This window comes from Ensifer canadensis (genome assembly GCF_017488845.2).
GTDB lineage: Bacteria > Pseudomonadota > Alphaproteobacteria > Rhizobiales > Rhizobiaceae > Ensifer > Ensifer canadensis.
On the sequence record NZ_CP083374.1, the window covers coordinates 1 to 115,343 of the forward strand.

Sequence of the window (115,343 nt, forward strand, 5' to 3'; positions counted from 1 at the left end):
ATGGGGATATCGCGGCATACGCAGACGGTATTAACGGCCCGCAGGCCGGACTCAGCACAGTTTTCTACCCCAACGTTCTGGAATTTGTTCACACCCAAACTCGTCACCGTGCTTCGCGAGGGGTATGGCTGGTCGCAATTTCGCAGCGACGCGGTCGCCGGGCTTACGGTGGCGATCGTGGCCTTGCCGCTTTCCATGGCGATTGCCATTGCTTCGGGCGTCTCCCCCGAACGCGGCCTCTTCACCGCGATTGTCGGCGGCTTCCTGATATCCGCTCTCGGCGGCAGCCGTTTCCAAATCGGTGGACCAGCAGGCGCCTTCATCGTGCTCGTAGCGGCGACTGTGCACAGCCACGGGCTGGATGGCCTGCTTCTGGCGACGACGCTGTCGGGTGTCTTCATGCTGACCGCCGGCTATATGCGGCTCGGCACCTATATCAAATTTATCCCCTATCCGGTGACCATCGGGTTTACCGCCGGTATCGCCGTCATCATCTTCGCCAGCCAGATCAAAGAACTGTTCGGGCTGAGATTGTCGGGCGCGGAACCCGGTGAACTTTTGGCGAAGCTGGCCGCACTGACCGCCGCAGCGCCCACGTTCAATTTTTCAACGCTTGCCGTGGCAATACTGACGATCAGCACCATCCTCGCCCTGAAACGTTTACGGCCGGGCTGGCCAGGCATGCTGCTCGCCGTCGCCGCCGCTTCGCTCGTCGCGGCAGTCTTCTCCTTGCCCGTGGACACTATTGGAACTCGCTTCGGTGGCATTCCGCGCGGCCTACCGCTGCCGTCAATTCCCGCGATGAGCAACGAACTTTTACTTGCCGTTTTGCCGAATGCTGTTGCCTTCGCCTTGCTCGGTTCAATCGAGTCGCTGCTTTCGGCCGTCGTTGCCGATGGCATGACAGGACGACGTCACCGTTCCAATTGCGAACTTGTAGCGCAGGGTTTGGCCAATATAGCCTCAGCGCTGTTTGGCGGCATCTGTGCGACCGGCACAATCGCGCGCACAGCGACCAATGTCCGAGCCGGCGCACATGGCCCCATCTCTGGGATGCTACATGCCTCGTTCCTCCTCGGCTTTATGCTAATTGCCGCGCCGCTCGCGAGCTACGTCCCGCTCTCTGCACTTGCCGGTTTGCTCACCGTCGTCGCCTGGAACATGATCGAGACGCAATCAGTGGTCGCGCTGATCCGCTCCTCGCGGGGTGATGCACTGGTGCTGCTCGTCACTTTCCTGCTTGTGGTCTTCCGCGACCTGACAGAGGGCATCGTCGTGGGTTTCGCGCTCGGAGCAGTACTCTTCATCGACCGTATGTCGAAGACGATCGCCGTCGAAGCTCACACTCTTCCACTGCTAGACGACACCGCCGACGAGGCAAATGGCGGGCGCGAGGCTTATCACGCGGAAGTCGCCAGCGATCCGGACACGGTTATTTACCGCATTTCCGGCGCATTCTTCTTCGCCGCTGCCACGACGGTCGGCGCAATCCTCGACCGCATCGCCGACCAGCGGCGAAACTTCATCCTCGATTGCTCGGCAGTTTCCTTTCTCGATTCTACTGCTGCCAGTGTCATTGAAGGCGCGGTGCACAAAGCTGGGCGTGCCAGAGTGCGCTTCTTCATCACGGGCGCCTCTCCGCAGGCTCGCCGCATGCTGTTTGCGCACAATGTGCGTCCCCCTCGCGTGCGGTACAAAGCCACGATTGAAGGGGCGCTAAGGCAAATCGAGAAGGAAGATAAACCCGGCGGAACATAACAACTGTACGATTGTCGGGCTCGACACGTTCATTGCCGGTGAGACGAGTTTCAGCCTCGTCGGCTATCATGCCGGCATGCGCGCCGCCCACCGGCTGGCTTGGCCAGCGGTTCAAGTTCACTGCAAATGCACCGGATTGATCTGCCTTGCCCGTTGGACGAAGGCCGCAACAACGTCTTCGTTGGCGCGGGAATCGAGATAGCCGCAATGCCCGCGATCCAGCGCTTCGACGGTCTTCATGAGCTTCCTTGCCGAGGGCGATCGCCGCGATATTGAAGGCATTGGAGCCGAACGGAGCCAAGATGAGCGAGCCGAAGCCCGTCACGGCCACAATGGGATTGGCGCTCGTCTTGAACCCATCGTTCCGCGAGACCAGCATTCCAGGCATATGTTGGCCGGTCAGCGTAATCAGGAACAGCGGCAGCGCGACCGAGATCAGCGCATTCAGCGAGAACTCCGGCAAGGTGAAGACGGGAGCGGCGAATTCCAGCTTCAGGCCGGATAGATCGACGCGACCTTGCGTGAGCAGGCAGGCAAGCCCGAGCACCCAGAATGCCGACCACCGCATAACGGGCGGAGAAGCGACATATAGGCCAGTTAGAGATGCGACAGTCCCGCCTCTTGGGACGTGAGCGGGTGGTTCATCTGGCCACCCTCAATGAAAGCTTCGGCGCAAATTCGTTGGCCGCCAACGTATGGGAAACAGTTTTCCGATAAATCAATCGTCCTAGGACGGGCCGCTGGATGATGTCCCTCCGGCATCTGGAGAGGACGAATGCACAAAGACAAGATCCGCCAGGCCCTCATCGAGCTTCTGTATCGCAACTCCTATGGCGTGGTGATCTCCAACATCGTCATTTCTGGCGCTGCCGTGTACGTCCTTCGCAATGCCGTATCGGGGAGTTGGCTCGCCGGATGGGTTGGCGCTCTCTATCTGCTCATTATCTTGCGTGTGCTCGCCTCCCGCCGTTTTTTCAGCCGCCCAAGGGATTCCCGGTCCATCATGCGATGGGCCTGGCTCGCTGCAGCATTTACCTGGGCGTCCGGTCTGCTGTGGGGCACGCTCGGCTGGGTCGGCTTCCTTCCGGATGCGCCCATCGTCCTTTCGTTCACGGTTATCGTTCTGACCGGCCTCGTCTGCGGCACGGTGCCGTCTCTTTCAGCCTTTCCGCCCGCGCTCATCGGCTCAATTCTTGTGACGGTCCTGCCGATCGCCGTCCGCTGCATTCTGACGGACAGCGATATTTCCGGCGCTTTCCTGTTCCTGCTCGCCTCCCTTGTGGCAATCAACTTCTACTACTGTCGCATCACCTACCGGATGTTGCGTGAAACCGTCAGCCTGCGACTGGAAAACGAAAGCCTCGTCGGTCACCTGCAAGAGGAACGTGATCGGGCACAGGCAGCAGACCGCGCCAAGACTCGATTTCTGGCAGCCGCCAGCCACGACCTGCGCCAGCCGATCCATGCGTTGAGCCTGCTTGTTTCCACACTGGCAGTATTGGGGCAGCGCGGAAACGTCGCCTCAGGCGATGCTCGCGATCTGGCAACGAGGGCGAAATCCGCCGTCAGCAATCTCGGCGGACTGCTGAATGCGCTGCTCGATATCTCCCGACTTGACGCCGGCATCGTGACGATCGCAAACGAGACAGTGTCGTTGCGCGACCTCTTTCGCGATCTTCGCGACGAGTTCGCCGCAGAAGCAAACCAGCGCGGCCTTGACTGGCGGATCGTCAACAGCGACTTGCTGATCGACAGCGACCCGATGATGCTCCGACGGATCCTCAACAACCTGTTGTCGAACGCGTTCCGCTATACCAAAGCGGGCGGCGTCCTCCTTGGCTGCCGCAGGCGCGGCAATTCGGTCGAAATCCAGGTCCTGGATACGGGCTCCGGCATTCCTGCCGATCAGCAAACGATGGTCTTCGAGGAATTCATGCAGTTGCAGAATCCGGCAAGGGACCGCACACAGGGTCTGGGCTTGGGTCTTGCCATCGTTCGGCGCACGGCCGAGCTGCTGCAACATCCCTTAAGATTGGTTTCCGTGCCCGGGCGCGGCTCGATGTTCTCGATTACAGTTCCGAGGGCTCGCTCGGTAGGATCTCCCCTGCAATCCGGCCGGCCATCTCCCGCGGCCGGCATCACGGCCGGTATCATACTGGTGGAGGACGAGAAGGAGGTGGCCGACGCCATGGTTCGGCTTCTGACCCTGGAGGGGCATCGGATCTATGCCGGCCGGTCTGCTGAGGAGGTGCTGAGAGTCCATTCCGAAGCCCTGGTGGCAGGCAGCGCGCCGGTCGATCTTATCGTTGCCGATTACCGCCTGCAGCATGGCGCCACAGGTCTGGACGCGATCCAGGCCCTTTGCGACCACATCGGCCGCCGCGTTCCGGCCATCATCGTTACCGGTGATACCTCGCCATCGCGCCTCAAGGAAGTTAGCGCCAGTCGTGCTCGTATTCTGCACAAGCCCATTACCGGAGAGGAACTGCGCGAAGCGATCCATGCCGCCTTGGAGGACTTCGAGCCGGAACCCCGCGGATAACCAGGGTATTGAGCGCACCAGGCGTCGGCAGCAATGTTGCCAGAGTCTCGTTGGCGCGGCTGGGCCGGCTCGCCACAGCGGGTTCAAAATAGCGACGGCGGGGGACCGGGAATACTAGCGCCGGCAAGTCTTCCCGCTTGATCGAGGGGTCGGGCCAGCCTCGCGGCACCCGGCACCCTCACACACCCGGTCTGACCAGCGACCGCGCGTAATCGCCAAGAACCGCACCGCGCCGATGTTTTCGACCGTGCGGATGGAGGCTGTCTGACGGCCAAAGCAAGCGGCAAAAAGACCGGCAAGGCTCTCGCCGCTTTTTCCACGCTAAGGGTAAATGGCGGGTTTGGGAGATCACGCCCGCGTGTCACTCCGGGAGCCCCGCCTTGCGGTAGCCATCGACGAAATGCGCAAGCGTCGCAGCGTCGCGGAATGGCTCGGTCGTCGCCCAGTGGTGGATTGTGAAACTCGGATTGCCAACCAGGAAGAGTTCGACCTCTGTGCGTGCCTCGTCGAGCCGGCCCAGCTGAGCAAGGCTTGCCGCCAGGAAACGGCGCGAGCTTGTACGGTACGTCTCGTCCCTGCGCAGCGTCTCGACAGCGGCTTCGTACTCGCCAGCCGCGTATTGGGCCTGGCCGAGCGTCAGATAGTACCAACTCGCCGGAAACGGGTTCAGCCGGAACGCCTTGCGAATGTGCTCAAGCCCCTCCTCCACCCGTCCGGCCAGGACCGCGACATCGGAGAGTGCCGCCCAACTGTCGGCCTCGTTCGGGTCGAGTTCGATCGCCGTGGCAAATTCCCGATCGGCTTCGGCGAAGCTGCGCTCATAGGCAAGCAGGTAAGCCAACACCCAGCGGCAGCCAGCATCGTTGGGATCGAGCGCGACGGCTTTGCGCGCCATTTCCAACGCTATGCCACGGCTAGCTTCGGTGGGTCCGCCCGAATGCACCCACCCCATCCAGTGGTTCATGGCAAGCCAGCGATAGGCCTCGGCATAATCAGGATCGAGCGAAACTGCGCGCGTGAGCATCAGATGCGCTTCCTGCGCCGACTGCGGCGTGTCATCCATCAGCTTACGCGCCCGCACGCAGAGATCGTAAGCCTCGATATTGTTGGGTCGGTTGCGCGACGGCGGTGCGCGCAGCCGGCCGAGCAAGGCTTCCACGATCTTGCCGGTGACCTCGTCCTGAACGGCAAAGATATCTTCCAGGCTGCGATCGAAGCGTTCCGCCCATAGGTGTTCGCCACTCACCGCATCGACCAGCTGGGCGTTGATGCGCACATGCTCGCCGGCGCGACGAGCGCTGCCCTCCAGCAGGTAACGCACGCCAAGATCCTCAGCGATCCCGCGCACGTCCATCGCCCTCCCCTTGTAGGCAAAGGCCGAATTGCGTGCGATGACAAAAAGGCCGGAGATCCTGGACAGGTCAGTGATCAGATCTTCGGTCAACCCATCCGCGAAGGATTCCTGTTCGGGGTCGTTGCTGATATTCACGAAGGGCAGCACGGCTATCGATGGTTTGCCGGGCAGCGGCAAAGGTTTTCGCATCGCGCCGCTCAGCTGCTCGATGGCCCTGGTGAAGCGGTAGCCGACGCGCGGAACCGTCGAGATCCATTCACCGCCGTCGGCGGCGGGACCAAGCAGCTTGCGCAGCTGCGCGATCTGGACGGTGAGATTGCCTTCCTCGACAGCCGTGCCCGGCCACGCCGCATCCATCAACTCGGTTTTTCCAAGAATTTCGCCGGGTCGTCCGACGAGTGCTGCAAGCAGCTTTAGCCCGCGGTGGCCAACGGCAACGGGATCACCGTTCCGAAGGAGCGTTCCAGCATCCGGATCAAGCACGAATGGACCAAAAGCAAAGCGCGATCCCTGCATACGGCGCATCTATAGTCCGTTTGGAAGTTTTTGAGAACTATTTGGGAGGCCTTAATTACGACGCCGTTTGTATCCGGCAGACTCCATCCTCTTTCAGGTCGAGGGCCGCTGGCCGCTCAAACCATATGGAGGTTGCCATGAACGATATTCCCACCTCTGCGTCGACCCTGCTTCAGGCAGCGTGGCCGGCAATGCCCGTGGAACCGGCGGAGGTGTCGCGCCGACACTACAGCCTGGCGACCTTGCGAAGCATCATCGCTACCTGGGGTGAGCGGATACGCTTTCGCTGGGAACTTGAGCAAAAGTTGAAGGAAGATCCTCATTTGATCGATGACATCGGTCTGACGAGACAGCAGTTCGAGGCAGAGATCGCCAAGTCCTTCTGGCAAGTATCAAACCCCTTATAAGGCGAATGCTTCATGACTGCCGAAAGCACGACAATATCGCGCGAGGATCGGATCCCATGGGCCGCGATGGCAGGCATCATCGCGACCGTCACGGTGTTCGCCGTGGCACAGGGGCTAACCTATCCGCTGCTCAGCTTCATTCTGGAGCGGCAGGGAATGACATCAGGCGTGATCGGCCTGTCGGCGGCGATGACGCCGCTCGGTTTCATTGTATCCGCGCCTTTCATTCCCGCGTTGACCCGGCGGGTGGGCGCGCCACGGCTTGCGATCCTGTGTTCGATGCTGGCCGCGCTCACCCTGATCGCGATTGGCTGGACACAGGAAGTATGGGCCTGGATGCCACTGCGCTTCCTGCTCGGCTTTTTCGCCAATCCGCTTTACGTGATCAGCGAAACCTGGCTGCTCGCGATCACGCCCGCGCCACGCCGGGGCCGCATCATGGGCCTCTATTCATCGATCGTGTCGGCTGGCTTCGCCATCGGCCCCCTGTCGCTCGGGCTGGTTGGCACGCAGGGCTGGCCGCCCTTCATGATCGGCATCGTCGCCTTCCTTCTCTGCGGCCTAATCGTGCTAGCGGTCGTGCCGCGCCTGCCCGACATGCCGCATGAGGGTGAGGCAACATCGGTCGGCGGCTTCTTCGCACTGGCACCGCTCCTATTGTTCGCGGTTTTCACTGCCGCTGCTTTCGAGCAGACCCTGCTTTCCTTGTTTGCTGTCTACGGAGCAGCGCTCTGCAGCGCGGAAGAGCGCATTGCTTCGCTCATCACCTGCTTCATCGTAGGCAATGCCGTGTCGCAGATTTTGCTCGGGCGCGTCGCAGAGCAGTTTGGCTCGAGACGGACGATGCTGGTCTGTGCTCTGGCTTCGCTGGCTGGCTGCCTGCTGCTGCCGTGGTTCTTCAACTCGTGGCTCATCTGGCCGCTCGTTTTCGTCTGCGGCGGGGTCTCGTTCGGGATCTACACCATGTCGCTGATCCAACTCGGCGAGCGTTTCGCCGGTCAAGCCTTGATCGCCGGCAACGCTGCCTTCGCGATCCTATGGGGTACAGGCGGCATCGTGGGCTCGCCCGTCACAGGACTGGCGATGCAACTGATCGGACATCAGGGATTGCCATTGTCCCTTGGCCTGCTGTGCTGTGTCCTGGCCCTGCTCCTGATGGCGGAGAGACGACGGGGTTGATCCGGGCACTTGCCTCATGCCGCGCCGACGATGAGAAGCCGGGTTCCACCAATAGGGAGTCAGCATGATCGCCGCCTGGTATATCCCATTGACATATCCACGGCCAACGACCTATATGGGGATATACTTAAGCCATATCCCAAGAGGTGATCGATGGACCAGGGCTCCGTATTTCAAAGCAATCGCAGCCAGGCGATCCGTCTACCGAAGGCCGTGGCGCTACCCGACGATGTCAAGAGAGTCGATGTCGTGGCGGTCGGAAGGACTCGAATAATAACCCCGGCCGGGGAAGCTTGGGACAGTTGGTTCAACGGCGAACGGGCGAGCGCCGACTTCATGGCGGATCGTGATCAGCCCGAGCAGCAAGAGCGCGAGACGTTCTGATGCTCAAATACATGCTCGATACCAACATCTGCATCTTCACGATCAAGAATCGTCCAGAGCCTGTTCGCGAGGCTTTCAACCGCCACCAGGGGCAGCTCTGCATCAGTTCGATCACTCTTATGGAACTGATTTTCGGCGCTGAAAAATCGGCAATGCCGGAGCGAAATCTCAACGTCGTTGAAGGATTTGCGGCAAGGCTCGACGTACTGCACTTTGATCGCTTGGCGGCAGCACACACTGGCCAACTCCGGGCCGAGCTGGCCAGGGCCGGCAAGCCAATCGGACCTTACGATCAATTGATTGCTGGCCATGCCCGCTCACAGGGACTGATCCTGGTCACCAACAATGGACGGGAATTCGAAAGAGTGCCTGGCTTGCGTCTTGAGGACTGGGCGACCACCTGACAATGGAAGGCATGCCCGATTGCCAGGGGCGCGAAAGCCTGGCCGGAGGAAGGAACAAACTTGCAGGATAAGCGTTCTGCGGCGAAACGGAGGCAACGCAGATGCAAGGTATCAATTGGGATCACCCCGTCAGGGTCGGTCCAGAAGGTGAGCGGTGTATCAACGGGCCAGAGGATGCGCTGCAGTATCTAAGTGAATGGCCGCAAGGCGGATGGTTCTACGAACGGGCCAGAAATCGCTGCCACGCCGCGCTGGAGCGCGGGGAGAGCCTTGGGCTGTCGCGCAAGGCCTTCATTGGCGCGGCCATCGAATGTTCATTCCCGATTGCGGAGGACGAGATATCCTCGTGAGTTGCCGGCCAGCAACCTGATTTCACGATCGGGGCGGTTCTCCACAGCCCGTGAATTTCGCACGAAATTACAAGCTCCTAAGCCTGCCGGCATTCGTGGATAACCAGTGCATCACTTGAGGGTTGCTTCGCCTGCTCCACCGCCGTTTTTCCAGTGGCATGAAATCCATCTAGGGTGCACAAGCTCCGGCGTTCCGGGCGGTTAGTGTAGCAACTATCAAAGAGGCCGCGCCCTGCTGCCGCAGGCGCGGCCTCCACGCTTTTCAGGACGACATTTTGCGGAACTGTTGAGGTTTGACTGGGCGACGCCAACTTTCACATCAACGACGTGAATCGGTTCGCCCCAACCGATTCAAAACTCTCATTGGACGCGGATTCTCCGACGCGCGATGCTGCGTTCATGACCCAGCAGTGCTCCAACCTCTACTTTCAACGGATAGATCCCAGCCGAAACATGGCGCGCTACTATGCGCTTTCGATCCAGCCGACGCTCTTTGGCGAAATCTCCCTTATCCGCGCCTGGGGACGCATCGGTACGCTCGGCCAGGAGATGAGCCATCACTTCGCATCCGAGGCCGATGCCATTGCGATCCTTCTCCAAATCGCCCGCAGAAAGAGGGCGAAAGGCTATGTTGCCAAGGCAATCTGTGGAAAATCACCTGAGGAGGCGGGAGTTGTTGCGCAAGACCGATGACATTGGCGCCATTCGGGCAAAGTATCCTTTCGTCAAAAACGAGGAGGAACAACCTTTGACCACCACAACTGAAATCGCAGAAAAGATCGCCGGCGAGCATGGCCTGACGAAGGCTCAAAGCAAAGCCGTCGTTGAATCCGTGCTTGCAGCCATCTCCGCCGCTTCGGTCTCCGGCAACGAAACCTCCCTGCCCGGCTTCGGCAAGTTCAAGGTCAAGGCCACGCCTGAGCGTGAAGCCCGCAATCCGGCAACCGGAGCGACGATCAAGGTCGCGGCAGCAAGGAAGGTGTCCTTCGTACCGGCAAAGGCTCTGAAGGACGCACTCAACAAGTAACGTCGCAGCTTTTGGCCCCGCCTGCTGGCGGGGCCACTGAACTCGCTTGGGCTCTGCGTCCAGGCAAAAGCAGAACCCGATGCCATGGGGGTTCTCAGCCGCACGCGTTTAAGCGCCACCGCCGCTGCGCACCATCGTCAAACGCAGTGAAGACGTCCGGCCGGACCGCCTTACCCGTCGAACCGGCCGTTCGAGATGTCCTCGGCCGACGTCACGGAAACCGCGACGCTGACGCCCTTGATCACCGTGCCTCCAGCCCTTTGGAGATCAACGACGGTCTGAAGGGCGCCTTTGACCGGCACCGTCATCGGCTCGACGGTCCCTGCCTCCAGGTCAATAATATAAAGTCCCTCTTCGCCGGCGAAACCTAAGATCGCAAGTTTTGCCATGCACATTCCCCCCCGCTCGGTTGAATTTCTAGAAGCCTGCCTTCTTGAGACCTTCACGATAGATGTCTTTGTGCCATTTTTCCTTAATCGGCACGATCGACAACCAGTTTTCGACATCAAAGTCGGGATGGGTTTCTCGGACTCTGGTAACGAATACATGTGCTTTGTCGCGGTGGCCGAGCATGGCCCAGCTCGCGGCCGCCAACCGGTCGGCGAGGCTGCCATCTGCCATTCTATCGATGTAGCCAATCGCCGCCTCGAAACGGCCGAGACCGTAGCAGGCGCCCGCCGCCGTCCACAGGTAGGAATCTGGGCTTATGGGATTGAGTTCGATGGCGCGCTCGATGGTCCGACACGCGGTATCCAGACGCGAACAGTGGGCCAAGGCGTCGGCGTGGTCGGCAATGATATCCGCGTAATGTGGGCTTAGCGTCTCGGCCAGTTGCAAAGTCTCGACACTTTCGTCGAGAGCACCCTGCAGCAGCTTTGCCACCCCAAGCTCGCGGTAGCCATCCGCCATGTCGCTGCTTGTCTCAATGGCCTGCAAGGCATAGGCCTCAGCCGACTTCAGCAAAACCGCCTCGCCTCGCGCCGTCAGAAGCCACTCCTCCGAATAGGTTCGTGCAAGCGAGCTGAGCGCCGGCGCGAAGTTGGCGCTTTCCTGCAAAACCGCTTTCATCTCCTTTCGGGCACGACGCAGGTTTGGCAGCGTCAAGCGGTCGAAAAACCGCCGTCCAAGCAGATAGCGGTGATACGCGGCCGGGTTCCGATCGAAATTGGAGCGCGTGATCCTGTGGCGCTCGATTTCGCTCGCGACCGAAAGTGCCAGGCGCCCGGATATGTCACGCCTGTTTTGCGCGAAACGCGCGCCATCAAGGCTGAGGCGCTCCGCCCAGACAATCTCGCTCGTGGGAAGAAACACGAGCTGTGTGAACAAGGAAAGCGCCTCGTCCACACCGCTCAACCGTGTCTCGAGCACATAGGTCAGGCCATGATGCTCAAGCATCGCGAGCTGGTCTTCAGTTTTGCGGCTTATCTGCAGGGCGGAGTAAGGTGCCAGCACCTGAACGCTATTCAGCACACAGAAGCCAATGGTGATGTCCTCCAGAAGCGAGGCCACAATCATCGCTGCGGCGGGTTCGCGGCTGTAGTTGCTGGGCGGGAGCAACGCCAGGCGCGGCAGGCTAGGCCTTGAATGTTCCGTCAGTTCAGCGGGATTGATGATCTCGACATTTGCCGCCCGCGCCGCGATCTTGGCTGGCGGGAACGATTGTTTCTCCTTCATCCAGGATGCGAGCATCTCGTTTCGCCGTTCAAACGTGCGCTTGAGAAGCTCAACCTCTCCCTGCACTTCGTAGGCCTGCAGCAGAAATTTGGGTGCGATCTGGTCGTTTGAGCCCGTGAGAAAGACGAGAAGCGCGGCCTGTTGGACGACGGCACGCTGGTCAGCTGTGTTGGCCAGAGATGCCATCAGCCGCATGGCATGATCGAGAGCTATCAGCTGACGCTCTCGCTGCTGCGCTAGCCAGTGGTCAAACAAAGAATTTTGAAGGTCGATTTTATCCAGAAAAGCCGATCGAAGCCGATCAACAAGCACCTTGAGTTCATCGAACGAGCCTTCAGGCTCGGCCATCCCAAACAACGAAACATCGCAGGTGATCGAGGATGACTTGAGCTCGATCCCATGGTTCGAAAAAACAAGAAAATGCACATTGAGCTCGGATTGACGACCTCTGATCCGCGAGATCAACCTGCGAAGATTGGTGAAAGCGACCGATGGCGTTCCCCTGCCCCAAAGCAGCTCCGCAACCTCCATTCTCGTGGCGGTCCGACGGCCTGTGGAAAAAAGGTAGGCGAGGATCACAAGCGCCTTTGCGGGGAACGGGATGGCGTGCCCATGCTCATCGAGCAACTCCAGACCGCCAAATGTCCGCAGGCGGAAGATCGTCGACTGTGGTTCGCCGCCTGAATCCAATCGCTCGACCTCTATCAGATTTCCACACGATCCTAAGTTGAAGTAGGCGGAAAATCATGCCGAAGTCAACTTACAGTATCAGAGTGCAACGGCGAACTCTCAAAGTCTCAAAGCTTCGCACATTTGTCCCAATCAATAGTGCAGCACCACGTCACAATCAGCGCAATGGGGAGCGGGTCTGATGCGTCAACACAGCGAACAAGTTCAAAGCAGCGTGGCTGAGAAGCGCCGGACCGGCCGCCTTGATAGATCTAAGAATTTGACATCGGGACCGGCAGGCGGATAAAGCTCGGCTAAGGTATCGGGCACCTGCCGCCTGCGGACGCAAGTCACGGTGAAGCCCGACGATACTCATCTTCTCACCCTCGAAGCATTTCGTCGGTAGGCAAAGCAGGCTCCCTGTCAAATGCGAAATGCCTCATTTGAGGAGTGAGCGATGTCGTCCGGACACGCACAGCAAAATCCGTTCCTGACCGCTCCGATCGGGCGGCTCTTTATTACCAATGCTTTGCCGATGATGCTTGTCATGATGATGAGCGGACTATTGACCGTGGTTGATGCCGCCATCCTCGGGCATTTCATTGGTGCCGATGCCCTGGCTGCGGTCAGCATCGTCTTTCCAGCGGCGATGGTCACCATCGCATTGTCGACGCTTGTCAGCGGCGGCATGTCCAGCCTGCTTGCCCGGCATCTAGGCGCAGGTGCGCGAGACATGGCGGCGGCAGTATTTGCACGGGCCCACGGTCTCGCGCTCGCGATGGCGCTGGTGCTGATCTTTGCCTTCCTTGTGGGCGGGCGCACCGCCACCGGCCACATAGCAGGCACCGAAGGCAACATCGCCGAAATGTCGTATCGCTACCTCCTGATCATGATCTGCGCGACGCCTGTGCAGTTTCTGCTGGGGCTGCACGCGGATGCTTGCCGCAACGAAGGCCGCGTGGGCCTGATGGCATTGATGTCGGTCGGGGTAACCTTCGCCAATATCGCGTTCAACTACGTGTTGATCGTCGAGCTCGATCTTGGCATTGCCGGATCGGCGTTGGGCACGGCGCTGGCCCAGGCCCTTGGCTTGGCACTCCTGGTCGGGATGCGGCTACACGGCGTTTGGATGATACCGCTCGCTTCGCTTGGGGCGCATAGTTGGGCCGGTGGCTGGCGGCCCATTGTGCTCCTCGGCATGCCGCTGAGCCTGAGCTTCATCGGCATCGCACTGGTTGCGGCCGCGGTGATCGCGACATTGCGGCTGACCGCCGGCGCCAGCTACGCCGACACTGCTGCTGCTTATGGCATCGTCATGCGCATTTTCAGCTTTACCTTCCTGCCACTCATGGCGATCGCGCTCTCCACGCAAAGCATCGTCGGCAACAATGTCGGAGCCGGTTTTTATCAGCGTTCGGACAGAATGTTGCGCCTCGCAGTAAGCGTTGCGTTTTTCTATTGCGTCGCGGTCGAACTCATCTTGCTGAGCGCAAGCAGCAGGATCGGCGCGGGCTTTGCGCAGGATGCGTCTGTCGTCGCAGAAGTCGGCGCAATCCTGCGGCCGATGGTTTCTCTTTATCTCTTTACCGGGCCCATTCTGGTGTTCGCGCTTTATTTCCAGGCCGCGGGCCAGCCTGGGAGAGCGGCGGTGCTGACGCTCGTCAAGCCGTTTGCGCTTAGCCCGCTGCTGATTGTCTGCTTTGGGGTCTTCGGCGACAGCACGGCGATCTGGTTTGCCTTTCCGGTCACAGACTGCCTTGTGGCCACCCTCGCGACAGCGATCCTTATCCCAATCCTGAAGACCCCCGCACCTGCAGGCGGCTTTGGGCTCAGGGTCCAAAGGATAACTGTATGACAAACCAAGCGGGACCACATGAGGCCGGCAGCGTTGCCGGTTGGTGATGACGCAAGGGAGCGATGTGGTGCGGTGCCACGCGAAGTTTCGTGGCGCCAAAATCAATACTGCATGTTTCCTTAAATCCTATTCGATTTAAGGATAAAAACGTGCAGCAATTCATAGGGCTACAGCGACCTTTGCGCGTCTAATAGGACGCGCGGCGCTGTAATTTCGCGCCATTGAATTGGCCCGGGACCCTACGCGGGCTTCATGAGAAAGCCCGTGGCCAGTGCGTGGAAAGCGGCTACAGCCTTCGGCAATACGCCCTGCGGATCGTCGCTGGCGGCAATCCAGAGGGCGGCATTGAGCGCAGCGCCACTGAGAAGCCGGGCGGCGGCTTCCGCGTCCACCGGCTTGAGTATCCCCTGCGCGGTCAGCCGCTCAACTGTGCGCTTTGTCGCCTGAAGACAGCTGCTCTGGCTCGGCCATTGCGATGGATCGCCCAAGACAGCAGGTCCGTCGAGCAGAACAATGCGTTGCACTTCTGGGACAAGTGCCATCTCGATATAGGCGGCACCCTCGGCCAGCAAGCCTTGCCAAGGGTCTGTCGCACGGGCGCCGATCTCCTGCGCGCGCAAAGCCATGTCGGAGTCGATCTGGTTGACGACCGCGGCCAAGAGGCCGCGCTTGTCGCCAAAATTGTGGTAAAGCGCCCCTCGCGTGAGCCCGACTTCGGCTGTCAATTCGTCCATTGAAGCAGCGGAATATCCCTTTTCGGCAAAGGCTTTTCGCGCCGCCGCGATCAGCTTGACGCGGTTTTCCTCCATCGTCTCGACACGCCGTTTCGCCATCTTGCCCTCAAATTCATATACGCCTCGTATATGGACTTGACATACGAGGCGCATTTCGGCTATTTCACATACGCACCGTACATGAAACGAGTGAGCATGGAAAGCGCTTGAAGCGTCGCCTCCGCTCATTGGATGCGGTCAAATGACAACAAGGCGAGATCAAAGATGACAGAGCGCGAAGCAATCTTTCCCGCAAACCGGCACGCTCTTTATGAGGAACACGGTTATTCGGCCGCCATTCGATCCGGTGACCTATTGTTCGTCTCCGGCCAGGTTGGTAGCCGTATCGACGGAACGCCGGAACCCGACTTTGAACGCCAGGTCCAACTGGCCTTCGAAAACCTCAAGGCGACGCTGAATGCGGCCGGGTGCACATTCGACGATCTTGTCGATGTGACGACGTTCCACACGGATCCCGAGAACCAGTTCGCAACGATCATGACCGTCAAACAACAGATTTTTAGCAAGCCGCCTTACCCGAACTGGACCGCAGTCGGTGTCAATTGGCTCGCCGGCTTCGACTTCGAGATCAAGGTCATCGCCCGCATCCCCTAGGCTCCGCCGGCGCGATCGTGGGACAGATTTCTAACAGTCGGTCGCGGTACCAATGGAACATTGGCTCAACTCCGACATTGGGAAGTCCGATGGTTTCGCCGGCCTTGCTGCTCGAGACGCATACGGCGCCGGCCGCATAGCTCGTTCTCGAATTTGTCAAGCATGAAGGAATTCGGCCCTCAGTCCGGAACGACAACCAGATTGCCGACAAAAGACTTGGCCATGAAGTCCGTCTGGGCGCGATGAAACTCACGCAGCGGATAGACGCCTGCGACCAGCGGCCGGATTCTGTTTTCTTCGATATAGCGAACCAAGCGCCTGAAATCGGCCCGGGTGCCCTGGCTTGAACCGTGCAGTTCAAGCTGCTTCAGATACATCGTGCGCAAATCGAGCTGAACGACGGCGCCGCCGATCGCGCCGGCGGTGGTGTAGCGACCCTCCGGTTTCAGCACCTTCAGAAGATCGTTGAACATCGGGCCGGCAACGAGATCGGCAACGACATCGATCGGTTTGCCCTGTGATGCTTTGGTGACTGCGTCCACGAGATCGCCTTTGTCGCGCGTGACCACGGCACTGGCGCCGATATCGAGAAGGGCCTGCTCTTTACCCGCGCTGGTAATGGCTATTGGCACCGCGCCACGAACCCGCGCCAGCTGGATAATGGCGGAACCGACGCCGCCCGAGGCACCAGTCACCAGCACGGTCTCGCCGGCGACCAGCCGTGCCCGTTCCAACATGCGTTCCGCCGTCAGGTAGGCACAACAGAACGTCGCCAGCTCGACATCCGTCAGATCGGTATCGACGACATGGGCATTTTCCGCTGGCAGCGCCATATATTGAGCATAGCCGCCGTCGCGGCCATGGCCCATGTAATCGATGTCGGCAAGGCTGTCGTCATCGCGGTTGTAGATCGAAAAATCCACCATCACTCGTTCACCGATACGCGCTGGATCGACGCGCGATCCGGTGGCGACGATGCGACCAACGGCATCGGTGCCCTGGATGCGTGGGAAAGTGAGGGTGTTGCCCTGGCGACGCCAGGTCGAAACCGCCGCTGCGTCGTCCTCCGTGCCATAGGCGCCCTGGCGCACCCAGACATCGGTGTTGTTCATTCCGCAGGCCGTCACCCTTATCAGAACCTCGTCGGAGGCCGGCTCCGGCACGGGGACAGCGCCGTTGTAGACGAGCTTGTCGAGCCCGCCATGACCGACGAGTTGCACCGCGCTCATCGTTGTCGGTATCAAGGTCATAACGGCCTCTCTCAGCGCCCGAGAACCTGGTCGATTGCCGCCGTCGCGGCTTTCACGACGATATCGGCTTCATCCCGTGTCAGGCATAGCGGCGGGGCAAAACCGAGGATATCGCCTTGCGGCATGGCGCGGCCGATGACGCCACGCTCGGCAAGAGCGGCAGAAACCTGCGGGCCGATCTTCTGGCTCACATCGAAGAACCTACGGTCGTCCTTGTCTTCGACGAACTCGACGGCTGCCATCAGCCCATCGCCACGAACCTCACCCACATGCCTGTGGCCGCCAACCGCTTCGGCAAGTCTTTCGCGGAAATAGGCGCCGGTCGTACCGGCATTTTCGATGAGGCCGAGTTCGTCGATCAGCTCGAGATTGGCGACCCCGGCCGCAGCACAGATCGGATGGGAGGAATAGGTCCAGCCATGGCCGATGGCCCCGAGTTCGTCGGATCCCTGAACCAGAACCTGCCACACCTTGTCGGAGACGATCGTTCCCGAGAGCGGTGCATAGGCGGAGGTCAGCCCCTTGGCGATGGTGATGAGATCCGGCTTCATGCCGTAGTGATCCGAGCCAAACATCGTGCCGAGACGGCCGAAGCCGGTTACGACCTCATCGGCGATTAGCAGGATGTCGTATTTGGCAAGCACCGCCTGGATCTTCTGCCAATAGCCCTTCGGCGGCGGAACGATACCGCCGGTGCCGAGGATCGGTTCACCGATGAAGGCGGCAATGGTGTCCGGGCCTTCATTGACGATCATTTCCTCAAGCTTGTCGGCGCAATATTGCGAGAACTGCTCCTCGTCCATCGAACGGTCTGGCCGGCGGAAATAATAGGGTGCCTCCGTGTGCAGGATCGGTGCGCGTGGGAGGTCGAAGGCGTTGTGAAAGAGCGCAAGACCGGTCAGCGATCCAGTCATCACGCCGGATCCGTGATAGCCACGCCAGCGTGAAATGATCTTCTTCTTTTCCGGCCGTCCGAGAATGTTGTTGTAGTACCAGATCAGCTTGATGTTGGTCTCGTTGGCGTCCGAACCGGAAAGCCCGAAATAGACGCGGGACATGCTCTCCGGTGCCCGGTCGATGATCATCTTGGACAGCGTGATCGAGGCTTCGGTGCCATGCCCGACATAGGCGTGATAGTAGGCCAGGTTCTTTGCCTGCTCGGCAATCGCGTCAGCGATCTTCTGACGGCCATAGCCGACATTGACGCAGTAGAGCCCGGCAAAGGCATCGAGACTGGTCCGCCCGTTGACGTCGGTGATGTAGACGCCCTCGCCGCCGGCAATCACCCGGGTCGGGGTCTCGCCGCGCGCATGCATGCCCATGTGGGTCGACGGATGGAAGAAGTGGTCGCGGTCCCAGGCGGTCAGTTCGTTGTTGCGGTCGAGCATGGTCTTTTGTCCTTATGCTGTCGGTCTTCGATTGGTTGATGGAGCGACTTCAGGCCGCGGTGTCGATGCAGAGATATTTGAGCTCGGTGAAGGCCTCGAGCCCGTATCTCGATCCTTCGCGGCCGAGACCCGACTGTTTCCAGCCGCCGAAGGGAACGGGCCCGCCGGTAATCTTCACCCGGTTGATCGCCACCATGCCGTAGTCGAGTGCCCGGCCGAGCCGCATCTGTCGTGCTCCGTTCTCGGTGACGACATAGGCGACCAGGCCATAGTCCGTGTCGTTGGCACGGGCGATCACCTCCGCCTCGCTGTCGAAGGAGGTGACGGCCGCCACAGGGCCAAATGTCTCTTCCCGCATGATCAGCGCGTCATCGGGAACATCGGTCAGCAGCGTCGGCTCGTAAAATAGCGCGCCCACGTGGTGCCGCCTGCCGCCGGATATAAGGGTCGCTCCGCGTTTCAGCGCGTCGGCGACCTGTTCCTCGACCTTAGCGACAGCGCGCTCATGCATCAGCGGACCGATGTCGACACCGGCATCCAGACCGCCCCCGACGTTCAGCTTGGCGATACGTGCCGCAAGCGCGGCATTGAAAGCCCTAAGGATCGGGCGTTCGACGTAGATCCGATTGGCAGCCAGACAGTCCTGGCCGGACGTCGCGAACTTGGCGTTGATAGCGATGTCGGCCGCTTTTTCGATATCCGCGTCGGCAAAGACGATGAGCGGGGCATGTCCGCCAAGCTCCATGACGAGGCGCTTCATCGTCGGCGCGCATTGGCCGGCGATCAGTCGGCCGATCTCGGTCGATCCGGTAAAGCTCATGGCGCGCAGGCGTTTGTCCGCGCACATCTGCCCGACGATCTCCGCAGCATCGCCGGTGACGACGTTAAAGACGCCTGCTGGAATTCCGGCCCGTTCGGCGAGTTCGGCGAGCGCCAGCGCCGAAAGCGGCGTTTCGCAGGACGGGTGGGCGACCACCGTGCACCCCGCCGCAAGTGCTGCGGCAGCCTTTCGGGTGACCATGGCGGACGGGAAGTTCCAAGGCGTGACAATACCGACGGCGCCGAGCGCCTCCCGACGCACGATCATCTCGGCGCCGGCAAGGTGACTTGTGACGCTTTCGGCATTCAGGCGTTTGCCTTCTTCGCCATACCACTCAAGGAAGGACGCGGCATAGTCGATCTCTCCGCGTGCTTCGGCAATCGGCTTGCCCTGCTCCAGCGTCATGATTAAAGCGAGATCGTCCTTGGCAGCCAGCATCAGTTCGCACCATTTGCGCAGTATGCCGGCGCGCTCCTGCGGAAGCATATCCCGCCACCCGGCGAAAGCCCTGTCTGCCGCGTCGATCGCCGCAGTCGTTTCATCGCCATCGAGCGACGCCACCCAGGCAAGGGTCCCGCCCGTGGCCGGGTCGGTCACCGCAAAGCTCTTGCCCTGGCGAGAAGAGGTCCAGCGACCGTTGACATAGGCAAGCTCGCGCAGCAGGTGACGATCTCCCAACTGGTTCAGCGTGTCGTGAAACGGTGTGCGGGCGAAAACGGCGGCCATCGGCATCTCCTCGGCATGGGCTGAGGAGATAGTGGCAGCGGACGGGCGAGAGATTGTCTGTTCAGCGAGCAGCGACGAGAGACTTTGTCTGAAATCGTGCCGGAGGAAAGAGAGATTGTCTAGGGTGCTGCCGGCATCAATGCGGCCAGAGGGAGAACGGTTTCTTCCTTGACGGTCTTCGTCACGATGTAGGTGAAGTAACGGTCGATCCCCAGTTCGCGATCGAGCAGGCTGTCGACCAGCCGCTGGTAGGCGTCGATATCTGCCGCGATGATCTTCAGAATATAATCGACGCCGCCGCCGACCGACCAGCAGGCGGTGATCTCGGGTATGGTTGCGACGGCGCGCTCGAAGCGCTCGAAATCAGCCTGCCGGTGATTGCCGAGCGTCACTTCCATCATCACGCTCGCCACCGGCGCCACGCGGCGCACAGCCACCCGGGCATGGTAGCCGGTGATGATGCCGGCCTTCTCCAGTTTGCGAAGTCGCATCCAGCACGGCGTCGGCGACAGCCCGGCCTTTTCGGCGAGCGCCAGCTTGGTAATGCGACCGTCCTCCTGGACAGCCTCAAGAATGCGCAGGTCGATGGCGTCGAGTTTCATTTCATGGCTTTCGCGCGTGCTGTTTCATGTCAAATCTGGGAAAAGAGATTGGGTGTTGATTTTGCCGTTGTCAATTGACCTGATTTTCAGCAGTGTAAAATCATGACAACTTGGCGCCCCGACCCTGCCCAACTCCGCCGTCCGGCCTACCTCTCGTTGGCCGAACAGTTCGCGCGCGCGATTCAGGAGGGCAAACTATCCAACGGGCAGCGCCTTCCGACCCATCGCAACCTTGCCGACGAGCTGTCGTTGTCGGTTCAAACGGTGAGCCGGGCCTATGACGAACTGATCCGCCGAGGGCTTGTGTCCGGCGAAATCGGGCGCGGCAGCTTCGTGCAGACCCAGGCAAAGGAGCCTGAGCCCCCCTATCTGCCGGAGCGCCTGGGCGAACTGATCGACCTTTCGATCCTCAAACCGGTCTGCGAACAGCTCCATCTGCAGAAAATGCGGGGAGCGTTTGCCTGGCTTGCCGAGAACCTGCCCTCGAGTTCGGCGCTCTCCTTCCGCCCCAACATGGTGTTCCCGCGTCATCGCAACGTGGCGGCAGAATGGCTTGCCCGCTGTGGCCTGGAGATATCGCCGCTCAATGTCAGCCTGACCAACGGCGCGACATCGGCCATGACGGTGGCGCTGATGAGCGTCGCGCCTCCCGGATCGACAATTGCGACCGAGGCGGTGAGCCATCATACGCTGGTGCCGCTGTCGACCTATCTCGGCATCCACCTCGAAGGCCTGCCGATCGACCATGACGGCATGATCCCTGGGGCCCTGGACGAAGCCTGCCGAAAAGGCGTCATCCGGGCGATTTTCCTGCAGCCGTCGGTCATCAACCCGAAGGCAACGCTGATGAGCGAGGCGCGGCGCGCCGCCCTTGCCGAAGTCGCCCGTCGTCATGACATCGCGATCATCGAGAACGACATTCTCGGTCCGCTCGTCGATGCGGGACTAAAGCCGGTCGCGGCCTTTGCGCCGGAGCGGACGCTCTACATCACGAGTTTCACCAAGATCACCGTTCCGGGCCTGCGCATCGGCTATCTCGCTGCACCCGATCGCTATGTGGCTGCCGTTGCCAACCGGCATCTCGTCTCGAACTGGATGGCGACACCGGCAATCGCCGAGATCGCGACGCATTGGGTGAGCGATGGAACGGCAATCGAGCTGGTCGACTGGCAGCGGCGGGCACTGGCTGCCCGCCACGCCATTGCCGCCGAGGCGCTCGGCAATCTCGACTATCATTCCCATCCGCAGAGCCTGCATATTTGGCTGCCGCTGCCGGAGGGTCATACCGAAGAGGGCTTCGTCTCGCAGGCGCGCCTGCGTGGCGTGGCGATAGCGCCAGGATCTTCCTTCCGCACCTCGGACCTCGGCTGGCGCCCGGCCGTGCGCATATCGCTGGGCTCCACCACCGAGCAGGAATTGCGACAGGGCCTCGGCATCGTCGCCTCGCTTGCGATGGGAAATCCCGAAGCGCTTCTGCTTGCGATTTGAGGCGAAAGCCTATTTTCCGGGCGGAATTGGAATAATTGTCATGATATTATTATTCCAATTGACATGATTTAGATGGGCGATCATCGTTAAGGCATCACCGGTCCCCACCAGGGAAAGACGTGAATGCCCGAACCCATCATCCGCATCGATAACATCATCAAGCGCTACGGTCCGTTGACGGTGCTCGACGGTCTGTCGATGCAGGTCATGCCAGGAGAAAAGCTTGCGCTCATCGGTCCGTCCGGCTCCGGCAAGACGACGATCCTGCGCATCCTGATGACGTTGGAGACGATCAGCGGCGGCCATATCCATGTCGATGGTGAGCAGCTCTATCACATGCCCGGGAACGGCGGCCTCGTCGCCGCCGACGAGCGCTACCTTCACCGGATGCGCGAGAAGATCGGCATGGTCTTCCAGCACTTCAACCTGTTTCCGCACAAATGCGTTCTCGACAATGTCACGCTGGCGCCGATGCTGACCAAGGGCATGGCAAGGCCGGCCGCGGAAAAGCGGGCAATGGAGCTTCTCGACATGGTGGGCATGGCCGACAAGGCCAAAAGCATGCCCGCGCAGCTGTCGGGCGGGCAGAAACAGCGGGTGGCGATTGCCCGGGCGCTGGCGCTGTCGCCGAAGATCATGCTGTTTGACGAAGTCACATCCGCACTCGACCCCGAGCTTGTCGAGGAAGTGTTGAACGTCATGCGCAAACTCGCAGCCGAGACCGACATGACGATGCTGCTCGTCACCCATGAGATGGGCTTTGCCCACGATTTTGCCGACCGGATCCTTTTCTTCGACCGCGGCAAGATCGTCGAGGAAGGCAAACCGGACGACATCTTCCGTCATCCGAAGCAAGAGCGCACGCAAGTGTTCCTGCGCAAGATAATCGCGGCAGGGCACCGCGTCTGAGCGTTCGCGCCGGGATGTGCCCCAAACAAGAAGATGAAGAACAGCCAGAGGAGCCGATACCGATGAAAATGACGCATTTTATGACAGTGGCCGCAAGCGTTTCGACGCTGATTGCATTCGTTGCCACAACCCCGGCCGCTGCTGACGACGACAAGCTGCAGCAGCTCAAGGAGCAGGGCTTTGCCCGCATTGCGATCGCCAACGAGCCGCCGTTCACCGCAGTCGGCGCCGACGGCAAGGTGTCTGGTGCCGCACCGGACGTTGCCCGCGAAATCTTCAAGCGCCTCGGCGTTGCTGATGTCGCCGCATCCATCTCCGAATATGGCGCGATGATCCCCGGCCTTCAGGCCGGGCGGCACGATGCGATCACCGCCGGCCTCTTCATGAAGCCCGAGCGCTGTGCAGCGGTTGCCTATTCGGAACCGGTTCTTTGCGACGCGGAAGCCTTCGCGCTGAAGAAGGGCAATCCCTTGAAGCTGATGAGCTACAAGGACATTGCCGACAATCCCGATGTCAAGATCGGCGCGCCGGGCGGCGGCACCGAGGAAAAGCTGGCGCTGGAAGCCGGCGTTCCGCGCGATCGCGTCATTGTCGTGCCTGATGGTCAGAGCGGGCTGAAGATGCTGCAGGATGGGCGCATCGACGTTTACTCCCTGCCGGTCCTGTCGATCAACGACCTGATGTCGAAAGCCAACGACCCGAACCTCGAGGTTGTCGCCCCTGTCGAAGGTGCGCCGGTCTACTGCGACGGCGCCGCGTTCAAGAAGGGCGACGAAGCGCTGCGCGACGCCTTCGACGTCGAGCTGGCGAAGCTGAAGGAATCCGGTGAGTTCGCCAAGATCATCGAACCCTATGGTTTTTCCGCCAAGGCGGCGATGTCGACGACGCGCGAAAAGCTCTGCGCGGCCCAGTAAGGTTCTCCGGCTCCCTTCTTCGCGCTTGCGACAAGGGAGCCGGTCTCGATCGCTCACGACGACGACTGGAAATGTGAACAACGATGATCGACTGGTCCGGCTACATAGGGCTGATATTGCAGGGCGCGCTGGTGACGCTGCAGCTGACGGTGCTTGGCTCGGCGCTCGCCGTCGTCATGGCCTTCGTGGCAGGGCTTGCGCGCGTCAGCCGCTTCATGGCGGTGCGGGCGCTGGCGACGACCTACATCGAGTTCTTTCGCGGCACCTCGATTTTCGTGCAGCTGTTCTGGGTCTATTTCGTGCTGCCTTTCGCAGGCATCACGCTGACGCCGCTACAGGCGGGCGTCCTGGCGCTCGGCCTGAATGTCGGTGCCTATGGTGCCGAGGTGGTGCGCGGTGCGGTGAAGGCGATCGGCCGGGAGCAGCGCGAAGCCTGCATCGCGCTCAACCTGACCCGCTCTCAGGCCATGCGCCACATCATCCTGCCCCAGGCCCTGCCGCTGATGTTGCCGACCTTCTGCAACAACGCCATCGAATTGTTGAAGGGCACGGCCGTCGTTTCGTTGATCTCGCTGACGGACATGACGTTTCAGGCACAGGTCGTGCGTGCCCAGACCGGCAATACGCTGATCCCGTTCACGGTGATCCTCGTTCTCTACTTCCTGATGTCCTGGGTCATTTCGCGCAGCATGCGGTGGCTGGAGCGACGCATGACACGCGGCCTTGATGGCGTGAGGGTTTGATCCGATGGAATGGGATTGGAATTTCGTCTGGCAGATCATGCCGACCCTGCTCGAAGGCCTGAAGATCACGATCCTGGCCACGGTTCTGGGGGCAGTGGTCGCCGCCGTCGTCGGCCTCGTCTTTGCGATCCTCAGGCTCTCGGCCCCGAAACCGATTGCCCGAGTGGTCGGCTTCATCCTCGAGTTCATTCGCGGCACGCCGCTGCTTGTCCAGCTTTACTTCATCTTCTACGTCCTGCCTGACATAGGCATCAGCCTGCCTGCGCTTGTCGCCGGCGTCATCGGGCTTGGAATCCACTACGGCACCTACACGGCTGAAGTCTATCGCGCCGGCATCGAGAACGTGCCGCGCGGGCAATGGGAGGCGGCGCGCGCCACCAATCTGACGCTGCGCCAGACCTGGCTGCACGTGATCCTGCCGCAGGCGATACCGCCCATGATCCCGGCGCTGGCGAACTATCTGATTGCCATGTTCAAGGAGACACCGCTGTTGTCGGCCATCACCGTACTGGAACTGATGAATCAGGCGAAAAGCATCGCCAACAGCAACTATCGCTACATCGAACCGATGACGCTTGTCGGCGTCTTCTTCCTGATCATGAGCCTGATCTCTGTCGTCTTCCTCAGGTGGCTGGAAGAACGCTACAGCCGGGTGGAGGAACGCTGATGGAAAAAACGCTGTCTCTTTCCCTTGCTTCTCGCGCACCGAAGCTTGACGAGCGCCCGCTCGAAAAACGCGTCGGGCTGATTATCCTCGCCACCGACCACACGACCGAGCCGGACTTCCAGCGCATGGTCGCAAGCGATCGTATCGGCATCTATGTCGCGCGCATCCATTATGCCAATCCGGTCACGCCTGAAAACCTGCGCGCGATGCAGCCGTCGCTGACGACGGCCGCCGGCCTGATCCTGCCCGACGAACAGCTCGACGTTATCATGTATTCCTGCACCTCGGCCTCGGTGGTCATCGGCGACGAGCAGGTCACGGCGGCAATCCATGCATCAAAGCCCAACGTGCCGGTCGTCACCCCGACGGCGGCGGCGGTCAAAGGCCTCCATGCCCTCGGTGCCCGCCGCATTTCCGTGCTGACCCCCTATACCCTCGAGACCAGCCGGCCGATGGCGGATTATTTTGCTGAGAGCGGATTTACGATCGATCGGTTTACCTGCCTGGGCCTGACGGATGATCGCGAAATGGCGCGTATCGGTTCCGACGAAATCATTGCTTTCGCCAGGGAGGCGATGGCGGAGAAATCCGACGCGCTCTTCATTTCCTGCACGGCGGTCCGCGCCGCCTCTGTCGCTGCCCGGATCGAGGATGCGATTGGCAAGCCCGTTGTCACCAGCAATCTGGCAACCGCCTGGGCGTGCCTGCGCCTTTGCGGCGATGACGAGCACCGTCCTCAGCTCGGCCGGCTGATGACGCTGCCGATGGCGGGAGCGTGAGCATGGCCGGATCTCCCCTGCCCGTGGCCTATGGCGACATTGAAGCGGCCGCCCGCCGGATTTCGGCGCATGTGCTGAGAACGCCTTTGGTTCTCTCACCATCCCTGTCCGAGTTGTCGGGTGTGCCTGTCGGGCTCAAGCTGGAACATCACCAGACCACCGGCAGCTTCAAATTGCGCGGCGCCTGCAACGCCTTGCTGTCCATGTCGCCTGACGAGCGCAAGCGCGGCGTCGTTGCCGCCTCCACCGGCAATCACGGCCGGGCTCTCGCCCATGCCGCAAAGGCCGAAGGCACGATTGCGACGATCTGCATGTCGCACCTCGTTCCCGACAACAAGGTCGCTGAAATTCGTCGTCTTGGCGCCAGGGTCCATATCACCGGTGCCTCGCAGGACGATGCCCAGCGCGAAGTCGAAAGGCTCGTCGAGCAGGACGGGCTCGTGATGGTGCCGCCGTTCGACAATCCGGCTGTTGTTGCCGGCCAGGGCACGCTCGGTCTCGAAATCGTCGACAGCATGCCGGAGGTCGGAACCGTGCTCGTTCCGCTTTCCGGCGGCGGCCTGGCCTCGGGCGTGGCGCTGGCGGTCAAGACGCGCCGGCCGGGCGTTCGCGTGATCGGCATCACCATGGAACGTGGCGCGGCGATGAGGGCGAGCCTCGATGCGGGTCGCCCCGTCGAGGTTCCCGAGGTGCCAAGTCTTGCGGACTCGCTCGGCGGCGGTATCGGCCTTGCCAATCGCGTCACCTTTGCCATGTGTCACGCGCTGCTCGATGACATCGTGTTGCTCTCGGAAGCGGAGATCGCCGCTGGCATGCGGCACGCCTACGCGCAAGAGCGCGAGATCGTCGAAGGCGCAGGTGCGGTCGGTATTGCGGCACTGCTTGCCGGCAAGATCGACACGCACGGCCGCCCGCTTGCGCTGATCCTCTCCGGCCGAAACGTCGACATGGGGCTGCACCGGCGCGTGGTGAATGGCGAGACGGATCTGTTGCGGGAGAACGCGGCATGACACGCATGACCATTTTGACCGAGGCCGACCTGAGGGCGCTCGTGCCGCTGGACCTTGCGGCCGTCGATTGCGTCGAGAATGCCTTTCACGCGCTCGCCACGAAAGCTGTGGTGATGCCGCCGATCCTGCGCCTCGATATCCCCGAACACCGGGGCGAAGTCGACGTCAAAACAGCCTATGTCCCCGGTCTAGACGGGTTCGCGATCAAGATCAGTCCCGGCTTCTTCGACAATCCCATGCTCGGACTGCCGAGCACCAACGGCCTGATGGTGTTGCTGTCGGCCACAACAGGTGTCGTGCAGGCGCTGCTCCTCGACAATGGCTATTTAACCGACGTGCGCACGGCGGCGGCGGGCGCGGTTGCTGCCAGGCACGTCTCGCGACCGGACGCCTCGGTGGCCGCTATTTTCGGTGCCGGCATGCAGGCAACGCTGCAGCTCGAAGCGCTTTGCCTGGTACGGCCGATCCGGGAAGCGCGGATCTGGGGTCGGGATAGCGAAAAGGCAGAGGCTGCGGCGCGGTCGCTGACAGCGAAGTTCGGATTTCCCGTGCGCGCTGAACGCGATGCGCAGCGAGCGGTGGATGGCGCGCATGTGATCGTCACCACGACGCCGGCGGAAACACCGATCCTCCAAGCTGCCTGGCTGCAGCCCGGCCAACATCTGACCGCGATGGGTTCCGACGCCGAGCACAAGAACGAGATCGAACCCGCAGCAATCGCCCGAGCCTCGCTCTATGTCGCCGATAGTCTGAAGCAGACGCGGCGTCTCGGCGAACTGCACCACGCCATAGAGGCCGGCTCCATTGCCGCCGACGCCGATTTTGCCGAGCTCGGCCAAATCATCGCCGGCCAGCGGCAGGGACGCACCGATGCGAACCAGATCACGATCGTCGACCTGACCGGCACCGGGATCCAGGACACCGCCATTGCCACGCTTGCCTTCGCCCGCGCGCAGGAGCGCGGCAAGGGCACGACATTTGAAAGTTGAGACCGGCACGGCCGGAGAATGAGGGAGAGACATGACCCAACCCAATCTCAAATTTTCCCTTGGGGAGTATGAGGCGCGATTGAAAAAGACGCGCAAGGCCATGGAGGAAAAGGGCGTCGACCTGCTCATTGTCAGCGATCCGACCAATATGGCCTGGCTCACCGGCTATGACGGATGGTCGTTCTACGTGCATCAGGCGGTGGTGGTGCCGCCGACCGGCGAGCCGATCTGGTACGGGCGCGGGCAGGATGCCAATGGCGCCAAGCTGACGGCCTATCTGAGCCATAAGAACATCATCGGCTACCCTGATCACTATGTGCAGTCCACGGAGCGCCATCCGATGGATTATCTCGCTGCAAAGCTCATCGAGCGCGGTCTCGACAAGCTGCGGATCGGTGTCGAGATGGACAACTATTGGTTCTCGGCGGCCGCCTATGCGGCCTTGCAGAAGCATCTGCCCAATGCCCGCTTCGTCGATACGACGGCGCTGGTCAACTGGCAGCGCGCGGTGAAGAGCCCAACCGAAATCGGCTATATGCGCAACGCTGCCCGTATCGTCGAAGGCATGCATCAGCGCATTTTCGACAAGATCGAGGTCGGCATGCGCAAGTGCGATCTCGTCGCCGAGATCTACGATGCCGGCACGCGCGGCGTCGACGGCATCGGCGGCGACTATCCCGCGATCGTGCCATTGCTGCCTTCAGGCGTCGAGGCGTCTGCCCCACATCTGACCTGGGACGACCGGCCGATGAAGTCGGGTGAAGGCACATTCTTCGAGATTGCCGGCTGCTACAATCGCTACCATCTGCCGCTATCGCGTACCGTATTCCTCGGCAAGCCGACGCCGGCGTTTATCGACGCAGAAAAGGCGACACTGGAAGGCATGGAGGCGGGGCTTGCCCAGGCCAAGCCGGGCAACACCTGCGAGGATATCGCCAAGGCGTTCTTCACTGTCTTGAAGAAGTACGGCATCGTCAAGGACAACCGCACGGGTTACTCGATCGGCATGTCCTATCCGCCGGATTGGGGCGAGCGCACCATGAGCCTGCGTCCCGGCGACAGGACCGAGCTGAAGCCCGGCATGACCTTCCACTTCATGACCGGCCTGTGGCTCGAGGACATGGGTTTTGAAACCACAGAAAGCATCCTGATCACCGAGACGGGGGTCGAATGCCTCGCCAATGTGCCGCGCAAGCTTTTCGTGAAGGACTGATCATGACGGTTTCAGAGCTGCGCCCGTCTGCGATCTCGCCGACCGTCGATTTCTCGATGGACGGCGTCCAGCATGGCTTCCTGCGGCTGCCCTATAGCCGCGATGATTCCGCCTGGGGCTCGGTGATGATCCCCGTCACCGTCGTAAAAAACGGCGAAGGGCCGACGGCCCTTCTGACCGGTGGCAATCACGGCGACGAGTATGAGGGGCCGATCGCCCTGTTCGACCTTGCGCGAACCCTGAAGGCTGAAGACGTGGCCGGCCGGGTCATCATTCTGCCGGCGATGAACTACCCCGCCTTCGTCTCGGGGACGCGCACATCACCGATCGATAAGGGCAACATGAACCGCAGTTTCCCGGGAAGGCCCGACGGCACGGTGACGGAGAAGATCGCCGATTACCTCCAGCGCGAACTGCTGCCGCTCGCCGATATCGTCCTCGATTTTCACTCCGGCGGAAAGACGCTGGATTTCCTGCCGTTCTGCGCGGCGCACATCCTGTCGGACAAGCAGCAGGAGGCACGATCGTTTGAACTCGTGGACGCATTTTGCGCGCCCTACTCGATGAAGATGCTCGAGATCGACGCGGTTGGAATGTACGACACCGCGGCGGAGGAGATGGGCAAGATCTTCATCACGACGGAACTTGGAGGCGGTGGCACGGCAACTGCAAAAAGCGCAGGCATTGCCAAACAGGGTGTCACCAACGTCTTGCGCAGGGCCGACATCCTGAAGGGTGGGGACAGGTCGGCTGCCGGCCGGACGCAATGGCTGGATATGCCGGATGGAAATTGCTTTTCCTTTGCCGAGGACGCCGGCCTGATCGAACCTCTGGTCGACATGGGGGACAGCGTCGTTGCCGGTCAGGTCGTCGCCCGCATCCACCCGATCGGCAAAACCGGCGCCCTGCCTTCCGACGTCTGCACGAAGATGGATGGCATCCTGTGCGCCCGGCATTTCCCAGGCCTCGTCAAGGCAGGAGACTGCGTCGCGGTCGTTGCGGTTGCCGTCTAGTTCGACCCGTTCTACTGCACGCTTTGACCCGACTGCCGGCTGTCATCGCAAGTGATCCGTCGGGGTCGTCACCGCTGGAGGGTGGTACCGCAAATACTGGCTCGGTGTCGGCGCCGCTCAGTCCGCTGCAGCAAAATGCGCCATCTGGTCCGCGTGTGCCTTTGCGAAGCATGGACGGGCCGCGGGGTTACTGGCGAAGCTCTTACAATTGGACTTCTTCGCCTTGCGATTGCCGAACGTGTGCCTTTGCATATTTTGCCAATCCGATCTTGATGGCGACCAGCACCGGGGCGGCAAACAGAAAAAGCAGTGCGACGGCGTTGAAGGCAGTGTCGAAGGCAATCACCGTCGATTGACTTGTGACCGCCCGGCCCAGAAGGCTCGTTGCTGCCCGGCTAGCGGCAGCTCCTTCCATCCCTTTCGCCATCAGCATAGCTGTCGTGATCTTCAGTCGTTCGAGCACCGCGATCTCCCCTCCGGTCACGTCGGCGGCAAGCACAGCGACATTGGCGGCAACGTTATGGTCTATCAATGTTTGCAGCCCTGCGACCCCGATCAGTCCACCAAGCTGGCGACCGGTATTGAAGAGGCCGATCCCGGAGGCAAGATTGCGGCTGTTAAGGTTGCTGAATGCGATCAGGGTGATCGATAGAAACAGGAAGCCGAGACCCAGACCGCGCAACAGGACCGCCGCCATCATGTCGTCCGCGCCGCTCTCGCTGGTCGAGCCGGACAGCATCCACATCGCGACCATGATCATCAGGATGCCGAAGGGCACCGTGGCAAACGGAGGAAGGTGGCGGGCCTGCATGAGATAGGCAGCCAGCAGGAGCGCGCCGATGAAAAGTGCACCGCTCGGCAACAAGAGCTGCCCAGCGTCGGTGGGCGTGAATGCGAGAACGGACACGGCGAATGAGGGAATGAGGAAGGCGCTCCCGAACAGTGCGGCGCCGGCAACGAAGCTGACGATGAAGGCGAAGCTGAAATCCTCCGACCGGAACAGGGTAAAATCGAGCAGACCCTGCCCCTTTGCCAGCACCTGTTGGCCAAGAAACGCCAGCAGCGTGGCCATGCCAATCACCGTTAGCCACAGGATCCGAGGCTCCTCGAGCCAATCCCATCGACTTCCCTGGCTGAGGACATACGTGAGCGAAAAGAGCGCGACGGACATCAGTGTAAAACCGATCCAGTCAAACGGGCGATGCGCCGCTTTTGCCGGCATTGGCATGTCTACGATCGGTAGAAGCCCGGCGGCGCCGAGCGCCACCGGGACAATACTGTAGAAGATCCATGTCCAGGACTGGCTGTCGAGCAACCATCCCTGAAGCGCTGGGGCGATCGTCGCTGGCGCGACAACGGCCCCCATGGCGAACAACGCTTGCAGGATTGGTTGACGAGTTCTGGGATAGGCGAGGAAAATAATCGCCTGACCGCCGACCAACAGGGTGCCGCCGGAGAAGCCCTGAATTACTCGAAGGACGACCAGCAAGTCCAGGCGAGTGGCCATGGCGGCGATGGCGCACGCCAAGCCCATGGCAAGGGTCGAGGCAATAATCAGGCGCAAGGGATGGATGCGGCTGAGCAGCCAGGGGGCCGTCATGAAGCCGATGAGTTTGAAACTGGTGTATCCGACATCCAGCCAGGCGAACTCGTCTGGCGTTGCATAGGTGTCGCCGATGATATCACTACGCCCGAGCGACAGGACGGTGCTGGCGATCGCCTCCGTCAGGGCGGCAAGCACAATGCCAATGACCAGAAGCGCGCCTGTCGTCGATCTCTCACGCTCCGGGATCGCGATGACGACCATTGTCATGACCCGCTCCCAAGATCGATCGCGACTCGCGCGGAAAGGCCAGGAACTAGACGACCAAGCAGCGGACTGCCGGCAAGCCGGATCTTCACCGGAACGCGCTGGACGACACGAACGAAGTTGCCAGTTGCATTGTCGGTGGGGAGCAAGCTGAAGGCAGAACCGCTGCCAGGCGCAAAACTGTCAACAACACCTTCAAGGGCATCGTTCGGATAGCCGTCGATGCGAATGCGCACGCGCTGCCCGGACCGGATATGTTCGAGCTGCGTTTCCTTGAAGTTCGCCACCACCCACACACCGGCGACCGGTACGATATCGAGCAAGGCGTTGCCTGGTGCGACAAGCCTTCCGATACGGACTTGGCGGTTACCGATGACACCAGCGATAGGCGCGCGAACCACGGTGCTTTCGAGATCGATCTGGGCGAGATCACGAGCGGCCTGTGCCTGGGCCACGGCGGCAACGGCGGCCTCGCGCTGAGCGGCAAAGACCGTTATGCGTTGCTGCTGAGCCTCGACTGTGGCGGATGCAGCCGCCACGCCCGCCTCCGCTCTTGATCGCGCGGTATCGCTTTCATCGACATGAGCCTGGCTGATTGTGTTGCTGCGGATAAGCTCACGACGGCGGCCATAGGCCTTGGTCGCCAGATCCATCTCGGCGACAGCCGAACGTTTCTGTGCTGCGGCCTGTCGAATGAGGGCGTGCTGAAGTTCGGTCTCCGCGTCGACATTGGTGAGGCGAGCTTCGGCAGCTTCCACGTTGGCCACCGCTTGCGCAAGGCGCGCCCTGTAGTCCCGATCATCGATCCGGAACAGTACCTGCCCTGCGCTTACAGTCTGGTTGTCATCAACCTCCACCGCCGTGACGTAGCCGCCGACTTTTGGGGCAAGCGCGGTCACATCGCCGCGCACATAGGCGTTGTCGGTCGACGCCTCGCCGCTCGGACGAGCCCAGGCCCATCCGCCGGCCACGGCGATCACTGCGCCGAGACACAGAAGCAGGCCGACGACCTTTTTCTTGTTGCCTTGTTTTGCTGCGCCACGGATCGCTGCGCCCTCGCCCACGACGGTGGCGGCTTTGTCCTCGAGCGGATCCATTTTCTCAGTTCCTGTTGGGGTTAAGTGGCCGCGAGGCAGCCCTTCGATGGAGTTGCCAAAGGCTGCCTGAGCGGAAACGCGTTCGACGCGTTATTCGCCGATCGGCGTGGTCAGTTCCTTTTCACCAGTGTCGACGACGAACACCGCGAGCAATCGCGCCGGCTTCGTGTCGCTGGCGTTTGCACTGACGCCATGACGAGCGCCGGGATCCTCGTAGAAGTTCTCGCCGGCCGCGTAGACCCGTTCCGGTGCGCCGTTGACGCTGCTGCGGATCGCGCCTTCGAGCACTGTTGCGTAGATGAAGGCCGAGTCCGGATGCGTATGGCCGGGCGATGCGCCACCCGGCCCGTATTCGACGAGCACGCCCTTCATGCTCTTGCCGGGAACGTTCGGAAGGACGTGGTCGAATACGATTGTCACCTTGCCTTCGGGTCGGTCGGCGGCTGAAACCGGGGTGATCGAGATCGTTGCCAGGGCAAAGGCCTGGAGAAACCGTGTCAGCATTGTCGTTTTCCTTTGGGTGTTTCGTGGGACGCCGCGCCAGGTCCCGCACGGGCGTCTTTGGCGTCTGCGCCAGGCTCAGTGTGTGACTTGCTGGCCGAGCCAGTCCTCGAAGCGGATCATGCCGAGGCGCGGTTTGTCGCCTGGTGTCAGCGACTGATCGTTAAGCACCGCACCGAAGTAGCGTGCGTGAACGTCCGGCACGACCTTGCGCGTGTCATGCTTTGCCTTGAGGAAGCGCCTCACCAGTTCATCGAGCGGAACGGCCTCGGGGCCGGCGACTTCGACCGTGCCGTTGATCGGCGGTGCGAGTGCGACATCGGTGAGCGCCGCCGCCACATCGTCGGACGCAATCGGCTGGAACAGCGCCGGCGACAGGCGGATCTCGCCGTCGACGTCGGCCGATTGCGCGATGCCGCCGACAAACTCGAAGAACTGCGTGGCGCGCAGGATGGTGTAGGGAATGCCGGACGCCTTGATCAGGTTTTCCTGCGCGATCTTGGCCCGGAAATAACCGTTGTCCGGAAGGCGTTCGCTGCCGACGATCGACAGGGCAACGTGATGGCGAACGCCGGCAGCGGCTTCGGCCGCCAATAGATTACGACCCGAGGTCTCGAAAAACTCGAGAACGGCCTTGTCTTCCCAGACCGGCGCATTCGCCACGTCGACGACGATCTCGGCGCCATCCATCGCTCCCGCGAGCCCCTCGCGGGTGATAGTGTTCACGCCGGTATTGGGAGAGGCAGGCAGCACGTCATGACCGCGCTCGCGCAGGTTCTTCACAAGTTTCGATCCAATGAGGCCGGTGCCTCCGATGACGACGATCTTCATGGGTTTTCTCCGCTTTTCCCGACCGCAACCATTGCCGTCTGTACGAATGGAGAGTACCTGCGGGTATGTGGGAAGTCCTTGAGGCAGGCTTGAATTGCCTTTGAAGGATGCTTGAATATATGTCCAAGACGCCTGCCTGACCGAAGCCCTTACGGGGCGGGTGGCGGGCCAGACGTCTGCTACCGATGTCAGACATCAATTCGTCAGTTGCCTCGGCCGCGAGCCGGTGGCGCGCGTTCAGGGATGCCGGCCTTGCAGTTCATGTTTGCAGACTACGTGCTTGATCGGGAGCGCAGGGAACTGACCCTGCGCGGGCAAGTCGTGGCAGTCGGACCGCAGGTGTTCGATCTTCTGCTCCACCTGGTGGTGAACCGCAACCGCGTCGTCAGCAAGGACGACTTGCTGGAGGCGGTGTGGAGCGGTCGGATTGTCTCGGAATCGACGATCACCAGCCACATCAATGCGGTTCGCAAGGCCATCGGCGACAGTGGCGAGGAGCAGTGCCTGGTTCGCACGATCGCGCGCAAGGGTTTCCGCTTCGTCGGCGAAATCACCGTCGATGAGACCGGTAAGACGCGACAACCCGGCGTGCACGGCGCCACCGAGCAGGCCCTGGGAAAATTGCAGGAGCAGCCGTCCGCGCTTGTCCTTCCCGACAAGCCCTCCATTACCGTCCTGCCGTTCCAGCACCTGAGCGGCGATCCGGAGCAGGAGTATTTCGCCGACGGCGTGGTCGAGGACATCATCACGGCACTGTCGCGCATCCGCTGGCTGTTCGTCATCGCGCGCAACTCGAGCTTTACCTACAAGGGCCGGACGGTGGACGTGAAGGAAGTCGGCCGGGAACTGGGCGTGCGCTACGTGCTGGAAGGCAGCCTGCGCAAGGCGGGCAACCAGGTGCGCATCACCGGCCAGTTGATCGACGCCACGACCGGGGCGCATCTCTGGGCAGAGCGCTTCGAGGGCGCGCTCGACAACATTTTCGACCTTCAGGATCAGATTTCGGCCAGTGTCGTCGGCGCGATCTCACCGCAACTCGAGCGCGTGGAAATCGAGCGCGCCAAACGCAAGCCGACGGAAAGCCTTGACGCCTACGACTATTACCTGCGCGGCATGGCGAAACTGCACATCGGAACCCGCGAAGCGATCGAGGCAGCGTTGGCCCTTTTCTACAAGGCGATCGAGCTCGACCCCGACTTTTCATCGGCCTATGGCGGGGCGGCCTGGTGCCATTTCTGGCGCAAGCTGAACGGCTGGATGGTCGACCGGAACCACGAGATCGCCGAAGGCGTGCGGCTGGCGCGGCTGGCGGTGGAGCTGGGTCGCGATGATGCGGTGGCATTAACGAGAGCCGGCCACGCGCTCGGGCATCTCACCGGCGACGTCGACGGCGGCATTGCGCTCATCGACAGGGCACGGCTACTCAATCCGAACTTCGCCCCCGCCTGGTTCCTCGGCGGGGCTCTGCGTGTCTTCCGTGGCGAAACGGAAAACGCCATCGAGGATCTCGCGCATGCCGTTCGTTTGAGCCCATTAGATCCGGAAATGTTTCGAATGGAGGCCGCCACTTCGCTCGCGTATTTCTTCGACGGGCGCTTTGATTCCGCCTCGTCTTGGGCGGAAAAGGCGCTGGGAAACCTGCCCAGCCTCCTCGTCGCGGTCGCCCTTCTGGCGTCGAGCCACGCGCTCGCGGGGCGGCTCGTAGAAGCGCGACAGGCCATGCGGCGCCTGCGCGCGCTTGATCCATCCTTGCGCATCGCCAATCTCAAGGACTGGCTTCCGATCCATCGCCCGGAAGATTATGCGCGGTTTGCCGATGGTCTGCGCCTGTCTGGGTTGCCGGAATGAGCCCACCGGCTTGAACTGGATGACGACGTCACCGCCCTCGCCGGGACAGACTGGCCGCCGTCAACGAGCCAGTCCTCTTTTCCCTGCTCAACCGAGCACTCTAAAGGCTACTCGACAGGGTCAATCCAGAAGACAGCCCGGTATCGCCCAGTGGCAACGCGAAGCAGGCGATGGCGAAGGCCCGAGGGCGCCTTTCGTCAACGCGCCCAGATCACAGCTGCGCAAAAATACGCTTCAGTTTGAGGCCCAATGTCGCCGCGCGCGCCAGCATCAACACCATCATCCCGAGCCAGAGCCCGTGATTGCCCCAGACTTGCTGGAGAATGTATGCCGTCGCGAGGAAGACCATCGTCGAGATAAACATGCTGTTGCGCAGTTCCCGGGTGCGTATTGCGCCAATGAACACACCATCGAGCATGTAACTCGTCACCGAGATCAGCGGCAACACGACGACGTAGGGAAGAAAGCGGACGGCCGCGGCGCGAACTTCCTCCTGGTTGGTCAACAGGGAAATGATCGTCGGACCAGCCAGCGCATAACACAGTGAAAACAGCAGCGCCACCAGGCCGGACCACAGGAAGGCCGCCTTGATCACACGTCGAAGGGCCTGTTTGCGGCGTGCACCGATGACGGATCCGACAAGGGTCTCGGTCGCATGGGCAAAACCATCGAGGCCATAGGAGGTGATGCCATGGAGGTTCAAGAGCACGGCGTTGGCCGCCAGGATCGCGTCGCCTTCTGCAGCGCCGCTTCGCGCAAACCAGCCGAAGCACACCAGCAGGAAGAGGCTGCGCAAGAATATGTCGCGGTTGACTGCAATCAAGCTTCGAAAGGCGGCACCATCAAGGAGGTCGCGCAAGTCCAGCGGTTGCCCCGCACTGAACGGTCGCACGATCAACAAACCGGCAATGAAGGCAGCCCATTCGGCCATGGCGGTGCCAGCGCCGATGCCGGCGACCCCCCAGTCGAACACGAAGACCAAGGTCACGGTCGCGGCCAGGTTGAGCACATTGAGCGCTACCTGCAAGGCCAGCGAAATCATCACCCGCTGGCGACCCAGCAGATAACCGAGCAGAACGAAATTCCCGAGAGCCGCGGGGGCGGACCAGATTCGCGCCGACGCGTAAGCCACGGCACTCTCGTAGACCGCTTCGCTGCCACCAAGGAGCGCAAGCCCGATTTCGATGATCGGCTTCTGCAGCACTATGATGATCGCGCCACCGGCAGCGGCAATGAGAAGCGCCCTGAGCAGATGCTTGCGCACAAGCGCGCCGTCCTCGGCCCCCGATGCCTGAGCGACCAGTCCGGTTGTCGCCATCCGCAGAAAGCTGAAGCTCCAGAACAGGAAATTGAACAGAACGCCGCTGAGCGCCACCCCGCCGAGAGACCAGGGACCGGGAAGATGCCCCGCCACCATCGTGTCGACCAGCGACAACACCGGCTGCGCGAGATTGGCCAGGATGATCGGAAACGCCAGCGTGACCATCCGGCGGTTCCAGTTTTCCTGCAGCTCCACAGGTGGCGAAATGTTCATCGCGCATTCGACCTTGGCGGAAGTATCCACACGGCCGCACCAGTTTGCCTAAACATCTCTATCACCCCGGCCGGTTGGCCTGTTTACGTCGATACTGTCTGCAAAACGTTGTCCCGCTTACCAGTCCATGACGACCTTGCCGGAGTTGCCGGAGCGCATGGCCTCGAAGCCGTCGCGGAACTCGTCGATGCCGATGCGGTGGGTGATGACCGGTGACAGGTCGAGCCCGCCCTGGACGAAGGCGATCATCTTGTACCAGGTCTCGAACATCTCGCGGCCATAGATGCCCTTGAGGTTGAGCATCTTGAAGATCACCTTGTTCCAGTCGATCTCGAAGCCGGCCGGCGCGATGCCGAGAATGGCGATCTTGCCACCATTGTTCATCTTGTCGATCATGTCGCGGAAGGCGGGTGCCGCCCCCGACATTTCCAGCCCGACGTCGAAGCCCTCGGTCATGCCGATCGCCTTCATCACGTCGGTCAGGTTCTGCTTCGACGCATCGACGACATGGTCGATGCCGACCTTGCGGGCAAGCTCCAGCCGCGTCGGGTTGATGTCGGTGATCACCACCTTGCGCGCGCCCGAGCGCTTGGCAACCAGTGCCCCCATAATGCCGATCGGCCCGGCGCCGGTCACCAGCACATCCTCGCCGACCAGATCGAACGACAGTGCGGTGTGCACCGCATTGCCGAAGGGATCGAAGATCGCGGCGATCTCGTCGGGAACGTCTTCGGGGATCGGCACGACATTGTATTCCGGCAGGCAGACGAATTCGCCGAACGAACCCGGCCGGTTGACACCGACGCCGAGCGTGTTGCGGCAAAGATGGCCACGGCCGGCGCGGCAATTGCGGCACTTGCCGCAGACGATATGGCCCTCGCCCGAGACCCGCTCGCCGACATGGTATTTGGTGACGGCCGAGCCGACCGCGGCGATCTCGCCCATGAACTCATGGCCGACGACCATCGGCACCGGAATGGTTTTCTGGGCCCATTGGTCCCAGTTCCAGATATGCACGTCGGTGCCGCAGATCGCCGACTTCTTCACCTTGATCAGCACGTCGTTCGGTCCGACCTCCGGCACCGGCACACGTTCCATCCAGAGCCCGACCTCCGGCTTCGTCTTGACCAGCGCCTTCATCATCTTCGTCATTTGGTTGTCTCCAAAATCAACTGCCCGCCTGGGGCCTGCCCCTCATCCGGCTGCCGCCACCTTCTCCCCGCGAGACGGGGAGAAGGACTATGCCGCACCCCTTGGGCCCATCTCGGACTGCCCGCAGGCTCAGCCTCTTGCCGGGCACGTCCCCTCTCCCCGTATACGGGGAGAGGGTCAGGGTGAGGAGCAGAGCTCTACACTCACTTGATCACACCGAGCTCGCGGCCGACCTCTTCGAATGCGGCGATCGCCCGGCGCACGTCGTTTTCGCTGTGGGCGGCCGACATCTGCGTGCGGATGCGCGCCTGGCCCTTTGGCACCACCGGGAAGGAGAAGCCGATGACGTAGACGCCCTTCTTGAGCATGCGCGCCGCCATCTCCTGCGCCAGGGCGGCATCGCCGAGCATCACCGGGATGATCGGATGGCCCTCGCCGGCGAGCGTGAAGCCGAGCTTCGACATCTGGTCACGAAACAGCGCCGCATTGTCCGACAGCCGCGCCCGCAGCGCATCGCCGTTGTCGATCAGGTCGAACACTTTGAGCGAGGCGGCGGCAATCACCGGCGCCAGCGTGTTGGAAAACAGATAGGGCCGCGAGCGCTGGCGCAGCCAGTCGACAACCTCGGCCTTGGCCGACGTGTAACCGCCCGAGGCGCCGCCGAGCGCCTTGCCGAGCGTGCCGGTGATGATGTCGACGCGGCCCTCGACACCGCAATGTTCGGCCGAGCCGCGACCGTTCCTGCCGACGAAGCCGACCGCATGGCTGTCATCGACCATGACCATGGCGCCATACTTCTCGGCGAGGTCACAGACGCCCCCGAGATTGGCGATGATGCCGTCCATCGAGAACACGCCGTCGGTGGCGATCAGCTTGAAGCGACTGCCTTCGGCCTTCTTCAGCTCTTCCTCCAGCGCCGCCATGTCGTTGTTGGCATAGCGGAAGCGCTTGGCCTTGGAGAGGCGCACGCCGTCGATGATCGAGGCGTGGTTCAAGGCGTCGGAGATGATCGCGTCCTCTTCGCCCAGCAGCGTCTCGAACAGGCCGCCATTGGCGTCGAAACAGGAGGAATAAAGGATCGTGTCTTCCAGGCCGAGGAAGGCGGAGATGCGCGCCTCCAACTGCTTGTGCTCTTCCTGCGTGCCGCAGATGAAGCGCACCGAGGCCATGCCGTAGCCATAACGATCGAGCGCCTTTTTGCCGGCCTCAGTCAGCTCCTCGTTGTCGGCCAGGCCGAGATAGTTGTTGGCACAGAAGTTCAGCACCCGCTCGCCCGAGGCAACCTCGATCTCGCCCGCCTGTTTCGAGACGATCACCCGCTCCGACTTGTAGAGACCGGATGATTTCAAGCCATCGAGTTCGGAGCGGAGATGGGAAAGAAAAGCATTGGTCATGGCGGGGTAAAGCCTCACTCTTGCCGGCGAAACACTTCCATGTCGCAGCACTGGGAAATCCATATTGAACAACGAGGACCGGGCTGTTGCCCGATCGTTTGCCACAATCGCCCGGCCTTCACGCACGATCGGCGGGCTGGCTGCCGCGAGCGCGTGAAAGCGGGCAATCAGGACTGAAGTCAGGCCGCCGCGGCAAACCCGTTGCGGCACAGCTCCTTGAGCTCGTCCAGCGACATCGCGTCGAGATCAAGGGCCGTCAGAAGGTCGTTCTCCGCGGTGAAATCACGGCCATACATCGCCGAGAAAATTCGGATGCCCGCCTCGTGCAGTTCCGCGGGATGGCCTGCGAGACGTCCGATCTTCGCCGTCATGACCAGACCGAAGGGCACGTCTTCCGTCACGTAGCGGCTATCGGCAGTGGTCGGGCCGCTGCCGCCATTGCCGGCTTCGTGCATCTCCTGATTCATCTGGGAGATGGAGCTCATCGGCACGTGGAATGACAGATGAAAGTGCTGAAAGATATTGCGCACCTCAAGTCCGAGCTTGCTGGCGATGGCGATGCGCTCCCGGTCGAGATCCTCAAGAAGGCGTCCGACGTTCGGCGTCACGTTCTGGCCCTGGCTCCAGCTTTCGCCGCGCTCCATGCGGGTCATGTTGCCGAGCGCGATGCCCATATGGTTCTGCGGATTGAGGTTGGAAAGCGCGATCGCCATCAGGCTGCCGCGGTCGAGGAAACGGTCGCCGAACAAGGACTGGCAGATCGAGAGCCCCTTGGCGCTCTCGGATGCCGGCACCGTCGCGAGATCGACCTGCTTGCGGATCGTGTTCACATTGACCGAGGTCGGGCTCAACTGCCGCCCCGATACAGCTGTCGTGCCCCAAGCGACGATCGGGACAGTAACGCCGCGCGCTGCCAGCAGGCGGGAGAGATAAAGCGCACCAAACGAGGCGTGCGAACTGAAGATGACGATCTGTCCCGGGGTAATGTGCGGTGCAATCGCATCGAGGACAGTCTTGTGACCATAGGCCGGCAGCGCGATGACGAGCGCCTCGGCACCGGCAACAAGGTCCTTTGCGCTGGTGGCAACGGCCGGATGGAAGGTGCCCTTGATCGCGCCTTCCGCAACCAGCGCCTGGCCGCTGGCCAAGGCACGCGTCCGTTCGCCGGATGGCGACCACAAGGTCACCTCGTGGCCCTGCTGCTCAACAAGCGCCGCCGTTCCAAAAGCGATCGAACCCGCCCCGACTATTCCTACCCGCATTATCATTCCCTTTTCTGCTCATGAATTCGGCCCGCTGGCCGATCGTTATTTCGGACGTATCGACGTTCTCGGCGTGTTCGGCCCGACATCGCCGGACGCAACCACCAGGAATGCCCCCGCCCCGACAGGACCGACGCTTGTCAGCGAATGGGGGACGTCGGCGGCATAGCGCGCCGTTTCTCCGGCCCGAACGATCATGGTGTTGCCTGCGCTGCGCACCACGATCTCACCCTTGGTGCAGTGCAGATGCTCAACGGTGCCTGCCCCATGCGGGTCGCTCACCAGTTCCCCTTCAGCCTCAAAACTCAGCAAATACCATTCGATCAGCGACACCATGCTGGCCGGGGACAGGATCTGCAGCGTGCAACTGCCGTCCGCACTGCGGATGGTCGGCGTCAGGTTTCCCGGCTGGAGGTCGATGATGGAACCGCCGCGCTCTTCGCTTGCGCCGCTGACCAGACTGTTGAGGTCGATCTTGAGCGCACGCGTCAGATGCCACAGCGTTCCGTAGGTCGGGTTGGCATTGCCGCGCTCAATCTCCGACAGCATGGAGCGCGATACGCCGGACATTGCAGCCAGTTCGGCGAGTGTCAGATTCAACTCTTTTCGATATGCCTGCAAGCGCGGCCCGATCTCGGGCGGGTTGACCAACACCATGGCTTGTCCCTCTTTGCCAATCGAGTGAGTGTCTCCTCCTGTCATTCCCTGATCGGTTCGCCGAGCGTATGCATAAGCCGGTTGGCCCAGCCGAACAGAGAGGTGGACAGGATGAGATCGAGGATTTCCTCCTTACCTAAACCGGCCTCCACCAGCGCCGCCATATCATCGGCGCTTGCTTCGGACGGGCATTTCGAAAGCTTGACCGCAAACTTCAAGATCGCCTTCAACCGCGGCTCGATCTCGGCATCGACGCCATCGGCAAAAATGGACGCAATCACATCGGTGCTTTTGGTCAACTGGTTGTAGCGACTGGCATGAACGGCCGCACAGTAGACGCAACGGTTGACGATGGAAGCACCGACGGCGCCGATCTCGCGCTCGGCGCGTGACAGGCCGCCACTATTATACATGACACCGTTGAAGAGCGGGCTTCTGTGCGTCAGCGTTTCGACATCATGCGCCAGCACCAGCACATAGTCCGAGACCTTGGTGTTGGATGGAGTGACCTTGAGCGCTTCGAGCTGCTCGGCGCTCGCGTCCGCCAGCTTGAGCGGGGTCACATAAGACCTCCAGACCGGGATATCGGTGGTCAAGTCGTGCACGATCTCGCTCATGCCAGCCCCCTCATCAACTCCAGGCCGACGGCAACCCTGATCTGGTAGCTGACGAAGGCGACGAGTTCTGAAAGCCGCACGATGTCGTCATCGGCAAGACCCGCTTCCTGCAACAATTCGATGTCACGGCGGGTTGCCTGCTTCGGCGCATGCGCCACCAGGTCGACGTGGCGGATCAGCGCCTTGGCACGGATATCGCTGCCACCATCGAACCAGATATCGGCCATCCGGGCAGCGGCGTCGGGCGCACCGGCTTTTTCCAGCAAAGCCTCGAAATGATCCTCGAAGGCTTTATGGTCATTGATCTTTGCAATGCGCCAGGCAAGTGCTGCGCGCTCGGCATGCGACAGGCCTCCGGGATTTTCCGGCGTCAGCGCACTGTCATGTGTCTTCTGGGTCAGCGCCATGATGTCCGCGCGCGCCGATAGCACGCCGGCCATCGCGCTGCCGGGCTCGATGCCGACGATCGCGGCAATCACGTCCTCGTTTTCAGCCATGTGATCCTCCTATGCCTGCTTGCGATCGTTGACCGCTACGCTGTCCGGCAAGGGCGATGCCGTCCATTCGTCGCCGCGCAATTCGGGCGTGTCGTAGTCAAGCAAACGCTGCCAATATTGGTCGAAATTCTCTGAGTAGAGCTTGGCGGCGATCTCCCGCACCAGCCACGACGCGCCTTCGCTGATGCCCGGAATGTCGCCACTCACCTTGCCGAGGCTGGCGGCAGCGCCCGAGTTGAAGCTGTGGATGTTGGCAAGCCACGGAGCCTGGCCTGGTTCGCGCTCGAGGAAACTGAAATCGTCGGCGAGATAGGGGAACCGGCCGAGTTGGTCATTCTCCTCGCTCTCAGGCGGCGTGAATCGGTCCTGCCACAAAAGGATCTTGTCGGCGTAGCCGTCGAGTTCCTTGCGCGCCAGCGGATCGACCCCAAAGCCGGTGCCGAGGATAAGGAAATCCGCGCGGACCGACTTGCCTTGCGACGTCTCGATGACGATTTCGTCGCCGTCGAGTTCGACACTTTCGACGGCGGCGTCAAAATGGAAATAGGCGTTGGGATGGCGGCTGACGCGCATCGTCGACCCACGCGGCGCCGGCGTCTGGGTGCGCAGCGAGTAGTTCATGATCTGCCACCGCCTGGCGTCACCCAGCTGCGGGAACGCAGCGGTGAAGCCGAACGAGCCGATACCCATCAGTTTGTTGATGCAGGGCATTTCCTTGCGCCGGATGAGATGGCGGACTTCGGCAGCCCCCGCTTCCAGCGCCTCGGCGGCGTTGTCGACCGCCGAGGCGCCGACCCCGACAACCACGACCCGCTTGCCGCTGAGGGCAGCAAAGTCGATCTCGTCAGAGGAATGCGCCCAGTATTTCTCCGGCAGATCGCCGACGAAGTCGGGAATGCTGGGATGCCCCATGCCGTCGCGGCCGGTTGCCATCACCACCTTCCGGGTAAGCACCGACGTTTCCCGCGCGCCCTTGCCTGTTATCGTCAACCGCATGAAAGCGCCCTCGGGCTGGATCGCCTTGACCTCGACGCCGTTTTCGACCGGCAGATCGAGCACCTTGCGGTACCAGCTCAGATACTCCATCCACATCGGGCGGGGGATCTTGTCGAGCTTGGCCCATGCGTCATTGCCGAACTGGGCAACGTGCCAGGCGCGGAAGGTGAGCGAGGCCATGCCATAGGCCGGGCCGGTCAGTTGCTTGGGCGAACGCAGAGTCTCCATGCGCGCATAGGTCAGCCATGGCCCTTCGAGGCCCTCTTCGCTGCGATCGAAGATGCGGATATTCTGAATGCCGGCGCCGATCAGAGCGAAACTGGCGACCAGGCCGCACATGCCGCCACCGATGACGACGACGTCATGGACCTGTTCATCGGAGGCGGTGGGCACAACCCAGTTTGCCGGCGGATAGCACAGGCAGGCAAGATCGTCGCGGACACGCTGTTCCAGCTCCAGCAGGCTCGTCGCCGCCGATGGGATCGGTGTCTCTACGTTATAAGCCATGGTTCACCTCCGTCGGCCGATGGAACTTGGGGTTCGCATTGGCCGCCTTGCCTGCTTAGGACCCGCACCAATGCGATGCGCGCCGTTGGTTGATTAGTTGTGAGCGTGCCGGTCGGGAATGACCGTCGCCGTCTCGGGCTTCCAACCGACCCAGATGTCCTCGCCGTTAAGTTGCGCGACATCGCTTGGATGCACAAGGGTGTTGAGCAAGGTGCCCGCGCCGACATCGACCATCAGCGAGGTGTGGTTGCCCTTGAACACCCGTTGACGGATCTTGCCCTTGATGCGGTTTCCGCTGGTCGGCTCGCTCGCCGAACAATGGATCGCCTCCGGGCGCAGGACCACGTAGAGATGCTCGCCGACCTTCGGCGAAAGCCCGCCTTGGTTTGCCGTGATGGTGATGCCGTTCCAGCTGAGAGCCGCGACATCGCCTTCGGTTCCGACAACGGTACTGCGCAACAGGTTGGTCTCGCCGATGAAGTTGGCGACGAAGACCGAGCCGGGGCGGCCGTACAGCGTGTGAGGATCGCCCATCTGCTCGATCCGGCCCTTGTTCATGACCACGATCGTGTCGGACATGGTCAACGCTTCTTCCTGATCGTGGGTGACGAACATGAAGGTCTTGCCGGTCTTTTCCTGGATGGCCTTGAGCTCGATCTGCATCTGCTGACGCAGCTTGGCGTCGAGTGCGGAAAGCGGCTCATCGAGCAGCAGCACGTCCGGATCCGGCGCAAGGGCGCGCATGAGCGCGACGCGCTGGCGCTGACCGCCGGACAGCTCCGCCGGCAGGCGATTGGCATAGTCCTGGAGCTGGACCAGTTCCAGGAGTTCCGATACCCGGCGATGAATCGCCTGGTTGTCGAGGCCCTTCAGCTCGAGGCCGAAGGCAATGTTCTTGGCAACAGTCATATGCGGGAATAGCGCATAGTCCTGGAACACGATGTTGACGTTGCGCTTGTTGGGCGGAACCTTGGTGACGTCCTTGCCGCTCAGCAGGATGCGGCCGGATGTCGGCGTTTCGAAACCGCCAAGCATGCGAAGCGACGTCGACTTTCCGCAACCGGAAGGTCCGAGCAAGGTGACGAACTTGCCAGCCTCGATGCTCAGGTTCAGGTTGTCGACGGCGACGTGCTTGCCGTAGCTCTTGTTGACATTGTCGAATTGGACGACGGGTTCCATCAGCGGGTCCTCGCGCGGCGGGTGAGATGTTCGGCGTACAGTCCGACCGCGGCCGTAACCACGAGGACAAGCGTCGCCATTGCGTTGATTTCAGGAGACATGCCGCCCTGCACCTTGGCGAAGATCAGCATGGGCAGGGTCGGGCGATAGCCGCCAAGGAAGAAGGTGCGGACAAAATCGTCGATCGACAGAAGCACACAGAAGATCATGCCACCGAGCAGCGCCGGTCCGAGATAGGGCAGCGTCACGCGGAAGAAGGCAACGACGCTGTCGGCACCGAGATCGCGTGCCGCATCGACGAGGTTGCCGGGCATCGAGCGCAGGCGGGTGAGCGCCATGACGACGACGAAGGGCACGGCGTGCACGGTGTGGCCGAGGATGACGGCCGCCGTACCCGTCGGCATGTCGATGGTCGAGATGAAGATGCGCAGTGAGATCGCCGAGATCATGCCCGGAACGACCGCCGGCAGACAGGCGAGCGCGAAGATGATGACCTGGCCGCGGACGCCCTCGGCAACGATCAGCATGGCGATCCAGACACCGAGGATTGTCGCCGCAAGCGTCGTCGCTCCCGCGATCATGATGGAATAGAGGCAGGCTTCCAGGAACTGCTTGTCCTGCATCACCTTGACGTACCAGTCGAACGTCCACTCCCCGATCGGGAAGGCGACGAAATTGGCGCCCTTGAAGCTCATGGCCATCATCAGCGTGAGCGGCAGAAGCAGATAGAGGATGAAGGCCCAATAGAACGCGGTCAGTGATGCGCGCGGGGCATCGGAAAACAGATTGCGCATTAGATTGCTCTCCTTTTACGCCCGCCGACCAGCCGCATGAAGATGGCGGCGGCGACAAGTGCGGTCACCAGCATGATCAGGGCGAAGGCGGCGCCGACCGGCCACTTGTCGCTGGCACCATGGAAGAAACCGCTGATCGTTTCGGGAAACAGCACGGTGTTGGGGCCGCCGAGCAGCATGGGGGTGGCAAAGACGCCGATACATGTCAGGAAGACCAGGCAGCAGCCCGATACGATGCCATCGCGCGACAGCGGCAGGATGATCCGGCGGAAGCGCGTGAACGGCCCGGCGCCGAGATCGGCAGCCGCATCCAGCAACGGCGACGGGATCTTTTCGATCGCCGAATAAAGCGGCAGCAGCATGTAGAGGCAGATCAGGTAGACAAGGCCGAAGCCCAGCGAGAACGACGTATAAAGCATCGGGATCGGCCGGTCGATCAGGCCGATCTCGCGCAGCAGAACGTTGACGGCGCCGCGGTTGGCAAGCAGCATGATCACCGAAAACGTCCGGATCAGTTCGCCCGCCCAGAACGGCACGAGCAACAACAGCAGCGCCTTGGAGCGGCCCTCCGGCCTGACGACCTTGGCGACGTAGTAGGCAACCGGATAGACCACGACCAGGGTCGCGGCGGTCGCGACGGTGGCAAAGATGAAGCTCTTGATCAGCGGCGTGAAATAGATCGCTTCCCGGAAGAAGATCGCATAGTTGTCGAGGGTGAAGCGCGACTCCACGCCCGGCTGAACCGGGTAATGGGACAGGAGGCTGATCTTCAGCATCTGATAGATCGGCCCGACATGCAGCATGATCAGCCAGATCATCGGCACACCGGCCAGAAGGATGATGCGACCGATCCGCGATTCCACCGCCGCCCCCAGCGTTTTCCGGTAAAGCGAGGAGTTGACCACCTTGGCTATGCCGGTGGAATATCTCGGCACGGCCGCATCGCGCACCGTGCCGTATCCGGCTGTCGTGTTGCTAGTCACCATTAGACGATCTCAGTTGGCGCAGCCCGACCAGTGCCGCGCGGCGTCGTCGGCGGTCAGTCATTGCGCGTTGTTGGCTGGAAGGGGCCAGCAGGCCGGCCACCGGCCCGGAGATCGCCGAAGCGCCCCGGGACAGGTGCAAGCTATGCGAAGCGTCGCCTGATCAGGCCGCCTTGACCTCGGTGGTCGCACGGTCGATCATTTCGTTCTTCATGTCGCGGTTGACCGACGAGAAGAAGATGATGCGCTCGACTTCTTCCTGCGGAAGCGTCGAGGCGAGCTTTTCGCGTTCGTTGAGCAGATCGCCGACGCCGTTCATGGTCGAGCTGTAGCCCGACTGGCGGGTCATTGCAGCGCCGACTTCCGGGCTCGCCAGGATGGCGTCGAGCAGCTTGTACGCGTTCTCTGCGTTCGGCGCGTTGTTGACGACATTGAGTGTGTAGCAGAAGCCGAACGTGCCTTCCTTCGGCACTGACAGCTGGATCGGATGACCGTCGATGATCAGTTTGGCGGCCGGGCCAGACCACGAATGGGCCAGATAGATGTCCTCGTTGATGAACATCTGCTGCACTTCAGACCCGGCATCATAGTACTTGCGAACCATGTCCTTGTTCTTGATCAGGAAGTCGCGCGCCTCGTTGGTCGCCTTCTGGGCGACGTCCGCTTTACCGGCATAGCTGACGAAGTCGCCGTCATGGCCGAGATATTGCATGACGATGGTCATGAAATCGCTGACGATGTAGGAGGTTTGGCCCTTGAACTGCGGATCGAACATGATCTCCCAGCTCGGCGCCTCCTTCACATAGTCGACGTTGCGGGCGAGACCCTCGTAGCCGGCCAGGATTGGCAGACCCCACAGATTGCCGTCGACACGCGCCCAGGGCGCGTCCTGATAGGCGGGATTGAGGTTCTTCCAGTTGGCAATCTTGCCGGTGTCGAGCGGCTGCAGCAGCTTTGAGCTGATGAACTGCGAATAGCGGTGGCCGGCAACGGTGACGATATCGGTCGACGGATTAGCACCCTCGGCGGTAAGCAGGTTGTACTGTTTGCCCTGGTCGTCGGTCAGACGGATGCGAACCTCGATACCGGTGTCTTTCTGGAACTTGTCGATGAATTCCTGCGGCAGGAACTTGTCATAGGTGGTGATGTTGAGGACACCATTGTCGGCCCAGGCCGGGCGCGGACGAATAATGTATGGCGCCGCAAGAACAGCCCCTCCCGCACCAAGCAGTTTCAGCGCAGTTCTACGATTGATGGATACAATTTCACTCATTTAAGTCCCCCTTTTTTAGTTTTGACTTGTGAGAGCAGATATTTTGGAATGTTCACGCACCAACTGGGCGCATTTGTCCGCAGGCAACATGGTGCCTCAGCGCGATCTGTAGAAAAGGCCTCCCCGCCCTTGTCCGGTATACCGAACTTTGCGTCCGCTAAACAGGAATTGACCTGTATAATGGACGAATGTCAAGCGAGCTTTGCAGGAAAATTACTGGGATCATCGACTGTGATGGGTGGAATCGAACCCGAGAAAAAACGCACAGGTCCGGTTGACGGAAACCGCTCAGCACGTTCTCTCTGGTTTCGTCGCTCAAAGTCGTGATTAACAGTGATTGCTTTCCTATATCGAGAGATGCCAAACCCGGCAGAGTGACGTGTTTCCGAGAAGACAAGGTTGAATTTTCATGACCGAGAAATCCCCCGCCGATAATTTCCCCGCCGGCTATGCACTTCCTAAGGTCTGGACCTGGGAAGCGGGCAATGGCGGCGCGTTTGCCAGCATAAACCGCCCGATTGCCGGCCCGACCCATGACAAGGCGTTGCCCGTCGGCAAGCATCCGCTGCAGCTCTATTCGCTCGCCACACCCAATGGCGTGAAGGTCACGATCATGCTGGAAGAGCTTCTGGCTGCCGGCCATCCGGAGGCGGAATACGACGCCTGGCCAATCCGCATCGGCGATGGCGACCAGTTCGGTTCCGGCTTCGTCGAGGCCAATCCGAATTCCAAGATCCCGGCGATGATCGACCACGCGCCGAAAGGTGGCGGAGCGCCGGTTCGCGTCTTCGAATCTGCTTCCATCCTGCTCTATCTCGCGGAAAAGTTTAGCGCCTTCCTGCCGACCGAGCTTCGCGCCCGCACGGAAACGTTCAACTGGCTGTTCTGGCAGATGGGCTCCGCGCCCTTTCTCGGGGGCGGCTTCGGCCATTTCTATGCCTATGCGCCGATGCACATCAAATACGCCATCGACCGCTACGCCATGGAAGTGAAGCGTCAGCTCGACGTGCTCGACCGCCATCTCGAAGGCAATCGGTTCATGGCCGGGTCCGAATACACTATCGCCGACATGGCCATCTGGCCCTGGTATGGCGGCCTGGCCCTTCACCAGACCTATGGCGACGCCGGCACCTTTCTCGATGTAGGGAGCTACAAGCACGTCCAGCGCTGGACGGCCGAAATCGCGGCGCGTCCGGCAGTCAAGCGCGGCCGCATGGTCAACCGCCTGAGCGGTGATCCGTCGGAACAATTGCACGAACGCCACGATGCCTCCGACTTCGACACGAAGACGCAGGATAAGATCGCCCAGAAAGAGACCGCGTAAGGAGAGTGGAATGGCCAAGCTGCCTGATATGACGAAACACCGGGGATTTCCCTACGCCATGCCGGGTACAGGCATCCAGTTCGTGATCCGTCGCGCCAATCCAAAGGGGGCAACGCCGATCAAGGCGTTGCCCCGCCATGCCCGACCGGGCTCGGGAGCGCACCGCATCGACGCGGCCTTCCTCCACGCCCTTTGGCATCATTTCGGCGCGGAACCGTTCGAACGTGGCAATCTTGACGCCGCCCGGCTGAACCTCCTGTTCGGCCGCGAGGTCTTGGCTGTGGACAAGGACTTCGACCCGGTGTCCTATGAAGCCATGCTCGTCATCAACGAAAAGGTCGCTCGCCAGAGCTTCCCGGAATCGTTCGAGGACGTGTTCGAGGTATGAAGGTGACGGGCCGCGACCAGTGCGCCTGTTAGCGGCCCGCACCAACAGATACGGGGATCAACGGCGACCTGAGCCAACCGTAGGGCGGATGCAAACTCTCCGAACCCAGACGCGATAGTGCCCCGGCGCGGTTCTGGAGCGCGATATCTTCGATATCCCGATCAACGAGATTGGCGAGACGAAAGTCGAGGCGACCCTGCTGCAGGGCAAGCCGGTCTTTGATGCGGACAAGCTTTTCCAGCCAAATGACGTGCTGCACTCGAACTGCTGCAAAAATGCGCGCCACCCGCCCCCCTCCCGCGCGGAAGCTTTCCCGATTGATGACCGTCAGCTAGTTCGGAGCGATTGCCTTGACACCGGCAGAACTGAGATGGCCACATCGCCAGACACCGTAGCCAGCGTTGGTATCCCAGTCATAATAGAACGCGGCTTCCAATCGCGCTGACGATATGAGGTCGCTAAAAACCGATCGTATCGCCGCCACCGCCTTGGTGCGCTTCTGGTCGTCGAGCGGGCAGGAACGGGCGGAGTTCGCCACGCCCCATTCGGTGATCCAGCAGGGCTTGCCCGTCTCCCCTGCCCCACAGAAACGAAGGAGTTCGCGGATATAGCCGGCAAGCTTCGGCCCTGCCTTGCGTCCCGGATAGACGTGAATGCCATAGGCATCGACATACTCGTCGAGCCCACGCGATTTCAGTAGGGTGACCACTTCTTCCGGGTCCAGGCGCTCCATGCCCCTTTGATCCGCCTCCCCGGCGCTCATGTCGGACAAACCGGCCGAAACGACCACCGCGTCGCGGCTATGGATCGTCGCCTTCAGCTCCTGCCGGGTAATCCTGGCAACCTCCACATAGGTTGCCAGTCCTCGCTCGAAGGCCTGCCTGTTGCGGATGTCGGAGACACGGCGCGGTGTGACGGCACCGGGTTTTCGATAAACGACGAGATCGCCATTGTAGGCGCTGTAATTGATCTCGTTACCGGGCTCGACGGCCACGAGCGTAACGCCTGCATCGTCCAATCTGCGCAATGCCGCCTTGAGGCTTTCGCGGTACTTCGCCGGATCGAGGTCAGAGAGGCGGCGAATGTCCCAGATACGACCGAAGCCGGTTCGAGCACGAACCTCATCCGCATAGTAGTCGGGATTCGCGAGCTGAATCTCCAGCAGGATCTTCAACCCGAGGCCATGAGCGATCTCGACCGCGTCGATGCTCTTGTCTACCGGGGCTGACAGGGATAGCCGCACGTGGGTTGCACCGCTCGCGGCGATGTCACCAAGGATTTTTCCCTGCTCGTCGGGTGTCTGCCAAGCGAGATTGACCCTATTGATCCCGACGATCGCCGCCGGGTTTTGATCCCGTGCGATCGCCGACCTGGTTTCGAAGACAAAAAGCGAAAGCAGCGCGCAAAGAAGGACCGTGCGCGCTGCAACCTTCCATGCCACGCGCTCAGATCCCAATCTGGCCGAGCACATTTCTGAAGTTGGTCTCACAGGCGCGATAACGGTCGACGGCCGCCTCAGCGTCGATCTTGGAAAGGAAGTTCGAAAGATAGGTCCGCTTGTCGGCCTCGCGATTCCAGGTTGCCGCCTCGATATAGGGGAAGCCGATGAACTCGAGCATTTCGCGCATGCGGTCGTCGACCGCGATCATCAGCGCCGGAACGCCAGCCTGCATGCCGATGATGCAGCCATGGAACCGACGGCCGAAACACATGTCTCTGGTCGTCGTCCAGCCTCGCCATTGGTTGGTGTCGAAGAAGGTGATCAGCTCGTGTTCGCGCTGCCACTTCTCCTTGTGCTTGTACTGCGTCGCCCCGGTAATGCGTCCACTGGCGCGATCGTAAACCGGGGTCGTATCATCACCCGGCAGATCGAGATTGTAGGCGATGACCTCGTCCTGGACCACATAGCTGGCAACGGACTTCGGCCCAAGCAGTGCATGCGCGTCGACGATCGTGTCGGCGACGCTGCCGAGGTAACCACCGAAGGCGATCTTCTGCGCGTCCGCCAAGGCCGGGTTGGCAAGTGCCGTCAGCGATCGGACCATTTCGTTCGGGGCGAAATAGAGCGAGGGGCAGCCCGTCGGCTTGACGAATTTCATCCCCTGCTCTCTCAGGAACTCCGCGGTAAAATAGCCGCGTGTCAGGAAGAAGCTTTCCCTGTTCCTGAGCACGTCCAGGAACTTGAGCGTGCCTGCCGGCAGCAACTCCTTGAGACCTTCCTTGCGCTGGATGCCGATGCCCATCACCACCACAGGCATCTTCAGCTTGGCGAAAACCTCGGCTTCGAGATCGGCGGAATATCCGGGCCGCAACAGGTTGGCGGAAGCGAAGACGCAGATATCGAATTCGCGATTTGCCTGCTCGTAGACATCGTCCGAGGTGCGATTGTTGACCAGGTGCCAGAAGGGCACATAGGTGACATCGTGCCCCCGCAGGCTTTGTGCAGCACCCTCGCCGATCAGATAATTGCCGGTATTGGCGATTCTCCTGACCTGGGAGAGGAAGTCCTTCTTCGCCGTCACCTCGTCGAAATACGGGCGGTGGTGCACCGTCATGCCGGCAACTGAGCCGATCGTGCGCTGCAGATACGAGGGGATCCCTGTAAGTAAGATACGCATAACTGTCCTTTGAACGAGCGCTTGGGAGGATGCCGAGTTCTGCTAGTGACCGATGCCGATTTCCCGCAAAGTCGAACGGAATGTGCGCTCGCGATCGGAATATCTGTCGACGAGCTCCGAAGCATTGAGCTTCCCCAGATGGTCGGCGACGAATTCGCTGCGGTTCTCGGCGCTGTCGATCTCGTTGATGTCGACTGCAGGCAATCCGGTGTAGCCGAGCATTTCGCGCATGCGGTCGTCCACCGCGACCATCAGGCTCGGCACGGCCGCCTGCATGGCGATGATCGAGCCGTGGAAACGGCGACCCAGATTGAAGTCCATCGACGAAGCCCAGGCTCGCCACTGGTTGGTGTCGAAGAAGGTGCGCACCTGGAATGGCTTGCCGAGCCTGTCGGCGCCGGGATAGGCGAGGTTGCCCACCATCGTGCCCGACGCCGTGTCGTAGACGCGCCCCTCCCCATTGGGCTCGACGCTCATGTCGAAGTGCAGAAACTCGTCCTGGACCACGTATTGCGGGACGCTGTCGCCGCCAGGCAGAGCCTTGGCATCCAGGACCGTATCCTGATTGCCGCCAAGGTAACCGGAGAAAATGGTGCGCGCCTTGCCGACATCGACCTCAGGCAGCTTTCTGAGCGATTTCCGCATGTTGTCGGGCATGAAATAGACGGACGGGCAACCGGTCGGCCGCACGAAGTTAAAGCCTTGATCTTTCAGGAAACCTTCCGTCTCGAAGCCGCGCGTCAGGAAGAAGTGCTCACGCTCCTTGAGAATGGCCAGCAGCCGCTTCGTGCCCTCTGGCAGGTTGTTCTCCAGGTCCTTGCGGTTCTGCTGACCGATGCCGAGCATGACGATCGGCATCTTGAGCTGCTCGAGCACATCGGCTTCCGCGTCGGCCGAAAGCCCCTTGCGCAGCAGATTGGCGCAGGTGAAGACGCAGATATCGAAATTCGAATTGAATTCGTCGAGGCCGACGCCATTCTTGGCGCAATTATAGAGATGCCAGAACGGCACGTGCTTGGCGTGGGGTGAAAGCGCGCGCAGGGCACCTTCGCCAATGAGATAGTTGCCGGTGTTGCTGATATTGCGCAACTCCTGCAGAAACTCCTCTTTCGTCTCCGGCTGTTTTTGACGCTCCGCATAGGAGACGGACAAACCGTGGGCGCCATTGACGAGGCGGGTGTAGTGACCGGGAATACCGGTCACAAGAATCCTTGCAGGCATGCAATCGACCTTTCTGCTTGAAATACCGGCGTGGGCTCAACTGGCCGCCCGGATGCCGGCGTCTACCGCTGGATCCGCTGGAAAGACGGCCGTTCTTGACTGGGACGAGTTATCGACCCAGGTGTCGCACCACGCGAGAAACTGCGAAAACGAGGATGTCCACGAACGACGGGATGCAGTCTTGATGCAGCCTTCGATCAGCGGAGCAAGTTGGTCTGGGTTGCGGGCAACCGCCTCGATGGCCTGTGCCATCGACCTGACGACTTCGGGATCGGCCGCCGCATGGATCAGCACGCCATCTTCGCCGTCGATGATGAGTTCGTCGACGGCGCCAACCGCCGTGGCAATCGGAACGCATCCGAGCTGCTGCGCCTCGGCGATGGCAAGCGGCGCGCCTTCCCAACGGGACGGCATGACGAGCACATCCGCCCAGGACAGTGCCTTGATGAGTTCCTTGCTGGCGAAGGCCGGTGGACGGACGTCGACGGAGAGATCCTTCAATCGTTCCGTCCATGAGACGCTCGAGTCGGCAAGAATCTCGCCGCCGACGGCACGCGCCTCGAATGGAACATTCCTCGCGCGAAGCTCGGACAGCGTCGCTGCCAGCCTGTCGATCCCCTTCTGCCGATCAAGCCGCCCCATGTAGAGTACATGCAAGCGCGCATCGTCGCGCGGCTGCCGTCGGGCGGCGATCACGTCTGCCTGGACTTTCGGTGGCACCGTAAAGCCCGCGCTGTTGGAGACGGCAAAGACCTTTGCGTGCGGCACGCCAAAACTGTGCAGGTAGGTCTTCAACTGCTCGGAGCAGGTCAGGAACGCGTCGTAGCAATGTTCGTGGGCTATCGCGGCAAAAGGCTGGCCCGCCGGGCGCTTGAACGCAGTGTTGTCGACGACGTGAAGATAGCATGCCGTGCGCGTTCCCTCGGAACGCAGCCGGGCGATGAGGGGATGGACGGCCATGACATGGTTGTTGATCACCAGATCGAAACCAGACAGCTGGCCCTTCAACGCCTGCCAATCGACGCCATGCCCGTCAGCGATGAAATCCTGTCCGAGGAATGAGCCCGACCCGCCCCATGCAGGAACGCCGGCATCCCAGAAGTGAATGTGATCAAAGCTCGCATCGAATTCGTCGATGACATCCATCTTGGCGCTGCCGAGCACGAACAGATGTGTTTCGAAACCGGTTCGCTTCAGCTCGCGCGCGACAGCATAAATGACCTTTTCGGCTCCCCCGAAAGAGGCATTCGGCACCAGCAGAGCCGCGGTGCGCTTGCCGGAGCTGTGACCGAGCGGCAGGATCGGCGAACCACCGACTTCCCTTCGCAGCTCCTTGTATAGCTCGCCATAGGGCACCAGCCGCGACGGCCGCCACGTCCACCGTTTGCCCGCCGTATGGCGCAAGGGGCTGGAAGCGATGGCATTGATGCAATTGATCATCATCTGCTGCGGGGTGATCAGCGAGCGGCGCGACAGGCTCTTGGGGAATGGAAAGCGAACTTTCAGCAGCGTCACCGTCGGCCAGACCTGCTGGTTGCCGATCGATGCGAACCACTCCAGCGCGTTGTTCTGGATCACGTCTCTGACCAGCGGCGTCGGAAGGAAAACAAGATCCGCCGGCCCGACATTCTGCGAACCTGCCGGTAGCGCAACTGCCTCGATCCCGCGCTTCACGCCGTCATTTGCAAGCTGCACGAACAACGCGTTGGTATTTTCGCTCAACCGCTCCAGGTGGGCGAGAATGTTTGGAAGCATGCGCGAGCGCAATAAGAGATCGAAAGCCGAACCACTGCCCGCCACGAGAAAGGGCGGGAAGTGTGCATTGTCGGGTTCGCCGACATTTGCCCAGAACGCCGGGATGATATCGTCCAGCCGAAGCACGGTTGGTGCCTTGGTCGGATCGGTAAACAGCGAGATCGACGCATTTTCGGTGCGGGCGAAGAGATAGCGCGGCGCTTCCTCATGCTCGAAATCGACGAGCATCGGCCGGCGATACAGAGCCTTGTGGCGTTTTCTGAGGTAACTGACCGAAGTAGCGCGTTCCCGGTTGGCTTCCTTGAAACGGCTTTCGGCGCGCAACCGATACTCAAAGACCGTGTCGTGGCATGGCACCCCGACGAAGCCGTTCTCGATGCAGGACAACCAGAATTCCCAGTCTTCAAATCCGTTCTGCCGGTCGTCGCTGAAGCGCACGCCGGCGCGGAAAACGTCGATGGAAATCAGCGACCCCGTGTCGCAAATGTTGTCCGTGATGCAATGCGCCAGCCGCGAATACTGATTGCCGTAATGCGCGCGCCAGGATACCGAGAACGTATCGATGTTGGTATAGACCCAGCCACAAGCACTGCTGCCGAGCTTTTCATAGAGGGTCTCGATGGTGCGAGGCAGGACGCGATTGTCGGCATCGAGGAAATACACCGCCCGCGCCTCGGGCAGATGCTCGAGAATGAAGTCGATGGCGCGGTTGCGGGCACCACCCGGCCCCGCGTTGCGGCCGAATATCACGTGAATGAACGGATGGACCGCAGCATAGAGCAACAGCTGGTCGAACGTTTCGTGGCACGGGTCGCCATCGACCGAAACCACGATCGCAAGCCTGGAGGTGTTCAGATCGGACGCAAGAGCGGATTCGATGGCTTCCAGGACAAGCGCCGCATGACCGTAAAGCGGCATCGCGATGGCGATGAGATCGGCCTCTGGATTACCTGGCATTCAGGGCCTCCGTCGACTGCTTTACCAGTCGGAAGCTCGACAACTTGAGCCAGCAAAAATCGACGGTCTCATCCACGGCCCGGCTGAGGATGATCAGATCCATTGGAACGCGGATCGCTTCGTCCATCTGCATGCTGATGCTGATGGATTGCTGGCCACCGACTTCGCGCCAGCCGCTGAACAGGGTCGAAGGTTTCACCGAACCCTTGCGTGCGAGCTCGGCGACTTCCGCGCGCGCGTTCGAACTGGCGGGGCTCAAGAGAAAACTGACGGCTGCCGGCGCGCCCTTGGGATGATCGATAATGGCGCTTGCCGACAACGAGACGGTGCCAGGCTCGATGGCGCGGTTGATCGCCCCGGCTGAGATACCGGTCGGCAGCGGGTGGCAGACGATCGCATGTTCGTGTTCGAGGAACCGGATCGTCTGGAAATCCGGGACGATCTGGGTCACCGAAACGTCAGTGATCTGGCTGAGCTTCTCGATCCCCAGCCTGTAATCGACGGTAAATTGTCCTTCCAGCAAACTGGTGGGAGCGATCATGTTCGCGGTGCTGGCGGGCTTGACCCCGGGCAGCCCCGTAAACACCCGGAACGCAAGCGGGCGCAGGTCAAGGTCAGGATGCGGATGTTCCGATCGCGCCGAGTAGCGCTCGCTGGCGATGTGGTGCCCGAGCGAAAGGCCAAGCGCGTCGGAGCCGCTTGCAGATACGCGCAGGCGAAGTGTCCTTGCCGCGCCGCCGCACGCACGCGGCAGAGAAAAGAAGTTCCAGCCGGAAACCAGGCCGACATAGGGAACATTCCATTCCGCCACGCCTTCGCCACTTTCCAGGTAGTTCAAAGTGACGATGAGCTCTCCACTGCCCTTCGGCAATGAGTGCAGGTGAAGCGCGAAGCCGGCGACCCCGAGGCTCGAGACGGGCAGGAGCTGCTCGATGAACGCGCTGCTCAACAGCTGCCCTACACCCTCGTCCTTCGGATCGGCAAAGGGATCATGGGCAAAGACTTCGGCAACCGGCTCCCAGTTTCGCGCATGGAAGGCGTCTTCCAGAAGGCGATAGTTTTCGAACAGTTCTTCGCGCTCACGCCTCAGCATGGCGAGTTCCGACGTGATCGAAGCCGAATATCGGGCGAGCCGGCCTACTCCGTCTTCGGCAAGCGCACGCAGGAGCGCCGAGCTCTCCGCCACATTGACCGGGTCAAGACGCAGGACCGCCAGCTCCGGGAGCGTTCGCAAGGCAGACAGTCGCGCCAGCCCCTTCTTCAGGTCCACCTCTGCCTTGTCGGAAAAGGCGACCGCGGCGATCGGAAACGTATCCTTCAACGTGTCGAAGGAACCACCGTCGGCTTCCACATAGTCCACCAGATGGGCAACATTGCTGCCCTGCAAGATCGCCCGATCGCGATCCGATGCCAGAAGCAGCTTTTTCAAACCGAGCCGAGGCCCCATGGCGGAGTGTCTTACTTCTTGCACGTAACGCCCTCAGAAGAAACGATAACGCATATCGATGGAGTTTCTGAACCGACGACAGCTATACTGTCGATCGCCATTCATCACGCTGATTACGTAGCAGTGAATTTCGCAGTGCACAACGGCAAAATACATAGCACGCCCAACAATAAACATAACAAATACTTCAATATTTGAAGTATATTGAAATGCTACTGTCACATTGCTGCGGGACGCCCCGTCATCGTTGTCATGAGGTCTCGCTGACGCAGCAGGCAATCCTCGAGCCGGAAGCGCCGCTCGACAGTCCTTCGCGCTGCCGCCCGCATGCCGACGGACGCCTGCGGATTGCTGACGGCGCCGAGGATTGCTTCACTGAGCGCGTCGGCGTCGAAGAACGGCACAAGGATACCGTTGTGACCCGAGCGAATGACTTCGCGAACCGGAGGCGTGTCGGATCCGATAACCAAGGCGCCGCATGCCATGGCCTCGAGCACGGACCAGGAAAGCACGAACGGATAGGTCATGTAGACATGCGCAGCGGAGACCTGAAAAAGCTGGCGAAGGATGTGGTGCGGGACAACGCCTGGAAAGATGATGTTGTCAGGCGACACGTCAAGCGAGGCGAGCAGGTGCGATTTCCATGAACCACCGCCAGGAGGCGGCGGCCCGTAGCTGGTTCCGTCACCTCCGACGAAGACGAAAACCGTGTCAGGGCGCTTCTTCACGACCTGTGCGGCGGCCTGCAGTGCCTGGGGAAAACCACGATAGGGCTCAAGATCGCGGGCGACAAAGGTGACCACCGGCGGATCATTGGCCTTCAGCACGCGACCGTCCGGAAGCCGCACCGACGCCGAAGCGTTGGGGCGGAACAGCGCGGTATCGATACCTTCGTGGCAAACGGCAATGCGCTCGCGCGTATCGGCGGGATAAAGGCTCTTTTGCCATTCGGTGGGGCTGATGCCGCCATCCATGGCTTCCAGTGACAGCAATTGCGCGACGTTGCGCAGTCGCAATCTCTTGCGCTCTTCGAGGTCGGGTTGATCGTCGGGCGCAAAGCCGATATCGGCCCCCTGCGACCGATAGAAAAACTCGCAGTAGCCAAGGGCCGGAACGCGAGGAAGGGCATCCTTGACGAACATCATGCTGCCCCAGCCGATGTGGCCGACGACGATGTCCGGCGTCATGTCCTGTCGCGTCATCGCATCGAGCGTTTCGGCAACGCGATGTCCGATCCGGGCATGGTGATCCGGCACCGCCATGTGCCGAGCGATGGCCGCGGACATGCGCGGCCCGGGCTCGGCCCGGTGCCGAATGACGCGCACGGACGGAATCTTCTGATCCACGGTTTCGGTGATCAGGCTGACGCTGTTGCCGGACCGCACCAGGTCAGCCGCCAACGCGGCGAACTGGCCGAAGCCGCGCCGATGAACAAATGCCACATGCATGCTATCTAATCCGCTACCTGAATGACGTCCACATTGGGTTCTGCCCGGTCACATGTCGTAACGTGACGCGCTGCCCCAGACGAGTTCGAGTTGATGCAGGGTCTGAAAGGCGGTCTCCAGGTTCTGGCGATCCTGATGGCCGCGATTGAGCGCCCGCTCGTAGGCCATCGCCGCGTCGCGCAAGTTCGCCCTCAGCAGCCGGCCCTTTTCCGTAAGCTTGATGCGCGCCGAACGCTTGTCGCGCTGGGAGGCAACCCGATCGATATAGTCGCCATCTGCAAGTTGCTTCAGATAGTACGACACGTTCGAGCCGACATAGTGCCCGCGATCGAGCAGCTCGGCCACCGACAGCTCGGCATCTCCGATTGCCAGCAAGACCATGGCCTGAGCCGGACCGATGTCGTCGACACGCAGCTTGGTCAGCTCGGCGCGCACCAAACCGGAAAACCGCCTGCTCACCCTCTCCATCAGGCGCGCAAGCTCGAAATAGGTCAGCTGTCGGCAATCGTTCGCGGCTTCGGCTTGATCGTGGGCTCCTACCGCCTTCGACGTCTGCTCCTCCTGCTGGAGCAACGACACATCTTTGATCCCCGTGGACGGATAGAGTACTCTTTCATTCATCCAACTCTCCATTTCGAAATTTACTTCAAATCTTGAAGTAAATCAGACTACAACATCCCCTCCCCTCTACCTTGAACTTGCATTACCTCTTGCTTTTGTGCCACACATAGCGAAGCAATACTACGCTTCACCCTATTTTAAAGCCAGACGTCCTCCACGGATGGCTTTAACGTCAACCTCAGGCTACTGCCCATGCGTGATACTGTTCGGAACGAGACGATAAGCAACGCTCAAATTTTAGGGGTTCTGCGCCAGGATGAAATTATCAATCCAAGATTGCTAATATTGCAAGCCAAGCGTGTGTTTCTTTCCGTATCACTTTACGCCGCATTGCTCAGTGTCTGCATAAGCCTGCTTCAGCTCACGATACCGCTGTTCATGTTGCAGATTCATGACAGGGTTCTCAACAGCCAGAGCTTTGATACGCTCACCATGCTGACGCTGCTCGCGATCAGCGCATTGGTCGTCTATGGGGTCCTAGATCTTATCCGAGCCCTTGCTTTCCAAGCGATGGGCAGCGCCATCGTGCGAAGACTGAATGCTCCGGTTCTGGCATCGGCGGTGCAGGCATCGGTGAACCAGGGGCTTACTCGCGCCGCCCAATCCCTCCGCGACCTGTCGGAACTTCGCAGCTTCCTCACTTCATCGGCTGTGGTCGCGCCGCTCGACGCCGCTTGGTCCCCGATCTTTCTAGGGGCGCTGTTCCTGCTGCATCCGCTTTTCGGCCTGATCGGCGTCGTGTCCGTGGTGTTGCTCGTGTGCTGCGGACTGGTCAACGATTTGATGACGCGCCAGCTCACCAAAGAGGCCAACCAGGCGAATGTCGAAGCGGTCTCGAAGATCGCCGGCTCCCTTAGGCACGCCGAAGCGATCGAGGCGATGGGTATGTTGCCGGCGCTCGCAAGGCGCTGGCGTGGCCTGCAAATCCACGCTTTGGGCGCTCTTGAGGCCGGAGGAACCAGGAGCAGGGCGATGGCGTCGCTGACGCGCAGCCTGCGCTATTCGATCCAAGTGATCACGCTCGCCGCCGGCGCCCTGCTGGTTCTCGACCAGGCCATCACCCCCGGCCCGATGATGGCTTCGAGCATCCTTGTCGGCCGTCTGCTCATCCCCTTCGACACGATCATTGAAAACTGGCGCCAATGGGTGCTTGCCATTGCCGGCTGGCGCCGGCTCGAGGCGGCGATCGGCGAAGATCTGGCAATCCGCCAGACGACACCGACGCCCCATTCGGTCGGCGACGTGGGCGACATGATTGTGGATAAACTCGTTTACGCCGTCCCCGGCGTCGAGGTTCCGATCATCAAGGGCATTTCCTTCTCGCTTTCCCCCGGCGAAGTGCTGGGCGTGGTCGGCCCGTCGGCCGCCGGAAAATCGACGCTGGCCCGGCTGCTGGTCGGCATCTTGAAGCCGACCTCGGGTGGGGTCTTTCTCGATGGCCACAATACTTATCTTTGGGAGCGCGGGTCCTTTGGGGAATCGGTCGGATACCTCCCGCAATCGGTATCGCTGCTGGAGGGCACGATCCGGGAAAACATTGCCAGAATGGAAGATGGGGACCCCTACAAGGTCATCGAGGCCGCGCGGCTTGCAGAAGTGCACGAGATGATCGGCCGCCTGCCGCTCGGCTATGACACGCCCGTCGGCGATGGTCACCTGACGCTTTCCGGTGGACAAAGGCAGCGCATCGCGCTGGCGCGCTGCCTCTACAATCGCCCGCGCCTAGTCGTTCTCGATGAACCCAATGCCAACCTCGATTCGCTTGGCGAGCGCGCGCTGGTGCGTGCGATCCAGCGCATGCGCGACCAGGGTGCCATCGTCATCATGATCGCCCACCGGCCATCGATCATGCAGGTCGCCGACAAGCTTCTTGTCCTCGAAAATGGTCGTATCAGCCAGTTTGGGCCGCGAACGGATATCCTGACGACCGTGCCTGGGCCCGGCGAAACTCGGCGCGAGGTTGCTTCCGCATGACCGACAAACAGATGCTTCCGCTTCGTCCGCAGCCTTCAGAGCCCGTTGTCAGACCGCTGGCAAAAATCGCCCCTCAGGCGGCACCGACCCTGGCCGATATCGATGAGGCGCATTCCGAACGCGCGCTTCGCCGCCTGATGGTGGCGGGGCTTGCGACCATCATCGTATCCTTCGGTGGCTTCTTCACATGGGCGGTGTCGACGGAACTCAGCAGCGCGACCGTTGCCAACGGCAGCGTGATCGTCGACTCCAAGCGCAAGACGATCAGCCATTTCGAAGGAGGTGTCATGGGGCGCCTTCTGGTTCAGGAGGGCGAACAGGTGGCCGTGGGTCAGCCGCTCATCCTCTTGGAAGACACGCGGGCACGCTCCAACTTGAATGCCCTCACCAGCCGTCGCATCGGCCTCATTGCCAGGCTCGCCAGGCTCAAGGCGGAACAGGACGGCGCCGCCGCAATCGCCTTCCCAAAAAATTTCGGCGAAGCCGGCGAGATCGCCGTCGACGAAGCGATCAAGGCGGAGAATGTCTTCTTCGACAAGCGACACGAGGCCAAGGCCGGGCGCGTCGACGTTCAGACGAAAACGATCGAGGAATATGGCGAACAGACAAAATCGCTGCTCATCCAGCTCGAAGCGACCGACCGGCAGATCGCCCTCATCACCGAACAGCGCACCGCAATCGCCACGCTGGTCGAGAAGGGCTTCGTGCAGCGCGCGAAGCTCATCGAGGTCGATACGCGCCTGAGTGAGCTCGCCAGAGCGCGCGGCGAACTGGCCGGAGACAAGGCGCAGGCAGAAAAGGCAAGGGCTGGCGCCCAACTCGCGTTGATCGGCATCGAAAGCGAGTTTCAATCGACCATCGCGGGTGAGATAACCACGGCGCGCATCGACCTGACGGATGTCGAAGAACAGATCGTTGCGGCAAAGGATGTCTTGCGGCGCATGGAAATCCGCTCGCCCCAGGCAGGCGTGGTCAGCAACATCTGGCTGCGTACCCCCGGAAGTGCTGTCACGCCTGGCCAGCCCCTGATGGAAATCGTACCCGAAGACGAGCCGTTGGTCGTCGAGATGCGCGTCAACCCTCGTGACATCGACAGCATATCGGTGGGCTCTCCGACGCAGATCCGTCTGACCGCCTACAATCAGCGCTCGCGCATGCCCTTCAATGGCGCGGTGACCTACATTGCCGCGGACCAGACGGTCGATGAGAAGTCGGGTGCCTCCTATTTCACCGCTCGCGCCAAGATCGATGCGGCGTCTCTTGCTGCCGATCCCGATGTTCGCCTGTATCCGGGGGCGCCTGCCGAGGTGCTGATCGTGCACAAGGCACGCCGCGCCATCGACTACCTGGTGTCTCCTCTGACAGAAAGCTTCAATCGCGCCTTCAGGGAAGATTGATCCGGCGCCGGCAAGCGGGATACGTAGTAAATTACTACAAATATTGAACTAGTTTGCTACTAAACTACCCACTAAATCGCGGAAAACTATGCATAGTTTAATTTCTGTATTGATTTCCCACGAAACTTGGCAATAATGTCGCGAAGATTTCATGATTTAATCTGGAATCGATGTTGAAATATATTCGAGGCCGATGCACACTCCCGGCGCATCAACATCGACCTGGTCGGTGGACGTGCGATTTATCCACCAAGAGGAGAGGCAGATGGCCACACTAGAAGGCGGCGCATACGACGACGCGCTGTTCGGCTCTCGCTTCAACGATTTCATCCATGCTCGAGCGGGTGATGATTTCGTGAGCGGCGGCAACGGACATGACATCATTTTCGGTGACGAAGGTGACGACCAGCTTTTCGGCGGCAACGGCAACGATACGCTGTTTGGCGGCGAAGGCGACGACGTTCTCTATGGCGAGAACGGCAACGATACGCTGACCGGTGGATGGGGTGATGATCTCCTTTCCGGCGGCAATGGCAGCGACATTTTGCTCGGCGGTCAGGGTAACGACTTCCTGTCCGGCGGCAAAGGCAGCGACATGCTCTTCGGCGGTGGCGGCAATGACGTCATCGACGGCGGCGCTGGCGACGACCTCCTGGTTGGCGGTGCCGGCAGTGACGTCTTCGTATTCGACGGCGGCGGCGGCAACGACGTCATCCTCGACTTCACGCCCGGTGAAGATCTGCTGCAGATCTCGAAGGGCATCAATGGTCTCGATATCACCTCGCCTGACGACCTCGCTTCGCGGGTCACCCAGGTCGGCGGCAATGTCATCATCGACCTCGGCCACGGCGATTCACTGACCCTGGTCAACGTCGACGTCGACGACATTCACGCAAATCCCGAGAACTATTTCACGGTTCACTAAGCGTGGACTAGGCGTGCCCTGCATTCCTCCCGCAGGGCGCGCACTCCAAGAGGGATTGAATTTGCCGTTCAGCGATATCAAGCAGCCGAATACCGATCATCGGGACGCAAAGGCATTTCGTTTAGGATCGGACCTGGCTGTTCTCATCTGGGACCTGCCGCCGGGGCTGCCAATTCCAACGCGGCCGGTGCTGACGATGTCAAAGCCGCCGGTGCCGCTCGTGAGCGTAACTCTTTCGCTCGTTGACGGACATCAGCGAACGCTGTGGGCGATGCGGACAGCGAGAGCGCCGATGTCGGCTGTCATTGCCGTCGAAGGCAGCGACAGCGCAGTGCCGATCGGCATCGAACCGGCAAGCGGTCTGCCTCCACTCGACATGGAGCAGCTGTTCCTGGAACTCGCGCCGGAAGCGCGTATCAGATTTCTCAACGTCCTGCTGACGACGTGGCGAAGCGCATTCAAGGTCGCTAGCGACCCATATTTCTCACTTATCGTCGAAGACGCCCTCAACGCATTGGCGCCAACGCCTCGACCGGCGCGCATCACCTGCGAGCTGGGCCGCGGACGGTTCTTGATCGAAACGACCATCAATCCGGAGTTCGACGACAAGCTCGGGATCTATGTCGTGAGCGCTGCAAGCGTCAGCCAATTAAGGCCGAAGGCGATCATCCGTCGCGGCACACGCTCGGCCTGGCAGGCCTGCCACTTCATTGCCGAGATGCCAAGCCTCAGCCCACCCTTTCAGATTGTGCTGCTCAGCAAGAACGGCATCGCCATAAGACAGCTTTCCGAGCGCGAAGCGCAATGTCCAAGCCTTACGCGCTGGTGGGCAGACAATCGCGACGCGCTCGAACTGCGCGAATTGCTCGTTCAGCATCTCGCCGCCTGGCCGAACGGTGGACCGGCGACCGCAATCGACCTGCAGGTCCGGGCGCCCTTGAAAGAGCGTCACGTTCCGAGAGCGGCACAGCAGCCATCCGGACAGGTCGACCTGGCGCTCGCCCTTTCCGACAGCCTGCTGGTCGGCGGATGGTATCATGATCCGTCATCCATGCTCGCCGGCATCGACTATCTGCAGGCGGATGGCAAAGCGGTGCCGCTGGACGGCAATATCTACGAATTCCCCGGATGGGCGCAGACACAGGCCGACAAATCGAAGACGGACGTGACCGGCTTCGTTGCCCGTCTACCCCTCGATCAACCGCTCGGCCCGCTGCTTCAGCCGCGTTTTCAGATGCGGCTCGCCTCCGGGGCCGTGAAATCCCTCATCCCGCCGCCGCAACCCTTCGAACCCGTGCTGCAGCGAAACCAGATCCTGCGCGCGGTCCCGCCGCAACACGCCATCGACGATGCATTCCGCACGATACTTGCGCCGGCGCTGCGAGAAGTGGAGCAACGTCTGGGCAAGACGGTCGAGGTCAAGCGGACGAGAGACTATGGCCTGCCGCAGCATGCACCGCTCGTTTCCATCGTCATCCCGCTCTACAAGGTTCTCGATTTTCTCCGCTTTCAGCTGTCGGGCATGGCGACGGACCCCTGGCTCATGGAAAACGCGGAACTGGTCTTCGTTCTGGATTCCCCGGAAATTCAGGACGAGACCGAGCATCTGCTCGGCGGGCTGCATCTGTTGCACGGTTTGCCCATGCGGCTGGTGGTCATGAACCGGAACGGCGGCTACGCGCGGGCGTGCAATACCGGCGCGCGTATGGCGCGCGGCTCCGTTCTGGTCATGCTCAATTCCGATGTCGTGCCCTGCGAACCCGGCTGGGTGCAGACGCTGATAGATCCGATCATGAGCGGGGCGTTCGGCGCGGTCGGCCCCAGGCTGATCTTCGAAGACAGATCGCTGCAGCACGCGGGCCTCTATTTCGGCCGCGACCAGCGTGGGATCTGGCTGAACCACCACTTCTACAAGGGCATGCCCAGCGACTACATGCCGGCGCAGCAGGCGCGAACGGTTCCCGGTGTCACGGGCGCCTGCCTCGTCACCACGAGGGATCTCTACGAGAGCGTCGGCGGCTTCACCGAGGACTATATCATCGGTGATTATGAAGACAGCGACCTTTGCCTGAAGATCCGCCGGGCCGGCTTCGAGATCGGCTACGAGCCGTCGGCCTGCCTGTATCACTTCGAGCGCCAGTCGATCCGGCGCAGCCAGGACTACATGCGCGGGGTCGCCAGCCAATACAACTCCTGGCTCCACACCCAGCGCTGGGACGATGACATCGCCGCGCTGATGGCGCGCGACTATCGATCGCCGAGCAGCCCCAAGACCGCGTCTCCCGATGACCACGCAATTGAATGGACGAATGCATGATCGATGCCCTGCCCCGCGATGAAATCGGTGCACCACCGCCACTGGACGACGCACATCTTCGCTGGCTGACCGACAGCGTGTCGCGCAACCGGTTCCTTCCGCAGCCGGACGCGAACAGCATTTTTGTCGGCGACGGTGATTTCCGTGCGATCGGCGCGGAGTTTCTCGGACATTTCATCCGCATGGGCGGCTTGCGGGCCAATCATCGCGTTCTCGATATCGGCTGCGGCATCGGCCGCATGGCCGTGCCGCTCACCCAATATCTCGATGGCGACCGAGGCCGTTATGATGGCCTCGATCCCGTGGAGGGCGGCATCCGCTGGTGCCGGGCGACCGTGACGCCGACCTATCCGAACTTCACCTTCCAACGCCTCGACATCGCCCATGATCTCTACAACCCGACGGGGACGATCAAGGGCCGGGAACTGAAACTGCCATTTGCAGACGCGCAGTTCGATTTCATCATCATGACGTCGGTCGTCACGCACCTGCCGGCTGACGAGGTCATGGCCTATCTGGCGGAGATCGTCCGGGTCCTGGCACATGGCGGCCGTTTGTTCATGACAGCCTTCATCGTCGACGAGATCGCCAGGCGAAATGCCACGGGGCGGCGCGATCCGCGCCTTGCCTTCGAGCGCGCCGGCCAGGGGCCCTGCTGGTTCGTACCGGGTCAGCCGCCGTTGGCCGCCGTCGGCTTCGACGATGGTTTTCTCGACGGCGCGTTCAATCGCACCGGTCTCTCGCTCGCGCTCAAGTCCTTTGGCCATTGGCGCGAACCGGGCGGCACACACTATCAAGATGTGCTCGTGGGTGAGCGTCACCGGAGCCGCCCATGAGCGAGCGCATTCTCGTGGTGGCGCACAATCATCCGGCCCTTCATCCCGGCGGCACGGAAGTCTTTGCGCACGATCTCTTCCGCGCCTACCAGCGCGCAGGACACGAGGCGCTGTTCCTGGGCGCGGTCAACCAGGTCCATCGCGAGGCCAGACCGGGCACGAGTTTCCAGGCCATAGGGCCGACAGGCGACGAAATCCTGCTTTGGGCGGGGCATTTCGATCGCTTTTTCATGAGCCAGATCGACCTTTACGGTTTCGTGCCGGATCTGGTGGAACTGCTGCGCGAATTCCGGCCCGATGTGGTTCATCTCCACCATATTCTGCTCATGGGCGCCGAGTTTCCACATATCGTGCGCAGAGCGTTGCCGGCGTGCAAGATCGTCATGACCCTGCATGATTACTACCCGATTTGCCATCATGACGGTCTGATGGTGCGCACCGACAAGCGGGAGCTCTGCCACGGCTCTAGTCCGGACCGTTGTCACGCCTGCTTCAAGGACATCAAGCCCGACCGCTTCGCGCTCAGGGAACAACATCTCAAGGCGCTTCTGAGCACGATTGATCGTTTTGCTGCGCCGAGCGAGTTCCTGAAACGACGCTATGTCGACTGGGGAATTGCCGAAGACCGCATCTCCGTCATCGCCAACGGCCTACCGCCCCAGGCGTTTGAGGCCGGCAAGGACAAACCCAAGAGCGGACGCCCCGTCTTCGGCTATTTCGGCAATCTGAACCCTTGGAAAGGGATCAAGGTGCTGCTGGAGGCGGCGCGCCAGCTGATCGCCGATGGCGTCGACTTCGAGCTGCGCGTCCATGGCGGCGCACCGTTTCAGACCCAGGAATTCGTCGCCGACATCGACCGCCTGTTTTCCGAAACCGCACCCTTCGTCCAGCGGCGCGGCCCCTACCGCCGAGAAGATGTGGCAGCCCTCATCGGCGGCGTCGACTGCACCGTTGTCCCCTCCATCTGGTGGGAAAATGCGCCGCTGGTGATCCAGGAGGCGCAGGCGCAGGGACGCCCGGTGATCGCCAGCAATATCGGCGGAATGGCCGAACTGGTCAGGAACGGCGTCAATGGCCTGACCGTGGCACCCGACGATCCACGCCAGCTCGCAGCCGCCATGCGGCAGGTCATCGAAAAGCCGACGCTTCTGCGACAGCTTTCCGGCCGAGCCGTTCGCCCTGATGACATCGACACCACAGCCGGTCGTTACCTTGCTCTTTTCAATCTCCAGCAGGTTCAGGCCGCATAAAGAGGACCCATGGCCCAAGTCGCAGAAAAACTCGACACGCCGCCGCCCGAGAATGAAGGCGCCAAACCCATCAACGGTCGCGTCGATGCCATCGATGGGGGACGCCTGTTCGGCTGGGCGCACGATCCCGCCGCCCCCGGCCAACGCCTCAAAGTGCGCGTCCTCCTCGATGGCGCACCGGTCGCCGAAGCGATCGCCGACCGCAATCGCCCGGACCTCAAGCGAAACGGGATCGGTGACGGCCAGCACGCATTCGAAATCGCCCTGCCTGAGGCGGTGCAGAAGCGCAGCCGCGATCTCGTCGTCATGGCGTTTACGGGAGACGGAGCGGGGCAGCCCCTCCGCGTGCCGCAACCCGACGAACAGGCAGCCGAAGCGCTGATCGCAGCACCATTGACCAGGGTGCTTGACAAACTGGACGTGCTGATGGCTGCGCAGCGTCAGCTGCAGATTTCCCAACGTTCGCTGCAGCGCGTACCTCATATCGGTGCAGATGCGGCGGAAACCGACGGAGCGGCAGACCCGAGCGCCGGCATCGACGGCCTTCGTGCCGAGATGAGCCGACGGCTCGACGATCTGGACGTGCATCTGCTGCGAATGGATGGCGTCGTGGCGGGCATGGAGAAGACACTCTCCACACTTCAAAAACGGGCGGGCGGCGAGACCAGGCCGCTCGTGTTGCTTCTCTTCGTCCTCATGGGATTTGCAGCCGGAGCGCTGCTGGCATTGCTGGCAAGATGATGATGCGGCAGACGATGGCGAACGATGAAAGACCCGCTGGCACCAACGGCACCCGCGCCGCGGGGGCACCCTTGCGCTTCGGCAAGGGTCGGGCCGTTTCCGCTCGGATCGATCAGGAAACCATGCTCGTCCTTGGCAGCGGACGAGCCAGGGGCCACGCTGTTTCCGTCAGGGCCGATGGCGCAAAGCCCGCGCGAGACGGCGCTTCTGTTGCAAGCTGGCCCTTGTCTGCATCGTCGCCGTCGGCGACGCACGGTTTTGCGGCGCTCCTGACGCAACCGAAGCCCGATGTGCCCATCTCGCTGATCGACGTTGACGATGGGCGCATCAGCGAGCGCTTCATCGTTGCCCCCAGACCGATTTCGATCGAAGATGCCGCAACCCTTATTGCGCAGACCGCAGCAGGAGAAACGGCCGTCGTCGTCAGTCGCCTCGCCGATCAGCTCATGGCGCAGCCGGGCAACCGCAACAGGGTTTTCGCCGGACTTTCGCTGATCAAGGCACTGCAGCCGTCCGACGGCTTCATCGAACTGGTCGGAGAGACCCATGACGGCGTCATCGTCATCATGGGCTGGAGCCGCGCATTCGTTCCCGGCCGTTGCCAAGCCTATCTGCTAGCCGGCGCAACGACCGTCGCCGATTGTTTCGTCGCCAGTTTTGCCCGGCCGGATATACCGGAGGGCGAACTGGGCTTCGTCGCCGTTCTGGAAACGGGCGGGAGGGTGCGCGCCGACGCGCTCAAAGGCATCGTCTACAATGCCGGCGGAGGCTGGCACCTGACACCGGCGCATTCGCGCGTGCAGATCAGCGCGGCCCTGGACACTCCGGACCACATCCGGTCCGTGCTGCTCGAAGCCCGGGCAACGCCAGAGGCCATGCTGCGCCTGCGTTCGGCGGCAAACGGGTTCACCGGCAAGGACACAATATCGAGCCTTCCATACCCGGTTCGCCTGGACGTTGACCGGGTGTTCGAAACCGATGAAGGCGACATGCTGATTTCGGGCTGGCTGCTCGACCCGGAGCACCATGTTTCCTCCGTCAAACTGCGGCGGCCGGGCGCAGAGGCCAGGCTCGACGACATCTGGACGCGCCTGGATCGGCTCGACGTTTCGCAAAGCTTCGCCGATCAACCCGCATTCCGGGCATCGCTCGACAGCGACGATCAGGCCCACGGATTTGTCGCCCATGCGAGACTGCCTGGCGGCAATCTCGACGCTACACCCTATCTTGAACTGACCTTGAGAGAAGGTCGGCGCGCGTTTCTGCCCTTGACACCCAAGCGGATGCCGGCGCGACGGGCCGCAATCCAGCAATTGTCTTTGTTCGATGCCGCCAACTGGGCGCTGCCGGCGATCGTCGATCACCAGATCGTCCCGCTTCTCTCCAAGGCCGCCTGCGCCGCGCCGCGCATGGAAACGATCATCGACGTCGGGGTGTTCGACGAAAATGCCGGCGTTCCCATCATCGTCGGCTCCACCGTCGGAATGCCGGAAGTCGGCCCGCTCCTCGCATTGTTTGCGCTCGACCCGCAGACGCGCTGCGCTCCGCTCGTGATCGTTGTCAGCAAGCCGGCCTTCCAGAGGGATCTCGTCCGTCTTAGACAGCTGGCACGGTTTTATGGTCTCTCGGTCCGCCTGGTCTGCGCGGCCGCGGCACAAGATCGCTTCGATCTGCTGTCCGTCGGGGCGGAGGTGGTTTCATGCGACACGATCGTAACCATGGCGGGCTCACTCGTCCCTACCGGCAAAGGCTGGTACGACGCACTGACGGCAGTCGGAGAGGCCCACGTCGGAAGCGTGATTTCGCCGATGCTTGCCTATGACGATCACTCGGTGAAATGGGCAGGAAGCTGGCTCTCCGAGGACGGCGATCAACTGCTGCTCGATCGCTATGCCGGTTATCCGCTGATGGCGATTGCGGCACTGCAATTGACGCGGGTCGACGTCGCGTCGCTCGAATGCTGCATCATGCCGCGTGCGGTCCTGAACGACGCGATGCGCGATTGCGGCGTCTATCTCGGCTCAAAACAGAAGGCCTGCGAAATCGGGCTCCGGATCAACCGGGCAGGCACCGCTGCCTACTTGCTGCCATCGATCCAATTGCTCGGCTGCGACGAGCCGATGTCGGGAGAGCAGAACGGCAAGCTTGCCGCGCTCGCCGAGCGCATCGATGTCGAAATCCTCAAGTCGCGGTGGCGAAGTGCTCACCAGAACCAAAGATCGTTTGACAGGGTTTCCGCATGAGGGAGCAAAAGCTTCGCGTCCTGGTGATCTCGCATGCGCACCCCTCGTTTTCGCTTGGAGGGGCGGAGATCGCTTCGCACAACCTGCATCGCGGCCTGAACGCGATGGAAGGTGTCGAATCCGTGTATCTGGCGGCCGCCTCCCCGCCACTGCAACGACACGCCTCGTCGGCGCTGATGAGTGCGCGCCTGCCGCAGGAAGAGGTGTTGTTCCACACCGATGCCTATGATCATTTTCACCTCGCGAATGAGGACGTCGAGTCGATCGAGCGTGATCTCCTGCGCTTCGTGCGCGATGTGAAACCGGATGTCATTCATTTCCATCACGTTCTGGGTTTCGGTCTCGAGGCCCTCTATGCGGTGCGCTCCGCACTGCCAGACGCGGCAATCCTTCTCACCCTTCATGAATTCGTGCCGATCTGCCACAACCACGGCCAGATGGTAAAACGCCCGACTGGTCAGCTTTGCGAGCAAGCTTCGCCGACCGCCTGCAACAGCTGTTTTCCGGATATTCCGGCATCAAGGTTCCTCCGGCGTGAGGCGCTCGTGCGCGCCATGCTCCTCGATATGGTCGACGCGTTCGTTGCGCCGAGCGCCTTTCTCGCCAAGCGCTATGCGGAGTGGGGCATAGATCGCCAACGCATTCACGTCATCGAAAACGGGATTATGGGCGAGGAAGCGACACCCGTGCGCGAACTTGCGCGAAGCGACGCGCGACGCAACCGCTTCGCCTTCTTCGGCCAGATGACGCCGTTCAAGGGCGTCGACGTGCTGATCGATGCCATCGGCCGCGTACCGGATGAGATCTGGGGCGATGACGCCTACCTGATGATCTTCGGCGCCAATCTCGAGCGCCAACCGGTCGAATTCCAGGCGCGGATGAAGAAGCTGATCGAGCGAGCCGGTCGTCGGGTGCGCTTTTACGGCAGCTACCAAAATGCGGATCTGCCGAAGCTCATGCGCTCCGTCGATTGGGTGATCTTCCCATCGATCTGGTGGGAGAACTCACCCGTCGTCATCCAGGAAGCGCTGCTGCACCGCCGGCCGATCATCTGCTCCGACATTGGCGGCATGGCCGAGAAAGTTCGCGATGGCGCTGATGGCCTGCATTTTCGCGCCGGCAACGGCCAGCACCTCGCGGATCGGATCGTCGAGGTCCTGAACGACGACACGGTCTGGGACCGCTTGCGCAGCAGCATGCGCGGTCCCTTCAGCTCCAAGGATTGCGCACGGGAACACCTGGGCGTCTATCGCAGCCTGCTGCGCGAGAAAGACGGTGCCGCGCAACGCGAACATCGCATCGAGATGCGCGTCTCGTCACAGTTCCAATGACGGATTAAGCTTTTGGCACGCATATTGGTCATGATCCCCGCCGGTGAAGTCTACGCACATGACAGCGTTCGCTGGTATCAACATCAAGACATCCAGTCTCACATCAACCACTACCACAATATGGGCGATGCCTTCGTCTTCGACTCGTCGCTGAAACTGCTGCGGTTCGAAGAACTCGGTGTGCTCGAAATATCGGAATTCAGGCCACGCGACATCGCCCGGCTTCGCGAGGAATACGACTACGTGTTCCTGCGCGGATCAAATTACATTCACGACGCCATGAACTGGGAGGCGGCAGCAACGGTCCTGAAGGCGCTCGGCCTGCCTGTGATCGGCTTCGGCATCGGCGCGCAGGCGCCGGTGGATGGAAAAATCAGGCTCTCCGACGATACGCGCGCCGTTCTGCGTCTGATGTCGGAATCGACGGCATCAATCGGTGTGCGGGGCGCCTATTCGGCCGAGGTTCTGTGGGATCTCGGCATCCGCAACGTCCGGATCATCGGATGCCCGACCGCCTTCCGCCTGAACGATCCGGAATTGCGCATCACGCTGCCGCCGCTCGAACAGGTCCGCAAGGTCGGGGTCACCGTCAGGCGAGAAGTCTCCAATGCCTATGCCAAGGATATCGAACGCTATCTCGGCTTCCACCGCGAACTGGTGAAAACCGTGGCAGGGCGCTTCGAGACCGTGCTGTTGACGCAGGGCGAGGTCGAGGAAAAGAAGCTTGTCCTGGGAGACGAGGCCCAGCGCGAAGAAGCACTCGCCGCGCTCAAGGCCGACCATTGGACATCGTCTTGGTATCTCGATGAGGTGATGCTGCGCCTCTACCAGCAAAGGCTGTTCTATTCCGATGTGGTTGCCGATTACGAACGGCTGATCCGCGCCCAGGACCTGGTGCTCGGCTACCGCCTGCACGGCAATCTCATGGCGCTGGCGAATGGGGTTCCGTCGATCTACTGCACCTATGACAGCCGAACGGCCGAGTTCTGCGACACATTCAAGATCCCCAGTTTCGACATCTTCGGGCAGCAGGCGTTCTGCCTCGAGGACTATTGGGACCAGGCCCTCTTCGATAGGTACAACCGTGCCTGGTTCCACACCTACGGCGAAATGTACCGTTTCCTTACTGAAAATGGTGTCGAGCACAAGATGCACGACATCCTCAAATCCCCACCCGCAAAAATCTCCCGAGTTGCTTGAAGCGAAAAGGTGCTGACATGCAGAACAAAGTGCGCAAGGCGATCATCCCGGCCGCCGGATTCGGTACGCGAATGCTGCCGGCGACAAAAAGCGTTCCCAAGGAACTGCTGCCGATCGTTGATCGGCCGATCCTCGACTACATCGTCAGCGAGGCGTTTGCCGCAGGCATCGAACACGTCATCATCGTCACCGGCCGCATGAAGGGTGCGATCGAGGATTATTTCGATCACGCATTCGAGGTCGACGCAACGCTGCGGCGAGCCGGCAAGAACCCGCTTGCCGATCGGCTGGCGACGGCAACGCCTGATGTCGGCAGCATCTCATTCGTGCGTCAGCAACAGGCGCGTGGCCTTGGCCACGCCGTCTGGACGGCGCGCCACATCGTCGGCGACGAACCTTTCGCCGTGCTGCTGCCGGATATGCTGATGGTCGATCACGAACCCTGCCTCCAATCGATGACGACCCTTCACCAGCGACATGGCGGCAATGTCGTGGCGGTCGAACGGTGCTTGCCGGAAGAGGCTCACAAATTCGGCATCGTTTCCCTGAAGCAGACCATTGGGGGCGCACTGGTCGATGGCCTCGTGGAAAAACCGGCCCCGGGCACGGCGCCGAGCAACCTGTTTATCTCAGGGCGCTACATTCTGCAGCCGGAGATCTTCAACATCCTCGAAAACCAGGAGCCGGGTGCAGGCGGCGAGATCCAGTTGACCGACGCGATGATCACCCTGATGAAAGACCAGGAAATTCGCGCTTTCGAATTCGGCGGCCGCACGTTCGACTGCGGAAATCCGACCGGCTTCGTCGCGGCCAACCTGCACATGGCAATGGCGCGCGCCGACATTGCAGCAGGGATCTCCGGCGAGATGCATGCACTGATGACGCCCCTGCGCGCAATCGCCTGATGACGCTACGCCGCAAGGAGCGGCCGTGCCGCCAGGTTGCGCAATCTGTGTTCATGGCGGCGGCGTTTAAGGATAAAAACATGCAGCAGTTCAAAGGGCTACAGCGACCTTTTCGCGTCTAATAAGACGTGCGGCGCTGTAGAACATCAAAAGGCCCGCAGACATTCCTGTTTGCGGGCCTTGTTTGATTTGGCTGTCAATCTCTTCCGGATTTTCAACGATCACGAGACCGGAGAATCCTTGGCGCCCCGTTATCTGCCGACCACGATCAACTGTCTGGCCCCGCCGAATGGCGGGCCACAACGGTCAATTCACGGGTGCCGGAGGAAGCGTTTCGCGGATCTGATCGATCTTGCCGACGTCAGGCCCGACGCCAAGGATATCCTTGGCTTCGTCGAGCATATCATCGGTTACGACACCGTCTTTCGAGAAGCCGGCAAGCGCATCGCGCAGAGCCTCGTCGCTGAGGGCTGGGTCGCTTGGGATGGCGTCCACGCCGTTCTCAGCCTCAAACTCTGCATAGGCGATGGCGTAGGCGGAAACCGCGGCCATACGGGGATCGTTCGAGTTGAGATAAGCGTGATAGTTGCGGTTCAGCGAGCGCAGTCCCGGCGTGCCGACGCCAGCTTCAATTGGCTCCACCTTGGTCAACTTGTCGGCCTTCGCAGCTTTTTTCGCGGTGTCCGGGCCTTTCTTGCCACGTGTGAACAATGATTTCCACGTCGGCGTGTCGCTGGCGCTGGCCTTGCCCGACCGGGTGTCCTTGCTTGCACGCGCGGTTCCCGATTTTCCATGGCTGGAACCTGAGCCCCCGCCATGGTTGCCGCCATTTCCATTTCCATTTCCATTACCGCCGCCGCCGCCGCCGCCACCGGAATTGCCATGGCCTTCCTTGGCCAGGGCTGTGCCCGCCGCACCGACCATCCCGCCTACCGCGGGGGCTACGACCAGACTCAGCGCCAAGGCGCCACGAGCGATTGCTTTCGCGAAAACCATAAGAAACTCCTCTTCGAATAGCCGCGGCACCGACTTCGATGAAGGCCGCGTTTGTAGAGAAGCGTAACTTATCTTGGGCAAAAGGGAGCGACTATGCCCCCCGGACCATTGCGGCGGCCTATAGGACCTTGGTCCTGTCCGGCAGACAGCCTAAGGTCCGATAAGGATTGAGAACCGTGCCACGGCATTGACCAGCCTGCCCAAGCGTTTAGGTTAACGTGGGTTTGTTGTACCACAGCGACGCTGGCGACCAGCAGTCGATACCGGGAAATTTCGTGCGCGCCACCCAACTCATCAAAAATTGGAACGCCCGCTCACTGGCATCGCAGTTCCTGCTGATCGGCGGCCTTGTTGCAGCGGCTGCAATGGTGCTGGTTGGGGCGTTTGTTTCACGCCTTATCGAGGAGGCCGTCACTCGCAACTCCGCCGCAACCACGGCTCTCTATGTGGACAGTGTGATAGCACCGTTGTTGCCCGATATGCAGACGACCCAGATACTCGACGGCGGTGTCGCGCGCGCTCTCGACGAAACCCTTGGTCAGGGCGCCTTGGGAGACCGTCTCGTGTCCTTCCGCCTTTGGCGGGCAGACGGCACGGTTCTCTATTCAAGCGACGAAGCCCAGATTGGAAAACGGCTGGAGCTCAGCGACGAGCTGCGAACGGCATTCTCCGGCAGGATGGTGGCGCTCTTCGATCAATCAGGGGAGCAGTCAGACAAACGCCCCGCCGACATGCCGATCCTTGAGATCTACAATCCGGTGCTGCAACCGTGGTCGGGAGAGGTCGTCGCCGTTTCTGAATTTCATGAGGTCTCCTATGATTTCCAACACGGCTTGAACCAAGCGCGCTTCTATACCTGGTTAGCGGTCGCAGCCTTCACGCTTGCTTTTTTCGTGGTTCTCTCTGCGATCGTGCTGCGAGGCAGCCGGACCATTGAAACGCAGCGCCATGCGCTCAAGGATCGGATCGCCCAGCTTTCAGCACTGCTCGCGCAGAACGAAGCTCTACGTGGGCGGCTCCAGCGGGCCTCGCAGCGCACGGCGGCGCTCAACGAAAGTCATCTGCGCCGCATCGGCGCTGATCTGCACGACGGGCCGGCGCAACTGCTGGCCTTCGCCTCCCTGCGGCTCGACAGCGATGCTTTGACGAACCCGAAAACACCCGGAGCGACGCGCGAGCGCAGCATCGCCGAAATCAAGGAAAGCCTCGATGAAGCAATGCAGGAGATCCGGACGATCTGCAGCGGTCTTGTTCTGCCGCAGATAGAAACAGCGACCCTGCCCGAGATCTTGAAGCGGGTCGTTCACGCCCATCAGCAGCGAACGGAAACGACCGTGGAACTGTCGGTTTTCGACCCGCCTGATCACCTCGCTCTGTCCGCCAAAATCTGCATCTACCGTTTCGTGCAGGAAGCGCTCAACAACGCGTACCGCCATGGCGGCGGCGTCGGCCAGCGTGTCTCGCAATCGACGGTGGGTGAGCAGGTGACGGTCGAGGTCGGGGACAATGGGCCTGGCTTCGACCCGGATCGCGTCGAGCCAACGGGCCTTGGCCTTGAGGGATTAAGGGAACGCATCGAAAGCTTGGGTGGAGCCTTCGAGATTAAAGTCTCAACATCTGGCACCGTTGTTCGTATGACAATCAGCACCGAGGAGACAAAAGCGGTATGAAGACAGCGATACGCATAGCCGTGGTCGATGACCATCCCTTGTTTCGAGAGGGCGTAACAAGAAGCCTGCTGGAGATCGGCGGCTTCGAAATCGTTGCCGAGGGGAGTTCCAGGGATGATGCCCTGCTTATTGCCGAGAATCTGCGTCCCGATGTCATGCTGCTGGACATATCCATGCCGGGGGGCGGCTTGAACGCAATCCCACCTATCCTCGAGTTATCGCCGTCGCAAAAAATCATCATGCTGACCGTTTCCGAAACGAGCGACGATGTCACTGCAGCCCTCGAACGAGGGGCGCTGGGATATGTGCTGAAGGGCGTAGGTGGCCGAGCCCTGGCGGAAATCATACGCAACGTCGCCACGGGCGAGAGCTATGTCACTCCGGCGCTCTCGGCCAAACTTCTCTCCAATCGGACGCGCGGTCCATCAAACCTGTCGGCCCTAGTCGCCAGCCTGACCGCGCGTGAACATGAAGTGCTGCAGTTGGTGGCCGCAGGCATGAGCAACAAGCACGTCGCCCGGAAACTCGAACTTCAGGAAAAGACAGTAAAGCACCATATGACGCAGATCATGGCCAAGCTCAGTGTCACCAACCGAACCGAGGCTGCCATGGTGCTGCGCGACGCGGCCGATTGGCGTCCCCTCACTGAATGAGGGACTGAATTCGTTTCAAGTCCGCCAGGGTCGCCTTTCGGTTGATGATCGTGCGCCCCCGCGCATCCTTCATTATGTAGCGGCCGTTATTGATCTCCTCGCTCATACCATCGGCATGGCGCACGCCGACCCTGGAAGCACCGCCGCCGGCACCCTTCGAATTGCCACGGGCGTTGCCGCCGCTCGAGTTGCCTTTTCCAGACCTGCCCCCTCCGTTTCCTCCGCCGTTACCACCGCCATTTCCTCCACCACTTCCTCCGCCATTTCCTCCACCGTTACTACCGCCGCCGCCGCCGCCCCCACCATTGCCGTTATTCTCCCCGCTCTTGGCAAAAGCGGCCTGGGGAACAAGTTCCAGCAACGAGCCGGCAGGGCCGAGGGTATATGGAAGGGCTGTGGCGAACAGACAAACGGCTCCCGAACTGACTGCGGTAAGAAACTTCCGACGCGTAGGCATGACATCTCCTAAGTACAGAACTTTGCCCGGGCTTCGACAGGTTGTCGAGATTGGGCATGCTCTGCCAGACCGCAATCCGGCGGTCGATAGCATGAGTTCAACCGAGACAACCGCCTCGACAAACCCCTGTAAATGAAAGCCCTGATCGCTGAAACGCGTTGGGCCAGGGCGCCGCGAACGACCCGTGGCAGGCTTTCAGTGCGGACCTTCGGCTTTGCCGGCACGGTCCACCTTCTCAATACAGGACATGAGCCGCATTTCAATATCGCGACACAGAACTTCAAACTCCCGGATCGCATCCTGCCGCGGATGCGTTTCTAGCTGTAGCCTGTGCAGTTCCGTGACCGCCAGGTTGTAGGCTTGGCAAAGGTCAAGAAGAGACTCCAGAACATGTGTCCTGGGCGCCAGTTCTTGCCCGAGCGTCGGAGAAAGAAGTCGGCTCAGAGAGTTCTTGATCCTCATTTTCGTGACACCAGCCCAACATGCTGTCAGCGTGCGGAACAAGCGGGCCTGTGTCAAAGCGGACTGAAGTCGGATCAGGAGTAGGACCAAAGTCCGCCGGACGCGCTTTCTCGACAGCGGAAGAACGGGTTTTCCCCGCGGCCGTCTTGAATTTGCACGCCGAGCGCGAATATTCAGGCGGCAGTTATGCCGTTTTGGTGCATTTCCCTGGTACATTCTATGCGGTGCATAAAGTTGTAGATACCTAGGAAAGGGAATATGCATAAAACCGCACTAGACCGATTATCGTCAGTGAATCGGGAGCTGGATGCATGCAGAGAGAGTTACCATTCAACGGGCAGAGGGATTGGCGGATCGTGCGCTATGTCCTGGCCGGCATCGTTGGTTTCGCCGTACTCGCCCAGGTTCTGGTTTATCTCAGCCTGGTCGCTCTCGTCGACCGGCCCTATGCGGCAGCGATGGTCGGCGCGGCCTTGATTTCCTTGCTGATGGGTGTGCCGCTGATCGTCGTCGCGGCCATGCAGTTTCGCCGGGCCCAGCGCCTCCGCAACCAGATCAACCACGTCGTTGCCCATGACGCCACGACCGGCTGCGTTACCGGCCGCGGGCTCGTCCAGCATGTTAATGGTCTCGAGCGCCGCCGTCAGCGCGGTGCCGAGGAGCTTCACGGGGCTCTCATCCATCTGCGGATCAACAATCTCGACGATGTCGGCGCCGCTTTCGGCCCGGAATGGAGTGATGAACTGCTCCAATTCGTCGCCTCCACCATCAGCACCTCGGTGCGGCGCGACGATGTCGTCGCGCGAACCGGTCCAGCGAGCTTCGACGTCCTGTTGGTGGGTGCGACCGAAGCTGATGCAGAGCAGGTTTGCACACGCCTGACGAAAGCGCTGACCTCGTCGCATTTCGCTGCCGACGGCAGCAAGGTCGATCTTGCCTTCAGCGTTGGCGGTGCGTTGTTCGACGGCAGCGTTGACCTGGAGCAGCTGCGCCGCACTGCCGCTTCCGAGGCCGTTGCTGTTGCGGCGACTCAGAGCGTCGGTTTTGTCCGCCTGCCCTCGGCTTGAATCAATGTGGGCGCTGGCGCTCACGTTAGGTGAAGATACAACCTTGCGCGCGGCGACTGAGATTCAGCGGCTGAATTCGCACCTGCATTGAGTTGTAGACGGCAACTTAGTCGCTCAAATCCTGAAGACGCGATGCGCGATCGGTTCTATTTCAATAGCTTAACGGATCCCGGCTTAAAGGGCGCGATTGTTCCATTTTTGCAACATGACCGTGCGAAAGGCTGGGATACTCTTGCACCACCCCAAAAGTGGTGGCCGCCTTTTATTACAGCTGTATTATTTAGCGATAAATTTCTGCAGTTGTAATGTGCGCTTGGATTTGCAAGCGTGACGTACTGATTGCGAGGGGGATAGTATTGAACGTGGGGAAAACCTTTAAGGGCGGGTTGTTTTCTATTCTGCTCGCGTCAACCGTGTTTGCGGGCGGTGCGGCCGATGCGATGACGCTCAGGGAAGCGCTTCAAATCGCGATGGAATCGAACCCGGAGATCGGGCAGTCGATGGAGAACCGCGAGGCGATCGAGTTCGAACTGCGGCAGGCCCGCGGTCTCTACCTGCCGAGCCTCGATGTGGAAGCTTCCACGGGCGTGCAACACCTCGAGGACGAAGCACGACGGCTCGGCTCCATCGAAAACGACCCGCTCTATCCTTCCGATGTCGGTCTGACAGTCACTCAGAAGCTCTTTGACGGCGGTGGTCGTCGTGCCGAACTGGAGCGGCAGGCAGCACGCGTCGACAGCGCCTCCTTCCGTGTGCTGGAACGTTCCGAAACCATTGGGTTGCAGATCGTCCGCGAGTACTTCGAGTATATTCTTCAGCAGCAGATCGTGGCGGAGGCCCGCAAGAACGTCGGCGTTCATCAGTCGATCCTATCGGATATCAGCTCGCTGATTTCAGGTGGAACGTTGACTGATGCGGATCGCCAACAGGCCAGTGAACGCCTGCTTTCCGCAAAGGCCCGCCTATTGGAAGCGGAGGAAGCGCTCGATACCGTCAAGATCAGCTTCAATCGCCTGGTGGGCCAGCCGCTTACCAAGCCGTCGATGCCGAAGTCGGTTGCGAACGTCTTGCCGAAAACGCTGGAGACGGCGATCGGCATCGCCCGCGGCAACAACCCGCGCATCAAGGCTGCCGATTCCGACATCAGTGTCGCGGACTCGCAGGTAAAGGCTGCGCGCTCGAGCATGTTTCCGGAGGTCTTTGCCGAAGGAAGCGTGCGCTCCGGAAACGATATCGACGGCGCGACCGGCAATTCCTGGGACGCGCAAGCGCGGATCGTCGCAAAATGGAATCTCTATCGTGGCGGCATAGACATCGCCAACGAGCAGGAACAGATGCGCCGGGCGAGCGAGCAGCGGCTGGTCTTCCACCAGGCGCATCGCGAGGTCGAGGAGGCCGTTCGCATTTCCTGGGAACGCCGCACGAGCCAGTATGACATTTCGCGCACGCTGAATGCACAGGCCCAGATGAACGTGCAGATCGTCGAGTCCTATCGCGAGCAGCTCAAGGTCGGCCAGCGCTCGCTGCTCGACGTGCTGGGCGCGCAGAACGCACGTTTCAATGTCAGCGTCCTGGCGAAAACATCGCAATATGCAGCCTTGTTTGCCGAATATCGCCTGCTTGCCGCAACTGGCCAGCTCCTGGCGACGATGCAGATCAAAGCACCGGCTCAATCCGAAGCCTATGCGCGCACCGAGTTCAATGTTCCGGACACGCCTGCTACGGAAACCTATCGCCGTGTTCCGTCGCGCCAGACGAACGATTTGCCGCTCGACTTGTTGGCGCCGATCCGGCAGAAATGATAGTCCTCGTGAGGGCGGACACAACCGGTGGTGATGCAAGCTATTGACAGGCATGCGCAGATTGGCCCGTCCTTGACTGGCTTTTCCGAGGCGTTCAAGGAGATTTGCGTCTTCTTGAACCGCCCCTCGTCAGACAGTGTGCTCTATTCCGACGTGCCCTTCGACGCCCGGTCGCCGAGCGCCGAAGACGTTTCCCGCATAGCTGAGCGCGTTGGCCTGGAGACGGAGCTTGTTTCCACGCGGGCCCTTGCCAATCGCGATTTCGTGTTCCCGCTGCTGCTCGTCTTTCGCGATGGCAGCGCCACGGCGTTGTTGGAGGAGGCGCCGGACGGGACTCTCAGTCTTTCGAACAAATTGGCAAGGCCCGACGAGACGGCGGTGAAGCTGTCCGATCTGCAACTCGGCGGGCTCGCCTATGCCGCATCGTTCTCGGCGACCTATTTGAACGCGGCTGCCGGCCGGGGTGTTGGCGAGGCGCGCAACATTGACCGCCGGCACTGGCTGACTTCGACGATCAAGCCCTTCTGGCAAGCCTATGTCCAGGTGGCGATCGCGACATTCTTCATCAACGTCCTGGCGCTCGCCGCGCCGCTGTTCACGATGAACGTGTACGATCGCATCCTGCCGAACAAGGCGATCGCGACGCTCTGGGTCCTGGCGCTGGGCATCAGCACCGCCATCCTTTTCGATTTCCTATTGAAGACCGTACGCGCGGCGCTGATCGACTACGCCGGCCGCAAGGCCGATCTGAAACTCTCCTACATGCTATTCGAGAAGATTCTGCATGCAACCATGGCGTCGCGGCCGCCGTCCACCGGCGAGTATGCGAACCGGGCGATGCAGTACGAATTCGTGCGGGAGTTTTTCACGTCGAATACGCTCAGCATGATCATCGACAGTCTTTTCGTCTTCGTCTTCATCGCCGCCATCTATGCGGTGGCAGGTTGGATCGCGCTCATTCCAGCGATTGCTTTTATCTTGAGCCTCATCATCGGCTACGTCGCGCAGTACAAGATCGGCAATCGCGTCGCCGCGGCATCCAACGAGTCCGCCCAGCGCCAGGCACTCCTGGTCGAAACGATCAGCGCGATCGAGACGGTGAAAACGCTGCATTCGGAAAAACAGCTGCTTCGCCGCTGGAACGAATTGGCCAAGCATTCCTCGAACACGGCCGAGAAAATCAAGGAGATTTCCTCCTGGGCGTCGCACGCGACGCAGTTCGTGCAGCAGTTGGTGACGGTCTGCATCGTCGTGGCCGGCGCCTATGAATTCACCGAAGGAAACATCTCCTCGGGCGCGATCATCGCCGCCAGCATGCTGGCCGGCCGCGCCGTCGCACCGCTCGGCCAGATTGCGATGACGCTGGCGCGACTGCGCCAGGCGCTTCTATCGCTGCGGATCCTGAATGCGGTGATGGAGCAGCCGGAGGATCGGCCCGATACGATCGGTTTCGTTAATCGCGAGATCCGCAACGGCAGCATTACCTTCGCCAATCTCGACTTCGCCTACCCGGGGACCGACCACAAAGTGGTCAGCGGCATGAACGTGGCGATCAAAGCGGGAGAGCGGGTGGGCATCATCGGCCGCATCGGTTCCGGCAAGACGACGATCGGCCGTCTGCTTGCCGGCCTCTACCCACCAAGCGCGGGGCGAATCCTGCTCGACGGCGTCGACATTCGCCAACTGCACCCCTCTGTCGTTCGCTCGGCGGTATCGTTCGTGTCGCAGAATTCTGATCTGTTCTCGGGCACGATCAAGGAAAACCTCCTGATGGCAAATCCGACCGCCAGCGATGAAGAAGTGGTGGCGGCAGCGAGGCTTGCCGGCGTGGACGAATTCGTCTCCCACCATCCGCGCGGCTATGACATGCCCGTAGGTGAACGCGGTTCTCAGCTTTCCGGCGGGCAACGCCAGGCGGTCGCCATCGCACGGCTGCTATTGCGCAAGCCGAAGGTCGTCTTCCTTGATGAACCCTCCGGGGCAATGGACCTTGCAAGCGAACGTGAGCTGATCAACAAGCTCTCCACCGTCTTCAGCAGCGATGTCACCCTTTTGATATCGACGCATCGCCATAGCATGCTGAGCCTCGTCGATCGGCTGCTGGTTCTTGACCGCGGGCGCGTCGTTGCCGATGGCCCGAAGGCTGAGGTCATCGAGCAGTTGCAAAGGCGGCCCGGTCCTGCTGGCCCAGTGGCCGGAGCCGGCCTATGATGCACGCTTTCACAAAGATGACGAAAAGACGTCGGTTCGCAAATGGCGGGAGGGGTCAGCATGACTGAGAAACCGCCGCTTGCCGCGCGCGCCGGGTTGCTTGTCATCGGCTTGCTGATCAGCTCTTTCGTCGCCTGGGCGGCGATCGCCGAGGTTGATGAGATCGCCCGCGGTGAAGGCAAGGTCATCCCCGTCTCGAAGACGCAGATTATCCAGTCGAGTGAACCCGGCATCGTGCGCGAGATCGCGGTACAGCCCGGACAGGTCGTTCGCCGCGGCGATCTGATCCTCCGGCTCGACGATACCGCGAGCGGCTCCTCCCTTGGCGAACTCGAGGCCAAGGGGCGATCGCTGCGCGCGCAAGTCGCGCGGCTCAAACTCGAGGAGACCGGGGCCTACGACGCAAAATACCAATGTCCTGAGGACATCACTAAGGTCGCGCCGGCCATATGCGCGAACGAGGAACAACTGCTTCAAGCCAAGGCCGGCAATTTCAACAACAAGCTGTCGGTCATGCAAGCGCGCGAAGGCCAGCGGCAGAAGGAGCTTGCCGAGGCGGCGGCCAATATCACCCGCCTGACAGAGAGCCTGCAGTTGACCGAGCAAGAACAGGAAATGCTCGCGCCGATGGTCAAGCGCAAGCTCGTCGCGCAAACCGAGGTGCTCAGGGTCGAGAAAGAGCTGACCGATACCCGGGGTCAGCTCGCCCTCTGGAAGGAGTCAGTCGGAAAGCTAGAGGCGGCGCTCAGGGAGGCAACCCTCCAGGTGACCGAATTGTCGCTGCAACTGAAGCAGGAGGCCCTGGCGGAAAAGACCGAGGCGCTTTCGCAACTTTCCGTTATCGAGGAAACCATCCGCGGCGCCAGCAGCCGGGTCGCCAACACCGACATTCGCTCACCAGTCGACGGCATCATCAATACGCTCGATGTCAACACAGTCGGCGCCTATGTGACGCCCGGTGGGGTGATCGCCGGCGTCGTACCGACGTCGGAGATTCTGCTCGTCGAGGCACGGCTATCTCCAAGGGACGTTGCGTTCGTGCGCGCCGGCCAGCCGGCACTGATCAAGGTCTCGGCTTATGACTTCTCGATTTACGGTGGCCTCGGCGGTGTCGTTGAGACCATCAGCGCCGACAGCCTGGTTGATCAGAACAATGGCGAAACCTACTATCTCGTGCGCGTCAAGACCGACACAGCCGCGCTGGTGAAGGATGGGCGCGAATATGCGATCATGCCCGGCATGATTGCGTCCGTGGATATCATGACCGGCAAGAAAACGATCCTTGCCTATCTGATGAAGCCGATCAACAAGGCGCGCGAGGAAGCTCTGCGGGAGCGCTGACGATGAACGAGACGCCGCCTCCCCCGTCCGACGCGGACCTGAGCGCTCTGCGGTTCCGTGTCGTCACCGTCGGCGGTCAGCGCCGCGGGATCAAACTTGAGGAGATCTATTGGCAGAGCCTTGGCGAGCTTGCCGCGCGGCAAGGCCGTAAGCTCGCGGATATCGTTGCCGCCTGCGAAACAGAACTCGAGGGCGAAGGCAACCTGACGGCGCGGCTGCGCTTTATCGCCACCCGCTACCTGCGCGACGAACTCTCGTCGGCCAAGGAGCGCAGCAATCTGGCGGTGGTTGCAGGCCAGGTCCGCGCAAGTCCGTCGCCGGCCTTTGCGCTCACGGGGAACAAGCACATCATTGCCTATAACCCCGCCTTTCTCTCCTTCGTCCAGTCACGTGTCCTGCGCTCGCACCTGCCTCAACCCGCAAGGGGCTTGAAGCTCTCCTTCGACGTTCAGTTTGTCGATCTCGTGCACCGCCTCAAGGAGACCCCCGGCGAACCGCAATCGGCCGGCTTCACCATCGGCGCGCAGGGACAGATCACGCGGGGCAAGTTTACCGCCGCCCTCGCTCCGCTCTCCGACCAGGACGTCATCATCGGCTTTATTCTGGCCTGATCCAATGCGACCGCCGCTGCGACAGCGTAGTTAAAATGGCGACCCTTTCGAGCGGTCACCCATTCGACGAAAGGCGTTGCGTTTGGAGATGAGGTTTAGCGAAGCGCGACACCCTCTCCGGGCATGACATCGGACAGAGGTGCGGCCGAAGCGACCTTGTCGCCGGTCGACCTGACGCCGTGGATCCAGGAGCGGTCGGCGCTGACCGAGAAGAGCGGCTGGTAGTTGGGCAGAGCACGGTCGGGCTTCACCTCGTCGCTCAAATTGTCGAGAATGAAGTGGCCCTGGCTCGTCGTGATCGCGAGCACCGCGTGATAGAGGTTGCGTCGGACATCGCGCAGAACGACGACCGACATGGCTTCCGGCGGCAGGCCGGCCGCCTTCAGAGCCGCCATCTTCAGGATGGCATAGTCTTCGCAGTCGCCCTTGCCGCGGGCGAGAATTTCGTCCGGCGTTGCCCAATAATCCTTGGAGCCGTAGTTCTCAGCGTCCGGCTGGTAGCGGACAAGCCGGTTCACCGTCCGGTTGATGCCGCTGATCTTCTGCCGGAAGGCGAGGCCGTTGGCGTTTTCGATCGCCCTGCCGAGGATGCCGCGAGCGGCACAACCACTCTCGTTGGCGCAGTGGTCGAAATCGGCTGCCGCGACCGCCGGAAAGACGGTTTTCCATTTGCGGGCCACGGGGATCGAAGAGACGCGGAAGGCGACGGAATGGAAAACGGCGGAGGGCGTCGACTGCGCCGGTGTTTGGCCACCGAGGTTGGTGCCTGCCGTCACCGCCACTTTCTGCACCCGCTGCCGCTTGAGCCCTTCGGAGGCTTGCTTCGACCAGGTGCCGATTGCCTCAGTGGCGACGGCCGCCAGCGGACTCGCGAGGCTCAGCATCTGCTGGAAGACGCCGGGCTGGAGCATGCCGGGCTGTCCGGCCTGCACAGAGGATATCGCTGAAAGCGATGCCAGGCCGATCGCAAACACCGAAGTCTTCAGGTATTTTTCGCAGTGCTTCCAGCTCTTCTTGTTCATCGCCGTGTCTCTCGGTTGCATGGAGACACTCTACGAATCAAAAGAAAAATGCAGGTAAAGCCGTATGTATTATTTAGTATGTGCCACGCCAATACGTTTTATGTAAAATTTTATTCAAACTTTATACTTGTGTATGCTTTTGGAGCACTGACGGATTCGTTTATAGAAGTCGCCGACTCCGTCATCATGAAAGCGATCGCCAGCCCGGAGCATGCCGTTTGGCACCTGTGCCGGTTGTTTCATGAGGATGCGTTCAACGGAACGTCTTGCAACGCGGCCAGTTGCGATTGACGGGCGCATTTTGCCACTGTTCTCTGTGACATCAGGGCTTCTTTTTATAGCTCAGGCGGCCCGGATGGGGCATTCGTTTCGAACCCATGACCAGAACTATTAAAATTGCGTCAATCTAACCAATTTTGGGTATTAGCATATCATATTATGCTGTTTTTCTCTAATCCCTTCGATGCCGATTGCGGCTGCACAAGGTTGATGTTCTCTTGCCCGCAAAGGTCGAGGGGTATTTTCTATGGCAACCGCAGGCACCACAAATTCCAACGATGCCGCCGCAAACCCGGCAGAGGCAATCGAGTACCGCGACGCACCGGATGGCAAAGCCGGCCGGTTGGTAGCACAGACCGGGGGTGGCGCGACGGACGAGCCGCAGCTCCTGGACCAGGCAACCGGCGCTCCGGTGAAGGGCGCTGAGAACGCGCTCCAAACGCCGCCGATGCCGGCGACGGTCAGCGCCGATGCTTCAAATGTCGTGCACCTCCCTGCAGGCGCATCGATCGAAAAGATCCAGGTGGTCGGCACTGATATCGTTTTAGAACAGCCTGATGGCTCTACAATCACGATCCAGAACGCCGCATTGAAAGTTCCGACCTTCGTCATCGGCGACGCCGAAATCGCCCGCGAAACCCTCGTGGCGGTGCTCGGCGAAAACGGTATCAACGTCGCCGCGGGGCCGGATGGCACCATCAGCGTCGTGTCGAACCAAAGCAGCGGCGGGGATCTCTCCGATGCGACCGGCGACATCGGCCAGGCCGGGCCGGTCATCGACTTGCTCGCCCCGACCGCCCTGGAGTTTCCTGCGCTTGAAGCGACCGAGCGTCTGCCCTTCGCGCTTGACCCCAACGATGACCCGTCGATCACCCCCGACTCCAAAGATAATCCAGGCGGCATCGCGGTGAGCGACAGGCAAGTCGACGAAGCCGGCCTCGCAGGCGGATCGCGTGCGGGCGATGGCAGTGCGTCGGTCAGCGGTGTGTTTGCCCTCACCGATCCGGACGGGCTTGACGACATCGCTGGCCTGACCGTCAACGGTCAGACGTTCGCCATCGGCGGTCTCGTCGGGCAAACGGTTGTGGGTCAATTCGGTACATTGACCATCACCGGCTACAACCCGCTTACCGGTGTGGCGGATTACACCTACGAGCTGACGAGCGCAGTCACGAGTTCCGGGGTCAATCCCGGGACGAATATCGAGCAGGACCGGGACATCTTCGACCTCACGGTCACCGATCACGATGGTGCCGGCGGTTCGGCCACCCTCCAGATCGATATCATCGACGACGTTCCAGTGATCGGGATCACCGATCCGGCCGCGCCGAGCGTGGTGGAAGGCCAGACGCTTGCCGGCAGTTGGACGCTTTCGGCAGGTGCCGATGGCGTCGGCACAGTCGACGTGACGGCCGGCAACACAACGCAGACGCTGACCTTGACGGCGGGCCAGTCGGTGGCGTTTGCGCTTGCCGAGGGCACGCTGACGGTCAATGCCGACAACACCTGGACGTTTGCAGCGGCCAGCAACCTCAACAATGCCGGCGGCGTCAATGTCAGCTTCACGCTGTCGGCCAAGGATGCCGACAACGACACGACGAGCGACAGCCAGACGATCACGGTGACGGACGGCGCCGGCCCGACAGTCAATCCGCTTGCGGCTTCCGCATCGCTTGCACTCGACGACCAGAACCTGGCCGACGGCAGCACGCCGGGCGCCGACGCCAGCAGCGGCACGATCGGCTTCGTGGCCGGTTCGGATGCGATCGCCACCATCGTGTTCGGCGACACCAGCACCCTCACCGGTGCGCTGACCTGGGATAGGGTCTCCGACACCCAGATCGTAGGTAAGGCCGGCGGCGTGACCATCGTCACCCTCGACCTGGTGCGCAGCGGCGACAGCGCGAGGGTGACGGCGACACTTACCGACAACTATGCCAGCCATCCCGGCGTCAATGCCGACGATCTCGCCGCACTCGGCTCGGTCAAGGTCATCGCTTCCGACACGGACGGCGACACGGCGGAAGGCACCGTCTCCGTCTCGGTCTCCGACGACGTTGCGACGGCTGCAGCGGACACGGATAGCGCGACCGAAGATGGTGTGCTCGTTGCGGATGGCAATGTGCTGACCGGCTCGGGTGGCACGGATGCCAATGGTACGGACGGTGTCAAGGACGTGCGGGGGGCAGACGGGGCGTCGGTCACGGCCGTATCGTCTGGCGACGCGGCGGGCGTGGTTGGTGGCGCAACGGTCGGCCAGTTCGGTACGCTGGTTTTGGGCGCTGACGGCAGTTACACCTATACACTGAACAACGCGCATGGCGCCGTCCAAGGTCTTGCTGCGGGCCAGACAGTGACGGATACGTTCAGTTACGAGATCACTGATGGCGATGGCGACAAATCGTCGACGACGGTGACGATTGTGATCACCGGCACGAACGACGTTCCACTGATCACCTCGGGCACGCAGAGTGGCTCGGTGACGGAGATCGTCGACGGTGCTGCGGGCGAGAATGCGACAACGCATGCACAGAATGGTGCGGTAACCTTTGGCGACGTCGATACGCTCGACACGCACAGCGCCGGCTTCACCGCACAAGGCCCCAGCTACCTCGGCACCTTCGCGCTGGCGGCGGTGAACCAGGCGGGTGACACGGTCGGCTGGAGCTTCGAGGTCGCCGACGGCGTGCTCGACAGCCTGCAGGCCGGCCAGACGCTGACGCAGAAGTACGACGTGACCGTCGATGACGGCCATGGCGGCACGGCGACACAGACGGTGACGATCACGATCACCGGCACGAACGACGTTCCGGTAATCACCTCTGCGGTGCAGAGCGGTGCGGTGACGGAGATCGCCGACGGTGTTGCGGGCGAGAATGCGACAACGCATGCACAGAATGGCGCGGTGACCTTTGCCGACGTCGATGCGCTCGACACGCACAGCGCCGGCTTCACCGCACAGGGCGCCAGCTACCTCGGCACCTTCGCGCTGGCGGCGGTGAACCAGGCGGGTGACTCGGTCGGCTGGAGCTTCGAGGTCGCCGACGGCGTGCTCGACTCGCTGCAGGCCGGCCAGACGCTGACGCAGAAATATGACGTGACCGTCAATGACGGCCATGGCGGCGTCGCGACACAAACGGTGATGATCGTGATCACCGGCACGAATGACGCACCGGTAATCACCTCTGCGGTGCAGAGCGGTGCGGCGACGGAGATCGCCGACAATGCTGCGGGCGAGAATGCCACGACGCATGCGCAGAACGGCGCGGTGACCTTTGCCGACGTCGATACGCTCGACACGCACAGCGCCGGCTTCACCGCACAGGGCCCCAGCTACCTCGGCACCTTCGCGCTGGCGGCGGTGAACCAGGCGGGTGACTCGGTCGGCTGGAGCTTCGAGGTCGCCGACGGCGTGCTGGACTCGCTACAGGCCGGCCAGACGCTGACGCAGAAGTACGATGTGACCGTCGACGACGGCCATGGCGGCACGGCAGTGCAGACGGTGACGATTGTGATCACCGGCACGAACGACGTTCCGGTAATCACCTCTGCGGTGCAGAGCGGTGCGGTGACGGAACGAGCTGATAACGCGGCCGGTGAGAATGCGGTTGTGCATGTGCAGGGCGGCGCGGTCACTTTTGCCGATGTGGACACGCTCGACACACACAACGCCAGCTTCGCGGCGCAGGGTGGCGGTTATCTCGGCACATTCTCGCTCGGCCCGGTGAATCAGGCGACTGACAAGGTCGGCTGGAGCTTCAAGGTGGCTGACGGCGTGTTGGACTCGCTGCAAGCCGGCCAGACGTTGACGCAGAAGTACGACGTGACCGTCGATGACGGCCATGGTGGCACGGCAGTGCAGACGGTGACGATCGTCATCACCGGCACCAACGACGCCCCGGTGATCACGTCCGGTTGGCAGCTTGGCGGCGTGGTGGAACGGTTTGACGGTACCGTGGGCGAAAATGCGGTAACGCATGCGCAGAACGGCGCGGTAACCTTTGCCGACGTCGATACGCTCGACGCGCACAGCGCCAACTTCGCAGCGGGGGGCAGCGGCTATCTCGGTACCTTCTCGCTCGGCGTGCTGAATCAGGCGACCGACAAGGTCGGCTGGAACTTCCAGGTTGCCGACGGTGCGCTCGACTCGCTGCAGGCAGGCCAGATCCTGATGCAGAAATATGACGTAACCATCGATGACGGCCATGGCGGCACCGCGACGCAGACGGTTACGATCGTAATCCTAGGGACGAACGACGCACCGGTGATCACGTCGGGTACACAGAGCGCTACCGTGACGGAGCATGCTGACGGTGCGGCCGGCGAAAATGCGGTCGTCCATGTGCAGGGGGGTGCAGTGACGTTTGCCGACGTCGATACACTGGACACCCACAGCGCCAGCTTCTGGCCGCAAGGCGGCGGTTATCTCGGCACCTTCAAGCTGGACGCGGTGAACCAGGCGACTGATACGATCGGCTGGAACTTCAAGGTTGCCGACGGCGTGCTGGACTCGCTACAGGCCGGCCAGACTCTGACGCAGAAGTACACCGTGCTCGTCAATGACGGCCATGGCGGCGTCGCGACACAGACGGTGATGATCGTGATCACCGGCACGAATGACGCACCGGTAATCACCTCTGCGGTGCAGAGCGGTGCGGTGACGGAGATCGCCGACAATGCTGCGGGCGAGAATGCGACAACGCATGCGCAGAACGGCGCGGTGACCTTTGGCGACGTCGATACGCTCGACACGCACAGCGCCGGCTTCACCGCACAGGGCCCCAGCTACCTCGGCACCTTCGCGCTGGCGGCGGTGAACCAGGCGGGTGACTCGGTCGGCTGGAGCTTCGAGGTCGCCGACGGCGTGCTGGACTCGCTACAGGCCGGCCAGACGCTGACGCAGAAGTACGATGTGACCGTCGACGACGGCCATGGCGGCACGGCAGTGCAGACGGTGACGATTGTGATCACCGGCACGAACGACGTTCCGGTAATCACCTCTGCGGTGCAGAGCGGTGCGGTGACGGAACGAGTTGATAACGCGGCCGGTGAGAATGCGGTTGTGCATGTGCAGGGCGGCGCGGTCACTTTTGCCGATGTGGACACGCTCGACACACACAACGCCAGCTTCGCGGCGCAGGGTGGCGGTTATCTCGGCACATTCTCGCTCGGCCCGGTGAATCAGGCGACTGACAAGGTCGGCTGGAGCTTCAAGGTGGCTGACGGCGTGTTGGACTCGCTGCAAGCCGGCCAGACGTTGACGCAGAAGTACGACGTGACCGTCGATGACGGCCATGGTGGCACGGCAGTGCAGACGGTGACGATCGTCATCACCGGCACCAACGACGCCCCGGTGATCACGTCCGGTTGGCAGCTTGGCGGCGTGGTGGAACGGTTTGACGGTACCGTGGGCGAAAATGCGGTAACGCATGCGCAGAACGGCGCGGTAACCTTTGCCGACGTCGATACGCTCGACGCGCACAGCGCCAGCTTCGCAGCGGGGGGCAGCGGCTATCTCGGTACCTTCTCGCTCGGCGTGCTGAATCAGGCGACCGACAAGGTCGGCTGGAACTTCCAGGTTGCCGACGGTGCGCTCGACTCGCTGCAGGCAGGCCAGATCCTGATGCAGAAATATGACGTAACCATCGATGACGGCCATGGCGGCACCGCGACGCAGACGGTTACGATCGTAATCCTAGGGACGAACGACGCACCGGTGATCACCTCTGCGGTGCAGAGCGGTGCGGTGACGGAGATCGCCGACAATGCAGCGGGCGAGAATGCGACAACGCATGCACAGAATGGTGCGGTGACCTTTGCCGACGTCGATACGCTCGACACGCACAGCGCAACTTTCACCGCACAGGGCGCCAGCTACCTCGGCACCTTCGCGCTGGCGGCGGTGAACCAGGCGGGTGACTCGGTCGGCTGGAGCTTCCAGGTCGCCGACGGCGTGCTCGACAGCCTGCAGGCCGGCCAGACGCTGACGCAGAAGTACGACGTGACCGTCGATGACGGCCATGGCGGCACGGCGACACAGACGGTGACGATCACGATCACCGGCACGAATGACGCACCGGTGATCACCTCTGCGGTGCAGAGCGGTGCGGTGACGGAGATCGCCGACAATGCAGCGGGCGAGAATGCGACAACGCATGCACAGAATGGTGCGGTGACCTTTGCCGACGTCGATACGCTCGACACGCACAGCGCAACTTTCACCGCACAGGGCGCCAGCTACCTCGGCACCTTCGCGCTGGCGGCGGTGAACCAGGAGGGTGACACGGTCGGCTGGAGCTTCCAGGTCGCCGACGGCGTGCTCGACAGCCTGCAGGCCGGCCAGACGCTGACGCAGAAGTACGACGTGACCGTCGATGACGGCCATGGCGGCACGGCGACACAGACGGTGACGATCACGATCACCGGCACGAATGACGCACCGGTGATCACCTCTGCGGTGCAGAGCGGTGCGGTGACGGAGATCGCCGACAATGCAGCGGGCGAGAATGCGACAACGCATGCACAGAATGGTGCGGTGACCTTTGCCGACGTCGATACGCTCGACACGCACAGCGCAACTTTCACCGCACAGGGCGCCAGCTACCTCGGCACCTTCGCGCTGGCGGCGGTGAACCAGGCGGGTGACACGGTCGGCTGGAGCTTCCAGGTCGCCGACGGCGTGCTCGACAGCCTGCAGGCCGGCCAGACGCTGACGCAGAAGTACGACGTGACCGTCGATGACGGCCATGGCGGCACGGCGACACAGACGGTGACGATCACGATCACCGGCACGAACGACGTTCCGGTAATCACCTCTGCGGTGCAGAGCGGTGCGGTGACGGAGATCGCCGACGGTGTTGCGGGCGAGAATGCGACAACGCATGCGCAGAACGGCGCGGTAACCTTTGCCGACGTCGATACGCTCGACACGCACAGCGCCGGCTTCACCGCACAGGGCCCCAGCTACCTCGGCACCTTCGCGCTGGCGGCGGTGAACCAGGCGGGTGACACGGTCGGCTGGAGCTTCCAGGTCGCCGACGGTGTGCTCGACAGCCTGCAGGCCGGCCAGACGCTGACGCAGAAGTACGACGTGACCGTCGATGACGGCCATGGTGGCACGGCAGTGCAGACGGTGACGATCACCATCACCGGCACGAACGACGTTCCGGTGATCACCTCTGCGGTGCAGAGCGGTTCGGTGACGGAGATCGCCGACAATGCAGCGGGCGAGAATGCGACAACGCATGCGCAGAATGGTGCGGTGACCTTTGCCGACGTCGATACGCTCGACACGCACAGCGCCGGCTTCACCGCACAGGGCCCCAGCTACCTCGGCACCTTCGCGCTGGCGGCGGTGAACCAGGCGGGTGACTCGGTCGGCTGGAGCTTCGAGGTCGCCGACGGCGTGCTCGACAGCCTGCAGGCCGGCCAGACGCTGACGCAGAAATACGACGTGACCGTCGATGACGGCCATGGCGGCACGGCAGTGCAGACGGTGACGATCACGATCACCGGCACGAACGACGTTCCGGTAATCACCTCTGCGGTGCAGAGCGGTGCGGTGACGGAGATCGCCGACAATGCTGCGGGCGAGAATGCCACGACGCATGCGCAGAACGGCGCGGTGACCTTTGGCGACGTCGATGCGCTCGACACGCACAGCGCCGGCTTCACCGCACAGGGCCCCAGCTACCTCGGCACCTTCGCGCTGGCGGCGGTGAACCAGGCGAGCGACTCGGTCGGCTGGACCTTCCAGGTTGCCGACAGTGTGCTGGACTCGCTGAATCCAGGCGAGACGCTGACGCAGAAGTACGACGTGACCGTCGATGACGGTTATGGTGGCACAGCGACACAGACGGTTACCATCACGATCAACGGCGCCGACGACGGCGTGAGCGTGAACGGGCTGGGCGGTGTCGGCGCCGAGGAGACGGTCTACGAGCGGAACCTGTCGGACGGCTCGTCGCCGGATGCGGCTGCGCTGACGCAGACGGGCAGCTTCTCGGTGACGACGGCGGACGGTCTTGCCGGTCTGACAGTGAACGGCACTGCGGTGGTGACGGCTGGCGTGTTCACCGCCAACCAGACGGTGGACACGGCGCTTGGGCTTCTGACGATCACCGGCTACACACCGACGACGGTCAACGGCGTGGTGACGGGTGCGACCTTCACCTACAGCTATCTGCTGCAGGACAACAGCACGGGACACACTTCGGCCGGTACCGACGGCGGTGTGTTCGACAACTTCACGGTGGCGGTGACGGACGAGGACGGCTCGGCCAGCAGCGCCGTGCTCAACGTGGAGATGATCGACGACGTTCCGGCGGTGGTTGCGGATTTAGATAGTATGGCGGCCAGTGACTTCACAGCCGCCACGGGCAATGTGATCACGGGAGCCGGCACAACGAATGCTGGGGCGGATACGCTTGGTGCGGATGGAGCCGCTGTGGTTGGCGTCGTCGCCGGCAACAGCGGTGCGTTTTTGGATAGTCCGCTAACACTCAACACTCAGATCGATGGCCTTCATGGCAAGCTGACGCTGGATGCGAACGGCGGTTACACCTATGTACGCAATCCAGGCTCGGCCGGCGGCGTCAGCGACGTCTTCACCTATACGTTAAAGGACGGCGACGGCGATCTCGCACACACGACGCTGACAATCAGCATTGGTGATGCTGGGCCGACGGTGTCGATCCCGGGCGCGGGCTCGGCTGGTACGGTTGTCTATGAGAAGGGCCTGCCATCGCGCGGGTTCGAATCGGCCGGCACAGGCGAGGCAGCCGATGGCCTCGGAAGCAACAACTCAGACACTTCAGAGAAAACGAACGGCACGATCGGGTTCACTTCGAAAGACGGGGTATCGACGATTACAGTGGGCGGCCATACGCTTACGATGTCGCCGACCACCTTCATCGACGCGACGGGCTCGCTGACGGCGCACTACACCTACAATGCAATCACTGGGGCCGGCACGATCGTTTACGCCTATACGCTGCTGGACAACACATCGGGCGACAACACCTCGGTGAACCTTCCGGTCGTGATCAGCGATGCCGATGGCGACGCTGCTCCAGCAGGCAACCTGCTGATCTCGATCGTCGACGACGCGCCGGTGTTGGGCCAGTTCATGTCGGCGATTATCCCCAATCAGGCAGGGTCAGTGACGGGGACATTTGCGCTGCAGCCGGGAGCCGATGCCATCGCGAACTTCAATATTGCCGGCTTAACGGCGGTCCCCGGCCTGACGTATCAGCCGCTTTCGACAACGACGGTCAATGGTCTCACGACAACCAGATTGACTGCAACCGCTCCCGATCCGGACGGAGCGGGTCCTCAGCAGGCCCCAACTGTCTTCACGCTGGATGTGCGCAGCGATGGAACATATGCTTTCAACCTCGTTAGTCCCAATGCGGGCACCAGCACCAGTTATTCGACCCAAAACCTCGACGCTGGTGGGCCTAGCGGCTGGCGCCAAACGAGCGACGGACGGATCGAGTTTTCAAGTCCTGGAGGCGTCAATTCCAACAATAACGGCTTCGGCGTTGGCAACACATTTGTCGGTGCCAACGAAAGCTTCACGATGGAATTCCATAACCCGGGAGCGGCCGGGGACCAATTACCGGGCACGAACCCAGAATTTGTAGACGCCGTGACCTTGGTCGCGAACTCAGTCAACGGGGGTGGAACATACAATTGGGTCGCGACCAACACCCAGACTGGGGAAACGGCGAGCGGTTCCGTTTCAATCACCAGTGCCGGCGGCTTCCTCATCGATCCGGTGATTAGCTTCAATTTGCTGCAGGTCACAGGCTCGGCGGGAGTGAACAACCAGGGAGCTCAGTTCTCCAGTACCACGATCACCAAGAACGTCTTACCGCAGGACCAACACCTTGATTTCACGATTTCCGCAGTGGATGGTGATGGTGATGTAACATCGTCAAGCCCGCTCTCCATCGATGTCGAGGCGTCGAATGGAGCAGGTAACTTCCCGTCGCTGACGGGCGGCGCTGGCAACGACACCATCGCCGGTAGCGCGAAGCTAGACACCATCAACGGCGCGGGCGGAAAGGACATCGCCGACTATAGCGATAGCAGCGCAGCCGTGTTCGTCAATCTTGACGAGAACGGCAATGCCTCATCGGTGGCTACCGCCGGCAACCGTCCGGAGGGGTCGATTGGTGGTGGTGACGCAGCGGGTGACACGCTGACGAGCATCGAGGGCTTGATCGGCGGCTCCGGCAACGACTTTCTACACGGTAACTCGGCAGCCAACTATCTTGCAGGCGGTATCGGAAATGACACGCTCTACGGCGAAGGTGGCGCTGATTCACTCTACGGCGGCTTAGGCAACGACACGTTGTATGGAGGCACGGGCTCCGATACGATGACCGGCAGTGGCGGAAGCGACACCTTCGTGATCGGTTCAGACTCCCTGCTGCCAGGCATTGACGACGTCATAACCGACTACAACTATGGCGAGGGCGACACCGTCGACCTGTCCGACCTTCTGGGCAACCTACCATCGGGAACGAACCTCGACGGCAATTTTGTCCAGGTCGTGCAGGATGGCCAGAATGCCAACCTGCAGGTCGACACGGACGGCAGTGCCGGCAATGCTTCGGGTTGGCACACGGTCGCCGTACTGGAAGATTTCCAGGTGTCGACCGAGGTGGTGAAGGTCCTGTTCAACGAAAACGGTGCGCCGAAGACACAAGACGTTCCTTAAACGCAAAGTCGATCTCGACAGCTTCACGGTTCTCGGCAATCATCCGGGAACCGCATTTCCAGGGGGAATCTTTTTCATGATCAGAAGCATACTGGCGGGCGCGATCGTCGCTCTAATGCCCTTTTCAGGTTTCGCGGCCGATCTCATCGTCGACTATGCACCGGTTGCCAGACAGTGCACCGAGCTTAGCCAATCCTCGCTGACAGTCGAGGAGAACGTCGCCACGTTGACGAAGGAGGTCGTGTCGCGCATGGACGAGGCGATCGCTGTTGCCGATGATCCGCGCTGGATTTTCTCGACGCGCCCCGCTTTCGTTTGGGCGTCCGAGACCAAGGTCGCTTGCGGCAAGGCCTACGGTTACCTTCGAGCCAATTGGCGCGACGAGGACTATCTCGCCAAGTGCGATTGCTTCCACGCCAAAATGCGTCGCTTCATGAACTGAAACAGGCGGTTTGATCGTCAATGTCTCGCGCTGTCATTTCATCAGCAACGTGTGTGTCGCCTCGTCGGCAATGGCTAACCCTCTGCATCTTCGCGCTCGGCGTGCTTGCCGGCTGCCAGGGCACCCCCACCCCTCAAGACGTGCTCGACGTGGAATCACCGCAGGCGATGCATGCCCGGCGCGCGGCAGAACATGCGGCGAAACCGCAGGAAACCTTCGGCAGCGGCGCGACGCGGATCGCGCTCATCACGGCCCTCATGTCGCCGACCGGAGAAACGGTGCGCGAACGCGACATCCGGGATGGCGCGTCGCTCGCCGTGGATGAGGTTGGCGGTGGCCAGCTCTCGCTGCTGGTCGAGAATACCGACGGCTCACCACAGCAGATCCAGGACGCGGCGAAGCGGCTCGCCGGCCAGAACGTCGCGCTCGTTGCCGTTTCCGTTGCTGACGTGCCGGTCAGCACCGTCCGCCAGGGCCTCGGCAATGCTCGCGCGCCACTACTGGTGTTACGCGACAACGGCGCCGAGCGGCCGACGGGCACCTTCGCCTTCGTATCGGACCGCATCGACAGCGCCGTCGAGGGCGCGTCATACGCGGTGGCTTCCGGCCATAAGCGGCTTGTCGTGCTTTTGCCGAGCGATGCCTCCGCCGCCGAGCGGCAAAGGCTCGAGCGCGAGCTTGCCGGCTATGGCATCAAGCCGGCCCTCGTTGCTGTGACAGGCACGACCGCGTTTTCCGCCAACGTGGCGACCAAGGCCAAGCTGAAGGACGTCGATGCAGTGATCCTGGTCGGTGCGGGAGTTTCCGACGTCGGCGCGCTGTCGCAACTCAAGGCCAACGGTTATCTGAAACCGAACGCGATGGTCGTTGGAAGCTCCGGCTGGAGCGCGGCCGCCTACAGGCGCCCAGAACTTTCCGGAAGTCATCTCTGTCTCTTCGGTCCGGAGAACGGTTCGCGGATGACCTCGCGCTATCTCGACCGCTACGAGCGTGCTGCCAGCCCCGACGCGGCCTATGGCTTCGACATCATTGCGCTTGCAGCCGGTCTCGTCCGTACCCAGGGCGAAGACGCCATCAACCAGGAGAACATCCGTTCTCCGAACGGCTTCATCGGCGCAGCGGCGGCATTCCGCTTCGAAAAGAACGGCACCGTGCGGCGGACCTGCGCAATCCATCAAGTTACGGGCGGAAGCGTGAAGCTCCTGGATCCGGCCCCACGCTCGTTTTGAGCCGGGCGACTGGACACTGTGCAAGCCCTGAGATCGACAACGAAAGGTTCGCCCACGGCAATGGCGGCCTCGCGATTTGGTCGCGTGGGCATGCTTGCGCTGAGACTTATAAGAATCAGCTGAGTTCAAGTTTTGAATGAAGTCGTTTGCGCCAAACGCGCAATAGATGCGGAAATGATTTTCGCTTTGCAAGTAATGCATCACCGCTGTACCGTAATACTGGCATTCAACGTATAGCTGGAGCCAACGTCCGGGCGTCGTTTCAACCCGATGAATAAGTAGCCGCCGATCATGGAACTTATCGTCGCTCTTGGCCTGATCGTCTTCAAGGTCGCATTTCTAATTGCGATCCTGCTACTGCTGCCCTTGCCGCTGACCTGGGTGGAGCGCAAGGTCGCGGGTCACATCCAGCAGCGTATGGGGCCAATGCGCGTGGGTTGGCACGGGCTGCTACAGCCGCTGGCGGACGGTATCAAGCTGCTAACCAAAGAGGATCATATCCCGGCCGAGGCCGATCGCTTCCTCTTCAAACTGGCGCCGATCCTGGCGCTTGCCCCACCCTTCGTGGTGTTCGTCGCGATCCCCTTCGGCGAAACCGTCTCGGTTCTCGGCACCGAAATTACGCTCTACGTCTCCAATATGAATGTGGGGCTGCTTTTCGTTTTCGCGGTGATCGGGATCGAGGTCTACGGCGTCATCTTCGGCGGCTGGGCCGCCAACAGCAAATATGCTGTCCTGGGCAGCCTCAGGACCTGCGCGCAGATGATCAGCTACGAGATCCCGATGGGGTTCGCGGTCATCGGCGTGGTCATGCTGGCGCAATCCATGAGCCTGCTCGAGATCGTCCGGGCGCAAGCCGGTGTCTGGAACATCGTCTACCAACCCGTCGGTTTCTTCGTGTTCTTCGTCGCCGGCCTGGCCGAAGCGCAGCGCATTCCCTTCGACTTGGCGGAAGCGGAAGGCGATTTGGGGGCCGGGTTCCACACCGAGTACAGCGGCATCCGCTTTGCATTCTTCATGGTCAGCGAATACGCCATTGTGTTGCTGGTGTCGGTGCTGGTGGTGATCCTGTTCTTCGGCGGTTGGAACGGCGTGCTGCTTCCCTTGCCGCCGCTTCTCTGGTTTGCGCTCAAGGTCGCCTTCTTCATCTATGTATTCATATGGTTCCGCTTCACTTTCCCACGCTATCGCTACGACCAGTTGATGGCGATCGGATGGAAAGTCTTGCTTCCTCTTTCGATGGCGAACATAATTATAACCGGTGTTCTTTTGGGAGCCGCAGCGGCTCCGTAGCGGGGCGGCGATGTCGCACGCAGGAAACAGAGTTGGAACTTGGATCGGCTGGGTGTTCTTCGCCGATCTAGCGAACGCTTTGGCTCTGACATTCGGCTACATGTTCTCCAAATCCGTGACCATGCAGTATCCGGACAAGGAAAAATGGTTGCCTTATGCGCGTTACCGCGGGCACCATTTCCTGAAGCGCGACGACCAGGGCGAGATTAAATGCGTGGCCTGTGAACTCTGCGCGCGGATCTGTCCCTGCTACTGCATCGAAGTCGTTCCCTACGAAGACGAGAAGGGCAACCGTCGGCCAGCAAAATTTGAGATCGACACGGCCCGATGCCTATTCTGCGGGTTGTGCGAGGACGCTTGCCCAGCGGACGCGATCGCGCTTGGCCAGCAATACGAATTCTCGAGTTTTTCCTCGCCCGACCTGGTGATCGGGCGTGACGATCTGCTTGCCAAGCCGGGCAAAGCGATGACCGGCGGCGGTGTGGTCGCGGCGCACCTGAACACCGACGGTGACGTTCTGGTCGAGACGAGCGAACTGCAGGGGTACAACTGGTGGCGGAATATCCGGCGAACGTGAACGCGCGTCCGCCGCCAAGCCGGAACGCGTAGACAGGAGGCTCAGATGCATATCTGCCAAATTTTGAAAACCAAGTCTCCCAACCTCATCTCGGTTACGCCGGATCAGACGATGGAAGAAGTCCTGCGGCTGTTTCGGGCGAACAATATCGGCTTCGTAGTCGTCAGCCGTTCTCCCGGGGAATGCCTGGGCACAGTGTCAGAGCGGGACTGCTGCTATGCAGTGGCTGAATACGGAACCGGGGCGCCCACTATGCGGGTCGCCGACATCATGAACCGCAATGTGGCGACGTGCTCAACAGAGGATTTGCTGCCCTATGTGATGGCCATCATGACCAATTGGCGCACGCGCCATGTGTTGGTCATGGACGGAGGCGCGCCTGCCGGCGTGGTGAGCATCGGCGACGTAGTCAAGCACCGGCTCGAAGAAGCGCTGCGCAATGAACAGGCACTGCACGACTACATTGCCGGCACCGCCTATCACTGAGGGCGCAAACCGGGGAGCGGGAATTAGGGTGGACTGCCCGGAAGCTCGGCAATGCCTCGGCCGGGATTTTCAGTTGCTGCCCCGGCTCCCGCCGCCGCATCGAAGGCGGCGCGCACCTTTTCAACCTCCACCGGACAAGGGTATTCGCCCTGCCGCATCAGGCTGTTGAGACGCAGGTCTCGGTAATTTTCCGGCACGAACACGAGCCCGCTGGGAAAGTGCCTGTTGATCTTGAGCTGCGCTGTCAGTTCGCCCTGGGTGGATCGCACGACCACGTGATCGCCATCCGCAACACCAAGTTGCGCCGCATCGCGCTCGCTCATCTCGACATATGGCTCGGCAGCAACCGTATTCAGGATCGCGGAGCGTTCAGAAAGATATCCGTTGTGGAACAGGCAGTTGCCGGTAATCAGCATGAGCCGGTCGCCGGCATTCGGAATGGCAGGCGGCGGCGCGAGGAACTCATCAGCCGGCGGTGTCGGCACCGATCGGGTAAATGCTCCGTCAATGCCAAGCCCGTTCAGCGTCAGCCCCTGATAGGCCGGGACCAGTTGGGTCATCTCGTCGAAGATTTCGGCTTGCGTCGACGGCCGTAACTGCTGATTTCGAAGCGCCGCGACAAAGTCGAGGATCGCCAGATTGCCCCGCGCCTCGAAGGTGGCTTCGCGGAACTTGCAGACTTTCTGGGTTCTGCCCTCATTGCTGGTGAAGGTGCCGGATTCTTCGCCGTAACTCGCTGCGGGCAGCACCACATCGGCAAGCCCCACCGTGTCCGTGAGGAATGCGTCCTGTACGATCAGGAGATCAGCGGCGCCAAGCGCCCGCGTGACGCGTTTCCGGTCCGGATAGCTCATCACTGGGTCGCTTCCAACGATATAGAGCGCGCCCATCCGCCCGCCGTCGCAGAGCTCAAGCATGGTCCCGAAATCTGCGCCCGGCTCAGACGGGATCGCGGCGCCCCAGGCCTGTTCGAGAGTTGTGCGCGCAACATCATCGGTGACGGCACGTAGTCCTGGTAGCGCTGCCGGCAGAACCCCCATGTCCCAGGCGCCCAACTGGTTGGCACGGTCGAACAGGAATTGCATCGCCAGGTCCTTGCCAAGGGCACGGAGAAGCCGCAGCAGCTTGTTGATCTGTTGTACTGCTGCGCGCGCAAGCGGAGATCTCAGGAGATCGACGCTGACCAGAACGGTGACGCTGCCGCTGTTCAGCAGCGCAGCAGCGACGCGGTCCGGCCCGTCACCATCGGTCGCTCCCAACCTGCCGGCTGGCGCGCCGATATCCACTGCAACATCGCCCGGCAAGGCCTGACCGGCCGCCGCAACGAGACCGTCCACGACCGCGGCAAGGCCGGCCGCCTCACCGCCAGGAGGAACGCGAACGACCGCCCGGGCATCGGCGTCCAGACGGGATGGCCGCGCCGAGAGCATGAGCAAGCCCGTCTTCCGTCGCCGCGCGCAGTCCCGCAACAGATATTCGGTGACCGGGTTTTCCTCGGTCACGTTGCCACCGACAACAAGCACGCAATCGTTGCCGATCACGTCCTCCAGTGGCGCCCGTGTGTAGAAACTCGCCAGCAATGGGCCAAGCGCATCGGAAGGTGTGGCCCAACGCGACCCGCAGTCTATGTTGTTGGTCCGGAACACCGTCCGCATCAGTTTCTGGAACAGGTAAAGAATCTCGTTGGGAAGGCGCGGCGAGGCCAGCCCGCCCGCGACCTTTCCCTGGACGGCAGAGAACCGCCGTTGCAGATAGTTCCCCGCTTCTTCCCAGGAAACCGGGACGAGGGCGCCATCACGACGGACCATCGGCCGTTTGATCCGGTCCCGGCTCCCGACGAAGTCGAGGCCGAAACGCCCCCGCACGCAAAGGGTTTCGCGGTTGAACCCATGCTCCTGCTTCGAGCGGACCCGCATGAACTCGCCCTTGCGCGTGCCGACGGTCAGCTGGCAACCAGTACCGCAATGCGGGCAGACCGTGTCGGTCTCGGCCAGATCCCAGGGCCGCGCCTTGTAGCGATAGGGAAAGCTCATCAGCGCACCGACCGGACAGACCTCGACGCAATTGCCGCATTGGTCGCAACTCGCGAGGCTGCCCTCGAAGCCGGTCACGGCGGTATCCATGCCTTTTTCAACCGTGCCCAAGGCGACGGCGCCGACCACTTCCTCGCACATCCGGACACAACGCTGGCACTGGATACAGCGGTTGACGTTCATGATGATGACCGGGCTGAGGCGGATGTCCTTGGAGTGAAACACACGTTTGGCATCACGGAACTGGCTTTCGCGGGGCCCGTACGCCATCACCAGGTCCTGAAGCTCGCATTCGCCGCCCTTGTCGCAGATCGGGCAATCGAGGGGATGGTTGGCGAGCAGCATGTCGAGCATGGAAGAGCGTGTTTCCTCGATCAGCGGCGTGTTTGCCCGCACCACCATGCCGTCTGTGACCGCGGTCGCGCATGCGGGCTGCAGCCGCCGCTGCCCTTCGATCTCCACCAGGCACATGCGGCAGGAGGCCAGCGCCGGCAGCCGCTTCAGGTAGCAGAAGGTCGGGATGTCGATGCCCAAACGCTCGGCGGCCTGCAGCACGGTCGAGCCTGCCTCCACTTCCAGTGTTTGTTCGTCTATCGTGATGCTAACCATTGCCTTCCTGCGGCCTTCTATTTGCGCTCCTCAGTGAAACGGGCACCTGCCCGCTTCGATATGGGCGACGAATTCATGCTCGAAATGCGTCAGCGCCGCGCGCAGCCCCATGGCCGCACCATCGCCCAGAGCACAGAACGTGTTGCCGAAAATGCCCTTGCAGAGTGCCTGCAGTTGTTCGAGGTCGCCCGGCGCCCCCTGCCCCGCCTCGACCCGGCGTAGCACTTTTACAACCCAGTTGAGCCCTTCGCGGCACGGGGTGCACTTGCCACAGGACTCATGGTGGAAGAATTCGATGATGCGGGTGGCGACCTTGACCATGCAGGTCGAGTCGTCGATTACGATGACCCCGGCCGAACCGAGCATTGAGCCGGCAGCCGCCAGCGAGTCGAAATCCATCCCAACGTCGAGCCCATGCTCCGGGATCACTGGCGCCGAGACGCCGCCTGGGATCACCGCCTTGATCTTGCGTCCAGGCAGCGGCCCGCCGGCGCGTTCCTCGACCAGTTCGCGCAGTGGTATGCCCATCGGCAGCTCGTAAAGGCCCGGTTTCCGCACCTGGCCACTGAGGCAGTAGAGCTTCGGACCGGGACTTTTGTCCGGACCGATGCTGCGGAACCAGTTCGGCCCTCGCGCCACGATATGCGGAACGCAGGCCAATGTTTCGACGTTGTTGATGACGGTCGGGCTGGCGTAGAGGCCTTCGACCGCCGGAAACGGCGGTTTCAAGCGCGGCTGCGCCCGCTTGCCTTCTAGCGAGTCGAGCATCGCTGTCTCCTCGCCGCAGATATAGGCACCGGCACCGCAATGGATATGCACGGCGAAATTGAAATCCGAGCCGAGAATGCGTTTTCCCAGATATCCCTTCGCATGCGCCTCGGCGAGCGCCTGCTCGAGCCGCCGGATCGCCAGCGCGTATTCCCCGCGGATGTAGACATAGGCGGTTTCAGCCCCGATCGCGTAGCCGCCGATAGCCATGCCCTCAATCAGCTGGTGCGGATCACGTTCCATGATGATCCGGTCCTTGAAGGTGCCCGGCTCGCCCTCATCAGCGTTGCAGCACAGGTATTTCGGCTTGCCGACGCGCTTCGGAACGAAGCTCCATTTCATGCCGGTTGGGAAACCGGCCCCGCCGCGACCGCGCAGGTTGGATTCTTTGACAAGATCGATGATCTCGTCGGGCGTGTGCTCACGAAGCGCCTTCGCCAGCGCTTGGTAGCCACCGCCGGCCTCGTAGGTCGCGAGCTGATGGCCGTCCGGCACGCCCACATTCCTGAGAAGGACGGGTTCCATCATGACACTACTCTCCCGGCGGTGCTGTGGTGGCGGGATCGGCGCCAATCGCCTGCCCCGCCATCGCCCGCAGCCGTTCCAACAGCGCGTCGATCCGCGCAATGTCGAGGCCGCCGCAATAGTCGTCGCCGACCTGCATCACCGGGGCCATCTCGCAGGCGCCGAGGCATTCAACGGTCGAGAGCGTGAACAGCCCATCCAGGGTCGTGCCGTCCTTTTTGATCCCCAGCACCGCCTCCAGGTGCCTCAGCAAATCCTCGGATCCACGCAGCATGCAGGAGACATTGTCGCAGAGTTGCAAGTGGAACATCCCCACCGGCTCGGTCCGGAAGAGCGTGTAGAACGTCGCCAGCTCGTAGACCCAGATCCGCTCGACGCCGAGGATGTCGGCGACCTCTTCCAACACGGGGCCTGGCAGATGGCCATGCTCCTTTTGCGCGATCAGAAGCGCGGGCATGATCGCCGAGCGCTGGTTCGGATAGCGCGCCGCCGCCACTTCGATTTTTTCGCGCATGTTCATCGCGTCCAAATCTCCCGTTACTTGTCCACCTCGGCCATCACCGGGTCGAGGCTGCCCAGAACGGCGATCATGTCGGCCAGGTAGTGCGCATTGCTCGTCCCGAACAGGCCCTGGAGGTTGACGAACGACGGTGCCCGCACCTTCATGCGGAACGGTTTTTCCGACCCGTCGCTGATGATGTAAAACCCGAGTTCGCCCTTTGGCGCCTCGATCGCCGAATAGACCTCACCCTTCGGCACCTTGAAGCCATACGCCGAAAGGTCGAAGTGCTGGATCAGTGCCTCCATCGAGCAATGCACCTTGTCCTTGTCCACGGGGAAAGCGACCGTCGGCATGTCGATCTGGAACGGCCCCTCGGGCATCTGCCCGAGGCATTGTTCGATGATGCGCATACTCTCGCGCATTTCCTCGACCCGGCATTGCCAGCGTGCATAGCAATCGCCCTCTTCGCGGGTGATAACGTTGAAGTCGAGACGGTCGTAGATCTCGTAAGGTTCGTCGCGGCGGATGTCCCAGTCGACGCCGGAGGCGCGCAGGTTCGGGCCGCTCAGGCCCAAATCGATGCCGTCTTCGGCGGTGATCACGCCGATTCCCTGCGTTCGCTTCAGGAACACCCGGTTGTTCTCGATCAGCCGTTCATAGTCGCGAATCCGGTTCGGGAAGATGTCGCAGAACTCCCTGATCTTGGGGAAAAAACCGTCGGGCAGGTCCTCGCGCACACCGCCAACCCGGCAGAAGGAGGTGTGCATCCGCGCGCCGCTGATCATCTCCAGCAAGTCCATGATCATTTCGCGCTCGCGCATGGCGTAGAGCAACGCGGTCATTGCCCCCAGATCCAGCGGCAGCGCGCCGGTGATCAGGAGATGACCGGAGATCCGCGCCAGTTCGGCCATCAGCACGCGGATATACTGCGCGCGGATCGGCGCTTTGATGCCCAGGAGCTTCTCCACCGCGAGCGCGAAGGCCAGGTTGTTCGACGGCGGGCAGACATAGTCGAGCCGATCGGTCAGCGGAAAAATCTGGGTGTAGGTGAAGCTCTCGGCCAGTTTTTCCGTGCCGCGGTGGAGGTAGCCGATATGCGGGTCCACGCGAGCGACATATTCGCCGTCCAGCTCAAGGACGAGCCGCAGCACCCCGTGCGTGCTGGGATGTTGTGGGCCGAGATTGAGGAGCACCTCCTTGGTGTCGAGCGCCTCGCCTTCCGGCCTGCTCAGTTCCGTGACTTCGGTCATCTCAAATTCCCGACGTGGAGCGGCCTCCCTTATGGAATGTCCTTGGTCGCGAGGTCGGGCTGTGTCGGCGGCGGGCCTTCGGCGCCAAACGGGTTCAGCTCGTCCTTGTAGCCCCGGAGCGGAAAGTCTTTGCGCTGAGGGAAGCCCTCGAACCCTTCCCACATGTAGATCCGCCGCAAGTCGGGGTGGCCCTCGAACCTTATCCCGTACATGTCCCAGGCTTCGCGCTCATGCCAATTGGCCGTCCGCCAGACGCCCGTCACCGACGGGACCCGCGGCGGATCGTCGAGGCGGCATTTGATGCGTACGCGCCATTTGTTCGGCAGCGAATAGAGGTGGTACACGGCTTCGTAGCGCGGCAACTCGGGGTAATGATCGACCCCGCAAATGTCCGACAGGAAATTGAACCGAAGCGCCGGGTGTTCCTTCAGAAACCGGCAAAGCTCGACGACCATGTCGGGTCGAGCGGCGAAGGCGTGAACGCCATGCGCGAAGCCAAGATCGTCGATTGCGTTGCCGAAGCGCTCCGTGATCAGGATGAGATCGAGGGGTGTCTCCACGCTCATGGCACCGCGATCCGGTCCAGAGGCGTCCCGGCCAGCGCTCGGGATTTCTTGATCTTCTCCTGAAGCAGAAGGATGCCATGCATCAGCGCCTCGGGCCGTGGCGGGCAGCCGGGAACATGCACGTCCACTGGCACGAAGGTCTCCGCTCCCTGCACCACAGCGTAGGTGTTGTAGACCCCGCCCGAGATTGCGCAGGTGCCCATTGCGATAACCCAGCGTGGTTCCGGCATCTGATCATAGAGCCGGCGTACGACGGGCGCGAATTTCCGGGTTATGGTACCGGCGATAATCATCACGTCGGACTGGCGCGGTGATGGCCGGAACACCACGCCGAACCGGTCGAGATCATAGCGGGCGCAACCCGCCGAAATCATCTCGATGGCGCAGCAGGCAATACCGAAGGTCTCGGGCCACAGCGCCGATTTTCGGCTCCAGTTGATAACGCTCTCGGCGGTGGTGAACAGCACGCTGTCGCGGATCGCATTGTTTACGCCTCCCATTCCAGCGCTCCCTTCAGCCAGGCGTAGGCGAAGCCCACAAGAAGCAGCACTATGAAGACGAACATCTCGACATAGCCGACCAGTCCGATGTCTTTCAGCACGACGGCCCAGGGAAAGAGGAACATCGTTTCGACATCGAAGACGACCAACAGGATTGCGAGAACAAAGAACTGCACCCGGAAGCGGCCGCCGGCAGCCTCGCCTGCCGGGTCCATGCCGCATTCGTAGGGCATGTTCTTCGCGGGATAAGGATTGGACGGACGCAGCAGCGAAGAGACAAACAGCGTCGCCCCCGCCACCAGAACAACTCCGGCGACCATGACAAGAACCGGGAGGAACTCCATCGCAGTCATATCGCGTTGCCCCGTTCACCCGCCGAGGGCTTTCCTCAGGCCGCGACCGACCCAATTCGGGACCGGTAATGCGTCGCCCAGGGAAGGGACTTGGGCTATCCTTTCTTGAACTTCCAGTTTATTCCCCCGGGCGGATCATTGCAAATCCAATCAATTAGCCCCCCAAAACCGAATGCTGGGCAAGCCTCAGAAACCACGCCGGGAATAGGCCGATGCCGATGGTGCCGACGGCGGTGAAGGCGAGCGTGACGCGGACCAAGGGCGTCAGTGCCGGCTCGAACGCCCGTTCCGGCTCCCGCATGTAGATCACCATGACGATGCGGATGTAAAAGTAGGCAGCGATGGCGCTCAGCAGCACTGCGATCACCGCCAGCATGACGAAACCGCGCTCAACGAGCGCGACCAGGACGTAGAACTTGGCGAAGAAACCAGCCGTCGGCGGAATACCGGCCAGCGAGAACAGATAGAGCAGCATCAGAAGCGCCAATCCGGGGCGCGACTTGGCGAAACCCGCGTAGTCTTCGATGATCTCGCCCGAGAAATCGCCGTTCCGCATCATGATGACGGTGGCGAAAATGCCGAGATTCATGAAAGAGTAGATCAACAGGTAGAGCATCACGCTGGCGATCCCGTCGGCGCCGCCAGCCACCACGCCGAAAATGGCGAACCCGGCATGGGCGATGCTCGAATAGGCCAGCAGTCGCTTGAAATTATCCTGCACCAGCGCCACGAAACTGCCGAGCGCCATCGTCACCACAGCAAGGACCGCGAGGATAATCCAAACGTCCGAGGTCGCGACCAGCGGATTGAGGAACACCCGCAGGATCACCGCGAACCCCGCCGCCTTGGGGCCTACCGACATGAAGGCCGTGATCGTCGTCGGTGCGCCTTCATAGACGTCCGGGATCCACATGTGAAAAGGCACCGCGCCGACCTTGAAGACCAGCCCCGCGACGATGAAGACAACAGCCAGCAGCAATCCGGGATCGAGTGGATCGCCGGTCACCGCCGCAGCCATCGCGTCCAATTGTGTGGTGCCGGTGAGCCCATAGACCAGTGAAACGCCGTACAGGAAAATCCCGGTCGAGACCGAGCCAAGGATCACGTATTTCAGCGCCGCTTCGTTCGACCGCTGCTCTCGCCGCAGGAAGCCGGTCAGCACATAGGTGCAGATCGCCATCAGTTCGACGCCGACATAGACCGACAGGAGGTCGGTCGCCGAGGCCATGATCATCATTCCTGAAAGCGCAAGAAGCAGCAGGACATAGTATTCGCTGCTGCCGATCCCTTCGGTCTCGGCATATCGCCGCGAAAGCAGGAATGTCAGAACGGTGGCGAGGTAGAACACGAATTTGAAGAAGACCGCGAAGCGGTCAGCGATGAACATGCCGGCATAGGCCGGCTGCGCCGCGCCGGCGAGCATGAGTGTCACAGAGGCGGCAATCAGCACGACCGCCACGGAAGCCCAGATGAGGAAAGGTTCCCTTCCCTTCCGCAGAAACTGTCCCAGGATCAGCAGGATGCAGGCCCCCGTGATCACCACGATCTCGGGCAGGCTCGCCAGCACCGACTGGAAGAGCGCGGCGGCGGTCATTGGCCGCTCCCCTTACTGTGCACCTGCATCAGCAGATGCTTCGCGGAGGCATCGATAATGTTGAGAAAGGGTTTCGGATAGAGCCCGACCCAAAGCACGAAGGCGGCCAGGGGCAGGATTGCGACCATCTCGCGGGCATTCACATCGCGTATGCTGAACCGGGCGCCGACGCTGGCCGGGCCAAGCGCGACTTTCCTGTACATGCCAAGCAGATAGGCCGCGCCCAGCAATGCGCCCAAAACAGCGGTCGCGCCGACGGCCAAGTCGGCCGCAAACCCGCCCGACAGCACGAGCAACTCCCCCACGAACGAATTCGTACCCGGCAGCGCCATCGCCGACAGGACGAACAACGCAAGAAACGCGGTATAGAACGGCGCCGCCTTCATCAACCCGCCATATTCCGCCATGCTGCGCGTGTGTGTCCGCTCGTAGATCAGACCGACGAGCAGGAACAACGCTCCCGTCGTTACGCCATGATTGAACATTTGCAGGATGCCGCCCTCAAGTCCGCGCAGGTTCAGCGCAAAAATCCCTAACGTCACAAAGCCCATGTGGCTGATGCTCGAATAGGCCACCAGCTTCTTCAGGTCATCCTGCGCCAGCGCAAGCAGCCCGCCATAGACGATCGCAAGCGCCGAAAGTGCCATCATCAGCGTCGAATAGTGCACTGACGCTTCAGGCAGCATCGGCAGCGAGAACCGCAGGAATCCGTACGCACCCATTTTCAGGAGTACGCCCGCCAGGATGATACTGCCCGCCGTCGGCGCCTGCACATGGGCATCCGGCAGCCAGGTATGGACCGGAACCATGGGGACCTTGACCGCGAAGGCGATCAGGAAGGCGAAAAACAGCCAGGACTGGACCTGGAACGGCAAATCCTGCGCTGTCAGGGCGAGGATGTCGAAGGTCTTGCCGCCGTGGAAATAGAGCACGATGACACCGATCAGGAATAGGAGGCTTCCCGCCAGCGTGTAGAGGAAGAACTTGAACGCTGCATAGACCCGGCCTTCGCCGCCCCAGACGCCGATGATCAGGTACATCGGGATCAGCATCGCCTCCCAGAAGACGTAGAACAAGAACAGGTCGAGCGCGCAGAACACGCCGAGCATCAACGCCTGCATGACCAGCAGGCTGACCATGAACTCCTTCACCTTGCGGTCGATCGCGGCCCAGGAGGCAAGCACGCAGATCCAGCCCAACAGCGCAGTCAGGAACACGAAGAGCGCGCTTATTCCGTCGATGCCGAGCGCATATGTGATCCCAAGCGCGGGCACCCACGGGTGCCTCTCGATGAACTGCATCTCATGGGTAGTAGTGTCAAAACTGGCCAGCATGGCCAAGCAGAGAGCGAGGTCGAGGATGGTGACACCGAGTGCTGTCCACCGCACCGCATCGTCACGGCGCAAAAACATCAGAACCGCTGCCCCGGCGACGGGCGTGAATACGATGAGACTGAGTAGCGGGAATCCCATCGCGCCTCCTACCGCCACGCCACGGCGAAGACGGCAACGGCTGCGATCACACCGACAATCATCGCCAGCACGTAGTGGGTCACGACGCCGGTCTGGAGCCGACGCAGCGCCGCGCCGCCGCGCAGGATCGAGCGGGCAACGCCGTTTACGATGGCGTCCACGCCGGTGAGATCGATCCGCAGTCCCGCCCGTGCTGCCCCATGCAGGAAGGGCAGCGCCGCAGTCTCAGACACGTCGCTCACCGCCTTCTCGTAGCGCGCCAGCGGTTTCTCGGCGATCCACATGAAGACCCGTGCGCCCTTGCGGTAGAACCAGTCAGTGTCGAGGCTGATCGTATTCTCGGGATCGAGCGCCTTGAGGAACAACACGAACCCCAACGCTGTAAACATCAGCACGCCGAGGCTCTCGGTGACATGGACGCCGGTGTAGGGTTCGAAGTCGACCGGATAGGGCAGCAGCGCATACAGCGCCTGGGGGAACACCCCGATCGCGATGCACAGCACCGCCGCCATGCCCATCGCGACCAGCATGTTGCCGGGCGGTTCGCGCGCCTCCAGCTTCTGATCCGTGCCGAAGAACATATAGTACGGGAGTTTTAGTCCGGTGTGCAGGAATGTCCCCGACGACGCCATCGTCAGCGCCAGCACCACCAGCGCCCGATGGTCCTGCCCGGCGGCGGCCACCACCATCGACTTGGTGACGAAGCCGGAGAAGAATGGAAATGCCGAAATCGCCAAGGCACCGACCATATAGAGCGCCACGGTCATCGGCATGGTTTTGTAGAGCCCACCAAGCTCGGTGAGCTTGCGACGGCCGGTGACGTAGATGACCGCCCCCGCCCCCATGAACAAAAGCGCCTTGTAGAGGATATGCGCGAAGGCATGGCCCGTTGCCCCGTTCACGGCCATCTCGGTCCCGATGCCGATGCCCGCCACCATGTAGCCCACCTGGCTGACGATGTGATAGGCCAACAGTCGCCGGCAGTCATTCTCCAGCACCGCGTAGATGACGCCGTAGAGCGCCATCGCGGTGCCGAGCCAGACCAGAAGCTCGGTGCCCGGAAACGCCCGCGCGAGCACGTAGACGGCGGTCTTGGTGGTAAAAGCGCTCATGAACACCGCCCCGGTGACGGTCGCCTCCGGATAGGCGTCGGTCAGCCAGGCGTTGAGCGGCGGCACCGCCGCGTTGAGCAGGAACCCGGCAAGTATCAGGTAGGCGCCGACGCCCATCCCACCCTCGATCGGACCGAAAAGCAGCGAGCCGGTGGCGAGCCCGTGGAGAATGATGCCGCCGAGCAGGGCAACCCCGCCGGTGATGTGGACCATCAGATAGCGAAAACCGGCGGCGATCGCCTGCCGGCTGCCCTGGGCGAAGACCAGATAGGCAGAGGCAAATGCCATGGCCTCCCAGAACAGGTACAGGGTCAGGTAGTCGCCGGCGAACACCACTCCGAGCGCGCTGCCGACGTAGACGAACGCGGCGACATGCTGGCCGGCGTGAGACAGGTGCAGCGCGTAGACGGTTCCGATCAGCGCCATAATGGTGAAAACGGTGGCGAAGACGATGCTCAGCTTGTCGACCTTCGCGATCAGGACTTCCTGGCCGATGAATTGCATCTCGCCATAGCTGCCCGGCTGCATTGCAAGCACGGCAAGGATCGCCAGCGCCGGAACCAGCAGCAGATAGGCCTTGCGGATCGACCCGTTGAGCAACGGGATCGGCAGCGCGCCGAGAATGAAGATCAGGCTCGGATGGATAAAATCAATCATAGTAATCCTCGCGCCGCATGAGCCCACACTGGTGGCCGAGGAACTTGGAAACGAAAATCAAAACCATGCAGGAGCCGAAGCCGTAAACGGCAGACCAACCAGGCAGGCGGTCCCACAGGTATTCGGCGTGTTCGCGAGAAACCAGAAAGTCGGCGACGACGATCAGGACGAGCACCAGATAGAACAATCGGCGGCGCTGCCTGGCATATTCTTCGTCACCAAAGAAGTTG

At 61.4% G+C, this 115,343-nt stretch carries 95 protein-coding genes and 1 pseudogene (1 of these 96 running past the window's edge); 48 read left to right on the forward strand and 48 right to left on the reverse strand.

The genetic code is table 11. The features are described 5' to 3' along the window. Positions 1–1,758 carry a SulP family inorganic anion transporter gene (locus tag J3R84_RS33485; protein WP_203529868.1) on the forward strand — a complete coding sequence of 586 codons (1,758 nt, stop codon included), beginning with the start codon at positions 1–3 and terminating at the stop codon, positions 1,756–1,758. Between the two features lie 200 nt (positions 1,759–1,958). On the opposite strand, the pseudogene J3R84_RS33490 reads toward J3R84_RS33485, so the two are convergent. After that, a pseudogene (locus J3R84_RS33490) lies at positions 1,959–2,342 on the reverse strand (benzoate/H(+) symporter BenE family transporter); the annotation flags it as partial. Positions 2,343–2,533: 191 nt separating this feature from the next. Between J3R84_RS33490 and J3R84_RS33495 the strand changes: the two are divergent. After that, positions 2,534–4,300 (forward strand): ATP-binding response regulator, encoded by a 1,767-nt coding sequence (locus J3R84_RS33495; RefSeq protein ID WP_203529867.1) that lies wholly within the window; start codon positions 2,534–2,536, stop codon positions 4,298–4,300. A gap of 361 nt (positions 4,301–4,661) precedes the next feature. On the opposite strand, the gene J3R84_RS33500 is transcribed toward J3R84_RS33495, so the two are convergent. Then, positions 4,662–6,170: a winged helix-turn-helix domain-containing tetratricopeptide repeat protein gene (locus tag J3R84_RS33500; RefSeq protein WP_113569695.1), complete on the reverse strand. Its 1,509-nt coding sequence runs from the start codon at positions 6,168–6,170 to the stop codon at positions 4,662–4,664. A gap of 137 nt (positions 6,171–6,307) precedes the next feature. Between J3R84_RS33500 and J3R84_RS33505 the strand changes: the two genes are divergently transcribed. From J3R84_RS33505 to J3R84_RS33535, 7 genes are all read left to right on the forward strand, one after another. Next, on the forward strand, positions 6,308–6,577 hold the full coding sequence (locus J3R84_RS33505; protein WP_371412320.1) for a DUF1127 domain-containing protein: 270 nt from the start codon (positions 6,308–6,310) through the stop codon (positions 6,575–6,577). Positions 6,578–6,589: 12 nt separating this feature from the next. Then, positions 6,590–7,756 carry an MFS transporter gene (locus J3R84_RS33510; RefSeq protein WP_203529866.1) on the forward strand — a complete coding sequence of 389 codons (1,167 nt, stop codon included), beginning with the start codon at positions 6,590–6,592 and terminating at the stop codon, positions 7,754–7,756. A gap of 153 nt (positions 7,757–7,909) precedes the next feature. Beyond that, the gene (vapB, locus tag J3R84_RS33515) at positions 7,910–8,140 is read left to right on the forward strand and encodes a type II toxin-antitoxin system VapB family antitoxin (protein ID WP_025431366.1); all 231 of its coding nucleotides are present in this window, start codon (positions 7,910–7,912) and stop codon (positions 8,138–8,140) included. Beyond that, positions 8,140–8,544: a type II toxin-antitoxin system tRNA(fMet)-specific endonuclease VapC gene (gene vapC / locus J3R84_RS33520; protein ID WP_057217370.1), complete on the forward strand. Its 405-nt coding sequence runs from the start codon at positions 8,140–8,142 to the stop codon at positions 8,542–8,544. Before vapB ends, vapC begins: the two co-directional genes overlap by 1 nt. Before the next feature lie 101 nt (positions 8,545–8,645). Continuing rightward, a complete protein-coding gene (locus J3R84_RS33525) occupies positions 8,646–8,894 on the forward strand; it encodes a DUF982 domain-containing protein (RefSeq protein ID WP_025431368.1) in 249 nt (82 codons plus the stop codon). A gap of 399 nt (positions 8,895–9,293) precedes the next feature. Beyond that, positions 9,294–9,587, forward strand: a complete 294-nt coding sequence (locus J3R84_RS33530) for a WGR domain-containing protein (protein WP_057207789.1) — start codon at positions 9,294–9,296, stop codon at positions 9,585–9,587. A 55-nt stretch (positions 9,588–9,642) separates the two neighbouring features. Beyond that, on the forward strand, positions 9,643–9,921 hold the full coding sequence (locus J3R84_RS33535) for an HU family DNA-binding protein (protein ID WP_025431370.1): 279 nt from the start codon (positions 9,643–9,645) through the stop codon (positions 9,919–9,921). 170 nt (positions 9,922–10,091) lie between these two features. Here J3R84_RS33535 and J3R84_RS33540 read toward each other — a convergent pair whose 3' ends face one another. Both J3R84_RS33540 and J3R84_RS33545 read right to left on the reverse strand, forming a co-directional pair. Then, positions 10,092–10,310: a hypothetical protein gene (locus J3R84_RS33540; RefSeq protein ID WP_203529865.1), complete on the reverse strand. Its 219-nt coding sequence runs from the start codon at positions 10,308–10,310 to the stop codon at positions 10,092–10,094. A gap of 28 nt (positions 10,311–10,338) precedes the next feature. Continuing rightward, positions 10,339–12,285: an AfsR/SARP family transcriptional regulator gene (locus tag J3R84_RS33545; RefSeq protein WP_207207720.1), complete on the reverse strand. Its 1,947-nt coding sequence runs from the start codon at positions 12,283–12,285 to the stop codon at positions 10,339–10,341. A 436-nt stretch (positions 12,286–12,721) separates the two neighbouring features. Here J3R84_RS33545 and J3R84_RS33550 point away from each other — a divergent pair, with 436 nt between their 5' ends. After that, positions 12,722–14,119, forward strand: a complete 1,398-nt coding sequence (locus tag J3R84_RS33550) for an MATE family efflux transporter (protein WP_057217373.1) — start codon at positions 12,722–12,724, stop codon at positions 14,117–14,119. 239 nt (positions 14,120–14,358) lie between these two features. Here the strand turns inward: J3R84_RS33550 and J3R84_RS33555 are convergent, their stop codons facing one another. Next, entirely contained in the window at positions 14,359–14,952 is a 594-nt protein-coding gene (locus J3R84_RS33555) for a TetR/AcrR family transcriptional regulator (RefSeq protein WP_025431374.1), read from the reverse strand. A gap of 165 nt (positions 14,953–15,117) precedes the next feature. On the opposite strand from J3R84_RS33555, the gene J3R84_RS33560 reads away from it, so the two are divergent. After that, positions 15,118–15,507 (forward strand): RidA family protein, encoded by a 390-nt coding sequence (locus tag J3R84_RS33560; RefSeq protein WP_057225421.1) that lies wholly within the window; start codon positions 15,118–15,120, stop codon positions 15,505–15,507. Between the two features lie 179 nt (positions 15,508–15,686). Here J3R84_RS33560 and J3R84_RS33565 read toward each other — a convergent pair whose 3' ends face one another. The 4 genes from J3R84_RS33565 to J3R84_RS33580 form a co-directional block, all read right to left on the reverse strand. Next, entirely contained in the window at positions 15,687–16,757 is a 1,071-nt protein-coding gene (locus J3R84_RS33565; RefSeq protein WP_203529863.1) for an alcohol dehydrogenase family protein, read from the reverse strand. A gap of 11 nt (positions 16,758–16,768) precedes the next feature. Continuing rightward, positions 16,769–18,145 carry an aspartate aminotransferase family protein gene (locus tag J3R84_RS33570; protein ID WP_203529862.1) on the reverse strand — a complete coding sequence of 459 codons (1,377 nt, stop codon included), beginning with the start codon at positions 18,143–18,145 and terminating at the stop codon, positions 16,769–16,771. 49 nt (positions 18,146–18,194) lie between these two features. Then, entirely contained in the window at positions 18,195–19,691 is a 1,497-nt protein-coding gene (locus tag J3R84_RS33575) for an NAD-dependent succinate-semialdehyde dehydrogenase (protein WP_203529861.1), read from the reverse strand. 119 nt (positions 19,692–19,810) lie between these two features. Further along, positions 19,811–20,293, reverse strand: a complete 483-nt coding sequence (locus J3R84_RS33580; RefSeq protein ID WP_203529860.1) for an Lrp/AsnC family transcriptional regulator — start codon at positions 20,291–20,293, stop codon at positions 19,811–19,813. A 102-nt stretch (positions 20,294–20,395) separates the two neighbouring features. Here J3R84_RS33580 and ehuR point away from each other — a divergent pair, with 102 nt between their 5' ends. From ehuR to doeB, 10 genes are all read left to right on the forward strand, one after another. Then, positions 20,396–21,781, forward strand: coding sequence for a MocR-like ectoine utilization transcription factor EhuR (gene ehuR, locus J3R84_RS33585; protein WP_057221395.1), 1,386 nt, complete (start codon positions 20,396–20,398; stop codon positions 21,779–21,781). 123 nt (positions 21,782–21,904) lie between these two features. Next, the gene (ehuA, locus tag J3R84_RS33590; RefSeq protein ID WP_057221396.1) at positions 21,905–22,690 is read left to right on the forward strand and encodes an ectoine/hydroxyectoine ABC transporter ATP-binding protein EhuA; all 786 of its coding nucleotides are present in this window, start codon (positions 21,905–21,907) and stop codon (positions 22,688–22,690) included. Positions 22,691–22,770: 80 nt separating this feature from the next. Further along, the gene (gene ehuB, locus J3R84_RS33595; protein ID WP_373688556.1) at positions 22,771–23,604 is read left to right on the forward strand and encodes an ectoine/hydroxyectoine ABC transporter substrate-binding protein EhuB; all 834 of its coding nucleotides are present in this window, start codon (positions 22,771–22,773) and stop codon (positions 23,602–23,604) included. An 83-nt stretch (positions 23,605–23,687) separates the two neighbouring features. Further along, positions 23,688–24,347 carry an ectoine/hydroxyectoine ABC transporter permease subunit EhuC gene (gene ehuC / locus J3R84_RS33600; RefSeq protein ID WP_192435156.1) on the forward strand — a complete coding sequence of 220 codons (660 nt, stop codon included), beginning with the start codon at positions 23,688–23,690 and terminating at the stop codon, positions 24,345–24,347. 4 nt (positions 24,348–24,351) lie between these two features. Beyond that, complete coding sequence (gene ehuD / locus J3R84_RS33605; RefSeq protein WP_192435158.1) at positions 24,352–25,014, forward strand: ectoine/hydroxyectoine ABC transporter permease subunit EhuD; 663 nt, start codon at positions 24,352–24,354, stop codon at positions 25,012–25,014. After that, positions 25,014–25,793: an ectoine utilization protein EutA gene (eutA, locus tag J3R84_RS33610; protein ID WP_192435160.1), complete on the forward strand. Its 780-nt coding sequence runs from the start codon at positions 25,014–25,016 to the stop codon at positions 25,791–25,793. Before ehuD ends, eutA begins: the two co-directional genes overlap by 1 nt. Positions 25,794–25,795: 2 nt before the next feature. Further along, the gene (gene eutB, locus J3R84_RS33615; protein WP_192435162.1) at positions 25,796–26,803 is read left to right on the forward strand and encodes a hydroxyectoine utilization dehydratase EutB; all 1,008 of its coding nucleotides are present in this window, start codon (positions 25,796–25,798) and stop codon (positions 26,801–26,803) included. Continuing rightward, positions 26,800–27,792 carry an ectoine utilization protein EutC gene (gene eutC / locus J3R84_RS33620; protein ID WP_203529859.1) on the forward strand — a complete coding sequence of 331 codons (993 nt, stop codon included), beginning with the start codon at positions 26,800–26,802 and terminating at the stop codon, positions 27,790–27,792. The genes eutB and eutC overlap by 4 nt, the downstream gene beginning before the upstream one ends. A 31-nt stretch (positions 27,793–27,823) precedes the next feature. Continuing rightward, positions 27,824–29,005, forward strand: a complete 1,182-nt coding sequence (gene doeA, locus J3R84_RS33625) for an ectoine hydrolase DoeA (protein ID WP_203529858.1) — start codon at positions 27,824–27,826, stop codon at positions 29,003–29,005. A 2-nt stretch (positions 29,006–29,007) separates the two neighbouring features. Beyond that, on the forward strand, positions 29,008–30,018 hold the full coding sequence (gene doeB, locus J3R84_RS33630; RefSeq protein ID WP_203529857.1) for a N(2)-acetyl-L-2,4-diaminobutanoate deacetylase DoeB: 1,011 nt from the start codon (positions 29,008–29,010) through the stop codon (positions 30,016–30,018). 202 nt (positions 30,019–30,220) lie between these two features. Here doeB and J3R84_RS33635 read toward each other — a convergent pair whose 3' ends face one another. The 4 genes from J3R84_RS33635 to J3R84_RS33650 all read right to left on the reverse strand — a co-directional run bounded on the left by J3R84_RS33635 (position 30,221) and on the right by J3R84_RS33650 (position 34,257). Beyond that, positions 30,221–31,831: a DHA2 family efflux MFS transporter permease subunit gene (locus tag J3R84_RS33635; RefSeq protein WP_203529856.1), complete on the reverse strand. Its 1,611-nt coding sequence runs from the start codon at positions 31,829–31,831 to the stop codon at positions 30,221–30,223. Then, on the reverse strand, positions 31,828–32,925 hold the full coding sequence (locus tag J3R84_RS33640; protein WP_203529855.1) for an HlyD family secretion protein: 1,098 nt from the start codon (positions 32,923–32,925) through the stop codon (positions 31,828–31,830). Before J3R84_RS33640 ends, J3R84_RS33635 begins: the two co-directional genes overlap by 4 nt. A 90-nt stretch (positions 32,926–33,015) precedes the next feature. Then, the gene (locus tag J3R84_RS33645; protein ID WP_203529854.1) at positions 33,016–33,429 is read right to left on the reverse strand and encodes a cupin domain-containing protein; all 414 of its coding nucleotides are present in this window, start codon (positions 33,427–33,429) and stop codon (positions 33,016–33,018) included. A 75-nt stretch (positions 33,430–33,504) separates the two neighbouring features. Beyond that, a complete protein-coding gene (locus tag J3R84_RS33650) occupies positions 33,505–34,257 on the reverse strand; it encodes an SDR family oxidoreductase (protein ID WP_057207778.1) in 753 nt (250 codons plus the stop codon). Between the two features lie 252 nt (positions 34,258–34,509). On the opposite strand from J3R84_RS33650, the gene J3R84_RS33655 reads away from it, so the two are divergent. Further along, positions 34,510–36,105 carry a winged helix-turn-helix domain-containing tetratricopeptide repeat protein gene (locus J3R84_RS33655; RefSeq protein ID WP_203529853.1) on the forward strand — a complete coding sequence of 532 codons (1,596 nt, stop codon included), beginning with the start codon at positions 34,510–34,512 and terminating at the stop codon, positions 36,103–36,105. 211 nt (positions 36,106–36,316) lie between these two features. Here the strand turns inward: J3R84_RS33655 and J3R84_RS33660 are convergent, their stop codons facing one another. The 12 genes from J3R84_RS33660 to J3R84_RS33715 all read right to left on the reverse strand — a co-directional run bounded on the left by J3R84_RS33660 (position 36,317) and on the right by J3R84_RS33715 (position 48,950). Then, on the reverse strand, positions 36,317–37,639 hold the full coding sequence (locus J3R84_RS33660) for an MATE family efflux transporter (RefSeq protein WP_203529852.1): 1,323 nt from the start codon (positions 37,637–37,639) through the stop codon (positions 36,317–36,319). A gap of 117 nt (positions 37,640–37,756) precedes the next feature. After that, entirely contained in the window at positions 37,757–38,791 is a 1,035-nt protein-coding gene (gene tdh, locus J3R84_RS33665) for an L-threonine 3-dehydrogenase (protein ID WP_207932876.1), read from the reverse strand. A gap of 203 nt (positions 38,792–38,994) precedes the next feature. Further along, positions 38,995–40,185, reverse strand: a complete 1,191-nt coding sequence (locus tag J3R84_RS33670) for a glycine C-acetyltransferase (RefSeq protein WP_207932875.1) — start codon at positions 40,183–40,185, stop codon at positions 38,995–38,997. 179 nt (positions 40,186–40,364) lie between these two features. After that, positions 40,365–41,453 (reverse strand): NAD/NADP octopine/nopaline dehydrogenase family protein, encoded by a 1,089-nt coding sequence (locus tag J3R84_RS33675; protein ID WP_057208300.1) that lies wholly within the window; start codon positions 41,451–41,453, stop codon positions 40,365–40,367. Positions 41,454–41,492: 39 nt separating this feature from the next. Continuing rightward, a complete protein-coding gene (locus J3R84_RS33680) occupies positions 41,493–42,104 on the reverse strand; it encodes a helix-turn-helix domain-containing protein (protein WP_063997110.1) in 612 nt (203 codons plus the stop codon). A 41-nt stretch (positions 42,105–42,145) separates the two neighbouring features. Further along, a complete protein-coding gene (locus tag J3R84_RS33685; RefSeq protein ID WP_057208302.1) occupies positions 42,146–42,721 on the reverse strand; it encodes a peroxidase-related enzyme in 576 nt (191 codons plus the stop codon). Then, positions 42,718–43,218: a CMD domain-containing protein gene (locus J3R84_RS33690; RefSeq protein ID WP_041692984.1), complete on the reverse strand. Its 501-nt coding sequence runs from the start codon at positions 43,216–43,218 to the stop codon at positions 42,718–42,720. The genes J3R84_RS33685 and J3R84_RS33690 overlap by 4 nt, the downstream gene beginning before the upstream one ends. A gap of 9 nt (positions 43,219–43,227) precedes the next feature. Then, positions 43,228–44,721 carry an NAD(P)-binding domain-containing protein gene (locus J3R84_RS33695; protein WP_057208304.1) on the reverse strand — a complete coding sequence of 498 codons (1,494 nt, stop codon included), beginning with the start codon at positions 44,719–44,721 and terminating at the stop codon, positions 43,228–43,230. 93 nt (positions 44,722–44,814) lie between these two features. Then, positions 44,815–45,900: an ABC transporter ATP-binding protein gene (locus tag J3R84_RS33700; RefSeq protein WP_057208306.1), complete on the reverse strand. Its 1,086-nt coding sequence runs from the start codon at positions 45,898–45,900 to the stop codon at positions 44,815–44,817. Continuing rightward, positions 45,900–46,694: an ABC transporter permease gene (locus J3R84_RS33705; protein WP_025431402.1), complete on the reverse strand. Its 795-nt coding sequence runs from the start codon at positions 46,692–46,694 to the stop codon at positions 45,900–45,902. The genes J3R84_RS33700 and J3R84_RS33705 overlap by 1 nt, the downstream gene beginning before the upstream one ends. Continuing rightward, on the reverse strand, positions 46,694–47,680 hold the full coding sequence (locus J3R84_RS33710) for an ABC transporter permease (RefSeq protein WP_025431403.1): 987 nt from the start codon (positions 47,678–47,680) through the stop codon (positions 46,694–46,696). Before J3R84_RS33710 ends, J3R84_RS33705 begins: the two co-directional genes overlap by 1 nt. 160 nt (positions 47,681–47,840) lie before the next feature. Further along, positions 47,841–48,950, reverse strand: a complete 1,110-nt coding sequence (locus J3R84_RS33715) for an extracellular solute-binding protein (protein WP_057208311.1) — start codon at positions 48,948–48,950, stop codon at positions 47,841–47,843. Positions 48,951–49,359: 409 nt separating this feature from the next. Here J3R84_RS33715 and yghU point away from each other — a divergent pair, with 409 nt between their 5' ends. Both yghU and J3R84_RS33725 read left to right on the forward strand, forming a co-directional pair. Then, positions 49,360–50,274: a glutathione-dependent disulfide-bond oxidoreductase gene (gene yghU / locus J3R84_RS33720; protein ID WP_203529653.1), complete on the forward strand. Its 915-nt coding sequence runs from the start codon at positions 49,360–49,362 to the stop codon at positions 50,272–50,274. Between the two features lie 10 nt (positions 50,275–50,284). Continuing rightward, positions 50,285–50,662, forward strand: coding sequence for a hypothetical protein (locus J3R84_RS33725; protein ID WP_203529655.1), 378 nt, complete (start codon positions 50,285–50,287; stop codon positions 50,660–50,662). A gap of 28 nt (positions 50,663–50,690) precedes the next feature. Here J3R84_RS33725 and J3R84_RS33730 read toward each other — a convergent pair whose 3' ends face one another. The 8 genes from J3R84_RS33730 to J3R84_RS33765 form a co-directional block, all read right to left on the reverse strand. Further along, positions 50,691–50,921 carry a hypothetical protein gene (locus J3R84_RS33730; protein ID WP_203529657.1) on the reverse strand — a complete coding sequence of 77 codons (231 nt, stop codon included), beginning with the start codon at positions 50,919–50,921 and terminating at the stop codon, positions 50,691–50,693. Between the two features lie 72 nt (positions 50,922–50,993). After that, a complete protein-coding gene (locus J3R84_RS33735; RefSeq protein ID WP_203529659.1) occupies positions 50,994–52,133 on the reverse strand; it encodes a glycoside hydrolase family 26 protein in 1,140 nt (379 codons plus the stop codon). Further along, positions 52,108–53,280, reverse strand: a complete 1,173-nt coding sequence (locus J3R84_RS33740) for a polysaccharide pyruvyl transferase family protein (RefSeq protein WP_203529660.1) — start codon at positions 53,278–53,280, stop codon at positions 52,108–52,110. The genes J3R84_RS33735 and J3R84_RS33740 overlap by 26 nt, the downstream gene beginning before the upstream one ends. 42 nt (positions 53,281–53,322) lie before the next feature. After that, positions 53,323–54,501 (reverse strand): polysaccharide pyruvyl transferase family protein, encoded by a 1,179-nt coding sequence (locus tag J3R84_RS33745; RefSeq protein WP_057217255.1) that lies wholly within the window; start codon positions 54,499–54,501, stop codon positions 53,323–53,325. A 36-nt stretch (positions 54,502–54,537) separates the two neighbouring features. Further along, the gene (locus J3R84_RS33750) at positions 54,538–57,213 is read right to left on the reverse strand and encodes a glycosyltransferase (RefSeq protein ID WP_203529662.1); all 2,676 of its coding nucleotides are present in this window, start codon (positions 57,211–57,213) and stop codon (positions 54,538–54,540) included. Beyond that, on the reverse strand, positions 57,203–58,660 hold the full coding sequence (locus J3R84_RS33755) for a DUF6212 domain-containing protein (protein ID WP_203529673.1): 1,458 nt from the start codon (positions 58,658–58,660) through the stop codon (positions 57,203–57,205). The genes J3R84_RS33750 and J3R84_RS33755 overlap by 11 nt, the downstream gene beginning before the upstream one ends. 218 nt (positions 58,661–58,878) lie before the next feature. Then, positions 58,879–60,108, reverse strand: coding sequence for a glycosyltransferase family 4 protein (locus J3R84_RS33760; protein WP_057221336.1), 1,230 nt, complete (start codon positions 60,106–60,108; stop codon positions 58,879–58,881). A 48-nt stretch (positions 60,109–60,156) separates the two neighbouring features. After that, complete coding sequence (locus tag J3R84_RS33765; RefSeq protein ID WP_057217263.1) at positions 60,157–60,729, reverse strand: MarR family transcriptional regulator; 573 nt, start codon at positions 60,727–60,729, stop codon at positions 60,157–60,159. Positions 60,730–60,921: 192 nt separating this feature from the next. Between J3R84_RS33765 and J3R84_RS33770 the strand changes: the two genes are divergently transcribed. From J3R84_RS33770 to J3R84_RS33820, 11 genes are all read left to right on the forward strand, one after another. Further along, positions 60,922–62,703, forward strand: coding sequence for a type I secretion system permease/ATPase (locus tag J3R84_RS33770; RefSeq protein WP_057217265.1), 1,782 nt, complete (start codon positions 60,922–60,924; stop codon positions 62,701–62,703). Beyond that, on the forward strand, positions 62,700–64,100 hold the full coding sequence (locus J3R84_RS33775) for an HlyD family type I secretion periplasmic adaptor subunit (protein ID WP_057217267.1): 1,401 nt from the start codon (positions 62,700–62,702) through the stop codon (positions 64,098–64,100). Before J3R84_RS33770 ends, J3R84_RS33775 begins: the two co-directional genes overlap by 4 nt. Positions 64,101–64,365: 265 nt before the next feature. Continuing rightward, a complete protein-coding gene (locus J3R84_RS33780; protein ID WP_057217270.1) occupies positions 64,366–65,025 on the forward strand; it encodes a calcium-binding protein in 660 nt (219 codons plus the stop codon). A 292-nt stretch (positions 65,026–65,317) separates the two neighbouring features. Further along, positions 65,318–67,342: a glycosyltransferase family 2 protein gene (locus J3R84_RS33785; protein ID WP_225906501.1), complete on the forward strand. Its 2,025-nt coding sequence runs from the start codon at positions 65,318–65,320 to the stop codon at positions 67,340–67,342. Then, on the forward strand, positions 67,339–68,178 hold the full coding sequence (locus J3R84_RS33790; protein WP_057217272.1) for a class I SAM-dependent methyltransferase: 840 nt from the start codon (positions 67,339–67,341) through the stop codon (positions 68,176–68,178). Before J3R84_RS33785 ends, J3R84_RS33790 begins: the two co-directional genes overlap by 4 nt. Next, positions 68,175–69,428 carry a glycosyltransferase family 4 protein gene (locus J3R84_RS33795; protein ID WP_057221335.1) on the forward strand — a complete coding sequence of 418 codons (1,254 nt, stop codon included), beginning with the start codon at positions 68,175–68,177 and terminating at the stop codon, positions 69,426–69,428. Before J3R84_RS33790 ends, J3R84_RS33795 begins: the two co-directional genes overlap by 4 nt. A gap of 9 nt (positions 69,429–69,437) precedes the next feature. Further along, positions 69,438–70,169, forward strand: a complete 732-nt coding sequence (locus J3R84_RS33800; RefSeq protein WP_057208333.1) for a hypothetical protein — start codon at positions 69,438–69,440, stop codon at positions 70,167–70,169. Positions 70,170–70,183: 14 nt separating this feature from the next. Beyond that, positions 70,184–72,412, forward strand: coding sequence for a hypothetical protein (locus tag J3R84_RS33805; RefSeq protein WP_146160939.1), 2,229 nt, complete (start codon positions 70,184–70,186; stop codon positions 72,410–72,412). Further along, a complete protein-coding gene (locus J3R84_RS33810; protein ID WP_203529664.1) occupies positions 72,409–73,743 on the forward strand; it encodes a glycosyltransferase family 4 protein in 1,335 nt (444 codons plus the stop codon). The genes J3R84_RS33805 and J3R84_RS33810 overlap by 4 nt, the downstream gene beginning before the upstream one ends. A 12-nt stretch (positions 73,744–73,755) precedes the next feature. Beyond that, positions 73,756–74,943, forward strand: a complete 1,188-nt coding sequence (locus J3R84_RS33815) for a polysaccharide pyruvyl transferase family protein (RefSeq protein WP_203529666.1) — start codon at positions 73,756–73,758, stop codon at positions 74,941–74,943. A gap of 17 nt (positions 74,944–74,960) precedes the next feature. Continuing rightward, a complete protein-coding gene (locus J3R84_RS33820; RefSeq protein ID WP_057208339.1) occupies positions 74,961–75,848 on the forward strand; it encodes a UTP--glucose-1-phosphate uridylyltransferase in 888 nt (295 codons plus the stop codon). A gap of 306 nt (positions 75,849–76,154) precedes the next feature. Here J3R84_RS33820 and J3R84_RS33825 read toward each other — a convergent pair whose 3' ends face one another. Beyond that, positions 76,155–76,844: a hypothetical protein gene (locus tag J3R84_RS33825; RefSeq protein WP_203529668.1), complete on the reverse strand. Its 690-nt coding sequence runs from the start codon at positions 76,842–76,844 to the stop codon at positions 76,155–76,157. Between the two features lie 275 nt (positions 76,845–77,119). Between J3R84_RS33825 and J3R84_RS33830 the strand changes: the two genes are divergently transcribed. Then, the gene (locus J3R84_RS33830; RefSeq protein WP_225968657.1) at positions 77,120–78,514 is read left to right on the forward strand and encodes a sensor histidine kinase; all 1,395 of its coding nucleotides are present in this window, start codon (positions 77,120–77,122) and stop codon (positions 78,512–78,514) included. After that, a complete protein-coding gene (locus J3R84_RS33835; RefSeq protein WP_057208345.1) occupies positions 78,511–79,167 on the forward strand; it encodes a response regulator in 657 nt (218 codons plus the stop codon). The genes J3R84_RS33830 and J3R84_RS33835 overlap by 4 nt, the downstream gene beginning before the upstream one ends. Here J3R84_RS33835 and J3R84_RS33840 read toward each other — a convergent pair. Then, positions 79,157–79,624 carry a hypothetical protein gene (locus J3R84_RS33840; protein WP_057217281.1) on the reverse strand — a complete coding sequence of 156 codons (468 nt, stop codon included), beginning with the start codon at positions 79,622–79,624 and terminating at the stop codon, positions 79,157–79,159. The two genes, J3R84_RS33835 and J3R84_RS33840, sit on opposite strands and share 11 nt — an antisense overlap. A gap of 195 nt (positions 79,625–79,819) precedes the next feature. Continuing rightward, a complete protein-coding gene (locus J3R84_RS33845) occupies positions 79,820–80,086 on the reverse strand; it encodes a hypothetical protein (RefSeq protein WP_146160938.1) in 267 nt (88 codons plus the stop codon). A 311-nt stretch (positions 80,087–80,397) separates the two neighbouring features. Here J3R84_RS33845 and J3R84_RS33850 point away from each other — a divergent pair, with 311 nt between their 5' ends. From J3R84_RS33850 to J3R84_RS33870, 5 genes are all read left to right on the forward strand, one after another. Beyond that, positions 80,398–81,153, forward strand: a complete 756-nt coding sequence (locus J3R84_RS33850; RefSeq protein WP_082557407.1) for a GGDEF domain-containing protein — start codon at positions 80,398–80,400, stop codon at positions 81,151–81,153. Between the two features lie 356 nt (positions 81,154–81,509). Continuing rightward, positions 81,510–82,955, forward strand: coding sequence for a TolC family outer membrane protein (locus tag J3R84_RS33855; RefSeq protein ID WP_057217284.1), 1,446 nt, complete (start codon positions 81,510–81,512; stop codon positions 82,953–82,955). Between the two features lie 33 nt (positions 82,956–82,988). Then, on the forward strand, positions 82,989–85,166 hold the full coding sequence (locus J3R84_RS33860; RefSeq protein ID WP_203529675.1) for a type I secretion system permease/ATPase: 2,178 nt from the start codon (positions 82,989–82,991) through the stop codon (positions 85,164–85,166). 60 nt (positions 85,167–85,226) lie between these two features. Continuing rightward, complete coding sequence (locus J3R84_RS33865) at positions 85,227–86,507, forward strand: HlyD family type I secretion periplasmic adaptor subunit (RefSeq protein WP_082557409.1); 1,281 nt, start codon at positions 85,227–85,229, stop codon at positions 86,505–86,507. A gap of 2 nt (positions 86,508–86,509) precedes the next feature. Continuing rightward, positions 86,510–87,118: a ribbon-helix-helix domain-containing protein gene (locus J3R84_RS33870; protein WP_057217287.1), complete on the forward strand. Its 609-nt coding sequence runs from the start codon at positions 86,510–86,512 to the stop codon at positions 87,116–87,118. 95 nt (positions 87,119–87,213) lie between these two features. On the opposite strand, the gene J3R84_RS33875 is transcribed toward J3R84_RS33870, so the two are convergent. Further along, entirely contained in the window at positions 87,214–88,161 is a 948-nt protein-coding gene (locus J3R84_RS33875) for a transglutaminase-like cysteine peptidase (RefSeq protein ID WP_225906502.1), read from the reverse strand. Positions 88,162–88,666: 505 nt separating this feature from the next. Here J3R84_RS33875 and J3R84_RS33880 point away from each other — a divergent pair. From J3R84_RS33880 to J3R84_RS33905, 6 genes are all read left to right on the forward strand, one after another. Further along, positions 88,667–99,145, forward strand: coding sequence for a beta strand repeat-containing protein (locus tag J3R84_RS33880; protein WP_207932874.1), 10,479 nt, complete (start codon positions 88,667–88,669; stop codon positions 99,143–99,145). Positions 99,146–99,221: 76 nt separating this feature from the next. Further along, positions 99,222–99,587: a hypothetical protein gene (locus tag J3R84_RS33885; RefSeq protein WP_057217293.1), complete on the forward strand. Its 366-nt coding sequence runs from the start codon at positions 99,222–99,224 to the stop codon at positions 99,585–99,587. A 53-nt stretch (positions 99,588–99,640) separates the two neighbouring features. Further along, the gene (locus J3R84_RS33890; protein WP_203529647.1) at positions 99,641–100,816 is read left to right on the forward strand and encodes an ABC transporter substrate-binding protein; all 1,176 of its coding nucleotides are present in this window, start codon (positions 99,641–99,643) and stop codon (positions 100,814–100,816) included. A gap of 291 nt (positions 100,817–101,107) precedes the next feature. Further along, positions 101,108–102,109, forward strand: a complete 1,002-nt coding sequence (nuoH, locus tag J3R84_RS33895; RefSeq protein WP_203529645.1) for an NADH-quinone oxidoreductase subunit NuoH — start codon at positions 101,108–101,110, stop codon at positions 102,107–102,109. 10 nt (positions 102,110–102,119) lie between these two features. After that, positions 102,120–102,686 carry an NADH-quinone oxidoreductase subunit I gene (locus tag J3R84_RS33900; RefSeq protein ID WP_057221316.1) on the forward strand — a complete coding sequence of 189 codons (567 nt, stop codon included), beginning with the start codon at positions 102,120–102,122 and terminating at the stop codon, positions 102,684–102,686. 45 nt (positions 102,687–102,731) lie between these two features. Beyond that, positions 102,732–103,172: a CBS domain-containing protein gene (locus J3R84_RS33905; RefSeq protein WP_057221315.1), complete on the forward strand. Its 441-nt coding sequence runs from the start codon at positions 102,732–102,734 to the stop codon at positions 103,170–103,172. Positions 103,173–103,195: 23 nt separating this feature from the next. On the opposite strand, the gene nuoG is transcribed toward J3R84_RS33905, so the two are convergent. The 11 genes from nuoG to J3R84_RS33960 all read right to left on the reverse strand — a co-directional run. Beyond that, positions 103,196–105,814 carry an NADH-quinone oxidoreductase subunit NuoG gene (gene nuoG / locus J3R84_RS33910; protein WP_203529644.1) on the reverse strand — a complete coding sequence of 873 codons (2,619 nt, stop codon included), beginning with the start codon at positions 105,812–105,814 and terminating at the stop codon, positions 103,196–103,198. Positions 105,815–105,844: 30 nt separating this feature from the next. After that, positions 105,845–107,110, reverse strand: a complete 1,266-nt coding sequence (gene nuoF, locus J3R84_RS33915; protein ID WP_203529642.1) for an NADH-quinone oxidoreductase subunit NuoF — start codon at positions 107,108–107,110, stop codon at positions 105,845–105,847. 4 nt (positions 107,111–107,114) lie between these two features. Beyond that, entirely contained in the window at positions 107,115–107,627 is a 513-nt protein-coding gene (locus J3R84_RS33920) for an NADH-quinone oxidoreductase subunit NuoE family protein (protein ID WP_057208365.1), read from the reverse strand. A 17-nt stretch (positions 107,628–107,644) separates the two neighbouring features. Continuing rightward, positions 107,645–108,859, reverse strand: coding sequence for an NADH dehydrogenase (quinone) subunit D (gene nuoD / locus J3R84_RS33925; protein WP_203529640.1), 1,215 nt, complete (start codon positions 108,857–108,859; stop codon positions 107,645–107,647). A gap of 29 nt (positions 108,860–108,888) precedes the next feature. Continuing rightward, positions 108,889–109,425: an NADH-quinone oxidoreductase subunit C gene (locus tag J3R84_RS33930; protein ID WP_057208369.1), complete on the reverse strand. Its 537-nt coding sequence runs from the start codon at positions 109,423–109,425 to the stop codon at positions 108,889–108,891. Further along, the gene (locus tag J3R84_RS33935) at positions 109,422–109,925 is read right to left on the reverse strand and encodes a NuoB/complex I 20 kDa subunit family protein (protein WP_025431448.1); all 504 of its coding nucleotides are present in this window, start codon (positions 109,923–109,925) and stop codon (positions 109,422–109,424) included. Before J3R84_RS33935 ends, J3R84_RS33930 begins: the two co-directional genes overlap by 4 nt. Next, positions 109,913–110,278, reverse strand: a complete 366-nt coding sequence (locus J3R84_RS33940; RefSeq protein ID WP_025431449.1) for an NADH-quinone oxidoreductase subunit A — start codon at positions 110,276–110,278, stop codon at positions 109,913–109,915. Before J3R84_RS33940 ends, J3R84_RS33935 begins: the two co-directional genes overlap by 13 nt. A 154-nt stretch (positions 110,279–110,432) precedes the next feature. After that, on the reverse strand, positions 110,433–111,872 hold the full coding sequence (locus J3R84_RS33945; protein ID WP_203529638.1) for an NADH-quinone oxidoreductase subunit N: 1,440 nt from the start codon (positions 111,870–111,872) through the stop codon (positions 110,433–110,435). Next, the gene (locus J3R84_RS33950; RefSeq protein ID WP_203529636.1) at positions 111,869–113,344 is read right to left on the reverse strand and encodes an NADH-quinone oxidoreductase subunit M; all 1,476 of its coding nucleotides are present in this window, start codon (positions 113,342–113,344) and stop codon (positions 111,869–111,871) included. The genes J3R84_RS33945 and J3R84_RS33950 overlap by 4 nt, the downstream gene beginning before the upstream one ends. Positions 113,345–113,352: 8 nt before the next feature. Continuing rightward, the gene (locus J3R84_RS33955; protein ID WP_203529634.1) at positions 113,353–115,113 is read right to left on the reverse strand and encodes a Na(+)/H(+) antiporter subunit D; all 1,761 of its coding nucleotides are present in this window, start codon (positions 115,111–115,113) and stop codon (positions 113,353–113,355) included. Then, positions 115,106–115,343, reverse strand: the 3' portion of a protein-coding gene (locus tag J3R84_RS33960) for a hypothetical protein (protein ID WP_025431453.1). Its footprint extends 17 nt past the window's final position; the window shows 238 of its 255 coding nt (coding positions 18–255); its start codon lies off the right edge, out of view; it ends in the stop codon at positions 115,106–115,108. The genes J3R84_RS33955 and J3R84_RS33960 overlap by 8 nt, the downstream gene beginning before the upstream one ends.

Bases quoted from the DNA above. Each gene is read 5' to 3' on its own strand.
- J3R84_RS33485 (WP_203529868.1), top strand. From the start codon at position 1: ATGGGGATATCGCGGCATACGCAGACGGTATTAACGGCCCGCAGGCCG.
- J3R84_RS33495 (WP_203529867.1), top strand. From the start codon at position 2,534: ATGCACAAAGACAAGATCCGCCAGGCCCTCATCGAGCTTCTGTATCGC.
- J3R84_RS33500 (WP_113569695.1), bottom strand. From the start codon at position 6,170: ATGCAGGGATCGCGCTTTGCTTTTGGTCCATTCGTGCTTGATCCGGAT.
- J3R84_RS33505 (WP_371412320.1), top strand. From the start codon at position 6,308: ATGAACGATATTCCCACCTCTGCGTCGACCCTGCTTCAGGCAGCGTGG.
- J3R84_RS33510 (WP_203529866.1), top strand. From the start codon at position 6,590: ATGACTGCCGAAAGCACGACAATATCGCGCGAGGATCGGATCCCATGG.
- vapB (WP_025431366.1), top strand. From the start codon at position 7,910: ATGGACCAGGGCTCCGTATTTCAAAGCAATCGCAGCCAGGCGATCCGT.
- vapC (WP_057217370.1), top strand. From the start codon at position 8,140: ATGCTCAAATACATGCTCGATACCAACATCTGCATCTTCACGATCAAG.
- J3R84_RS33525 (WP_025431368.1), top strand. From the start codon at position 8,646: ATGCAAGGTATCAATTGGGATCACCCCGTCAGGGTCGGTCCAGAAGGT.
- J3R84_RS33530 (WP_057207789.1), top strand. From the start codon at position 9,294: ATGACCCAGCAGTGCTCCAACCTCTACTTTCAACGGATAGATCCCAGC.
- J3R84_RS33540 (WP_203529865.1), bottom strand. From the start codon at position 10,310: ATGGCAAAACTTGCGATCTTAGGTTTCGCCGGCGAAGAGGGACTTTAT.
- J3R84_RS33550 (WP_057217373.1), top strand. From the start codon at position 12,722: ATGTCGTCCGGACACGCACAGCAAAATCCGTTCCTGACCGCTCCGATC.
- J3R84_RS33555 (WP_025431374.1), bottom strand. From the start codon at position 14,952: ATGGCGAAACGGCGTGTCGAGACGATGGAGGAAAACCGCGTCAAGCTG.
- J3R84_RS33560 (WP_057225421.1), top strand. From the start codon at position 15,118: ATGACAGAGCGCGAAGCAATCTTTCCCGCAAACCGGCACGCTCTTTAT.
- J3R84_RS33565 (WP_203529863.1), bottom strand. From the start codon at position 16,757: ATGACCTTGATACCGACAACGATGAGCGCGGTGCAACTCGTCGGTCAT.
- J3R84_RS33570 (WP_203529862.1), bottom strand. From the start codon at position 18,145: ATGCTCGACCGCAACAACGAACTGACCGCCTGGGACCGCGACCACTTC.
- J3R84_RS33575 (WP_203529861.1), bottom strand. From the start codon at position 19,691: ATGGCCGCCGTTTTCGCCCGCACACCGTTTCACGACACGCTGAACCAG.
- J3R84_RS33580 (WP_203529860.1), bottom strand. From the start codon at position 20,293: ATGAAACTCGACGCCATCGACCTGCGCATTCTTGAGGCTGTCCAGGAG.
- ehuR (WP_057221395.1), top strand. From the start codon at position 20,396: ATGACAACTTGGCGCCCCGACCCTGCCCAACTCCGCCGTCCGGCCTAC.
- ehuA (WP_057221396.1), top strand. From the start codon at position 21,905: ATGCCCGAACCCATCATCCGCATCGATAACATCATCAAGCGCTACGGT.
- ehuB (WP_373688556.1), top strand. From the start codon at position 22,771: ATGACAGTGGCCGCAAGCGTTTCGACGCTGATTGCATTCGTTGCCACA.
- ehuC (WP_192435156.1), top strand. From the start codon at position 23,688: ATGATCGACTGGTCCGGCTACATAGGGCTGATATTGCAGGGCGCGCTG.
- ehuD (WP_192435158.1), top strand. From the start codon at position 24,352: ATGGAATGGGATTGGAATTTCGTCTGGCAGATCATGCCGACCCTGCTC.
- eutA (WP_192435160.1), top strand. From the start codon at position 25,014: ATGGAAAAAACGCTGTCTCTTTCCCTTGCTTCTCGCGCACCGAAGCTT.
- eutB (WP_192435162.1), top strand. From the start codon at position 25,796: ATGGCCGGATCTCCCCTGCCCGTGGCCTATGGCGACATTGAAGCGGCC.
- eutC (WP_203529859.1), top strand. From the start codon at position 26,800: ATGACACGCATGACCATTTTGACCGAGGCCGACCTGAGGGCGCTCGTG.
- doeA (WP_203529858.1), top strand. From the start codon at position 27,824: ATGACCCAACCCAATCTCAAATTTTCCCTTGGGGAGTATGAGGCGCGA.
- doeB (WP_203529857.1), top strand. From the start codon at position 29,008: ATGACGGTTTCAGAGCTGCGCCCGTCTGCGATCTCGCCGACCGTCGAT.
- J3R84_RS33635 (WP_203529856.1), bottom strand. From the start codon at position 31,831: ATGACAATGGTCGTCATCGCGATCCCGGAGCGTGAGAGATCGACGACA.
- J3R84_RS33640 (WP_203529855.1), bottom strand. From the start codon at position 32,925: ATGGATCCGCTCGAGGACAAAGCCGCCACCGTCGTGGGCGAGGGCGCA.
- J3R84_RS33645 (WP_203529854.1), bottom strand. From the start codon at position 33,429: ATGCTGACACGGTTTCTCCAGGCCTTTGCCCTGGCAACGATCTCGATC.
- J3R84_RS33650 (WP_057207778.1), bottom strand. From the start codon at position 34,257: ATGAAGATCGTCGTCATCGGAGGCACCGGCCTCATTGGATCGAAACTT.
- J3R84_RS33660 (WP_203529852.1), bottom strand. From the start codon at position 37,639: ATGAACATTTCGCCACCTGTGGAGCTGCAGGAAAACTGGAACCGCCGG.
- tdh (WP_207932876.1), bottom strand. From the start codon at position 38,791: ATGACGAAGATGATGAAGGCGCTGGTCAAGACGAAGCCGGAGGTCGGG.
- J3R84_RS33670 (WP_207932875.1), bottom strand. From the start codon at position 40,185: ATGACCAATGCTTTTCTTTCCCATCTCCGCTCCGAACTCGATGGCTTG.
- J3R84_RS33675 (WP_057208300.1), bottom strand. From the start codon at position 41,453: ATGATAATGCGGGTAGGAATAGTCGGGGCGGGTTCGATCGCTTTTGGA.
- J3R84_RS33680 (WP_063997110.1), bottom strand. From the start codon at position 42,104: ATGGTGTTGGTCAACCCGCCCGAGATCGGGCCGCGCTTGCAGGCATAT.
- J3R84_RS33685 (WP_057208302.1), bottom strand. From the start codon at position 42,721: ATGAGCGAGATCGTGCACGACTTGACCACCGATATCCCGGTCTGGAGG.
- J3R84_RS33690 (WP_041692984.1), bottom strand. From the start codon at position 43,218: ATGGCTGAAAACGAGGACGTGATTGCCGCGATCGTCGGCATCGAGCCC.
- J3R84_RS33695 (WP_057208304.1), bottom strand. From the start codon at position 44,721: ATGGCTTATAACGTAGAGACACCGATCCCATCGGCGGCGACGAGCCTG.
- J3R84_RS33700 (WP_057208306.1), bottom strand. From the start codon at position 45,900: ATGGAACCCGTCGTCCAATTCGACAATGTCAACAAGAGCTACGGCAAG.
- J3R84_RS33705 (WP_025431402.1), bottom strand. From the start codon at position 46,694: ATGCGCAATCTGTTTTCCGATGCCCCGCGCGCATCACTGACCGCGTTC.
- J3R84_RS33710 (WP_025431403.1), bottom strand. From the start codon at position 47,680: ATGGTGACTAGCAACACGACAGCCGGATACGGCACGGTGCGCGATGCG.
- J3R84_RS33715 (WP_057208311.1), bottom strand. From the start codon at position 48,950: ATGAGTGAAATTGTATCCATCAATCGTAGAACTGCGCTGAAACTGCTT.
- yghU (WP_203529653.1), top strand. From the start codon at position 49,360: ATGACCGAGAAATCCCCCGCCGATAATTTCCCCGCCGGCTATGCACTT.
- J3R84_RS33725 (WP_203529655.1), top strand. From the start codon at position 50,285: ATGGCCAAGCTGCCTGATATGACGAAACACCGGGGATTTCCCTACGCC.
- J3R84_RS33735 (WP_203529659.1), bottom strand. From the start codon at position 52,133: ATGTGCTCGGCCAGATTGGGATCTGAGCGCGTGGCATGGAAGGTTGCA.
- J3R84_RS33740 (WP_203529660.1), bottom strand. From the start codon at position 53,280: ATGCGTATCTTACTTACAGGGATCCCCTCGTATCTGCAGCGCACGATC.
- J3R84_RS33745 (WP_057217255.1), bottom strand. From the start codon at position 54,501: ATGCCTGCAAGGATTCTTGTGACCGGTATTCCCGGTCACTACACCCGC.
- J3R84_RS33750 (WP_203529662.1), bottom strand. From the start codon at position 57,213: ATGCCAGGTAATCCAGAGGCCGATCTCATCGCCATCGCGATGCCGCTT.
- J3R84_RS33755 (WP_203529673.1), bottom strand. From the start codon at position 58,660: ATGGGGCCTCGGCTCGGTTTGAAAAAGCTGCTTCTGGCATCGGATCGC.
- J3R84_RS33760 (WP_057221336.1), bottom strand. From the start codon at position 60,108: ATGCATGTGGCATTTGTTCATCGGCGCGGCTTCGGCCAGTTCGCCGCG.
- J3R84_RS33765 (WP_057217263.1), bottom strand. From the start codon at position 60,729: ATGAATGAAAGAGTACTCTATCCGTCCACGGGGATCAAAGATGTGTCG.
- J3R84_RS33770 (WP_057217265.1), top strand. From the start codon at position 60,922: ATGCGTGATACTGTTCGGAACGAGACGATAAGCAACGCTCAAATTTTA.
- J3R84_RS33775 (WP_057217267.1), top strand. From the start codon at position 62,700: ATGACCGACAAACAGATGCTTCCGCTTCGTCCGCAGCCTTCAGAGCCC.
- J3R84_RS33780 (WP_057217270.1), top strand. From the start codon at position 64,366: ATGGCCACACTAGAAGGCGGCGCATACGACGACGCGCTGTTCGGCTCT.
- J3R84_RS33785 (WP_225906501.1), top strand. From the start codon at position 65,318: ATGTCGGCTGTCATTGCCGTCGAAGGCAGCGACAGCGCAGTGCCGATC.
- J3R84_RS33790 (WP_057217272.1), top strand. From the start codon at position 67,339: ATGATCGATGCCCTGCCCCGCGATGAAATCGGTGCACCACCGCCACTG.
- J3R84_RS33795 (WP_057221335.1), top strand. From the start codon at position 68,175: ATGAGCGAGCGCATTCTCGTGGTGGCGCACAATCATCCGGCCCTTCAT.
- J3R84_RS33800 (WP_057208333.1), top strand. From the start codon at position 69,438: ATGGCCCAAGTCGCAGAAAAACTCGACACGCCGCCGCCCGAGAATGAA.
- J3R84_RS33805 (WP_146160939.1), top strand. From the start codon at position 70,184: ATGGCGAACGATGAAAGACCCGCTGGCACCAACGGCACCCGCGCCGCG.
- J3R84_RS33810 (WP_203529664.1), top strand. From the start codon at position 72,409: ATGAGGGAGCAAAAGCTTCGCGTCCTGGTGATCTCGCATGCGCACCCC.
- J3R84_RS33820 (WP_057208339.1), top strand. From the start codon at position 74,961: ATGCAGAACAAAGTGCGCAAGGCGATCATCCCGGCCGCCGGATTCGGT.
- J3R84_RS33825 (WP_203529668.1), bottom strand. From the start codon at position 76,844: ATGGTTTTCGCGAAAGCAATCGCTCGTGGCGCCTTGGCGCTGAGTCTG.
- J3R84_RS33835 (WP_057208345.1), top strand. From the start codon at position 78,511: ATGAAGACAGCGATACGCATAGCCGTGGTCGATGACCATCCCTTGTTT.
- J3R84_RS33840 (WP_057217281.1), bottom strand. From the start codon at position 79,624: ATGCCTACGCGTCGGAAGTTTCTTACCGCAGTCAGTTCGGGAGCCGTT.
- J3R84_RS33845 (WP_146160938.1), bottom strand. From the start codon at position 80,086: ATGAGGATCAAGAACTCTCTGAGCCGACTTCTTTCTCCGACGCTCGGG.
- J3R84_RS33850 (WP_082557407.1), top strand. From the start codon at position 80,398: ATGCAGAGAGAGTTACCATTCAACGGGCAGAGGGATTGGCGGATCGTG.
- J3R84_RS33860 (WP_203529675.1), top strand. From the start codon at position 82,989: ATGCAAGCTATTGACAGGCATGCGCAGATTGGCCCGTCCTTGACTGGC.
- J3R84_RS33865 (WP_082557409.1), top strand. From the start codon at position 85,227: ATGACTGAGAAACCGCCGCTTGCCGCGCGCGCCGGGTTGCTTGTCATC.
- J3R84_RS33870 (WP_057217287.1), top strand. From the start codon at position 86,510: ATGAACGAGACGCCGCCTCCCCCGTCCGACGCGGACCTGAGCGCTCTG.
- J3R84_RS33875 (WP_225906502.1), bottom strand. From the start codon at position 88,161: ATGCAACCGAGAGACACGGCGATGAACAAGAAGAGCTGGAAGCACTGC.
- J3R84_RS33880 (WP_207932874.1), top strand. From the start codon at position 88,667: ATGGCAACCGCAGGCACCACAAATTCCAACGATGCCGCCGCAAACCCG.
- J3R84_RS33885 (WP_057217293.1), top strand. From the start codon at position 99,222: ATGATCAGAAGCATACTGGCGGGCGCGATCGTCGCTCTAATGCCCTTT.
- nuoH (WP_203529645.1), top strand. From the start codon at position 101,108: ATGGAACTTATCGTCGCTCTTGGCCTGATCGTCTTCAAGGTCGCATTT.
- J3R84_RS33900 (WP_057221316.1), top strand. From the start codon at position 102,120: ATGTCGCACGCAGGAAACAGAGTTGGAACTTGGATCGGCTGGGTGTTC.
- J3R84_RS33905 (WP_057221315.1), top strand. From the start codon at position 102,732: ATGCATATCTGCCAAATTTTGAAAACCAAGTCTCCCAACCTCATCTCG.
- nuoG (WP_203529644.1), bottom strand. From the start codon at position 105,814: ATGGTTAGCATCACGATAGACGAACAAACACTGGAAGTGGAGGCAGGC.
- nuoF (WP_203529642.1), bottom strand. From the start codon at position 107,110: ATGATGGAACCCGTCCTTCTCAGGAATGTGGGCGTGCCGGACGGCCAT.
- J3R84_RS33920 (WP_057208365.1), bottom strand. From the start codon at position 107,627: ATGAACATGCGCGAAAAAATCGAAGTGGCGGCGGCGCGCTATCCGAAC.
- nuoD (WP_203529640.1), bottom strand. From the start codon at position 108,859: ATGACCGAAGTCACGGAACTGAGCAGGCCGGAAGGCGAGGCGCTCGAC.
- J3R84_RS33930 (WP_057208369.1), bottom strand. From the start codon at position 109,425: ATGAGCGTGGAGACACCCCTCGATCTCATCCTGATCACGGAGCGCTTC.
- J3R84_RS33935 (WP_025431448.1), bottom strand. From the start codon at position 109,925: ATGGGAGGCGTAAACAATGCGATCCGCGACAGCGTGCTGTTCACCACC.
- J3R84_RS33940 (WP_025431449.1), bottom strand. From the start codon at position 110,278: ATGACTGCGATGGAGTTCCTCCCGGTTCTTGTCATGGTCGCCGGAGTT.
- J3R84_RS33945 (WP_203529638.1), bottom strand. From the start codon at position 111,872: ATGACCGCCGCCGCGCTCTTCCAGTCGGTGCTGGCGAGCCTGCCCGAG.
- J3R84_RS33950 (WP_203529636.1), bottom strand. From the start codon at position 113,344: ATGGGATTCCCGCTACTCAGTCTCATCGTATTCACGCCCGTCGCCGGG.
- J3R84_RS33955 (WP_203529634.1), bottom strand. From the start codon at position 115,113: ATGATTGATTTTATCCATCCGAGCCTGATCTTCATTCTCGGCGCGCTG.